The organism is Pseudomonas sp. WS 5146 (assembly GCF_012985495.1).
In the GTDB taxonomy this organism is placed as follows: domain Bacteria; phylum Pseudomonadota; class Gammaproteobacteria; order Pseudomonadales; family Pseudomonadaceae; genus Aquipseudomonas; species Aquipseudomonas edaphica.
In genome coordinates, this window is the sequence record NZ_JAAQWL010000010.1 from 57,672 (window position 1) to 173,014 (window position 115,343).

Sequence of the window (115,343 nt, forward strand, 5' to 3'; positions counted from 1 at the left end):
CGCCCATCGCCAACACGTCGATCACCACCAGATGCGCAATACGCGAGGTCAGCGGCGTGTAGATTTCAGTGTCTTCGTGCACGTCGATCGCCAGGTTGACCGTCGACAGCTCCGCCAACGGCGTCTGGCTCGGGCACAGGGTGATCAACGAAGCGCCGCTTTCACGCACCAGGTTGGCGGTGATCAGCAGGTCTTTGGAGCGCCCGGACTGGGAAATGCAGATGGCCACGTCGGTCGGCTTCAAGGTCACCGCCGACATTGCCTGCATGTGCGGGTCGCTGTAGGCCGCGGCAGTGAGCAGCAGGCGGAAGAATTTGTGCTGGGCATCAGCGGCGACGGCTCCCGAAGCACCAAACCCATAAAACTCCACGCGCTGGGCTTGGGACATGGCGGTCACGGCCTTTTGCAGCTCAACCGGATCGAGCTTCTCACGCACTTCCATCAGCGTGTGCAAGGTGGTGTCGAAGATTTTCAGGCTGTAGTCGGCGACGGAGTCGTCTTCATGAATCGCAAACTGCCCGAAGCTCGCACCGGCCGCCAGGCTTTGCGCCAGCTTGAGTTTCAAATCCTGGAACCCGGAACAACCGATGGCACGGCAAAAGCGCACGATGGTCGGCTCACTGATGCCCACGCTGTGGGCCAGGTCGGCCATGGAACTGTGCATCACGGCCGCAGGGTCAAGCAGCACGTGATCGGCAACCTTGAGTTCCGATTTGCGTAACAGGTGGCGCGACTGGGCGATATGTTGCAACAGGTTCAAAGGGCAGGACTCTTGTTATTGGCAGACGCCAGGGATGTAGCAAGCTTGTAGTTATACTACAAGAATTACCGTTTTGCCCGCCCGATGCATCACTAAATCGCCCTGATGCCCTTTGAATCAGCGGGCAGCCGCCTTGTAGCCACAGGGGCGGCGTAGCGGTCTTTAAGGAAAGTCTGCATTTTTTCGTAATAAATCTGCCAACCCTTCAGCAGCCATCGGCCGACTGATCAAGTAACCCTGCACTTCATCGCAGCGTTCGCCGCGCAGGAAATCCAGCTGCTGCTGGTCTTCCACACCTTCGGCCACCACCTTGAGCGCCAGCCCGTGGGCCATGGCGATGATTGCGCGAGTGATGGCCGCATCTTCCCGGCCCTGACCAAGCCCCCGGATAAAAGTCTGGTCGATCTTCACGTAATCCACGGGGATGCGCTTGAGGTAGCTGAGGGACGAATACCCGGTGCCGAAGTCATCGATGGCCAACTTCACGCCCAAATCGCGCAATTGCTGGAAGGTGGCAATGATGTGCTCAACGCTGTCGAGCAGTTGGCTCTCGGTCAGCTCCAGCTCCAGGTATTGCGGGTCCAGGCCGGTTTCTTCCAGCACCTGGCGCACCAGGCTGACCAACTTGCCCTGGCGCAGTTGATGCACCGAAAGGTTCACCGACACGCGAATCGGCGCCAGCCCCTGGCGCTGCCATTCGCACGCCTGCCAGCACGCCTGGCGCAGCACGAATTCGCCCAGCGGCACGATCAAGCCGGTTTCTTCGGCCAGACCAATAAAGTCCCCCGGCGGCACCATGCCCCACTGCGGGTGCTCCCAGCGCACCAGCGCCTCAGCGGCGTTCAGCTTGCCCGTGGCCAGGCACAGTTTCGGTTGGTAGAACACCGTGAGCTGGCGCTCGTCGATGGCCTTGCGCAGGTGGTTTTCCAGCTGCAAACGCTCCAGCGTGCTGGCTTGCAGGCTGTCGGTGTAGAACTGGAAATTATTGCCGCCCAAATGCTTGGCGTGCTGCATGGCCATGTTGGATTGGCTGACCAGCGCAGAAATTTCCCGCGCATTATCCGGCAGCAAGCTGACGCCCATGGAGGCACTGACCACCAGCTCATGCCCCTCCACCGTCACCGGCACCCGCAATTTGGCGAGCAGCCGCGTGGCCACCCGTGCCAGGCTCGACAGGCTGCCGTAGGCATCGAACAGCACGGCAAACTCATCACCGGACAGGCGTGCGATGGTGTCAGCTTCGGGCAAGGCATTGATCAGACGGCGGGCCATTTTCTGCAACAGTTGGTCGGCAACTTCATGGCCGAGGCTGTCGTTGAGCAGCTTGAAGCGGTCCAGGTTGATATGCAGCAGCGCCAGGCTGCGCCCGCCCTGACGCACCCGCGCATGGGCCTCACGCAGGCGTTCGCGAAACAGCGAACGGTTGGCCAGGCCCGTCAGCTCGTCATAGTGAGTGAGGTAGCGCATGCGCTCCTCGGATTCACGCCGCGCGGACAAATCGGCGAAGAAGCCCACAATATGGCTGACTTTTCCCCGAGCATCGCGCACCACATTCAATTGCAGCCACTGCGGGTACAGCTCGCCGTTCTTGCGCGTTTCCACCAACTCGCCCTGCCAGGTGCCATGGCTGAGCAGTGCCTGGCGGATCACCGGGAAGTGACGGCGGGCGTCACGGCTGCTGGGCAGTTCGACGACATTGCGGCCGATCATGTCGTCGATTTCAAAGCCGGTGACGCGACTGAAGGCCTGGTTGACGGCGATCAGCACGTACTCAGGGTCAAGAATCACGATGCCTTCGCTGGCCGCTTCGAACACCGTCGAGGCCAGGCGTTGCTGTTCCTCCAGTGCCTTGTCGGCGCTGATGTCGCGGCGCGTGCCAAGCATGCGCGTGACGCGGCCGCCGGGCGTGCGCTCCACGGCGCGGCCACGGTCTTCGATCCACACCCAATGGCCGTCGCCATGGCGCACGCGGTATTCCACCTGGTAATCGTCGCTGCGCCCCTTGAGGTGCTCTACCAGCGCGCGCTTGAGCAGCGGCAGGTCTTCGGGGTGCAGGCGCGGCTTGAGGTGGCTGAGCATCGCCGTGACGTACTCCGGCTCCAGGCCAAACAACTCTTTGAGCTGGGTGTGATGCACCTCGTCGGTTTGCAGGTTCCAGTCCCACAGGCCCAACTCACTGGCTTGCAGGGCCATGGCCAGGCGCGCTTCACTTTTATTCAGGGCCAGGCTGGCGGCGTCCAGTTCCTGGCTGCGTTGCGTCACGCGGTCTTGCAGGCCGATCTGCGCGTCGCGTAATTCCTGTTCGGCCTGGCGACGTTGGCCGACTTCGCGCACCAGTTCCTGATTCAACTGCTCGCTGCGTTGCTGCGCTTGCTGAAGATGCTCGATCAGCGCCTGGTTCTGGAAGCGCCGCAACAAACCGCGCTGGATCAGGCGGTTGACCTGCCACGCCACCATGCTCAGGGACGCCAGCAAGATCAGGCCGAGCACGCCCCAGCCTTGCTGCTGCGAGGCGCCGTTCCAAAACAGATAGACGATGGGCGGCACCAGGCACGGCACCGCAAAGGACAGGAACGCCGGCAAGCTCACGGCATAGGCCACGCTGGCTGACAACGTCGCGGCGCCAATCAGGCCGAATACCCAGGCCTGCTGCATAAAGCTATTGGCCGGCACCAGGGCAATGGCGGCGGTGGCCAGGGTCAGCCCGCTGACCGCCGAGCCGAGCATGAACATGCGCCGCCAGATCGGCTGGGCCTGGCGACTGGGCATCGCCGAATCAAAGGCCGCCACCTGGATGACGCGCAGGGCTACCAGGGCGAGCAGCCAGACCAGCCAGATGCTGTCCAACAGGTATTGCTTGGGGTTCCACAGCAACCAGGCGCAGACCAGGCCGTTGACCAGCATCAGTAACGTCGGCAGCAATGAGCCTTGATACAACAGGCGAGTGCGTTCGACCGCTATCTCGGTTGCGTAATGTTTACGAATGACCTGCGCGGGCGCCACCGAGGGGCCAAACAGGTCGGGACTGAGGGTCATAGGCAGTGTTCTTATAATGGTGAGCCCGAAACGTGGACGGAGCATACACAAGCAAGCGCTTGGGCCAAACTGCTCCAAGTCATAAAAACCACACGGTTTTTACACACAACCTTCGTGGCCAAAGCGCTTGAGCTAGACCCTGCGCGGGCTGTGGGCCATGACTTACCGGTCATCACCGTCAGCAGAATGTTTGCGCGGCCAGGATCGCCCGGAAAGTTTTGCATCGACCACCCGGCATTGGGATTTGCCCGACTCCCCGCAGCACCCTAGAATGCGCCGATGCGCGATGATCTCTCCCTTTTGCTGAACTCCCTCAACGATGCCCAACGCCAGGCTGTTGCAGCCCCCGTTGGCCGTCAGTTGGTCCTGGCCGGTGCTGGCTCCGGTAAAACCCGAGTGCTGGTGCACCGTATCGCCTGGTTGATCCAGGTCGAAAACGCGTCCCCGCATTCCATCCTGTCGGTGACCTTCACCAACAAGGCCGCTGCCGAGATGCGCCACCGCATCGAGCAGTTGATGGGCATCAGCCCGGCCGGCATGTGGGTGGGCACGTTCCACGGCTTGGCGCACCGCCTGTTGCGGGCGCACTGGCAGGAAGCCGGGTTGAGCCAGACCTTCCAGATTCTCGACAGCGACGACCAGCAACGCCTGGTCAAGCGGGTGATCCGCGAGCTGGGCCTGGACGAGCAACGCTGGCCCGCGCGCCAGGCGCAATGGTTTATCAACGGTCAGAAAGACGAAGGCCTGCGCCCGCAACATATCCAGGCCAGCGGCGATTTGTTCCTGGCCACCATGCGCAGCATTTATGAAGCCTACGAGGCCGCCTGCGTGCGCGCCGGTGTGATCGACTTCTCAGAGCTGCTGCTGCGCGCCCTCGACCTGTGGCGCGACAACCCAGGCTTGCTGGCCCATTACCAGAAACGCTTCCGACACATTCTGGTGGACGAGTTCCAGGACACCAACGCCGTGCAGTACGCCTGGTTGCGCCTGCTGGCCAAGGGCGGCGACAGCCTGATGGTGGTGGGCGACGACGACCAGTCGATCTACGGCTGGCGCGGCGCAAAAATCGAGAACATCTACCAGTATTCCGACGACTTCCCGGACGCGATCACCATCCGCCTGGAACAGAATTACCGCTCCACCGCCGGCATCCTCAAGGCCGCCAACGCCTTGATCGCCAACAACACCGGGCGCATGGGCAAAGAGTTGTGGACCGACGGCGGCGAAGGCGAAGCGATCAACCTGTACGCCGCGTTCAATGAACACGACGAAGCGCGCTACGTGGTGGAAACCATCGAAAGCGCGCTGAAAACCGGCCTGGCGCGCAGCGATATCGCGATTTTGTACCGTTCCAACGCCCAATCGCGGGTGCTGGAAGAAGCCTTGCTGCGCGAGCGCATTCCGTACCGCATCTATGGTGGCCAGCGTTTCTTTGAACGGGCCGAAATCAAGAACGCCATGGCCTACCTGCGCTTGCTGGAAGGCCGTGGCAACGATGCGGCGCTGGAGCGGGTGATCAACATCCCGGCGCGTGGCATCGGTGAGAAAACCGTTGAAGCGATTCGCGACCACGCCCGCCACGCCGATGTGTCGATGTGGGAATCCATGCGCTTGCTGATCGCCAACAAGGGCCTGACCGGCCGCGCCGCCGGGGCATTGGGCGTGTTTGTCGAGCTGATCGAGAACCTGGCGGCCAAATGCGCGGAAATGCCGCTGCACTTGATGACCCAGACCGTGATCGAGCAGTCCGGCCTGATCGCCTATCACGAAGCGGAAAAAGGCGAAAAAGGCCAGGCCCGGGTAGAAAACCTTGAGGAACTGGTCAGCGCGGCCCGCGCATTCGAAAACACCGAGGAAGACGAAGAGCTGACGCCGCTCGCCGCCTTCCTCGGCCATGCGTCGCTGGAAGCCGGTGATACCCAGGCCGATGAGCATGAAGACAGCATCCAGCTGATGACCTTGCACAGCGCCAAGGGCCTGGAATTTCCGTATGTGTTCCTGGTAGGCATGGAAGAAGGCCTGTTCCCACACAAGATGAGCCTGGAAGAGCCCGGCCGCCTTGAGGAAGAACGCCGCCTGGCCTACGTGGGCATCACCCGCGCCATGCAGAACCTGGTGATGACCTACGCCGAGACCCGACGCCTGTACGGCAGCGAGACCTACAACAAGGTGTCGCGCTTCGTACGTGAAGTGCCGAAAGGCCTGATCCAGGAAGTGCGCTTGTCCAACAGCGTCAGCCGACCGTTCGGCGGCGGCCAGCAGCAGAACTCCAGCAGCATGTTCGCCGGTTCCGAGATTCCGGAAACACCCTTCAGCCTTGGCCAGCAGGTCAAGCATGCTATCTTCGGTGAGGGTGTGATCCTTAACTTCGAAGGTGCCGGCGCCCAGGCGCGGGTACAGGTGAACTTCGCCGAAGGCAGCAAGTGGCTGATGATGGGCTATGCAAAGCTCGAAGCCGTCTGACAATCGCTTGTGGCGAGGGAGCTTGCTCCCGCTGGAGCGCGAAGCGCTCCCATTTTGCGCCGTGCCAATCTATCAGGCTGCGTTTGCCAGTCAGGGGCTGCTTCGCAGCCCAGCGGGAGCAAGCTCCCTCGCCACATAAGCCAATATGATGAAACTTCGCGTTACATGAAGGTTGATGGCCCGCCCTTGTTTTTACCAAGCGCGGGCCAATATCTGAGATAAGTCCTACGGGCCATTCTGAATCGGTCTTACGCAAAAGCCCGAAACATTATGTCGCTAGCCACTGTCACGACACCTGTGCAACATGGCGCGCGTGCAATCCACAAATGGGAATTCCCTTTATGAAACGTTTTCTTAGCATCGCCATGGCGTTGTGCATCGGCCTGACGATGAGCCTCGACGCCAACGCCAAGCGCTTCGGTGGCGGCAAAAGCATGGGCTCGGCTCCGACTCACCAGACCAGCCAAATGGCTCCTTCCGCCGGTGGCATGGGCGGCGCAGCTGCGACCGCTGGTGCAGCCGGTGCCGCTGGCGCTGCTGCCAAGGCCGGCGGTGCTTCGCGCTGGTTAGGCCCTCTGGCCGGTATCGCCGCCGGTGGCCTGCTCGCTTCCATGTTCATGGGCGGCGGCTTCCAGGGCATGCAGATCTTCGACATCCTGATCCTGGCGGTCATCGCGTTTGTGATCTTCCGCTTTATCGCCGCCCGTCGACGCAAGCAGCAGGAGCACCTGGCGCCAGCCGGCGCGCCGATGCAGCGTGAAGTGTTCGAGCAAAAACCAGCCATGGGTTCGATCTTCGGTGGTTCGGCAGCACCTGCCGCCGCCCGCCCGGTGATCAATGCACCGGCCTGGTTCAACGAAGAACGTTTCGTCGAAGCGGCCCGCAGCCACTTCCAGTCCCTGCAGCAGCACTGGGACGCCAACGAAATGGACAAGATCGCCGAGTTCGTGACCCCGCAACTGCTGGAGTTCCTCAAGCGCGAACGCGCCGAAATCGGTGATGCGTTCCAGTCGACTTACATCGACGACCTGCGCGTACAGCTGGACGGTGTGGATGATCGCGCCGACAAGACCATCGCCACCCTGACCTTCAGCGGTGTGTCGAAGACCTCGCGTTTCGACCAGGGTGAAGTGTTCAGCGAAAGCTGGAACATGGAACGCCCGCAAGGCGAGAACCAGCCTTGGCTGGTCGCAGGTATCCGCCAGAACGGCTGATAACCCTACGCTTGAGCACTTGGTAATAAAAACCCCGGACATGTTCCGGGGTTTTCTATTTCGCGGTTGCACTTATAGCGAGCTACTGTATAAAACGCCCTATTAACCGCGCCAACTAGCAAAAGGATCCCGGCCGTGGAAGAAATCATCGAACAATTGCGTGAAGCCAACGAACCGGTCCCGGTTCCTCTGGAGCTGCCTGACGAAGACCAGATTGTGGAAATCGAAGAACAACTGTTCATCGACATCCCGTTTGTATTCCGTGAATTCCTGCTGACCGTCAGCGACGTGGTGTACGGCAGCCTGGAACCGGTGACCGTCACCGACCCGCAGTCCCACACCTACCTGCCGGACGTTGCCGCCAACGCCTGGGACGCCGGTGTTGACCGCAGCATGATCCCGATCTGCCAGGACGGCGATGACTACTACTGCGTCGAAGAGGACGGCACCGTGGTGCTGTGGTCCGGCGAAGAAGAACTGGTCACCGAAGAAACCTGGGAATCGGTTTGGCACTGGGCGCGGGACGTCTGGCTGGAAAGCTGACGCTTTTTGTGGCGAGGGAGCTTGCTCCCGCTGGGCTGCGAAGCAGCCCCAACCAGGGCAACGCGTTTTTCCAGGTGTGGCGAGGTGACTGTTTTAGGGCTGCTGCGCACCCCAGCGGGAGCAAGCTCCCTCGCCACAATGACATCAGTGCTCTGGCGTATCTTTGTGGTTATCCAGGGTCTCCAGCAAGGCGACCTGCATCCGCGTATGCACGCGGATGAACCACCGCCAGAGCACCGCCGCCACCGTCGCCGTGACCACGGCAATCAGCACCAGCAACTTGTTGGTCGGCAAAATACTCGCCGACAAGGCTGCCAATAGCAGGAAGATCACCAACAGCGACAGGATCGGGATCACCTCCGCGATCACCCGTCGCACACGCTGGGTATGCCGCCCGGCCATCTCCGGTTTCACACTCATCTCCGCCAGCAACATCGACAGCGCCTTGAGCTTGCGGTACGCCGCAATCAGAAACGGCAGCGACAGCAGCAACGCCCCACCCCAGATCAATGCCTTCTGCCAGCTCGGATCACTGATCCAGCCTTCCAGGTACCCGCCAATGCTCGCCGCGAAGAAGCTGCCGGCAAAGAAGATCGCGATCACCAGTGCCAGGTTCACGCCCACTTGCAGGATGATCTTGCGAATCATCGACGCCAGCATCGCGCCCTCACCTTGAGGCTGAATACTGCGCAACCATTCGCCATACAGGCCGAACACCCGGCTCATGCGCTTGGGCATTACCGCGGCAATCTTTAACGACAATGGGTCAGCGCCGCGAATCAGGTACGGCGTGAGCAGCGTGGTGATCGCCGAAACCGCCACCGCCACTGGATAGAGGAAGTCACTGGTCACCTGCAAGGTCATCCCCAGCGCGGCGATGATGAAGGAAAACTCGCCAATCTGTGACAGCCCCATACCTACACGCAGTGAGGTACGGCCATCATTGCCGGCAATAAACGCCCCCAGGCCGCAGGACAGCATCTTGCCCATCACTACTGCCACGGTAATCACCGCGATGGGCCAGGCGTACTGCAGCAGGATCTGCGGGTCGATCATCAAGCCGATGGCGACAAAGAAGATCGCGCTGAACATGTCGCGAACCGGTTCGATCAGGCGTTCAATTTTAATCAACTGGCGAGATTCGGCCATGATCGCGCCGATCAGGAACGCGCCCAGCACCATGCTGTATTCGAGTTTGACCACCAGCAGGCAAAAGCCGAAACACAGGCCCAACACGGTGATCAGCAGCATCTCGTTACTTTCAAACTTGGCCACATAGGCCAACAGGCGCGGCACCAGCAAAATGCCGATGACCAACGCCACGATCATGAACAGCGACAGCTTGCCAACCGTAGAGAACACCTCACCGGAACTCACCGTGCCGCTGACGGCGATGCTCGACAGCAAGGCGATGATGCCGATGCCCAGGATGTCCTCGACGATCAGCACGCCAAAAATCAGTTGGGCAAAACGCTGGTTCTTCATCTTCAGGTCATTGAGCGCCTTGACGATGATGGTGGTCGAGGAAATCGCCAGGATCGCGCCGAGGAACAGCGAGTCCATGGTGTTCCAGTCGAACCAGCGGCCGATCTCGTAGCCGATCCAGATCATCAGGATGATTTCCAGGAAGGCCGCGATAAACGCCGTGGCGCCGACCTTGAACAACTTGCGCAGGCTGAACTCCAGGCCCAGGCAGAACATCAGGAAGATCACCCCCAGCTCAGCCAGGGTCTTGATGGTGTCTTCGTCGTGGATCAGGCCGAACGGTGGCGTGTGAGGGCCAATGATGAACCCCGCGACGATATACCCCAGCACCACCGGCTGCTTGAGGCGGTGGAACAGGATGGTGACAACCCCTGCCACCAGCATGATCACGGCCAAGTCCTGGATAAAGCTGATGGCGTGCATGGCGAGGGGCTCCTTGAGGGGTACTGGCGCTTTTCCCACTTCCACACGCGCCCTTGAACAGTCGCTAAGCGCGGAAGGAAAAGTCTGCCTTGATCGTAAGAAATGCCCTGGGATGGGCTTTTGAAGGTTAACACCACGACTTCCGGCAGAAAGCCGGTGCAATATATGGAAACAGATCGGCGTTCGCGTGACGGCAAGCCGCCCACTGGCGTCCCGTTAGGGAGAGCGCTGTAAAGATTCCAGCACCCGTAGAGGTGTCCCCCAACCAATGCCTACAACCCGTGAGTGTGCTATGGAACCCGGAAACGCCCAGCTGTCGATGACGGTATTGATGACCCCTGACATGGCCAACTTCTCAGGCAATGTGCACGGCGGCACCCTGCTCAAATACCTCGACGAAGTGGCCTACGCCTGCGCGAGCCGTTACGCGGGCCGTTATGTGGTCACGCTGTCGGTCGACCAGGTGATTTTTCGCGAGCCGATCCATGTCGGCGAGCTGGTGACCTTCCTGGCCTCGGTCAACTACACCGGCAACACATCGATGGAAGTGGGCATCAAGGTGGTGACCGAAAACATCCGCGAGCGCTCGGTGCGCCATACCAACAGCTGCTTCTTCACCATGGTGGCCGTGGACGACCAGCGCAAACCCGCCGCCGTACCGCCGCTGCAGCCACAGAACAGCGAAGACAAGCGCCGCTTTGTGCAGGCGCAACAGCGTCGGCAGATTCGTCAGGAGCTGGAGAAGCGTTATCGGGAAATCAAGGCAGACGGGCCGTAAATTTCGAGCTGTAAACCCAATCGAATGTGGGAGCTGGCTTGCCTGCGATGAGGGCCTGACAGTCGACATCTTTGTCGCCTGACACACCGCTATCGCAGGCAAGCCAGCTCCCACATTGGGTTTTGTGTGCTTACAGGCCGATGGGTGTTGCCTCAAAGCGTACGCGAGGATGCGCGATACGATCCTGAGCCCGTACCAGCTCCAGCTCGTAACTGGCGCAGGCCTGGGTTTCCAGCAGCACTTCATGCACCGCTGCGGCGGTGAATTCGAAGGCCGCCAACAGGCTGTCACCCAACAGCACACGCGCCAGGAATAACCCCGACGTCAGGTCGCCCACGCCCACCGGCTGACGCGGGAACGCCAGCAACGGCCGGCGTAAGTGCCAGCTGCCGTCTGCTGTGACCAGCAGCATCTCGAAACCCTCCGGCAGCTTGCCCGGATAATCCAAGTGTTTGACCAATACCGCCTTCGGCCCACGGGCCAGCAGCGCCTTGGCCATCGCCAGGCAATCGAACAGCGATTGCGGCTTGCGCCCGGCGAAGCTGTCCAGCTCCAGTTGGTTGGGGCACAGGAAATCCGCCATGGCCGCCGCCTCGTCCAGCAGGAAATCGCTGACTTCCTGGGGCACGATGCAGCCTTTTTCCGGATGGCCCATGACTGGGTCGCACAGGTACAGGGCCTTGGGGTTGATGGCCTTGATACGGGCCACGCCGGTAAGAATCGCTCGGCCCTGGTCGGCACTGCCCAAGTAGCCGGACAGTACCGCATCGCAGTTGCCCAACTCGCCAATCGCGGCAATGCCTTCTACCAACGCCGGAATTTGCTGCGGCGCCAGCACTTCGCCCGCCCACTGGCCATACTGAGTGTGATTGGAGAACTGCACCGTGTTCAGCGGCCAGACGTTCACCCCGACCCGCTGCATGGGGAACACGGCGGCGCTGTTTCCGGCGTGGCCAAAGACCACATGAGACTGGATCGCAAGCAGATGAGGTGTGCGTTTCATGCGGGAGATTTCCGTAAAGCCGTTTGAATTCTGGCCGCGCAGTATGCGACTAAACCCAGCCTGTACGACAGACCAGAGACACAGTTAAGCTGCTCTCACTTTGTTGGAGTTCATCGCATGCTGACCCTGGGAAATATCTTCGTGTTGATGCTGTTGGCGACCGGTGCCGCCTGGGTGTGGCACAACCACGGCCTGCGTGAACGGGCGCTGGAGCGGGTCAAGCAGCATTGCGCCAAACTGGATATCGAACTGCTCGACGGCGCAGTGGCGTTAAAACGCATAGGTTTTGTGAAAGATGCCAATGGTCGACGGCGTCTGGCACGCATTTACAACTTTGAGTTCACCGTGACCGGCGAAGCCCGCCACCCCGGGACTATCACTCAGTTTGGCGCCCACAGCGCGCAGATCGAATTGGCGCCCTACCCGTTCGAGATCAAGACACCGCAGCCCAGCGCCGAAGTCATCGAGCTGAGCCAATGGCGCCAGGACCACGCCAGCAAGACCCGTCACTGACGGCACGCGGCCAGCGCGCTCTGTAGCCCAGCCACGTCCTGTGGCTGGCTGAAGATCAATTCAATACGTGAATCGCGGCGCCACTCGCTGGGTTGCCAGGCAAGTGGACCATTATCCACAGCGTTAACGGACATCCAGGTATCGCCGCTGTGGATAACCAGCTTGGCGCGGCGCCATTCAAGGCCAGAAAGCCAGCTGTGCAGGCGCGCAATGTCGAACGACTGGCTTGGATGCCAGCGCCAACCGATACTCCAGCCACCTTCCTGGGCCTGACTCAGGCAAATGGGCAACGCAGGATCAACCCAGACGGCCGGCATCTGTACCACACCTTTGGGCACCTCGAAGTTATCCACAGCTGCGCCAGCCTGTGCATCCAGGCCGGGCAATTGCTTGAGCGGCAACTGCGCCTGGCGTGTCCAGTAAATCGGGCAAGCAGGCAGTTGCTGTTCTATGGCCTGGCGCTGTGCGGCATCCAACGATTCATCTTTGTTCAACACCAACAAACCGGCGCTGGCCAGCGCTTCCTGCTGCGCTTGCGGCAATGCTTTGCCCGCTGCCAATGCTTGGGCATCCAATACCAACACACACGGCTGAACTGCGAGTACGCCCTGCCATGGCGCCTCGCGCAACTGCTTGAGCAACTGCGCCGGATGCCCCAGGCCCGAGGGCTCGATAAACAGCCGATCCGGCTTGGCCTTACGCAACAGGCGGCCAAGCCCTACCTGGAACGGTGCACCATTCACACAGCACAAACAGCCTCCGGCCACTTCGCCCAGCGCAATGCCGTCGTCGTCCTGTGTTAGCAAGGCAGCGTCCAGGCCGATTTGCCCGAACTCATTGATCAACACGGCCCAGCGCTCGTTGGCCGGGCGTTGGGCCAGCAGGTGTTTGATCAGGCTGGTCTTGCCGGCGCCCAAAGGCCCGGCAATCACGTGGGTGGGAATGTTCTGCAGCATGGGGCTTCATTCAGGCCGGGTAGAGCGCTTGATCCTACGCGGTTATGCGAGCCAATCCAGCGTCAGGATCAACCGGCGCTCGTCAGCCTTGAGCGCGGGTGAGCGATGGATCAAGCCATGGTTCTCGTTGCCGTGCCATTTTGTGCCCTTGAGCAAGGCCACTTCGCCGCAGTGGACCTGCTCGATGCGCTCGGTGGGTTCCGCGTCGGGCTGGCTGAGTTTACGCCGGTCCATCACGCCTTCGCGCAGCCACTGGCTGCCGATGCCGGCGTAGGTGGTGATCAGTCGAACCGGCACATGGTCGACGTGAAAACGCGGGCACATGGCCTTGTCCAACAGCCGCAAACGCACGCCAATCCTCTTGGCACCGAGCAGGCAAGCAAACGCGCTGACCAGCCAGGACACATCGGCGATAAAGCCTTCGTAACCTTCAAGATCACGGCAACTGGAGGCCAAACCCTGCAAATTGGGCACAGCCTCCTCATTGTCGAGCTCAATCACCAAGGAATCCGCCAACGGCTCATTGAGCGCCACCAGCAAGGCGCCAAATTCGGCGATATGCAGGGGCAACTGGCGCTGCCACAGCGCCAGGTTGACGTCGTTTTCGAGGATGTCCGACAGCGCCAGCGGCGTTTCACCCCGGGTCTGCCGGATCACCGGGCGTAAGGGAATTACCGGGGCCAGCATCAGGCTACCTGCTCATACCAAGGGCCAAAGGGGTCGGCCAACTGGCGCCAGCCTTCGACGCCCTGGGCCATTTCTTCATCGTTAAGCAAGCACGCGTCCAGCTCGGCGCGCATCTGCGCGAAGTCGATGTTTTGCCCGATAAACACCAGTTCCTGGCGGCAGTCGCCGGTGCTCAATTGCCAGTTGCCCATGATCGCCGCTACGCTTTCTTCGTCTTGCGGCCACTGGCTTTTCGGCACAAAACGCCACCAGCGCCCGGCAAAACCATGGCGCATCAAGCCACCGGCCTGGGACCAACTGCCGGCATCCTGATGCTTGCTCGCCAGCCAGAAAAAGCCCTTGGAGCGCAGCAGTTTGCCGTTCACCCACGGGCGATCGATAAAGTCGAAGAAACGCTGCGGATGAAACGGGCGACGCGCGCGGTAAGCGGTGGAGGCGATGCCATATTCTTCGGTTTCCGGCACGTGCTCACCGCGCAACTCCTGCAACCAGCCCGGCGCTTGCGCTGCGCGTTCGAAGTCGAACCGGCCGGTGTTGAGGATCTTGTTCAGCGGCACTTCGCCCATCACCATCGGGATGATTTCCGCCTGGGCATTGAGGCGCTCAAGGATGGCCATCAACTCCTCGCGTTCGCGGCTACTGATCAGGTCGATCTTGCTGATCAGGATCACGTCGGCGAATTCGATCTGCTCGATGAGCAAATCGGTGATGGAGCGCTCGTCGTCTTCGCCCAGGGTTTCACCCCGGGAAGCGAGGCTTTCGGCAGCTTGGTAATCGAGCAGGAAATTCATGCCGTCGACCACGGTGACCATGGTGTCCAGGCGTGCGATATCGGCCAGGCTTTGCTCGTTTTCATCACGGAACGTGAAGGTTTCGGCCACGGGCAGCGGCTCGGAAATGCCGGTGGACTCGATCAACAGGTAATCGAAGCGCCCTTCCTTGGCGAGCTTTGTGACTTCTTCCAGCAAGTCTTCACGCAAGGTGCAGCAGATGCAGCCGTTGCTCATCTCCACCAGTTTTTCTTCGGAGCGATTCAGCGTGACGTCGCGCTGAACCTCACTGCCGTCGATATTGATTTCACTCATGTCGTTGACGATCACCGCCACCCGCAGGTTTTCGCGGTTGCGCAGAACGTAGTTGAGCAGCGTGCTTTTACCAGCGCCGAGAAAGCCGGACAGCACGGTAACGGGAAGGCGATTAGTCATCAGGTAATCCTCATCAGGGTTGGCCGGTCAAATCGCCCGTTTATGGCGTTCGCGCAGCTCTTCACGTTCTTTGGCTTCGATAGACAGGGTGGCAGTGGGGCGCAGCAGCAGGCGTTGCAGGCCGATGGGCTCGCCGGTTTCGCGACACCAGCCATATTCGCCGCGGGCCAGCAGTTCGAGGGCATCGTCGATCTTGTCCAAGAGCTTTTTTTCACGCTCCAGCAGGCGCAGCTGCCACTGGCGCTGCTCTTCGGCGCTGCCGATATCGGCCAGGTCGCTGTTGGTTTCCTGCTCGCGCAGCACCAGGAATTCAGCCTCGATACGCGCCTGCAGTTCGTAGCGCTGCGTCAGCAGCAGCGCTCGGAAGAAGCCTTGCTGAGCGTCATTCATGTAATCGGCGGGCAGTTGGGCCAGGAGCTCTTGTTCAGTCATGGGAAGCGGTTCACGGGTCAGGCTGTTTTTTAATGTTATAGTATAACAACACAAATAAGCCAATCCCCGCTTGCTCGCCACGACGAAGGGCGCAATGCTGGAACACTTTCTTGCCCGAGAGGCACTATGAAATACCTGGTGTATGCCCTGTTATTGGGCGTGGCAGGATCTGCCTGCGCGCAAACGCCGAGCCCGTTGGCGAGCTGCACGCGCAGCGCTAATTTGCTGGCCTGCGTAGACCCGCTGGGCAATGCTTACAGCGTGGCGACGGTTGGCAGCACTACGTATTTGCGCGGTTTTGAGGTGATCGGCAAACGCTATTGGGCACAAACCAGTAGCCGCTATGGGCAGCTGACGTTCTTTACCGGGTTGGCGTCCGATGGTGAGGCGTGGGTCGGCTACACGCGCCGCGTGGGCTGGACCACCATCAACCGGTTTTCCAGTTCGGGTGGCGCCAGCGCCAAGTTCACGTGCAGCCGTATAGCCGGCTGTTAGACCTGGCCGCTCTTCTGTTCCTGAACCCAAGCCATGTAGCTGTTCATCGGCGGGTTCTTCTCGAAGTATTTTTTCAGGCCGTCGAACAGGCCATCCGCCACGGCTTGTTGATGACGCGCCGTCACCAGCCGCTGGGCGTCCCGAGTGTTGGAGATAAACCCGGTTTCCACCAGGATCGACGGCACGTCAGGTGATTTGAGCACCGCAAACCCGGCTTGCTCCACGCGCTTCTGGTGCAACGTGGTGATGCTTTGCAGGCTGCCCAACACCGAGCTGCCCAGTTGCAGGCTGGAGGCGATGGTGGCGTTCATCGACATATCGAGAATTACCCCGGCGAGCATCGGATCCTTGTCCTTGAGGTTGAGCAATGTCGTGGCGCCCAACAGGTCGGCGCCGTTTTCGCGCTGCGCCATGAAGCGCGCGGTGGCGGAGGTGGCACCGCCTTCGGACAACGCATACACCGAAGCCCCGGAGGCGGTGAGGCGCGGCGCGGCGTCGGCATGCACCGAGATAAACATATCGGCCTTGTGCTGACGGGCGATGTCCACGCGCTTGCGCAGCGGCACGAAGAAGTCGTCGTTGCGCACCAGCTTCACGTCAAAGCCCTTCTCGCGCTTCAAGCGTTTGGCCAGCAGTTGGGCGATGGACAGCACCACATCCTTTTCGCGCTGGCCCTTGGAGCCGATGGCGCCAGGGTCTTTGCCGCCGTGGCCAGGGTCGACCACCACGATGATGTCGCGCTTGGGGTGCGCTTTATCTACTGGAGCCACCAGCGGCGCCGGCTGCGCAGCAATCTGGCGCGGCGCGTGGGTGGCGTTGGTCAGGTCGAGTACCAGGCGATGGCCTTGACCATCCTGTGGCGGCAATAAAAAGCTGTTGAGCTGCATCGGCGAGGCCAGGTCCAGCACGATGCGCGTATCGCTCTTGCCGAAATGCCCCGAACGAATCGAAGTAATCCCACTGTCCTTCAGCGCCAACTGCGAAAAATCACCACTGAGCCCGGCGCCGCTCAGGTCGATGATCACGCGCTCCGGCGACGTCAGGGAGAAGGTCTTGTATTGCACCGGGCCGCTGAGGTCGAACACCAGCCGCAGTTTGTCGTCGGAGCGCCACAAGCGCGCATTACGAATCTGTGTGGCGAACGCCCCCAATGGAAAGGTGAACAGAGGGCTGACCAGCAGCAGATTGAGAAGCTGACGTCTGTGCATGAAAAACACCGCAAATAAAGGAGCGTCCCTGCTCGACATGACTGAAGAAAGACTGGAGCAGAAAAATCATCGTCGACTTAATCGTTATAATATAACATGTCTTTTTATTGCCAACGATGGACCTGCTCATGAATGCGCTGACTTTGCCGGATATCGCCGCGCAGGCTTCACGGCAAGCCTTGCCACTCGACTGGGTGGGCATGTGCGGCATCGCCCTGCCAATCCTCATCGACGGCCAACGCCTGACTGCCACCGCCGATGCGGGCGTAAGCCTGGACGATGGCGAGGCCCGTGGCATTCATATGTCGCGCCTGTACCTGGCCTTGGAAATGCTCGACCAGCAGCTTCTTACACCTGCACTTCTGCGTAATGTACTGCAGCGCTTTCTCGAGAGTCATGAAGGATTATCTAAGAACGCCTACTTGCGCATTCACACGGATTTGTTACTCAAACGCCCGGCGCTGGTCAGCCCGCTGGCCGGTTGGAAAGGCTACCCGGTGTGCATCGAAGCGCGTCTGGAAAACCAGATGTTCCACGTGGAACTAAAAATTGACGTTACTTATTCCTCAACCTGCCCATGCTCAGCTGCGCTCGCCAGGCAGTTGATTCAGCAGCAATTTCTTCAGGACTTCGCCAACAAACCGGTGCAGCACGAAGACGTATTGACCTGGCTCGGCAGCGCCAACGGCATCGTGGCCACGCCTCACAGCCAGCGCAGCAGCGCCCAACTGTCGATCCAACTGGACGCCAGCCAGAACACGCTGCCGCTCACAGACCTGATCGACACCGTCGAAGCCGCCCTCGGCACCGCCGTGCAAACCGCTGTAAAACGGGCGGACGAACAAGCCTTCGCCTTGGCCAATGGGCAGAACCTGATGTTCTGCGAAGACGCCGCCCGCCGCCTGAACCTCGCCTTGAAACGCTCGGATGCTGTCAAAGCCTTCCACCTGAAAGTGATCCACGCCGAAAGCCTACACGCGCACGATGCCGTGGCTGAAAGCCGCTGGACGAGAGACTCTGCATGATCACCTGCAACGCTTTGCGCTGGGGCGCCCCCGGGCAACCACTCACCCCTGCGCTGGATCTGCGCCTGGAAAAAGGCAGCCTCACCGGCATCATTGGCGCCAACGGCACGGGCAAGAGCAGCCTGCTCAAAGTCATCGCTGGGCTGCAAAAGCCGTTGGCGGGCAACGTCAGCGTGGATGTTCCACGTCGTGGCGGCTTGTCGTTCCTGCCACAGCAGCAACACCTGGACCGGCAGTTTCCGATCAGCCTGCAAGAGTTGGTGGCCGCCGGATTCTGGGGCACCAAACTCAGCCCGGAACAACGCAGCCAGCGTCTGCACGCAGTGCTGGAAGACTGGTGCCTCACCGGCCTGGAACATCGACCGTTGATGGCGTTGTCTGGCGGCGAACTGCAACGTGCACTGCTGGCGCGCATGAGCCTGGCTGAAGCGCCAGTATTGCTGCTCGACGAGCCCCACGCCGCCCTCGACGAAGAAGGCCAGGCGCTGTGCTGGAACCATGTGCACGCCTGGCACGATGAAGGCCGCACGGTGGTGATCGTTTGTCATGACCTTGCCTCCGTGCGCCACCACACTCAGCAAGTAGTGCAAATCAAAAGCTCTGGCTGCGTATTTGGCCCCAGTAAAGAACTGATCCGCCCGCAACCTCACATGCAGGTGGCCTGATGCACTTCGCCGCCCACCTGTGGATGCCCTTTCAAGATTTCGTTTTCATGCGCCGTGCCCTGATTGGAGGGTTGGTGCTTGCCTGCAGCACCGCGCCGCTGGGTGTGTTTTTGATTCTGCGGCGCATGAGCCTGATCGGCGACGCCGTTGCCCACGGCATCCTGCCCGGCGCCGCACTCGGCTTCTGGTTCGCCGGCATCAGCCTGCCGGCGCTGACCATCGGTGGCCTCGGCGCTGGGCTGAGCATGGCCGGATTGTCGGCGTGGATCACCCGCCGCACCGGCCTGCGTGAAGATGCCAGCCTCGCGGCCATCTACCCCATTTCGCTCGCCGCGGGTGTGCTGATCCTGGGCATCGCCGGCAAGCGCCTGGACCTCTTGCACCTGCTGTTCGGCTCCGCCCTGGCGGTGGATGAAACCACCCTCACCGGCATGCTCTGGGTCTCGGGTTTCAGCCTGATCGCCATGGGGCTGATCTACAAACCGCTGCTGCTGGACACCCTTGACCCGCTGTTCCTGCAAACCGTCAGCCGCCTCGGCCCACTCGCCCACGGGTTATTCCTGACCCTGGTGGTGCTGAACCTGGTGATCGGCTTCCAGGCTATCGGCGCGTTGATGGTGGTGGGTTTGATGATGTTGCCGGCGATTGCTTCACGCTTCTGGAGCCGGCGCCTGCCGGTGTTGATTGCGGTATCGGCGGTGCTGGGATGCCTGTCGGTGTGGCTTGGTTTGCTGCTGTCGTTCTACTACTCACTGCCCAGCGGCCCGGCCATCGTGCTGGTGGCTGGCGGCGGGTATCTGCTGTCCGTGGTTTTCGGCCCGGTGCACGGCTTGCTGCGCCGCCCGCCCTCTCTTACATCCCAATGAGGTGTTTCCCGATGCGCGCTTTACTCGTGCTGTTCAGTCTTCTGCTGCCCTTGTCGATGGCCCAGGCCGCCGACAAACTCCAAGTAGTCACCAGCTTCAGCATTCTCGATGACATCACTCACCAGATCGGTGGCGATCACATCCAGATCAGCAACATGGTCGGCCCCGACTCCGACGCCCACACCTATGAACCGACGCCGGACGATGCCAAAGCCCTGCTCAAGGCCAAGGTCATCATCAAGAACGGCCTGGGCTTCGAACCCTGGCTGGACCGCCTGGTCACCAGCACCGAAACCAAAGCTACTGTGGTCACCGCCAGCAAAGGCGTGATTTCCCACACCATGGAAGAAGACGGCGAAACCATTCCGGACCCGCACGCCTGGCACAACCTGGCCAACGCCGAAATCTATGTGAACAACATCACCAAGGCACTGGTGGCAGCCGACCCGGCCAACAAGGCCGACTACCTGCATAACAGCCAGACCTACCTGAAAGAAATCTACCGCTTGCTGGCCGAAGCCAAGACCAAGTTCGGCGCGCTGCCCGCCGGCAACCGTCGCATCGTCACCTCCCATGACGCCTTTGGTTACCTGGGCCAGGCCTATGGCATTCAGTTCCTGGCACCACAAGGTCTGTCGACCGAACGCGAACCTTCGGCCGCCGAAGTCGCTGCGCTGATCACCCAGATCCGCAAGGACAAGGTCAAAGCCGTGTTCATGGAAAACATCAAGGACTCGCGCCTGCTCAAGCAGATCGCTGACGAAAGCGGCGCGCAAATCGGCGGCACGCTGTACTCCGACGCCCTCGCCGCCGAAGGCCCGGCCAGCACGTTCACCGGGCTGTTCGAGTACAACCTCAACACCTTGTGCGCCGCCCTGAGCAAGCCATGACCCTGAGCATGCTCGACCTGGAAGAGGCTGCCCTTGGCAGCCGCTTTCCACTCGAACCCGTGCTCGACGCCCTGCCGTGGAACAGCGATGGCCTGATTGCCGCCATCGCCCAGCAACACGGCAGCGGCGCCGTGCTGATGCTGGCCTGGATGAATCGCCAGGCGCTCAGCGAAACCCTGGCCAGCGGGCACGTCTGCTACTGGTCGCGCTCGCGCCAGCAACTGTGGCGCAAAGGCGAAAGCTCCGGCCACTGGCAACAGTTGATTGAGGCGCGCCTGGATTGTGATGGCGACGCCGTGCTGCTGATCGTCGACCAGCAAGGCCCGGCCTGCCACACCGGGCGGCCGACCTGTTTCTACAACGCCATTGTGGGCGACCACGTTCACATTATTACGGAGCCTGTTGCATGATCCGCAAAAACCCCTCCGGCGACCTGCCGGTGATTGCCGAGTCGGCCTACGTCGACAAGACCGCGATCATCTGCGGCAAGGTCATCATCGGCGAGAACGTGTTCGTCGGCCCCTACGCCGTGATCCGCGCCGACGAAGTCGACGCCACCGGCGACATGGACCCGATCACCATCGGCGCCAATTCCAATATCCAGGACGGCGTGGTGATCCACTCCAAGTCCGGCGCGGCGGTGACGATTGGCGAGTTTACGTCTATCGCGCATCGCTCCATCGTCCACGGCCCGTGCACCGTGGGCGACCGCGTTTTCATCGGCTTCAACAGCGTGCTGTTCAACTGCGCCGTCGGCGATGGCTGTGTGGTGCGCCACAACTCGGTGGTCGATGGGCGCGACTTGCCCGCCGCCTTCTACGTGCCCTCCACCACCCGCATCGGCCCCAATACCGACTTGTCGCAATTCCCGCCGGTGAGCGTCAGCGCCTCGGAGTTTTCCGAAGACGTCGCGCGTACCAACGTCGACCTGGTCCGTGGTTACAAAGCCCTGCAAAACGAGTTCTGAACCATGAGCCGCCTGCTGATCCGCAACGCCCGCCTCGTCAATGAAGGCCAGGAATTCGACGCCGATGTGCTGGTCGCCAATGGCCGCATCGAGAAGATTGCCGGCAGCCTTGAAGGCTACAACGAGCCAGTGGAAATCGACGCCCAAGGCCAATGGCTGCTGCCGGGCATGATCGACGACCAGGTACACTTTCGCGAACCCGGCGCGCCGGACAAAGGCAGCTTCTACAGCGAATCCCGCGCGGCAGTGGCCGGTGGCATCACCAGCTTCATGGATATGCCCAACACCAACCCGGCCACGCTGAATCTGGAAGCACTGGCCGATAAAAAGCGTCGCGCTGCGCTGCATTCGGTCGCCAACTACGGCTTTCACTTTGGCGTGAGCAACGACAACCTCGACGTCGTCGCCGCCCTCGACCCGCGTGCAGTGGCCGGGGTCAAAGTGTTCATGGGCGCCTCCACCGGCAATATGCTGGTGGACGACCCACGGATTCTGGAGCGGCTGTTTGCGCAAGTGCCGACCATCCTGCTCGCCCACTGCGAACACACACCGAGCATCCTGGCCAATGAGCAACGCCTGCGCGAGCGTTTCGGCGAGCACATCCCTGCGGTCGCCCACCCGCTGATCCGCGATGCCGAAGCCTGTTATCGCTCGTCGTCCCTTGCCGTGGAATTGGCCAAGCGCCATGGCACGCGCCTGCATGTGCTGCACCTGACCAGTGCCCGCGAACTGGCATTGTTCGAAGACAAACCCTTGGCCGAAAAGCGCATCACTGCCGAAGTCTGCCTGCACCACCTGCTGTTCGATGACCGCGACTACCATCGCCTCGGCCACCAGATTAAATGCAACCCGGCGATCAAGACCCGCGCCGACCGCGACGCGTTGCGCCTGGCCTTGTTGAGTGATCGTCTGGATGTGATTGGCACTGACCATGCGCCGCATACCTGGGCGCAAAAACAGTTGGGCTATCGTGAAGCGCCGTCCGGGTTGCCGCTGGTGCAGCACGCGTTGCCGGCGTTATTGGAATTGGTCATCGACGGGCATTTGCCTCTGGCCACGCTGGTGGCAAAAACCAGTCACCGGGTGGCCGATTTATTCGCCATCCCGGACCGTGGTTACTTGCGTGAAGGCTATTGGGCCGACCTGGTGCTGATCAAACCCGAGCCCGAAGGCAAACCGGTGAGCAGCCAGCCGATCCTCGCCCGCTGTGGCTGGACACCCTTCGCCGAACGCAGCTTTCGCCACAGCGTGAGCACCACGCTGGTGTCTGGCCACCTGGCGTGGCACAACGGCCAGGTGGTCGACAGCTGCCAGGGCTTGCCCTTGCATTTTCTGCGCTGACCGACGCCAGCGGGCTTGCCCTAATACCATTCAGTCAAGAAGGCTGAAGGGTAAAAAGTAACCTGTGGCGAGGGAGCTTGCTCCCGTTGGACTGCGCAGCAGTCCCATGCTTTTAAAGCAAAGAGCAGGGGCCTCTTCGCGGCCCAGCGGGAGCGAGCTCCCTCGCCACAGAGAAGGTGGCAACCTTCAATAGTTGTGCACCTGTGCTGCGATCAAGCCAACTCCCACAGCTTAAGCGCGGGGTTTTACCGTACCGCAATCGTTGCCCAGCCACTGGGCGTGGGTGTCCAGACTGCCCTTCTGCTGGACGCCGGTGGCATTGAAAGTACCGTTTACCTTGGTAGTGAATTCCTGTTGGCTTTGGAAGGTTGCAACGCCAGTGCCCTGGGCTTTCGGGCAACTGAAACGGAATTTCCATTGGTTGCCGGTCTTGTCGGTCACTTCCTGTTTGCAGCCCGATTGCGGGTCGGTCAGCGGGATAGAATCAGAGGCGACCTGGGCAGGCGTCAGGCATACCTGCACGCCTTTACCGGCCATGGTGATGCCCTGTTTTTCCAGCATCGCACGCTGCTCCGGGGTCATCTGTTGCTTGAGCTGACCGAGGATCAGCGACAGGTCCGGCAAATCCTGGTTATCGACTTTCATATTGCTGGTGGTCAATTCCCACAAGCCCGGCGCCAGCATCTGCGCCTGAGCCGCCACGGGCAGCGTCAATCCAACAACCATGGCCAAACCAAGCAGACGAGCATTCATCGGGTAACTCCTGGGTAATTGTGGGCGTTAGACGCCGCAAAGCCGCCAGTGTTGCACGGCAAATAAAATAGCGACATTCGCCGTGGAACATGGTCTGTTAGGCACTCGATTGCCTGGAGTGATGTCGTTCATGGATTTTTTTGGCCCGCACCTGCTCGCCTACTTCATTGCCACGCTGCACTTTCTCGGGACGCTGGCCGCGATCCACGCGGTACTGACGGTCAGGACCGCCCAAGGCTCGATCGCCTGGGCCTTGTCGCTGATGTTCATGCCTTACCTGACGCTGATCCCATACCTGATCTTCGGCCGCAGCACCTTCGACGCGTACATCCAGGCACGTCGGCAGGCCAACCAGGAAATGCACACCGCCATCACCGAGCTGAACTGGCGCCCCTGGGTCGATGAAGCCCTGGCCGCGCGCAACTCCAGCGCCTACGGTTCCTTGCGCGCCATGCCCAAACTGGGACGCATGCCGTGCCTGGCCAATAATGAAGTGCGTTTGCTGATCAATGGTGAGGCCACTTTCAGCGCGATTTTCGACGCCATTCGCAATGCCAAAACTGCGGTGCTGTTCCAGTTTTTCATCATTCATGACGACGAGCTTGGCAGACAGCTGCATGCACTGCTGAAGGAAAAAGCTGCCGAAGGTGTAGACATTCACGTGCTCTACGACCGCATCGGCAGCCACGCCCTGCCCCACCGTTATGTGCAATCGCTGCGCGACGCTGGGGTCAAAGTCAAAGCGTTCGCCACCCGCAGCGGCTGGCTCAACCGTTTCCAGGTCAACTTTCGCAACCATCGCAAAATCGTGGTGGTGGACGGCATTACCGGCTTTGTCGGCGGGCACAACGTCGGCGATGAATACCTGGGCAAAAAGCCGCCGCTGGCACCGTGGCGCGACACCCATGTGCAGGTCACCGGCCCAGTGGTGGCGTGCCTGCAGGAGTCGTTTGCCGAAGACTGGTTCTGGGCGGCGCGCGAATTGCCACCGCTGATTTTGCCGGACACTTACCCCGAAGACGGCGTGCTCTGCCAATTACTCGCCAGCGGCCCGGCTGATCCGTATGAAACGTGTTCGCTGTTTTTTGTCGAAGCCATTCATGCGGCCACCGAGCGCGTGTGGATCACCAGCCCGTATTTCATCCCCGATGAAGCAGTGTTCTCGGCCTTGCGCCTGGCCGTGCTGCGCGGAGTCGACGTGCGCCTGTTACTGCCATCGCGCCCAGACCATCGCATCGTCTACGCCGCGTCCAGCCTTTATGCGATCGAAGCGGTACGCGCAGGCGTGCGGGTGTTCCGCTACAAGCCAGGCTTTTTGCATCAGAAGGTCGTGTTGGTGGACAGCGAAATCAGCGCCATCGGCAGTGCGAACATGGACAACCGTTCGTTCCGGCTGAATTTTGAAGTGATGTTGCTGACGGTGGACGAGGCGTTTGCCAGCGAAGTGGAGCAGATGCTGCTGGACGACTTCGCCCTTGCCCATGAAGTCAGCCAGGAAGAAAGCCGCGAGACTCGGCGCCTGCAACAGCTGGGCATGCGGGTGGCGCGGCTTATTTCACCCATCCTCTAAGCAACAACACCATACAACTGTGGGAGCAGGCAAGCCAGCTCCCACAGTTTTAGATCTTCAGTGCGTCTGAATCAGCGGTAAATATCTTCCCGCGTCCACGGCAGTTCATGGCTGCCATCGGCGTGAGGCTTCACCGCCAATATCTGATGCAAATTGATCCAGCCCCGCGCAAACGCATACGCGCAACCGGCCAGGTACAGCCGCCAGATCCGCAATGCCTGCTCCGGCACCATCTTCGCCGCCGCTTCGAGGTTGTCTTCCAGGCGCTCGCTCCAGTGGTCCAGGGTGCGCGCGTAGTGCAGGCGCAGGCTTTCGACGTCGACCACCTCCAGCCCGACTTCGCTGATTTCGGCAGTCATCATCGCCAGGTGCGGCAGCTCGCCGTTGGGGAATACGTAACGCTCGATAAACTCCCCGGCGCCACGCCCCACAGGTCGACCGTCGGTGTGCTTGGCGGTGATGCCGTGGTTCATCACCAGGCCGCCTTCGCGTACCGCGCCAAACAGCGTCTTGCAATACTCCGCCAGGTTGGCGTGGCCGACGTGCTCGAACATGCCCACGCTCACTACTTTGTCGAAGCGACCGTCTTGCGGCAGGTCGCGATAGTCGAGCAGTTGCAGGTCGACCTGATCTTCCAGCCCTTCAGCCTTAACCCGTTCCCGAGCCAGCGCCAGCTGCTCCTTGCTCAAGGTAATGCCAAACACTTTGACTCCGAACTCGCGCGCCGCAAACCGCGCCAGGCCGCCCCAGCCACAGCCTACATCGAGCAAATACTCACCCGGCTGCAGCCGCAACTTGCGGCACAGATGGCGAAATTTATCTTGTTGGGCCTGGTCGATGGATTCGCTGCCGGTTTCGAAATACCCGCAGGAATACGCCATGTCCTGGTCCAGCCATAGCTGGTAGAACTCGTTGGACAGGTCGTAATGGTAGGAAATAGCCGCTGCGTCTGTAGCCTTGTCGTGGATCGAGCGCACCGGATGACTCCCCTCGTCGTCATCGATCAGGGCGTGACTCAACTCGTCACATACCCGGATAACCTCGGAGATGGAGCCTTCCAGTTCCAACTTGCCCTCGACGAAGGCTTCGCCCAAAGCATCGAGCGTTGGATGAGTCAGCTTGGACACGACCGTGGGGTCCTTCACCACGATGGTCACACTGGGCTCGGGGCCCAAGTTGAATTCATGGCCGTCCCAGAGTCGAAGACGCAGCGGTAGCTGAAGATTCTGTAAGGCCGGTGGAAGTTGCGCGAGCATGAGTAGTCCCCCCTTGTTTCAGACGTCTGGAATGAGGGTAGACCATCAGAAGACAAAGTAGGAGGCTATCGATTTAATAGCCTTCTTCTATGGGGCTCGGCGCTCGAGCAAACCGTCCTGAATCCACTGTTTCAGCCATGTCACCGCCTGCAGTGGCGCACCCTCTGCATAAGTGACTACCAGCGCTTCGCACAGTTCTGAAAAATTCCAGCCGGTGGTCACCATTCCCGCCAAGGCACTGGCTTCCGCTGGCTCCAGGCTGCGGTAATGGCATACGTTCTGGTGGCGCCATACCAGGCAAATCTGCGCCAGCTCCAACGCGTGGCTGTCGGGAAAGTCCGACTCATCCTTGCTCGCCCGCCAGATTGCCACGGTATTGAAGTGACACAGCATCTGCTGCACCGAAGGTGCCAGGTTCACCTGCAACCCAGGCCAGTCTTCAGGCGCCAATTGCGCCATATCAGCAAGGGCCAGCGGCTCACCCTGCGGGGCATCAAACGCCAGGGTAAACGCCCATTCCAACCGCGCCAGCTCAGCCAGCGGCGCGCTCTGCTCAGCCACCAGGTGCTCAACGATAAACGCCGGGAACCGCTCCCCCAGCCAACGCAGGCTGTAATGGGCGGAGGGATATCGGCGCAAATAGGCTTCTGTCAGTAATGCGAACTCATCATCGCCGAGCCAATACCAAATGGCACCGAAGTCATGGCGCAGTACTTCCTGCAAGCGCGACAGGTAGGCGTTGTGATAAATCGCCAGGCCCGTGTCCACATCCAGGGTCGGCCCACCCAGCAAGGTCGCGGCGAAGCCACTGTTGGCGGCTGAGTCTTCAGATAACAAGTGCTGCTCAAAAGCCAACTGCCAATCGGTCAAGCGCATAACGACCTCCGGGCCAAGGCGGTCGCGCCCAGTTCACGGGCCTTGCTCAACTCGGTGAGCAGTTCTTCGAACGGTGGGAAATGGTCATCGCGTTCCAGCAAGGTCGACACCGGCCCCAGATGCTCAAGCGTCTGCTGATAAAGCGCCCAAACCGGGTCGCACACTGGATGGTCATGGGTATCGACCACATAGTCGCCGTAGTCCATATGCCCGGCCAAATGCAGCTGGCGGATACTCTCGGGCGGCAAACTACGGATAAAGGTCCAGGCATCAAACCCGTGGTTGCGCGAGCTGACATACACGTTGTTCACGTCCAGCAGCAGCTGGCACCCGGTCAGATGGGCCAGGGCATTGAGGAATTCCCACTCGGTAAATTCATCGGCCTTGGAGCGCACATAGCTGGAGACGTTTTCCAGTACCAATGGGCGCTGCAACACATCCTGCACTTGGCGCACGCGGGCAGCCACGTGGTAAAGGCTTTCTTCGGTGTAAGGCAGCGGCAGCAAATCGTGCAACTGATGGGCACTGCCGCGGCTCCAGCACAGGTGATCGGAGATCCACGCGGGCTGAATGCGCTCGGCAAGTTGTTTGATTTGTTTCAGGTAATCGCTATCGAGGGCATGCGGCCCACCGATGGACAGGGACACACCGTGCATCACCAGGGGATAACGCTCGGCTATCGCGTCCAGGTAGTACAAGGCTTTACCGCCCTGGACCAGATAATTCTCGGAGATCACTTCGAACCAATCCACGGCCGGCGACTGTTCAAGGATCTGCTGGTAGTACTCACTGCGTAAACCCAGGCCGTAACCCAGACTTGTAAGGGAAGCGGACATCACACACTCCTGGGCAAAGTGCCCGCAGCGGCGGGGGGCGTCCGCTGCGGTTGCACCCGTTGCCGGTTATTCGCCGACTTTGCCACCAGCCTTGGTGCAAGCGTCTGCACTGGCCATAGCCTTGAAGCCCTGACCTTTGCACGAACCTTGACCTTTGCAAGCGTGGTCCTTGGTTTTGCAATCGTTCTGGCCTTTGCAAGCGTTGATGCCGTAGCAGTGCACAGCGGTGTCAGCGGCTTGAGCCTGAGTGACAACACCAGCAAACATGGTAGCGGCGGCCATTGCGAGGGCGGCACCAGCAGCAGCGGATTTGAAGTTCATTTTTGTATTCCTCATGATCGGTAGTGGAATCGGTCTGAACGGATTGTTCAGTCTCGACATACCACTAGAGTGAGGTCCATCACTGGCGTTACAGCTGTGTGCAAATATTTCTGAAAATTATTCATCCAGCTTCAAAAGCGGCTCCTGGAAGCGTAGCAAACGCCCGGCATTACCCAATACCAGCAGGGTGCTGAGGTTATGCAACACCGCCGCGATCATTGCGCCTGCTGCGCCCAGCCAGCCAAAAGCAGCAAACACCACGATGGCCAGCGTCCAGCCGAGGCCGATGATCACGTTGACCTGCAACGTATGTCGGCACTGGCGGCTCAAGCGCACACAGGTGCCAAGGCGACGCAGATCGCTGCCGATCAACACCACGTCCGCCGATGCCAGGGCGATGTCCGCCCCGCCGGCGCCCATGGCGACACCGACCACACCCGCCTTGAGCGCCAGGGAATCGTTAATGCCATCACCGACGACCATCGGCCGGAAACCGCTGCCAATTTCCCCCAGCACGCGGTTGAGCTTATCTTCCGGCAAGGCCTGCGCTTCGACGTCGCTGATGCCTACGTCGAGCGCCAGGCTGTCGGCGACACTTTGACGGTCGCCGGTCAGCAATAGTTGACGGCCCAAACCGAGGTCGCGCAGCTCTTGCAGCGCTTGGCGTGCTTCCGGCTTGACGCTGTCCGCCAGCAACAGCCAGGCCAGGAACTGCCCGTTCAAGGCCAGCCCGGCAATCGGGCCGTCATGGTTCGGGACTGTCGTCGTGACAATACCCAACTGCTCGAACAACTCCGGTCGCCCCAGCGCCGCCTCGCCCTGCCCGGTTTGCGCCACGACGCCAAGCCCCTGGCGTTCGTGAATATCCGTCAGCACCAGCATTTGCTCTTGCGTGGCCAAACCGGCCAGCGCACGGCTGACCGGGTGACTGCTGGCCGAACCCAGGCTGGCGGCAAGATTCAACAACACCTGCCGATCCGGCGCTGTGGTTTCAATGGACTGCAAACGCAGCGTGCCGAAGGTGAGCGTGCCGGTCTTGTCGACCACCAACGAGGTCAGGTCCGCCAACTCCTCCAGAAACGCCGAGCTGCGAATCAAAATCCCATGGCGCGCCGCCACCGCAATCCCGGCAATCGCTGTGGCCGGCGCCGACAACACCAGGGCACACGGGCACGCCGCCACCAACACCGCCAACATTGCCTGAGCGTCATTGGTGACAAACCAGGTCACCGCCGCCAGCAGCAATACCAGCACCATATAGCTACCGGCGTAACGCTCCAGCAGCCGCGTGATCGGTGGCTTGGAGCGTTCAGCGTTTTGCATCAGGGCGATGACCTTGCCCAAGGTCGATTCATCGCCGGTGCGGGTCACCTGCAAGCGCAGCAACCCATCCAGGTTGATCGCACCGCCAAACACCTGCACACCGACGCTCGCTTCCAGCGGCACCGACTCACCGGTGATAGGCGCCGTGTCCAGGCTCGCCTGGCCCGACAGCACCACGCCGTCGGCGGGCACGCGATCACCGGCGCGCACTTCGACAATGTCGCCGGTGTTCAGCGTGCCGTTATCCACTTCAATAATGCTGCCATCGGCCTGCACCAACCGCGCATGGCTGCGGGTCAGTTTGCCCAGGGCGTGAATCGCTTCCTGAGAGCCGATCACGCTGCGCTCTTCCAGCACATGGCCGAAGATCATGATGATCGGCAACAACGCGGCGGTCAGCAGATCACCGGTGGCCCAGGCACCGAGCATCGCCAGGGCGATCAATTGGTCAGTGATGCCATGCAGGCTTGGGTAACGCAGGCTGTACCAGGCCGAGCGCATCACCGGCACGGCCACCAGCAAGGACGCCACGCCGAGGAGTAATTGGCTGACACCGGTCTGGTCCGGCGCGAGCCAGCGCCAGACCAGGCCGAGCACAAGTAAACCCAGAGCCAGCATGGCCAGGGTCAATTGCCGGGCAGCGCTGCGCTGCTCGGCGGAGGTCAACATGGGTGCGCTCATTGCTCGGCTCCCTGAATGATCAAGCGGGAGTCGTCTTTAGGGTCGACGGTGGTCACAGAACCTGCCTGGCCCAGAATCTTCGGCAAGCGCTCGCGATAAAGACGCAGCAACAAGCCAGGGTCTTTGACTTGAGCCAGGCTGGCGACGGTCGCGGTTTGCGCCTGGGCGTTGGCCAAGCGTTCACTGGCCTGGGCGTGGGCAACCTGCACCAGCCGATCGGCTTCCTGGTTGGCGGTCTGGGTGAGCTTTTCCGCTTCGGTGCGCGCATTGGCCACGGCTTTGTCGGCCTGCTGGCTGGCCGTCAGCACGGCGTTAAAAGCATTGACGGCCGGGCCTGGCAGACTTGATTGCACGTCGACGCGAGTGACTTCGATGCCCAAGCCCAACCCCGTCGAAGCCAGCTGCGCCAGGCGTTTATTGATGCCTTGCACCAGATCACCGCGCAGGCGCTCACGGCGCTCGGCGGCACCGTTGTCGGTGCCGATCAGTTCAGGGCGCGCCACCAGAATCGTGTCCAGGTCGCGCGCGGCGGTCAGGGCCACCGCGCTGCGCGTCACCAGCCGATCCAGGGCCGGCAGCACGTGCTCGCCCTGCAACACAAACGCGTAAGGCTCGGTGACCTTATAAAACACCCGCACATCCAACTGCACCACGCCGGCATCGCCCGTCAGCAAATAACCGGAACCGGCCAGCGCGTCACTCAAGGGCGTGGCAAAACTGGCCACGCGGTCGGCCTGGATCGCCGCCTCGGAGCGCAACAAGTTCTCCACTCGCCGCTCGATCACACGGTCCGCCGCCGGCAACAGCACCACTTGCTCGAAGGGCTGCGGCCACGCAAGCAAAAGCCCGGCGTTCTGGATGCGGTCAAGCGCGCCGAAGTGCAACACCACGGCGCGGTTCTGCGGGTCGATCTGGCGCACATTCGAAAACGCCCAGGCCAACGCCGCCAATACCGTCACCGCGTACAACGCCAGGAAGGTCAGACGCCCGGCCTGGATCCACGGGCTGTCCGGGCCGTCACGCTCGGTCATGGCTGAACGTCCTTAGGCCCGTCTACCAGTGCACGGAACGGTGCAGCATCGGTGCGCAGGATGATCTTGGTGCCCGGCGTGACCACGGTACCCAAGGTATCGAGCGAGCGCAGCAGGTTGTACAGTTGCGGGTTGCCGGCGTAGGCACGCCCGTAAATCTGCGCCGCCTCAACCCGCGACTGGGCTTCGATATCGGCGGCTTTCACCGTGGCATCGGCTTGCACGATGCGCGCATCCCGCTCGGCAGCGGAGCGAATCTGCGCCGCTTCCCGCTTGCCCACGGCGGTGCGTTCAGTGGCGATGGTTTCGCGCTCGGCGCGCATGCGGTCGACGGTGGCGGTCAGGGTGACGGAAGGCAAGGTCAGGCGTTCGACGCCCACTTGCGCCACGCGTACGCCATAGGTAATGAGCAATTGTTGATCAATCTGTTGGCGCAGCTGTGCTTCAAAATCAGCAATGCGCACCTGGCTGGCGTCGGTGTTGATCAGGCTGGACAGGTCGAAGCTGGCAGCGGTGGTTTCCAGCGCCGAGCCGACGAAGGTGCGAATCTGCCGCGCCGCTTCATCAGGCTGGTTCTGCACCGCACGCATAAAGCGCTGCACATTGTCGGCATCGCCTTGCACCTGCCACGCCACGTAGGCCTGCACGATGATGCGCAGGCCATCGCGGGTGCCCACATCCTGCAAACCGCTGGAGGTGGTGCGCAGGCGCAAGTCCACCGGGATCGCCGCTTCGAACGGCGCCGGCCAGCGCCAGCCCAGGCCCGGCTCCAGCAGTACCCGCGCCGGGTTGCCGAAGCGGGTAATCACCGTGGCTTCACCGGAGCGCACCTGCACCAGGCTCGCCGCAGCAACGGCAAACAACACCAGCAATACCGCCCAGGCCATGCGCCGCCATGGGAATGGGCCAGCAGCCTGTTCGTCGCCATGATGGTGATGGTGGTGGCCATGATGATGGTGATGACCGTGATCGTGAGAATGAGCGCTCAACAGACAGACTCCTTATTGAACGGCTTTACGCGGCGCCATCGGGTCGGCCGGCAAAGTAAAAGAACGCAGATCGATCGTCGGCGCGCCATCGGCGCCCAGGCGGTGATCCAGAATAAGCAGCTTGGCGTGGGCCAGGCCTTGGCTGAGTTGGCCCAGGTACTGTTCCAGCACAAAGGCACGACCCGCAGTGGCGTAGGCTTTTTGTTCGGCGGTAAAACGCAGGTCGGCCGCCTGGGCACCCGCGTTCACTTCACGGGCAGTGGCCACCGCCTGATCGCGAGCAGTGCTGGCTTGCAACAACGCCTGGTTGGTTTGCTCGCTGGCAGCCCCGCGTTCGCGGGAGATCAGCGCCTGGGCGCCAATTTGTGCCGCCTGCACACCGTGATAAGCGTTGGCGGCACCGGCGGGTGGGTGAATCGCTTCTACGACCGTGGCCAAAATCTCCACGCCGCTGTCGAGCTTTTGCAGGTCTGCCTGCACGGCGCGACCCACTTCATCGGCGAGGCTGGTACGTTGCTCACCGAGCAATTCGTCGAGGGTACGCGAAGCAAAGTCATGCACAAGGATGCGGCTGGCGGTGCTGCGAATCAGCGTCGGTATATCCGCGCTGTTATAGGTGGCGGCCAGCGCAGCCTTGTCCGTCAGGCCGATGCGGTAGACGAAACGCACATCCATATTGACGATCTGGAAGCTCTGCTTGTCGCCGCTGCTGCTGGCGATCACTTGGGACTTGTCATTCACATGGCTGGCGTCCCACAAGCGGTTGGCGATGAGCGGCGCCGGGCCTTCCGCAGAGGCCAACTGCGGTGCGGCGGCCTCGCTGACGCTGGTCGCCAGTTCATGCACCACGCCGTTTTCCACGCTCAGCACGCGCCCCAATGGCCAAGGCAACCCTGCATGCAAGCCAGGCCCGAAAACCTGCACGGGTTTGCCGAAGCGCTCATAAATCCCACGGCCTTGCAGGGGCACTTCGTGCACGCCGGTCAGCGCCCAGCCTACCGCCAGCACCACCAGCAGCACCGGCAAAAACGCCCGACGCATGTAGGTAAACGCCCAGATCTGACGCAGATCGATGCCAAAGCGGTTGTGCAATTCGTGCTGCAACGCCAGCAAGGGTTGTGGTGGCCAACGCAGCAGGCCCGCGATAAAGCTTTGCGCCATCAAGCGCGGTTCGAGGCGCGGCTGGCGCGGGCTGAACAGTGACAGCACGCCCCTTAGCAGAAACTCCAGCGCCACCAGCGCGGGCAACAGCCCCGTCAACACAGCCAGACGCAGCGGCCACACGGATTCGGCACCGGCAAACAGCAGGCAGATCGCACTGACCACCAGGCTGATAATCGCCACGCGGCTCAACTGCGCCAGCTGTGACGCTTCCGGCCATTGCGCGGCGGTTTCCTGGGCCAAGCGGCGCTCGAACACCAGCAAGCCAAAGGCCAACGCCAGGGCCACCGCCGCGCCGATGCTCGCCGATTGCCCCACCGCCGCGGCGGGCAAGGCCAGGTTCCAGAATTCGATGATGCTGATCAGCGCCAGCAACGACCAGCCGCACAGCCACACCACTGGCGCGCCAATCTGTGCCAGCACACCGCTGCCAAACCGATTGATCGCCCGTGCAAGCGCGCCAACCTCTTCGTCGGGAGCTTCGATCAGTTCAGCCGTGGGCGTTTCCAGCGCCTGGGCGCGCCAATCCGCCACCCACCACGCCGACTGCAACCCGGCCACCAGCACCAGCAAGGCCGACGCGCAATTGATCAGCACCACCGGCCAAATCGACAACGGCGCAAACAGTGCCACGAACAGCGCCAGCACCCAACCGGCCAAGGCCAGGGCCGTCAGGCTGATGCCCGCCTGGCGCAATCGGCGGGCATGGAACAACCCTTGTTGAAAACGCGGAAGGCCTTCAACCGAAGCGCCGTCAGCTTCCAGATCCACTTGCATCCACTTAACGTCCGCTACACACAATTGGTTACGATATAACACGCAGCGTGAAATTTTTGTCCGAAAACAGCGCAAATCCCCGGTGGGAGCAGGCTTGCCCGAGATAGCGGTCTGCCAGTTTTTGATGGTTGGCCTGATACACCGCCATCGCAGGCAAGCCAGCTCCCACATTTATTCTGTGGTGCTCTCTGGAAAGTGATTAAACCCCCAGAAACACAAGCCATCACTGGTGCAGGCACAGATTAATCGGCACACTCCAAAACAGTTTTTCGCGGGCCCAAGGACAAGGAAGCGTCATGATTTCGATCTACCAGCTAAAACCGCGTTTTCAGAACCTGCTGCGCCCTCTTGTGCAGCGTCTATACGACAATGGCACCACCGCCAACCAGATTACCGTGCTGGCCGGCGTCGTTTCCTTGCTGGTCGGCCTGCTGATCGCCTGCTTTGCCCAACACCTCTGGCTGTTTGCGCTGATCCCGCTGTGGATGATCCTGCGCATGGCCCTCAATGCCATCGACGGCATGCTCGCACGCGACTTCGGCCAGCAATCGCGCCTGGGCGCCTACCTCAATGAACTGTGTGACGTGATCGCCGACAGCGCCTTGATCCTGCCCTTTGCGCTGATTCCGGGCGTGAGCCTGGCGCCGGTGCTGCTGGTGGCGTTGCTCGCCGTGTTCAGCGAATACGCCGGTGTACTGGGGCCGATGGTGGGTGCCTCACGGCGCTATGACGGGCCGATGGGCAAAAGTGATCGTGCGTTCGTGCTCGGTGTACTCGCCACTGGCGTGGCGTTGGGCTGGCTCGGCGCGGGCTGGGTCGATGCGGTGATGTGGCTGGTCGCTGCCCTGCTCGCCTACACCTTGGTCAACCGCGTGCGTCAGGGCCTCAAAGAACAACAAGAAACCTCTCCGATTGCATAAGGATTTTTGCGATGCGCGAACAGCAAGAGCACACCTTCAGTACCCATGATGGCGTCGAGCTTTTTTATCGACACTGGCCGGCCACTGCGCCTGCGGGCGACGAGCCGCGCAAGGCGATCCTGCTGTTCCATCGCGGCCATGAGCATTCGGGCCGTATTGCCCACCTGGTCGATGAACTCGACCTGCCGCAATTCGATTTCTTTGCCTGGGACGCCCGTGGCCACGGCCAATCGCCGGGCGCCCGCGGTGACAGCCCAAGCTTCGCCACCAGCGCCCGCGACGTGCAGACCTTCTGCGAACACATCGGCGCCACTTACGGCATAGAAGAACAAAACTTCGCCGTTATCGCCCAAAGCGTCGGCGCGGTGATCGCGGCCACTTGGGTACACGACTACGCGCCAAAAATCCGCGCGCTGGTGCTCGCCTCCCCGGCGTTCAAGGTCAAGCTGTACGTGCCCTTCGCCCGGCCCGGGCTGGCGTTGATGCGCAAGTTTCGCGGCAACTTTTTCGTCAACAGCTACGTCAAGGCCAAGTTCCTCAGCCATGACCCTGAGCGCGTCGCGTCCTACGACAGCGACCCGCTGATCACCAAAGCGATTTCGGTGAATGTGCTGCTCGGTTTGTACGAAGCCGCCGACCGGGTAGTCGCCGATGCCCAGGCGATCCAGGTGCCGACGCAATTGCTCATCTCCGGCTCCGACTTCGTGGTGCACCGCAAACCCCAGCAGCAATTTTTCGACCGGCTTGGCAGCCTGAAAAAAGAGCTGCACATCCTGCCCGGTTTTTTCCACGACACCCTCGGCGAGCGCGACCGCGCCACGGCCGTAAGCAGCGCTCGGCGTTTTATCCTGCAGAACTTCGCCCATCCGCTGGACCGCGCGGCCCTGCTCGACGCCGACAAACTCGGCGCCACGTGCGCCGAATCCGAAGCCCTCGCCGCGCCGCTGCCGCGTAATTCCCTGCGCGACCTGTACTGGCGCATCACCCGCGCCAGCATGGGCCTGGGCAAGAACCTGTCGGACGGGGTGAAACTGGGTTTCGACACCGGCTTCGACTCCGGCAGCACCCTGGACTACGTGTACCGCAACACGCCCACCGGCAAGGGCGGCTTGGGGCGGATGATCGACACCAACTACCTCAACTCCATCGGCTGGCGCGGCATTCGCCAGCGCAAGCTGAACGTCGAGGAACTGCTACGGCTGGCCATGGCCAGGTTGCGCGATGAACATCGCGAGGTGCGCATCGTCGATATCGCCGCCGGCCACGGGCGCTACATTCTTGAAGCCTTGCAAGGCGTTTCGCCGCTGCCGGAATCGATCCTGCTGCGCGACTACAGCGACATCAACGTGCGTGACGGCGGCGCGCTGATTCGTGAAAAAGGTCTGGGGGACATCGCGCAGTTCGTCAAAGGCGATGCATTTGATAGAGCAGACTTGGCGGCACTGACGCCCAAGCCGACCCTGGCAGTGGTGTCCGGCCTGTATGAGCTGTTTGCCGATAACGGCATGGTCGGCGGTTCGCTGGCCGGTCTTGCCGAAGCGGTGGAGCCCGGCGGGTACCTGGTCTACACCGGCCAGCCGTGGCACCCGCAACTGGAATTGATCGCCCGCGCGTTGACCAGCCATCGCCAGGGCCAGGCCTGGGTAATGCGCCGTCGCAGCCAGGCAGAGATGGATCAATTGGTCGAGGCGGCGGGCTTTCGCAAAATCACCCAGCGTGTGGATGAGTGGGGCATTTTCACCGTGTCCCTGGCACAGAAGATCTGAGCATGCGCGAACCCGGTTTATTGAAACCCGCAGTCCTGTGGCTACTGCTGTTGGCGCCGCTGTTTTTCAGCACCTACGGCTTTGCCACCTGGGTCACCAGCCAGCGCAGCGATGTGGGCACGCTGGTGTTCGGCTGGGAAACCCATATGCCGTTCTGGGCCTGGACCATCGTGCCCTACTGGTCCATTGACCTGCTGTACGGGTTTTCACTGCTACTGCCCAATACTCGCCATGAGCTGAAACAACACGCGTTGCGCCTGCTCAGTGCGCAAGTCATTGCCGTGAGCTGCTTTTTGATCTGGCCGCTGCGTTTCACCTTTGAACGGCCGGAGCTGGATGGCGTATTCGGCTGGCTGTTTGCAGTGCTGGCCGGGTTCGACAAACCCTTTAACCAGGCGCCGTCGCTGCATATCGCGCTGCTGGTGATTTTGTGGGTCATGTATCAGCGCCACACCCAAGGGTTTTGGCGTTGGCTGGTGCATGGCTGGTTTGCGTTGATCGGTATTTCAGTGCTGACCACTTATCAACATCACTTTATCGACTTACCCACAGGCGCCCTGGCCGGTTGGTTGTGTGTGTGGCTGTGGCCGGTGGAACATCCATGCCCGCTGTTGAATGCACGGCTGACGCGGGACACAAAACGATGGCGACTGGGCATGCGCTACGGCCTCGGCGCTTTAGTGCTGGTAATCCTGGCCTTGGTGCTGCGCGGCGGGTGGTTGTGGCTGCTTTGGCCAGCGGTTTCCTTGGGTTTGATCAAGGCGAACTACTTTGTACTCGGCGCGTCGGGCTTCCAGAAGCGCAAAGACGGCCGGCTCACTCCTGCCGCGCGCTGGCTGTATGCACCGTATTTGGCGGCCGCGTGGATAAATTCCAGGCTGTGGACACGTAAACATCCACAGCCTGACCAAATTGTGGATAACGTCTGGCTTGGTCGAATTCCTGCCAACGGCGAGCAAGGTTCCTTCAAGGCTATCGTCGATCTGTGCGCCGAATTGCCGATTAATCCACAGGGCCGCGCCTATGAATGCGTGCCCGTGCTGGACCTGATTGCCCCGTCTCCCGCCGAGTGCCAGCAAGCCGCCGAAGCCATTGAACGCCTGCGTTCAAACGGCGCGTTGCTGGTGTGCTGCGCCCTCGGCTACTCACGCAGCGCCACCGCCGTCGCCGCGTGGCTGCTGCACAGCGGACGCGCCGCAACGGTCGACGAGGCACTGGCTATTATTCGTACAGTACGGGCCGAAGTGGTCCTGCATCCTGCTCACCGTAAAGCGTTGGAGGGTTTGCCCCATGCCCGCTGATATGGAACTTCAGGTTGTTGCCAGCCTGCTGCGCCGTGGCCGTTCGCTGGATCAGTTATCCACAGGCCTGACCGTGGCTGGCGTGTTCTTTGGCCTCGCTCAGTTGCTGTTGGCGAGCGTTTCGACCCTGTGCCTGCTGCTAAGCCTGTGGATGATTATTCTTGGCTTGCTGCAAAAGTACTGGGCCTTGCGCGTGGCCTTCGACGCCGACCTGTTCGCCCTGCTGGCCCGCGACACCGAGCGCACGGCCGACCTCGACCAAGCCTTGCAGAGCCTCGGCCTGCAATCGCCCAAACGCGCCGGCCGACCCTGGATCGAACGCCGTCGCGGCGCGCTCAAACTGCTGCGTAAACAAGCCTGGTTGCTGGGCGCGCAAGCGCTGCTGACCCTGGCCGTCATCCTCGCCAGCCCTTGGCTACCTTTCGCCGGATAAGGAATTCCCATGTTCGAACCCGTGGTCGCCACCCTGATTACCTCGATGGCCCGCACCGTCACCGGCGCCCGCAGCCTGTGGCTGGGCTGCGCACCGGTGCCGGTGCAGCGCATCTACTTCGCCAACCACAGCAGCCACGGTGATTTCGTCTTGTTATGGGCGTCGTTGCCGCAGAACCTGCGCAAATTCACGCGCCCGGTGGCCGGCAGTGATTACTGGAACCAAAGCGCACTGCGCCGCTACATCATCAACCGCGTGTTCAACGGCGTGTTGATCGACCGTGAGCGTAAAGACCCTGTGGATAACCCCTTGCAGCCGATGCTCGCCGCGCTGGAAGGCGGCGATTCCTTGATCATATTTCCCGAAGGCACGCGCAACCTGGAGGACGGTTTGCTGCCGTTCAAAAGTGGCCTGTATCACCTGGCAAAAAGTTACCCACAGGCCGAATTGATTCCGGTGTGGATCGCCAACCTCAACCGGGTCATGCCCAAGGGCCGCGTACTGCCGCTGCCGTTGCTGTGCACCACCAGTTTTGGCGCGCCGCTGCAATTGGAAGACGGTGAAGACAAAACCGCCTTCCTCGCCCGCACCCGCGACGCCCTGCTTGCCCTCGCCCCGGAGCATGTCTGACATGGATAGCCAAACCCTGATGCTGTTCGGCGGAATCGGCGCGATCCTGGTGCTCGCCTCGCTGATCGGCCTGATCCTCAAACTGCGCACCCGTGGCACACCGAATGCGGTGGTCGACAACCTTAACGCCCGCATCAATGCCTGGTGGGTGATGGTGGTGGTGATCGGTATCGCCTTCTGGCTCGGCACTGGCGCGGTGATCCTGCTGTTCTACGCGGTGTCGTTCTACGCCCTGCGCGAATTTCTCACCCTCACGCCGACACGGCGCAGCGATTACCCAGCGCTGGTGGCGGCGTTCTATCTGGCGCTGCCGCTGCAATACCTGCTGATCTACGCCGACTGGTACGGGCTGTTCTCGATCTTTATCCCCGTGTACGTGTTCCTGCTGCTGCCGATCCTCGCCTCACTGGGCGGCGACAGCACGCACTTTCTGGAGCGTGCGTCGAAGGTGCAATGGGGCCTGATGATCGCGGTGTTCTGCGTGTCGTTCGTGCCCGCCCTGCTGACGCTCGACATTCCCGGCTACGAAGGCCGCAACCTGTTGCTGATCGCTTACCTGGTGATCGTGGTGCAGCTGTCGGACGTGCTGCAGTACGTGTGCGGCAAGCTGTTCGGCAAACACAAGATCGCGCCCAACCTGTCGCCGTCCAAAACCGTGGAAGGCTTTGTCGGCGGGATTCTGCTGTCGTCCCTGATCGGCGCGGCGCTGTGGTGGACCACGCCGTTCAACCCGTGGCAGTCATTCCTGATCGCGCTGCTGATCAACCTGCTGGGCTTCGCCGGCGGCATCGTGATGTCGGCGATCAAGCGCGACCGGGGCGTGAAGGATTGGGGGCACATGATCGAAGGCCACGGCGGGATGCTGGATCGCCTGGATTCGGTGTGCTTCGCCGCGCCGATTTTCTTCCACCTTGTGCGCTACTGGTGGACTTGAGACACACACACTCTCTCAAGCCCAACACACATCAATTGTGGGAGCTGGCTTGCCTGCGATAGCGGAGTGTCAGCCAGCATCACTTTTTGGTGTGCCACCGCCATCGCAGGCAAGCCAGCTCCCACAGGGTTTTGTGGTGTATTGGGAGGCCCCCGCTCAATCCGAAACCTTGCTTCGCGGCCAACCTTTCGATCGGTTTTGCGGTACGCCTCACCTTTGTGCAACACACCTGAGCACGCTGACCACTTCACGTCATCTTTTGTATCAAAGACGCGTGTAAGATAGGCCGCACTTTGCCAGGGATGCTCACCATGTTCGATTCGTTGAAAGCGATCAGCCGCCGAATTCTCGGTGCTTTACTGACTGTGGTGAGTGCCATCTTTGGCCAATGGCAGCCGCCCGCCTGGCTGCGAGCCACGGGCCGTGGCGTGGGGAACCTGGGCAGTAAAGCCCGCGCCTATCCGCGCCAGGCGGGTGCCGGGGTCTTGGGCCTGGTGCTGCTGGCCGCTGCTGGTTTCTACGGCTGGCACTGGTATTCGAATTTGCCGCAGCCCCACACCGTGGGTTATTCGCTGCATAAGCCGAACCTGACCGATTACACCCAGCAGCCTCCGGTTGTGGATAACTTGCAGGTGCGCTTTGCCGAGTCCGTGGCTCCGCTGGCGGCCATTGGCAAGCCGGTCACTGAAGGCATTACCCTTAAACCCGCTGTAGCCGGTGCCTGGCGTTGGTCTGACGACCGCACGTTATTGTTCGTGCCGGAAAAAGACTGGCCTGTGGATGCCCATTACACGCTCGACCTGGCCAAGAAACAGCTGCTGGCTGACGGCGTGCTGCTCAGCCAATACAGCAGCCAGTTCTCCACCCAACCGTTCCGCGCCACCCTGGCGCAAAACGAGCTGTACCAAGACCCGTCCAACCCCACACTGAAACAGCTGGTGGCGACCTTCCACTTTTCCCACCCGGTGGATGAAGACAACCTGCGCAAGCGCGTCTCGGTAACCCTCGGCAAAGGCCTGGCCTACCGCGACGCCCAGCTGCCCAACCGCCCGGAAATCACCTTCGACGACCTCAAGCTCAATGCTTACGTGCGCTCCGCCGCCCTGGCCACGCCACTGGAAAGCACGCCGGTCAGCGCCAAGCTCGATGAAGGCATCAAAGCCCGTGACGGCGGCAATGCCAGCAACGCGCCACTGGTGGCGGAAGTCACCGTGCCCGGCCGTTATCGCCTGACGTTTACCGGTGCCGAAGTCAGCTTTGTCGACAACGAGCGCGGCGAACCGGAACCGGTGTTGATGTTCAGCAGCTCCAGCGCCGTGGCCGATGACACCATCGCCGGTAAGGTCCAGGCCTGGCTGCTGCCGGCCAAGGCTGAAGACGACACGCGCCCTTACACCAGCAACGACATCGACGACGCGATGCTGGCGCGCAGCACCAAGGTCAGCCTGACCCACGTGCCCAGCGTCGAGCCGCTGAACACCCTGCATGCGTTCAAGTTCAAGGCTCCGGCCGGCCGCGCGCTGTATGTACGCGTGCCCGCCAACCTGGAAGCCATTGGCGGTTATCTGGCGAAAAACCCTACCGCTTCGCTGATCAGCATGCCGGCGTACCCACGCACCTTGCAGTTCCTGTCGGACGGCGCGCTGCTGAGCCTCAACGGTGAAAAACGCCTGGGTTTCATGGCCCGTGGCGTGCCCGGTGCCCATGTGGAAATCGCCCGCCTGCTGCCCAACCAGTTGCAGCATTTGGTCGACCAAAGCAGCGGCAGCTTCGCCCGGCCGAATTTCGGCAATGAATACTTCGACCGCATGGTTGAGCGTCAGTCGCTGGATATTGCGTTGTCGTCCAATGACCCGGCGAAAACCGTCTACGACAACGTCGACCTCAGCCACTACCTCACTGCCAATGGCGGCCGTCGCGGTATTTTCGTGCTCAAGCTGAGCCCGCAGGATGACCCGGCCGAGCGCACGTTCGAGTACGAACGCAACAGCACCAGCGACCTGCGTTTTATCGTGGTTACCGACCTTGGCATCATCGCCAAGCGCTCCAGCGACGGCAGCCACGATGTGTTTGTGCAGTCCATCGGCAACGGCTCGCCGGTCGCCGATGCACAAGTCGATATCATGGGTCGCAACGGTCTGCCGGTCGCCAGCGGCCGCACCGATGCCGAAGGCCACGCGCATTTCGCCAAGCTGGATGAACTGCGCCGTGAGAAAACGCCGCTGATGTATGTAGTCACGCGCGGCAATGACCAGTCGTTCCTGCCGATTGCCCGTCAGTCCCAGCAGTTGGACTTTTCACGCTTCGATGTAGGCGGTTTGGAAGAAGACGGCGCGATTAATCGCCTCAGCGCGTATATGTTCACCGACCGTGGCCTGTACCGCCCGGGCGAGACCGCGCACCTGGGCATGATCGTGCGCAGCGGCGACTGGAAAGGTGCCTTGCAAGGCCTGCCGGTTGAACTGCAAATCACCGACCCGCGCGGCCTGGAAGTGATTCGCCAGCCGCTCAAACTGTCCACCAGCGGCTTTGAAACCTTTGATTTCCCCAGCAGTGAAGTCGCTCCCGCCGGTGAGTACACCGCGACGTTGCAGCTGATCGGCCAGAAAAACACCCGCACCGACCTCGGCAGTGTCAGCTTCAAGGTCCGCGACTTCGAGCCGGACCGCATGAAGGTCAGCCTGAGCCTGCACGACACGCCGGTGTTGGGCTGGATTCCACCGGACCAGGTGGTGGCCAAAGTCACCGCGATGCACTTGTTCGGCGCGCCGGCAGCCGGCCGACGCGTCACGGCGAAGATGTCCCTGAGCCCGACGCTCGCGGCCTTTGACCGTTACCCCGATTACCGCTTCCGCCTCAACGACGCCCTGGAAGAAGCCAGCACCGAAGACCTGGCTGAAACCACCGCCGACGACAACGGCCAGGCCGTACTCGACCTCAACCTGCAACGCTTTGCGAGCAGCACCTATCGCCTGCAGGTGATGACCCAAGTGTTCGAGGCCGAAGGTGGCCGCAACGTGGCGGCGCAAAGTGCGCTGCTGGTGTCGTCCGCGCCTTATCTGGTTGGTGTGAAAAGTCAGGATTCGCTGTCGTACGTCGCCAAGGACGCCCCGCGTCAGGTGCAATGGCTGGCCGTCGCGCCGGACCTCACGCCGATGGCCGTGGATGGCCTGACCAGTGAAGTGGTCGAACACCGTTACGTGTCGGTACTGGTGAAACAGTCCAACGGCACCTACAAATACGAGTCGCGCATCAAGAACATCAGCCAGCCAGCCTCACCGCTGACGATGACCAAGGACGGCGCCAAGCAGACCCTGAACACCGGCACGCCGGGTGATTTCACCCTGCAGGTCAAAGACGCCAATGGCCGCCTGCTCAACCAGATCGACTACAGCGTGGCCGGGCGCGGCAACACCTCGCGCTCGCTGGAGCGCAACGCCGAGCTGCAACTGCGCCTGGATAAACGCAGCTATGCCACCGGTGATGAGATAGCGATCAGCATCCGCGCGCCTTACACCGGTGCCGGCTTGATCACCATCGAGCGTGACAAGGTTTACACCCAACAGTGGTTCAAGGCCGACAGCACCAACAGCGTGCAACATATCCGCGTGCCTGCCGGGCTTGAGGGCAATGCCTACGTCAACGTGCAGTTTGTGCGCGACATGGGTTCGCCTGAGGTCTATATGAGCCCGCTGTCCTACGGCGTGGTGCCGTTCAGCATCAACCTGGATGCACGGCGCATGGCGCTCAAGGTTGAAGGCCCGGAGAAGATCGAGCCGGGGCAGACCCTGGATATCAAGGTAACTGCCGACCGCCCAGGCCGCGCGGTGGTTTACGCGGTGGACGAAGGCATCCTGCAAGTGGCGCGTTACCAGACGCCCGACCCGTTGGGCTTCTTCTTCCAGAAACGCGCATTGGAGGTTGGCACCAGTCAGATCCTTGACCTGATCCTGCCGGAATTCAGCCGCCTGCTCAGTGGCGCAGCGCCCGGTGGTGACACCGAAGGCGCGCTGGCCAACCACCTCAACCCGTTCAAGCGTAAACACCAGCCGCCCGTGGCCTGGTGGTCCGGGTTGGTTGACCTGCCGGCCGGTGAAACCGTGCTGCATTACCAGGTGCCGGACAGCTTCAACGGCAAGCTGCACCTGTTTGCGGTGGCAGTGGACAGTGACAGCGTGGGCGTCAGCGAGGCCAATACCGAAGTGCGCGGGCCGATTGTGATCACGCCGAACGTGCCGGCCTTTGTGGCGCCGGGGGACGTGTTCAATGTGAGCGCCGGGGTGTTCAGTAACCTCGACGCGGCAGCGGACGTGAAGTTTGAAGTGCAGACCAGCGACGGGCTAAACGTGCAGGGCGACAAAGGCAGTACCCTGTCGCTGCAACCGCGCAAGGAAGGCACTGCCGAGTTCAAGATCAAGGTCGGTGAAACCCTCGGCTCCGCGGACCTGCGTTTTGTCGCGGTACTGCCGAACGGCAAACGTATCCAGGTCGCAGAAACCACGTCGATCCGCCCACTGAGCGAGCATCGCGTGGCCTTGAGCCTGGGCCGGTTCGACAGCGCCAGCAAAGAGCTGAAACCGACGCGTGAGCTGTTCAGCCAATTGCGCGATGTGCAACTGGGTGTGGCTGCCTCGCCGCTGGTATGGGCCAACGGCCTCAAGCATTACCTGGATGACTATGGCTACGCCTGCACCGAGCAATTGGTGTCCAAGGCCATGCCGGCGTTGATCTGGGGCGGTACCGCACCAGAAGCCGAACAAGCCTTCAGCGGCGCGGTGCGCATGCTGCGCCAGCGCCAGAACTCGGCCGGTGGCTTTGGTTTGTGGGCCGCCAACCCGGACGTGGCGCCGTATGCCAGCCTGTACGCCACCGACTTCCTGATCGAAGCCAAGGAACGCGGGCTGCCGGTGCCGGAAGACCTGCTGGCGCGCTCCAACGCCTACCTGACCGACTTGGCCAATGGCCCAAGCGAAGGTCTGTCGGAATTGCGCAACCGTGCCTACGCCAGTTACCTCTTGAGCCGTCAGGGAATTCTGGTGAGCGGCGCCTTGAGCGATATCCGCGAGCGCTACGAGAGCTACTTCAAAGACACCTGGCAAAACGACCTTGGCGCCGCTTACCTGGCGGCCAGTTACAAGCTGCTCAAGCAGGATCGTCAGGCCGATACCCTGTTCCGCAAAATCCCGTGGCGTTCGCTGGTGGATAAGTGGGACAGCGACGGCCTGTATTACGACCCGCTGGTACACGACGCCGAGCACTTGCACCTGCTGGCGCGCCACTTCCCCGAGTTGCTTGACGATGTACCGACGGCGCTGCTGGATAAACTCGGCAAGCGCCTGAACGAACAGCGTTACAACTCGCTGTCGGCCGCCCTGCTGCTGCGCGCCCTGGACAATTATGGCCAGCGCGCCCAGAGCGACATGACCCTCAAGGCGACCGCCTGGCTGGGCGACAAGCAACAGCAATTGCTGGAGATGGCCGGCCAGCCACCGCGCGCCGCCGTGCCGGGTAAAACGCAGAAGCTGGTGATGGAAAAAACCGACGGACCGGCCGCCTTCTACATGCTCAGCGAAGCCGGTTTCGACAAGGGCGCCAAGCTCAAGCCCATCAACAATGGCCTGGAGATCATCCACGAATACCTCGACCTCAAAGGCGAGCCAGTGAGCAAAGTCGCGGTGGGCGACGAGTTCCTGGTGCGCCTGCGCCTGCGCGCCACCGACCGCGACCAAGTGCAGCAAGTGGCCGTGGTCGATCTGCTGCCCGGTGGCGTCGAGCCTGTGTATAACTTGCCGCCGGAGCCGGAAGCGGCCGCCAGCAACGAAGAAAGTGAAAGTGAAGGCGACGATTCCGAGTACGTGGAAACCGCAGACGGTGACGAAGCCGATACCTGGCAGGCGCCGATCGGCGAAACCGAGCTGAGCAACTGGCAGCCGGACTACGTGGACGTGCGCGATGATCGGGTGGTGTTGTACGGCACCGCGCTGCGTGATGTAGGCACTTTCGTGTACCGCGTGCGCGCCACCAACGCAGGGACGTTCAATACGCCACCGGCCTACGCCGAAGGCATGTACGAAACCACCCTGCAAGGGCGCGGCAAAGTAGGCCAGCTTGAAATTACCAAGCCTTAAACGCCTGACGCCGCTGCTTGCAGCGGCGGTACTCTTTACAGGCACGCTGGCGGGGCTGCGATGGTGGCCCCATGCCCCGCTGGAACAGGCCGTCACCTCGTCCCGCGTGGTGTTGGCCGATGACGGCGCGTTGCTGCGCATGACCTTGGCGCAGGACGGGCAATATCGCCTGTGGCTGCCGCTGGAGCGCATGTCGCCGTCACTGGTCGAGGCCTTGCTGCTAAAGGAAGACCGCAATTTCTATTGGCACCCGGGCATCAACCCCCCGGCGTTGCTGCGCGCGGCCATGGCCACCTACAGCGGCGGCCAGCGCCAGGGCGGCTCGACCTTGAGCATGCAGCTGGCGCGGCGGCTGTGGGACCTCAACACCCGCCAAGTGCCGGGCAAATTGCAGCAGATGGCCCTGGCGCTGTGGCTGGAAGCGCGCTACAGCAAGCACGATATCCTTGAGGCTTACCTGAACCTGGCGCCCATGGGTGGCAATATCGAGGGCGCCGAAGCGGCCAGCCGGATTTACTTTGGCAAGTCGGCGGCGCAGTTGTCGTTGTCCGAAGCCTTGGCGCTGGCGGTGATCCCACAGCAACCGGGGCGACGCGCGCGCTTCGGGCCGTCGCTGCAACATGCGCGGCTGCGCTTGATGGCCGACTGGCGCGAAACTTATCCACAGGACCCGCGTAACGACAGTTTGCTCGACTTGCCTCTGGAGGCGCGCAACCGCCAGCAGATACCGTTTCTGGCACCGCACTTGAGCGAACAGCTGCTGGCGTCGCAACCCGGCAACGAACTCAACTCAACCCTCAACCTGCCTTTGCAGCAACTGCTCGAACGCTTGATCACAGGCTTTATTGCCGAGCGGCGCAGTACCGGTGTGGAAAACGCCACGGCCATCCTTGTGGACAGCCGCGACCAGAGCGTCAAGGCGCTGGTAGGTTCGGCGGATTACTTATCCACAGGCATCCACGGGCAGGTCAACGGCGTGTTGTCGCGGCGCTCACCGGGGTCGACGCTCAAGCCGTTTCTGTATGGGTTGGCGCTGGATCAGGGGGTTATCCACCCCATGAGCATCCTCAAGGATTTACCCAGTAACTTCGGCTACTTCCAGCCGGAAAATTTCGACGGCAGTTTTGTCGGGCCACTGACGGCGCGGGATGCGTTGATCCGTAGTCGCAATATTCCGGCGGTGTGGCTCGCCAGCCAGGTGCAGTCGCCCTCGCTGTATGGCTTGCTGCAACGCGCCGGTATCAAAGGCTTGCGTGGGGAAAGCCACTACGGTTTGGCCCTGGCCTTGGGCGGCGGCGAGATGACGCCGGAGGAACTGGCGCGCCTGTATGTGATGCTGGCAGGTGACGGGCATCTGCGGCCTTTGCGCTATTTGCAGGAACAACCGCAAACCACCGGCGCGCAACTGCTCACGCCCCAAGCAGCCTTTATGGTGCGCGACATGCTGCGCCGCAACCCACGCCCGGATGGCCTGCCCGGCCGCCACTGGCGCACCGCGTGGAAAACCGGCACCTCATGGGGCTTTCACGATGCCTGGAGCGCGGGCCTGGTGGGGCCGTATGTGCTGGTGGTGTGGGTGGGTAATTTTGATGGGCGGCCGAACCCGACGTTTATCGGCGCCAAAACCGCCGCGCCGCTGTTCTTCCGTATCGCCGACGCCCTGCCGCTGGCCTTGCCCAACGTGGTTATCAAGCCCGACAAGCCGCCCGCCGGGCTGGTGCGCATCGACGTGTGTGCGGCCTCCGGCGAGTTGCCCAACCGCTGGTGCCCGCAAACCCGCAAGACCTGGTACATCCCCGGCGTGTCGCCAATTCGCGTGTCCAACCTGCACCGCCCGGTACTGATCGATACCCGCACCGGCAAGGCCGCGTGCCCGCCGTTCGACCCGCAATACACCCGCGAAGAAGTCTTCGAATTCTGGCCCAGCGACGTGCAGCGCCTGTACCGCGCCGCCGGCCTGCCCCGGCGCACGCCGCCGAACGTGATGAAAAATTGCCAACCCAACCGCATCAGCGACCAAAGCGAAGCGCCGCAAATTCGCTCGCCGCTGACCCAGGTGAGCTACCAGTTGCGCCTGTCCCAGCCGCAGGAAAGCATTCCGCTCAATGCCAACGCGGCCAGTGATGCGACCACGCTGTACTGGTTTGCCGACCAGACCCTGATCGGCCAAGGCCCGCCGCAAACCACCTTGAACTGGCGGCCGGGCAAGTCGGGCGAATACCGGCTGCGGGTCAGCGATGATCAGGGGCGCAGTGCTAGCCGCGGGTTACGAGTAGAGTTTGTACCTTAGGTCAACTCGGTTTTGAAAACGCTCGCCACCAACGCCTGCAAAGCCCGCTGTTGGGTAATAGAAAAGGCCAGTGCGACGATGATCACGCTCAGCCAGATCAAAAAAATCTTGAATGGATCGAACTCGAGCGCCACCAATGCCCACGTCACCAGGCCGCCACCGATCACGCCAACCACTCCCCAGGCGATAAGTATGGGCTGAACCCGCTTGTGGATATCTCGATAAAGAAACACCCGTGCAACGCACATCAGCACGAATACTATGCCCATCCAACCGAAGGCAGCCAACAACGGCAGCGATAAACCTTGGCGCTGATACAACAAAGCCACCCATTCATAGAATGGCCCCAATACAGCCATTTGCTGGAACGTATCGCGGCTGGGCAACTGCCACTGCATCCATTGCGCCGGATCTATAAGCAGTAGCGCCATACCGAACAACACCACCAAGGCACTGCATAACCCCAAGGCGCGCCACGCTGGCACAGCGAGACGATAGTTGTTCACAGTGCGCAGCCGCTCCACACCAAATACCGTATCGGCCTCCTCACCCCGGACGATCACCGTTTTACCGTTACGCTGTATTGCAGTACCGATAACCATGACCTCCAGGCTTTCGCTGAGCAAGATTTCTCCTTGCTGGCGGCCCGGTCCTGCGGTGTAACGATAGTCCCCTAGCTGTGGCACTTGGCCTGAAAACAACTCAATGCCTTCGGCGATGATATCCACAGTGCCGTGGGCATCCTTGAGCGCAAAGTCATTGCATTGTGCGTCAGTAAATACTGTCCGCCATGCATCCCTTTCGCCGCTGTCGCGGTAGCTCTCCTGGATCTGCAGTGAATACCCGGCACAGGGCAAGCCATCCACTGGGGATAAGCGCGACTCTTTGAGCATCACAGTGCCACAGACTTTTACCAGACCAGGTCTCAGCGAGTACGAAAGGCTGAGCGGCAAGCGTTTGTCCGCACGGTAGAAACCTCTGTTCATAGTGATGACACCCCTGTCTGGCTATCCATAAGGCTGCATTCTAGGGATAAGGTGGCCGCTAATGCACATCAATGAGGCAGGGAGCATGGGGGTTCTCGGCGGGCTACCTCATGCAGTCAACTCGGTGTAATTCGACTCGCCGCCACCTGTCGCGCCCGACAACCAGCCCCAAACAAAGCTCAAGGTTGTGCGCCCTGACGCGTCGACACCCACTGTACCTCTCGACCACCCGGCAAGTAGTTGCTCGTCCATCGTCACACAGTGAAAAAGCAGCTCAAAGGTGTTGTGACCTGTCACCTGTCCGACCTGCGCTCCCAAACGAATCCGACCGCCTTGGTAAGTACTCGAAATAACGCCATCTTCGACCAGGTAATGAAATACCGTGCCGACACCGGACAGTCCTTGGGCGTTGTTCGCCACCGCAAATCGGCGATTGTGCAAGCGTGCGTGTACGATTGTAGAGAGGCTTTGCATAAACGGGCGTCCTTGAGTTGGCGGCTCCAGCATGTAAAAAGGGGCTATTGAAATAGCCCCTTCCGATACGCCAGCAGCGCTTACTCCACCGTCACCGACTTCGCCAGGTTACGCGGCTGGTCAACGTCAGTGCCCTTGAGCACAGCAACGTAATACGACAGCAGCTGCAACGGGATGGTGTAGAGGATCGGCGACAGGGTGTCGTGGATGTGCGGCATGTTGATCACGTGGGTGCCTTCGCCATTGGTCATGCCAGCCTTTTCGTCGGCAAACACGATCAACTGACCGCCACGCGCGCGTACTTCCTGCAGGTTGGACTTGAGCTTCTCCAGCAGTTCGTTGTTCGGCGCCACGGTGACCACCGGCATGTCGTCATCCACCAGGGCCAAGGGGCCGTGTTTGAGCTCGCCGGCCGGGTAGGCTTCGGCGTGGATGTACGAGATTTCCTTGAGCTTGAGTGAGCCTTCCATCGCTACCGGGTATTGCGCGCCACGGCCGAGGAACAGGGTGTGGTTTTTGTCGGCGAACAGTTCGGCGACTTTTTCCACGGTGCTGTCCATGGCCAGGGCTTCGCCCAGACGGGCCGGCAGGCGGCGCAGTTCTTCAACCAATGTGGCTTCGACGCCTTCGGCGAGGGTGCCGCGCACCTGGCCCAGGGACAGGGTCAGCAGCAACAGGCCAACGAGTTGGGTGGTAAAGGCTTTGGTGGACGCCACGCCGATTTCGCGACCAGCCTGGGTCAACAGGGTCAGGTCGGACTCGCGCACCAGCGAGCTGATGCTGACGTTGCAGATTGCCAGGCTGCCAAGGAAGCCGAGTTCTTTGGCATTACGCAGCGCGGCCAGGGTGTCAGCCGTTTCGCCGGACTGGGAGATGGTCACGAACAGGGTGTCGGGCTGCACCACCACCTTGCGGTAGCGGAACTCGCTGGCGACTTCGACCTGGCACGGGATGCCGGCCAGTTCTTCGAGCCAATAACGGGCAACCATACCGGCGTGGTAGCTGGTGCCGCAGGCGACGATCTGCACATTGCGCACTTTGGCGAACAGCTCGGCGGCTTGTGGGCCGAAGGCGTTGACCAGCACTTGGTTCTGGCTCAGGCGGCCTTCCAGGGTGCGTTGCACCACAGACGGTTGCTCGTGGATTTCCTTGAGCATGAAGTGGCGGAATTCGCCTTTATCAGCGGCCTCGGCACCGTCGCGGTATTGCACAGCTTCGCGCTCGACCGGCACGCCGTTGACGTCCCAGATCTGCACACTTTCACGGCGAATATCGGCGATATCACCTTCTTCCAGGTACATGAAGCGGTCAGTCACTTGGCGCAGGGCCAGTTGGTCGGAGGCAAGGAAGTTTTCGCCCAGGCCCAGGCCAATCACCAACGGGCTGCCACTGCGCGCAGCCACCACGCGGTCGGGTTGGCTGGCGCAGACCACGGCCAGGCCATAGGCGCCGTGCAGTTCCTTGACGGTGGCTTTGAGCGCGACAGTCAGGTCGCCGAGGTCCTTGAGCTTGTGGTTGAGCAGATGGGCGATGACTTCGGTGTCGGTGTCCGAGGTGAACTCGTAGCCCAGGCCCTTGAGCTGTTCGCGCAGCACTTCGTGGTTTTCGATAATGCCGTTGTGCACCACGGCCAGGTCGCCGGAGAAATGCGGGTGAGCGTTACGTTCGCACGGTGCACCGTGGGTGGCCCAACGGGTGTGGGCGATGCCAAGACGACCCACCAGCGGCTCGCCGAGCAAAGCTTGTTCCAGCTCGCTGACTTTGCCTGGGCGGCGCATGCGCTCGAGCTTGCCGGCGTTGGTAAATACGGCTACGCCAGCGCTGTCATAGCCGCGGTATTCCAGACGTTTGAGGCCTTCAAGCAGGATGGCGGTGACGTTGCGTTCAGCGACTGCGCCTACAATTCCACACATGGTGTATCTCCTAGATGATTGCCGCGCATATCAGCGTAATGCCGCGGGCTTGGATCTGGTCGCGGGCCTCAAGCGGCAGGCGATCATCGGTAATAAGGGTATGGACGCTGCTCCAGGGCAGCTCCAGGTTGGGGATCTTGCGGCCGATCTTGTCGGATTCGACCATCACCACCACTTCACGGGCGACCTCGGCCATTACACGGCTCAGGCCCAGCAGTTCGTTGAAGGTGGTGGTGCCACGTTCCAGATCGATGCCGTCGGCGCCGATAAACAACTGATCAAAATCATAGGAACGCAGCACTTGTTCGGCGACCTGGCCCTGGAATGAATCCGAATGCGGGTCCCAGGTGCCGCCGGTCATCAATAACACCGGCTCATGTTCCAGCTCGCTCAGCGCGCGGGCCACGTGCAGGGAGTTGGTCATCACCACCAGGCCCGGCTGGTGGCCGAGCTCCGGGATCATGGCGGCGGTGGTGCTGCCGCTGTCGATGATGATGCGCGCGTGTTCACGCAAGCGCATGACGGCCGCACGGGCGATGGCGCGCTTGTAGGCCGAGATGGGTTGAGCGGCATCACCGACCAGCTCTTGGGGCATGGTGATCGCGCCACCGTAGCGGCGCAGCAGCAGACCATTGCTTTCGAGGGCGGCGAGGTCCTTGCGGATGGTCACTTCCGACGTTTCGAAACGTTTGGCCAATTCGTCCACGCTGACTTCGCCCTGTTCATTGAGCAGGGTCAGAATGTTGTGGCGTCGTTGGGGTGTATTTCGTTTCGACATAGTAGTGATAAGTTTCGTTTCGAAAGATAACGAAGGCAATCAAAACCTATTGGCGAAAGATCGTCAAGCGGCAAGCTGTAATTTTTACGCTGATTTTTGCTAACACCACTCAACCAATGTGGGAGCTGGCTTGCCTGCGATGGCGGAGTGTCAGGCAACATTCATCGTGAATGCCAGACCGCTATCGCAGGCAAGCCAGCTCCCACAGGAGATAGCATTAGCTGGTGAGGTTGTGGATAACTCAGGTCTTTTTGATTTTGACCGGGCGTTTCCAGCCGTCGATGTTGCGCTGGCGGGCGCGGGCAACAGCCAGTTGGGACTTATCCACATCCTGATTGATGGTCGAACCTGCCGCAGTGTTTGAACCATCCCCAATGGTGACCGGCGCAATCAGCGAGTTGTTGGAGCCGATAAATACATCCTCACCAATGGTGGTCTGGTACTTGTTGGCGCCATCGTAGTTGCAGGTGATCGCACCGGCGCCGATGTTGCTGCGCGCGCCGATCACCGCATCGCCGAGGTAGGCCAAGTGACCGGCCTTGGCGTCGTCGCCCATTTTCGCGTTCTTGAGTTCGACGAAATTGCCGACGTGCGCACGGGCACCCAGCACACTGCCCGGACGAAGGCGCGCAAACGGACCGGCATCACTGCCCTCGCCCATCACTGCACCTTCAAGATGGCTGTTGGCCTTGACCACCACACCTTTGCGCAAGGTGCTGTCCTTGATTACGCAGTTAGGGCCAATTACCACGTTATCTTCGATGATCACACGACCCTCGAGGATTACGTTGATGTCGATCAGCACGTCGCGGCCCACGGTGACTTCACCGCGCACGTCGAAACGCGCCGGATCACGCAGGGTTACGCCCTGGGCCATCAGGCGGCGACCTTCACGCAGTTGGTAGTGGCGCTCAAGCTCGGCAAGCTGCTTGCGGTCGTTGGCGCCCTGCACTTCCATCGGGTCATGGGGCTGCTCGGTGGCAACCAGCAGGCCGTCACTGACGGCCATCTCAATGACGTCGGTGAGGTAGTACTCGCCCTGGGCATTGTTGTTGGACAAGCGGCTCATCCAGTCAGCCAGCATGTTGGCCGGCACGGCGAGAATGCCGGTGTTGCCTTCGGTAATCGCACGCTGGGCTTCGCTGGCGTCTTTGTGTTCGACGATGGCAGCGACCTTGCCGCTGGCATCGCGCACGATACGGCCGTAGCCGGTTGGGTCATCCAGCTCAACGGTGAGCAGGCCCATCTGGCCAGGTACCACGTGCTTGAGCAGGCGTTGCAGGGTTTCGACTTCGATCAGCGGTACGTCGCCGTAGAGGATCAGTACGGTGTCGGCGCTGATGAACGGTACGGCCTGCGCAGTCGCGTGGCCGGTGCCCAGTTGTTTGTCCTGCAACACGAAATTCAAATCATCCGCCGCCAGGCGTTCACGCACCACGTCGGCACCATGGCCAATCACCACGTGAATACGCTGGGGGTCCAGCTGCCGGGCGCTGTGGATAACATGACCAAGCATGGAATTGCCCGCGACCGGGTGCAGCACCTTGGGCAGGGCTGAACGCATGCGGGTGCCCTGGCCTGCGGCGAGAATGACAATTTCAAGAGACATGAATGGCTACCAATCCTGGGCGGTCCGACTTCAGACCTGAGAAGTGTTTTGCTGAAAAAGAAAAAGGGTAGCCGAGGCTACCCTTTTTAATCAATCGCGCTTGAAGCATTGCGGCTGGGCCGCTTACTTCTTGCGGATCTGCTGGAGCGTGCGCAGCTGGGCTGCAGCCTCGGCCAGACGTACAGCAGCAGCGCTGTAGTCGAAGTCCGCACCCTTTTCGTTCAGGGCCTTCTCGGCAGCCTTGACGGCTTCCTGAGCGGAGGCTTCATCCAGGTCGCCAGCACGTTGCACGGTGTCGGCAAGTACCTTGACCATGTTCGGCTGAACCTCGAGGAAACCGCCGGAGATGTAAAACACCTCACGTTCCCCGCCTTGCTTGGTCAGAGTGATCGGACCTGGCTTCAAGCTGGTGATCAACGGTGCGTGACCCATGGCGATACCAAGATCACCCAGATCGCCGTGTGCAATCACCATTTCTACCAGACCGGAGAAGATTTCCCCTTCCGCGCTGACGATATCGCAATGGACTGTCATAGCCATCTGATTGCCTCAACCTGATGAGCGCCCGTTTCCGGGCGCCGAGATTACAGTTTCTTGGCTTTCTCGATCGCTTCTTCGATGCCGCCGACCATGTAGAACGCTTGTTCTGGCAGGTGGTCGTAGTCACCGTTGAGGATGCCTTTGAAGCCAGCAATGGTGTCTTTCAGGGAAACGTATTTACCCGAAGCACCGGTGAAGACTTCAGCCACGAAGAACGGCTGCGACAAGAAACGCTGGATCTTACGAGCACGGTTAACCAACTGCTTGTCGGCTTCCGACAGCTCGTCCATACCCAGGATCGCAATGATGTCCTTCAGTTCTTTGTAACGCTGCAGCACGTACTGAACGCCGCGAGCGGTGTCGTAGTGCTCCTGGCCGATCACGTTCGGGTCCAGCTGGCGCGAAGTCGAGTCGAGTGGATCGACCGCTGGGTAGATACCCAGGGAAGCGATGTCACGGGACAGAACGACGGTGGCGTCCAAGTGGGCGAAGGTGGTCGCAGGCGACGGGTCAGTCAAGTCATCCGCAGGTACGTATACCGCTTGGATCGAGGTGATCGAACCTTCTTTGGTCGAAGTGATACGTTCTTGCAGAACGCCCATCTCTTCGGCCAGGGTCGGCTGGTAACCTACTGCGGAAGGCATACGACCCAGCAGTGCGGATACTTCAGTACCGGCCAAGGTGTAACGGTAGATGTTGTCGACGAACAGCAGAACGTCGTTACCTTCGTCACGGAACTTCTCGGCCATGGTCAGGCCGGTCAGTGCTACGCGCAGACGGTTACCCGGCGGCTCGTTCATCTGACCGTAAACCAGTGCCACTTTGTCCAGAACGTTGGAGTCCTTCATCTCGTGGTAGAAGTCGTTACCCTCACGAGTACGCTCACCCACACCGGCGAACACGGAATAACCGCTGTGCTCGATGGCGATGTTACGGATCAGTTCCATCATGTTTACGGTTTTGCCTACACCGGCACCACCGAACAGACCGACTTTACCGCCTTTGGCGAACGGGCAAACCAGATCGATAACCTTGATACCGGTTTCGAGCAGATCGTTGCCGCCAGCTTGTTCGGCGAACGAAGGTGCTGGACGGTGAATGCCCCAGCGCTCTTCGGTGTCGATCGGGCCAGCTTCGTCAATCGGGTTGCCCAGTACGTCCATGATCCGGCCCAGGGTCGCTTTACCGACCGGTACGGAAATGGCAGCGCCAGTGTCGACAACGTCCAGACCGCGCTTCAAGCCTTCGGTGGAACCCATCGCAATGGTACGAACCACGCCGTCGCCCAGCTGCTGCTGAACTTCCAGGGTGGTTTCCGCGCCTTGTACTTTCAGCGCGTTGTAGATGCTCGGTACGCTGTCGCGTGGGAATTCCACGTCGATAACGGCGCCGATGATTTGAACGATACGTCCGCTACTCATAGCTGGATCCTCTGAATATTTGAACCGTTAAACCGCGGCAGCGCCGCCGACGATTTCCGAGATCTCTTGGGTGATCGCAGCCTGACGCGCCTTGTTGTAGATCAGCTGCAAATCGCTGATCAGATCACCGGCGTTATCGGTAGCGTTTTTCATCGCGATCATCCGCGCCGCTTGTTCAGCTGCGTTGTTCTCGACCACCGCCTGGTACACCTGCGACTCCACGTAGCGCACCATCAAGCCGTCAAGCAGCTCTTTGGCGTCTGGTTCGTAGAGGTAGTCCCAGTGGTGCTTGAGTTCCTGATCCGGAGTCGCCACCAGTGGAATCAATTGCTCCACGGTTGGCTGCTGGGTCATGGTGTTGATGAACTTGTTGGATACCACGGACAGGCGGTCAATCCGGCCTTCCAGGTACGCATCCAGCATCACCTTCACACTGCCGATCAAATCATTGATCGACGGCTCTTCACCCAGGTGGCTGATAGCTGCAACGACGTTACCGCCGAAGTTGCGGAAAAAGGCCGCACCCTTGCTACCAACTACACACAGATCGATCTCGACGCCCTTTTCGCGGTTTACCGCCATGTCCTTGACCAGGGCCTTGAACAGGTTGGTATTCAGACCACCGCACAAACCACGGTCACTGCTCACTACCACATAACCCACACGCTTAACTTCGCGGTCGATCATGAACGGGTGGCGGTATTCCGGGTTGGCGTTAGCCAAATGCCCAATTACCTGGCGGATACGCTCCGCATAAGGACGGCTAGCAGCCATGCGCATTTGTGCCTTGCGCATTTTGCTGACCGCCACTTTTTCCATGGCGCTGGTAATCTTTTGCGTGCTTTTGATGCTCGCAATCTTACTGCGAATCTCTTTTGCGCCTGCCATGTAACACCTATCAGGTTAGCAAGCGGGAGCCTTGCGGCTCCCGCTGCGGCTTACCAGGTTTGGGTGGCCTTGAACTTCTCGATACCGGCTTTCATGCCAGCGTCGATTTCGTCATTGAAGTCACCCTTCACGTTGATCTTGGCCAACAAGTCGGCGTGATCGCGGTTGAAGTAAGCAATCAGCGCTTGTTCAAAGCTGCCGACCTTGGTGATTTCGACGTCAGTCAGGAACCCACGCTCAGCGGCATACAGCGACAACGCCATGTCAGCGATCGACATTGGGGCGTATTGCTTCTGCTTCATCAGCTCGGTAACGCGCTGACCATGCTCAAGTTGCTTACGGGTCGCTTCGTCCAGGTCAGAAGCGAACTGGGCGAATGCCGCCAGTTCACGGTACTGAGCCAGAGCGGTACGGATACCACCGGAGAGCTTCTTGATGATCTTGGTCTGAGCGGCACCACCCACACGGGATACCGAAACACCGGCGTTCACAGCAGGACGGATCCCGGAGTTGAACATGGCCGATTCCAGGAAGATCTGACCGTCGGTGATGGAAATCACGTTGGTCGGAACGAACGCGGAAACGTCGCCAGCCTGGGTTTCGATGATCGGCAGTGCGGTCAGGGAACCGGTTTTGCCGGTCACTGCGCCGTTGGTGAACTTCTCTACGTATTCTTCCGAAACGCGGGATGCGCGCTCCAGCAGACGGGAGTGGAGATAGAACACGTCGCCTGGGTAAGCTTCACGGCCTGGTGGACGGCGCAGCAGCAGGGAAATCTGGCGGTAAGCCACTGCTTGCTTGGACAGATCGTCATAAACGATCAGCGCGTCTTCACCGCGGTCGCGGAAGAATTCACCCATGGTGCAACCGGAGTACGGTGCCAGGAATTGCAGCGCAGGAGATTCCGAAGCACTGGCAGCCACGATGATCGTGTTGGCCAGGGCGCCGTTTTCTTCCAGCTTGCGAACCACGTTGGCGATGGTCGATTGCTTCTGACCAATGGCTACGTAGACGCAGAAAATGCCGCTGTCTTTCTGGTTGATGATCGCGTCGATCGCCAGAGCGGTTTTACCGATCTGACGGTCACCGATGATCAGCTCACGCTGGCCACGGCCGACTGGGATCATGGCATCGACAGCCTTGTAGCCAGTCTGTACAGGCTGGTCTACCGACTTACGCCAGATCACGCCTGGAGCAACTTTCTCGACCGCGTCGGTCTCGGTGTTGCCCAGTGGACCTTTACCGTCAACAGGGTTACCCAGTGCGTCGACTACGCGACCCAGCAGTTCCTTACCAACCGGAACTTCCAGGATGCGGCCTGTGCACTTGGCGCTCATGCCTTCAGCCAGACTGGTGTACGCGCCCAATACAACGGCACCTACGGAGTCTTGCTCCAGGTTGAGGGCCATACCGTAGACGCCGCCCGGAAACTCGATCATCTCGCCGTACATGACGTCGGCCAGACCGTGAATCCGCACGATGCCGTCAGATACGCTGACGACAGTGCCTTCGTTACGGGCTTGGGAGGTCACATCGAGCTTGTCGATGCGGCCCTTGATAATTTCACTTATTTCGGAAGGATTGAGTTGCTGCATTGCTCTGCTGCCCCTTCAAACTCAAGATTTCAATGCTTCGGCAAGTTTCGCGATTTTGCCGCGAATCGAGCCATCGATAACCAGGTCGCCGGCACGGATAACAACACCACCAATCAGGGATGCGTCCTCCGAAGCTTGCAGGCGCACTTCCCGATTGAGTCGTGCACTGAGAACCTTGGCGAGTTTGTCTTGCTGTTCTTGGTTCAATGCAAAAGCACTGGTCACTTCAACGTCTACCGATTTCTCTTCTTCGGCCTTGTACAGGTCGAACAGAGCGGCGATCTCCGGCAAAAGCGGGAGACGGTCGTTTTCGGCAACGACGTGGATGAAGTTCTGTACCTTCACATCAAACTTGTCGCCGCACACTTCAATAAAAGTGGCGGCCTTGTCTGCGCTCGTCAGTCGCGGGGCCTTGAGCACGCGCTGCATGGTGTCGTCTTGCGACACTGCTGCAGCCAGGCCGAGCATGGCTGACCAAGAGGCCAGCTGCTGGTGGGCCTGGGCGTGCTCGAAGGCTGCCTTAGCGTAAGGTCGGGCCAACGTGGTCAATTCTGCCATGATCGCCCTCGCTTAGATTTCAGCAGCCAGTTTGTTAACCAGCTCCGCGTGCGCGTTTTGATCGATTGTGGCACCCAGGATCTTCTCAGCACCGCCGACGGCCAGAGCACCCAGTTGGGCACGCAGCGCATCTTTGACACTGTTCAATTCCTGCTCGATCTCGGCCTGAGCCTGAACCTTCACACGGTCAGCGTCGATACGGGCTTTTTCAACAGCCTCTTCAACAATCTGATTACCGCGTTTCTTGGCTTGCTCAATGATTTCAGCTGCCTGTGCCTTAGCATCGCGCAGTTGATGGCCCGCTTTCTCTTGGGCCAACTCCAGGTCGCGAGCTGCACGGGTGGCAGCGTCCAGTCCATCCGCGATCTTCTTCTGACGTTCGTGCAAAGCTGCGATGACCGGAGGCCATACGAACTTCATGCAGAAAACGACAAAAATCAAGAACGCTAAGGACTGACCAATAATGGTTGCATTAATGTTCACGCCAATACCTCGCTCGTTCGTTGCACAACACACCAATCACTCGAAAAAACGAGTGATTAACCGGCGAGTTGACCAACGAAGGGGTTCGCGAAGGTGAAGAACAGAGCGATACCAACACCGATCATGGTCACGGCGTCGAGCAGACCGGCAACGATGAACATTTTAACCTGCAGCATTGGGACCATTTCTGGCTGACGCGCTGCGCCTTCCAGGAACTTGCCGCCCAGCAGGCCGAAACCAATGGCAGTACCCAGGGCGCCCAGGCCGATCAACAGTGCAACAGCGATAGCGGTTAGACCAACTACAGTTTCCATCTTTCCTCCCGACTTTTACGTCGTATGGTTTAGGTTTTTTAGATTTTAAAGCGGTAAAACAAATCGTTTCATAGCCCTGGTGGGCCACCTTCCCGTTTCACCGGGAAGGACATCAGACTAGTCGAGACCGGTCTTAATGGTTCTCTTCGTGCGCCATCGACAGGTAGACGATGGTCAGCATCATGAAGATGAAGGCCTGCAGGGTGATGATCAGGATGTGGAACACAGCCCACGCCCACTGCAGAACAATGCCCAGGCCGCTAAGCCAGAGCAGACCACTGCCGAACATCACAGCGATCAGAATGAACACCAGCTCGCCGGCATACATGTTGCCGAACAGTCGCAGAGCCAGGGAGATAGGCTTGGCGATCAGGGTGACGAACTCCAGCAGGAAGTTCACCGGGATCAGCAGGGCTTGAACGAAAATGTTCTTGCTGCCGAACGGGTGCAGGGTCAGTTCGCCGATGAAGCCGCCGATGCCCTTGATCTTGATGCTGTAGAAAATGATCAACGCGAATACCGACAAGGCCATGCCCAGGGTAGCGTTAGGGTCAGTGGTCGATACGGCACGGAATGGAATATGCGGATCGCCGCTGATCGCCATGGCGAGCTGAGGAATCCAGTCAACCGGGATCAGGTCGACGGCGTTCATCAGGAACACCCAGACGAAGATGGTCAGTGCCAGCGGTGCAATCACCGGGCTACGGCCATGGAAGCTGTCTTTCACGCTGCCATCGACGAATTCGACCAATACTTCAACGAAGTTCTGCAAAGCACCTGGCTGACCGGAAGTCGCCTTTTTTGCCGCCATGCGGAAAATCAGGACGAAGATCAGACCCAATGCGACCGACCAGCCCAGAGTATCCAGGTGGAAAGCCCAGAAACCCATTTCTTTGGCTTCTGCTGCGGTGTGGGCGAAGCCCCAGCCGCCGTTGGGAAGCTGACCGAAGGTCAGGTTCTGCAAGTGGTGCTGGATATAGCCCGAAGCGGTTGTTTCTGCCATGGTTGCCTCAAACGCCCTAAGGTTTCGAAAGTCTTGTTTTCATTAGCAGGGGAGCGAACCAGCTGACCAGTTGGGTCAACACGAAGACGCCGAATACAGCCAGCGGCGCCAATGGCTTCACACCTGCAAAGGTCAGTGCAAACAGCACTGCCGTCAAAATCAGTTTCCCCGCCTCGCCGGCATAAAATGACCGGACGATAGCCTGGGCTGCTCGGGCGCCGGAAAACCGAAAGGCCCTGTGAGCAAAATACATATTGGGCAGCAAGGCTATCAGGCCTCCGCAGAGTCCTGAATATCCGGCTACGACTCCATGCCAGTACCAAAGCGCCAACGCGGCGATCAGTAGAATGACAAATTGAGCCAATAAAACCGGGAAAACGGCCAAGCGATGGAACGGCAACGTGTTTGGCGTGCGGGTTTCCATCACTTTTGCTCCTCAATGGTCGGCTGCCGAGAATCAATAACTTGGCATAATTTGTGCCGACAAAATGCGCGCAGAGTATAGGGGCGGTTCAGCCCCTATTCAACTGTCGGGTAGTGTTTTCCGATCGCGCGCTACATAAGCAAATGTTTCAGCGGATGTGGGCAAGGACGCCCTGAAGCTCGTCAAGCGAGTTATATCCGATAACCAATTGCCCTTTGCCCTTCTTGCCGTGGCGAATTTGTACCGCAGAGCCCAGCCGCTCGGCCAGGCGCTGCTCGAGGCGTGCGATATCCGGATCAGGTTTGGCGGGTTCGACCGGTGCAGGTTTGCCGCTCAGCCACTGGCGAACCAGCGCCTCAGTCTGACGCACCGTGAGCCCTCGTGCGACAACGTGTCGCGCCCCTTCAACCTGTTGATTTTCCGGCAAACCGAGCAAAGCACGGGCATGACCCATTTCCAGGTCGCCGTGGGACAACATGGTCTTGATGACTTCCGGCAACGCGATCAGACGCAGCAAGTTGGACACCGTGACGCGGGACTTACCCACCGCGTCGGCCACTTGTTGCTGGGTCAGCTGGAATTCCTGCTGCAAACGCTGCAACGCGATCGCTTCTTCAACCGGGTTGAGGTCTTCACGCTGGATGTTTTCGATCAACGCCATGGCGATGGCGGTTTCATCCGGTACATCGCGCACCATCGCCGGGATAGTTTCCTTTCCGGCCTGCTGGCTTGCGCGCCAGCGGCGTTCGCCGGCGATGATTTCAAACCGACCGCCGCCGATCGGGCGCACCACAATCGGCTGCATCACGCCCTGGGCCTTGATCGAGTTGGCCAGTTCTTCCAGCGCCTGGGGGTCCATATCGCGGCGTGGCTGGTATTTGCCGCGCTGGATCAAGTCCAGCGGCAAATGTTGCAGCTCGCGCTCGTCGGCCTGTACCGCTTGTTCTTCAAGCGAAGTGACAGTCGGACCACTCAACAGTGCATCCAGTCCACGTCCGAGACCTCGTTTCTTGACGGCCATGGGGATTCCTTAAGTTGGCTGGGCTGCAGCGGTGCGTGAGTTGCGGCGTTGACGGCGAACCATCTCGCCGGCCAGTGCCAGGTAGGCAATGGCGCCACGCGATGATTTGTCGTACGCCAGCGCGGGCATGCCGTAGCTTGGCGCTTCGGCCAGGCGGATGTTGCGTGGGATCACGGTGTCGTACAACTGATCACCAAAGTGTTCCTTGAGCTGTGCCGACACATCGTTCATCAGGCTCAGGCGCGGATCGAACATCGTACGCAGAAGACCCTCGATCTGCAGGTTCGGGTTCAGCAGCTCAGCGATTCGCTTGATGTTATCCACAAGGTCGCTCAAGCCTTCCAGTGCGTAATACTCGCACTGCATGGGGATAATCACCCCATCGGCGGCAACCAATGCGTTGAGCGTGAGCATCGACAGCGACGGTGGGCAGTCGATCAAAATGTAATCGTAATTCTCGCGGATCGGCGCCAAGGCGCTGCGCAGACGGCTTTCTTTCATCTGCATTTCGAGCAGCACCACTTCCGCCGCGGTCAAATCGCGGTTGGCCGGCAGCAGTTGATAACCACCGTGCTCGGAGTAGTGCATGGCCTGGGCCAGGTCACACTCGCCGATCAGCAAGTCGTAGACCGAATTTTCCAGGCCGTGTTTATCCACACCGCTACCCATGGTGGCGTTGCCCTGTGGATCGAGATCGATCAACAGCACCCGACGCTTGGTGGCGACCAGGGATGCTGCGAGGTTGATGCAGGTGGTGGTTTTGCCCACGCCACCTTTCTGGTTCGCTATCGCGAATACCTTAGCCATTCTTGCTTGTGTTCCCAATCATGCCGTGCGGCGCAGTATCAGCAGATGGCGTTGGCCTTGGCAACCGGGTACGGCCAAGGCGTGTTCGCTATCGAGGTGGAAGTCTGTCGGCAATGCTAACAGCTCGTCGCTTGGATGAACGCCCTTCATTGCCAGCCAGCGGGTGTCGCGGTCGCCCAGGTGGCGAGTCCAATTGCTGAAGTTCTCCATGCTGCTGAATGCCCGGGAAACAATTCCATTGAAAGGCAGTTCAGGTGTGAACTCTTCGACCCGACTGTGGATAACTTGCAGGTTTTCCAGCTTGAGCTCGAGTTTTACCTGGGTCAGGAAGCGGGTTTTCTTGCCGTTGCTGTCCAGGCACGTCACTTGCGACTCGGGAAACAGGATCGCCAGCGGAATGCCTGGCATCCCACCGCCACTGCCCACGTCAAGCCAACGGCCGTTTTCGATAAACGGCATCACGCTCAAACTGTCGAGCAAATGACGCGAAACCATTTCGTCGGGGTTACGCACCGCAGTCAGGTTGTAAGCTTTGTTCCATTTGATCAACAGGGCCAGGTAGCCGAGCAGTAATTCGTGCTGGGCTGCGGTCAGGTCCACGCCTAACTGGCGCGCACCTGTGGATAATTCTTCGGCGTGTTGCGAGGTGACCAACGAACTCAAGCGCTTTGCTCCAACTGACGGCCCGCGCCGCGTTTTTTCAAATGAATCATCAACAGCGAAATCGCTGCCGGAGTGACGCCGGGAATACGTGAAGCCTGACCAAGAGTCTCCGGCCGAGTTATCCCCAGCTTGCTTTGGATTTCTTTCGACAACCCCGAAATCCCGGTGTAATCGATATCCACAGGCAGCTTGGTGTCTTCACTGGCGCGCAGGCGAGCGATCTCATCCTGCTGGCGGTCAATGTAACCGGCGTATTTGGTCTTGATCTCGACCTGCTCGGCAACCTGTGGGTCTTCTGCGCCCTGGCCTGTCACTTCGACCAAGCCAGCGTAGTCGATTTCCGGACGGGACAGCAGGTTCAGCAGGTTGTATTCGTGGGTCAGCGGCGTACCGAATTTTTCCGCAATCGCATCGCCCTGCTCCGTGCCTGGGCGAACCCAGGTACTTTTCAGACGTTGCTCTTCGAGCGTGATGCTTTCGCGTTTTTTGCAGAAGGCTGCCCAACGCGCGTCATCGACCAGGCCCAGCTCGCGACCTTTTTCGGTCAGGCGCAGGTCGGCGTTGTCTTCGCGCAGGATCAAACGGTATTCCGCCCGGGACGTGAACATCCGATACGGTTCCTGGGTGCCCAGGGTAATCAGGTCATCGACCAATACGCCGATGTACGCTTCATCGCGACGCGGGCACCAGCTGTCTTTGCCCTGCGCGCGCAGTGCTGCGTTGGTCCCGGCCAGCAAACCTTGGGCGCCGGCTTCTTCGTAACCGGTGGTGCCATTGATTTGGCCAGCGAAAAACAGACCGGCAATGACTTTGGTTTCGAGGCTGTACTTCAGATCACGCGGGTCGAAGTAGTCGTACTCGATGGCGTAGCCCGGACGCACGATGTGGGCGTTTTCCATGCCGCGAATCGACTGCACGATCTGAATTTGCACGTCGAACGGCAAGGACGTGGAAATCCCGTTCGGGTACAGCTCATGGGTGGTCAAGCCTTCGGGCTCGATGAAGACCTGGTGGCTTTCCTTGTCGGCAAAGCGATGGATCTTGTCTTCGATCGAAGGGCAATAACGCGGGCCGATGCCTTCAATCACCCCGGAATACATCGGCGAACGGTCGAGGTTCGCGGCAATGATCTCGTGGGTGCGGGCGTTGGTGTGCGTAATCCAGCAGCTCACCTGTTTCGGGTGCTGCTCTTTGGAACCCATGAACGACATGACCGGGATTGGCGTATCACCGGCTTGTTCGGTCATCACCGAGAAATCCACAGAACGCCCGTCGATACGCGGCGGGGTACCTGTTTTCAAGCGACCGACTCGCAGTGGTAACTCGCGCAGGCGTTTTGCCAGGGCAATCGATGGCGGATCACCGGCGCGACCGCCGGAATAGTTCTGCATACCGATGTGGATAAGTCCGCCCAGGAATGTGCCGGTGGTCAACACCACGGATTCTGCGAAGAAACGCAGGCCCATCTGGGTGACAACGCCCTTCACTACGTCCTGTTCGACGATCAGGTCATCGGCAGCCTGTTGAAATATCCACAGGTTCGGCTGGTTTTCCAGGGTTTCACGTACCGCAGCCTTGTACAGGATGCGGTCTGCCTGTGCCCGAGTAGCACGTACGGCCGGGCCTTTGCGGCTGTTGAGCACGCGAAATTGAATACCACCTCTGTCGGTAGCCATGGCCATGACACCGCCAAGGGCATCAATTTCTTTAACCAGATGGCTTTTGCCGATCCCACCGATGGCGGGGTTGCAACTCATGGCACCGAGGGTTTCCACGTTGTGCGTCAACAACAGGGTTTTAACGCCCATGCGTGCTGACGCCAGTGCTGCCTCGGTACCGGCATGACCGCCGCCGATGACGATCACTTCAAAACGGGAAGGGAAATCCACCACGCACCTCGTGCCTGCTTATGTAGGTAATCAGGAATTGTTTGTTGAAAGAGTTTTAGAGCTATGGCGGCAAGTATAGGGACTTAGCCCTTCCTAAAGAACCCTTTGCACAAAATTTAACCAGCTGTGGATGAATCACAGACAATAGAAATTAAAAAAGAAGAAATTTATAAGATCTTTGTTTTTATGTTTATTTCTACTGAGCATACTTTCTGTGGATAGATCTCTACAAGCCTCTATTTACGTCGTGTACAGAGATTCAAAAGTCTGTGGTCATGTGCCAATGAGGCCCTTGGATAAGTGCTTTAAGCCTGTGGATTAAAGGGGTGGTTATCCACAGAGGGGGTTTTGCTCAGGTTTCAAGCCCTGTTATCAACTGGGCACAGGTGCGGTTATTCACAGGGCTTAATCCACAGAAAATGGCTTGCATGGCCAAATCTCGCCCACGCAAAAGCCACCTGCCTTTTAGGTAATGAGTCAAAAATGGGAATTGAATGCCCTGAGGCGGGCGAAACAGGCAGGCGCGAATGGCCTGCCTGTGGACAACGAAGGGTTATTTACCGATGCAGAAGCTGGAAAAGATCCTTCCGAGCAGATCATCGGAGCTGAAAGCGCCGGTAATCTCACCCAACAGCTGCTGCGCCTGGCGTAAATCCTCAGCCAGCAGCTCGCCAGCCCCCGCCAAGGTCAACTGAGCCCGACCGTGCTCCAACGCCGCGCTGGCATGGCGCAGCGCTTCCAGGTGCCTGCGGCGTGCGCTGAAGCTGCTTTCGGAGGTCTGCTCATAGCCCATGCAGGCTTTGAGGTGGTCGCGCAGCAATTCCAAACCATCGCCCGCTGACTTTGCGCTCAGGCTGATGGTCACGTGGCCATCGTCGCTGGTCTCCATGGCAATGGCTTCACCAGTCAAATCGGCCTTGTTGCGGATCAAGGTGACTTTGGCCGGGTCTGGCCGTTGCTCGAGAAATTCCGGCCACAGGGCAAATGGATCCGCAGCCTCTGGCGCAGTGGCATCCACCACCAGCAATACGCGGTCCGCTTCACTGATCGCCTTGAGCGCCCGTTCCACGCCGATCTTTTCTACCTGGTCTTCGGTATCGCGCAAGCCGGCGGTGTCGACCACGTGCAGCGGCATACCATCGATGTGGATATGTTCGCGCAAGATGTCCCGGGTGGTGCCGGCAATCTCGGTGACGATCGCGGCTTCTCGGCCAGCCAGCGCATTGAGCAGGCTGGACTTGCCGGCATTGGGTCGCCCGGCAATCACTACCGTCATACCGTCACGCAGCAAAGCACCCTGCCCGGCCTCGCGCAGTACGGTGGATAACTCGTCGCGAACTTTATCCAGCATCGCCAGGACGTGGCCATCAGCGAGGAAGTCGATTTCTTCCTCTGGGAAGTCAATCGCAGCCTCAACGTAGATACGCAGACTGATCAACTGTTCGGTCAAGTTATGCACACGCAGGGAAAAAGCGCCCTGCAGTGAGCGCAACGCATTGCGCGCCGCCTGTGCAGAACTGGCCTCGATCAAATCCGCAATCGCCTCGGCCTGGGCCAGGTCCAGTTTGTCGTTAAGGAATGCCCGCTCGCTGAATTCGCCTGGGCGCGCCAGACGGCAGCCCAATTGCAGGCAACGCTGCAGCAACATATCCAGCACTACCGGGCCACCATGGCCCTGCAGTTCCAGCACGTCTTCGCCGGTGAACGAGTTAGGGCCGGGGAAATACAGCACCAGCCCCTCATCCAATACTGTTTCATCAGCATCCAGGAACGGCCCGTAATGGGCATATCGGGGTTTCAACTCACGGCCGCTGATGGCCTGGGCCGCCACGCTGGCCAGCGGCCCGGAAATTCTAACGATACCAACACCGCCGCGACCTTGAGCGGTAGCGACAGCAGCGATGGTTTCACGAGGAGCGCTCATCAGCAGGTTCCAGAACAAAAGTGACAGAAAGCAAAACGCCCCACTAGGGGGCGTCTTGAGTGGTTATCCACAGAGTAAATTACGCCGCAGCTTTTTTGGTAGCCGCTTCGATTTTACGTGTGATGTACCACTGTTGAGAGATCGACAACACGTTGTTGACCACCCAGTACAGAACCAGACCGGCTGGGAACCACAGGAAGAAGAAGGTGAAGATGATTGGCATCATCTTCATGACCTTGGCCTGCATCGGGTCCGGCGGAGTCGGGTTCAGACGCTGCTGGATAAACATGGTCGCGCCCATGATGATCGGCAGAATAAAGAACGGGTCTTTAATCGACAGGTCAGTTATCCACAGAATGAACGGTGCCTGGCGCATTTCGACGCTTTCCAGGAGAACCCAGTACAGCGACAGGAATACCGGCATCTGCACCAGAATCGGCAAGCAACCACCCAGCGGGTTGATCTTCTCTTTCTTGTACAGCTCCATCATGGCCTGCGACATTTTCTGCCGGTCGTCACCATGTTGCTCTTTCAGAGCGGCCAGTTTCGGCGCAACGGCACGCATGCGCGCCATCGACTTATAGCTGGCTGCCGACAGAGGGAAGAAAATCCCTTTGATCAGCATGGTCAGGAAGATGATCGAGAAGCCCCAGTTACCCACAATGCTGTGGATATGTTGCAGCAGCCAGAAAATAGGCTGGGCAATGAACCACAGAATGCCGTAATCCACAGTCAGTTCCAGACCTGGGGACAACTCTTTGAGCACAGCCTGGCTTTTCGGGCCGGCGTACAGGGTAGTGCTGGTTTCAGCCTTGGCACCTGGAGCGACGGTCAACGCCGGGCCAGTAAAACCAATGATGTAGTTGCCTTGGCTGTCTTTGCGGGTTTGAACCAGGTTGGCTTCACCCTTGTTCGGGATCCATGCGGTCACGAAGTAGTGTTGCAACCAGGCAACCCAGCCACCTTGGACGGTTTCTTTCAGCGCGCCCTTGTCGATATCTTTCATCGACACTTTTTTGTACGGCTCGCTACTTGTCCACAGGGCGGCGCCCAGGTAAGTCGCAGTGCCGGTGGCGGTGCTGGAAGAAGGATCGGCGCTGTTGTCACGCTTGAGCTGGGCAAACAGGTTGCCCGTCCATGGCTTGGCGCTTTCGTTGTCGATCAGGTAAGTGACCTTCAAGTCGTACAAACCACGGGTGAAGCTGAAACGCTTGATGTAGTTGACGCCGTCGAGGCTGAATTTCAGGTCGACATTCAACTGGTTCTGGCCATCAGCCAGTTGATAAGTCTTCTGTTCGGTCGAATAAACCGGACGACCGGTAGCACGAGCATCAGGACCGTCAGTGCCGGTCAGGCCGCTTTGCGCCAGATAAGTACGTTCACCACCGTTATCGAACAGTTGGAACGGAACATCTGGATGGTCTTGGCGACGTGGATACAGCGGCAGTTTCAACTGCGCGATATCACCACCTTGTGGGTCGATAGCCAGGTCGAGCACATCCGTTTTCACGTGGATGAGGTCTTTATTGGTGACCACTGGCGTTTCTAGAGGGGCGCTTGTCTCGCCATTCGCGCTGGGAACATCGGCACTCGCGGACGCATTGTTACCCAGCGGGGTGTCCGGAATAGCCGGCGCAGCCTGATTGGTAGCAACATTCTGAGTCGGCAGGGCAGCCTGGCCGTAGTCCTGGTTCCACTTAAGAACCATGACGTAGGACACGATTGCCAGGGCGACGATCAGGATCGTGCGTTTAATATCCATGATTACTCGGCCATCGAAGAAGAACGGGAGGTAGGGATAGGTGGAACCGGGTCGAAACCACCGGGATTCCACGGATGACAGCGGCCTAAACGACGAAAGGCCAGCCAGCCACCGCGCAGAAGACCATGATTTTCTATGGCCTCTAACGCGTAGCAGGAACAACTGGGGTAGAAACGACAGTGGTCGGCCATCAGAGGACTAATGGCATAACGGTAAAACTGGATCGGAACGAGTGCCAGTTTACGCATTGGTGCTGTCTACCCCTACAGTTTCGGTGCTGACTGCTGGTGCTGGCTTGTTGGTACGCGCCAAACGTTTCCAGAGCTTGCCGAAATGCTGAATCAATTCGGGGTTTTCTACATCCCCCAAGCCTTTGCGCGCGACGATAACAATATCCCAACCAACCAGAGTGTCCTGGTGGAGGCGAAACGATTCGCGCATCAGACGCTTGAGGCGATTGCGCTCAACGGAGAGCTTTACGCTCTTCTTGCCGATCACCAACCCGAGACGGGGGTGATCCAGATCGTTGTTACGCGCAAGGAGCAGGAGATTTTTCCCCGGAACCTTGCCGGTGGGGGAGTCAAAGACTGCCTTGAAATGCCGGGGGGTTAGCAGACGCTTTTCCCGACTGAAGTCCTGACTCACCACCAGTACCGGATTATCAAACTGCCAGACGCGCACGACCTTTGGCGCGGCGACGCGACAGGACAGCACGGCCGTTCTTGGTAGCCATGCGAGCACGGAAGCCGTGAGTACGGGCGCGTTTGATGGTGCTTGGTTGGAAAGTACGTTTCATGGCGTTGTTACCTGGTTCGTCCACAACGGGCCGGAATGGCCCCCGTTTTAAGAGACCGGCGATTCTAGAGAAAGCAAGCCTCTAGGTCAATTTCCAACCAGCTTTTCCTTCAATTAGATCTTCTACAGGTAATCGGTCCTTTTCTGTCGGCCGGGCTTTCACGAGCAATGCCATAGATATAAAAATAAAGAAGGAAGTTATTTAAAGCTTTTCTGTAAAGCTTATAAAAGCTAGGCAGGCGATCATCTGTGGATAACTGCCTTGAGGCCATATTCCACCTGCTGTACAGAGAATGACAAGTACGGGGGAAAACGGTGCTCTGCCTGTGCTGCGCTGTCGGATAAGCTGTGGGTGGAATGGGTTGTTATCCACAGGCCAGTTACCCACAGACTTTCGACCCCACTTGTGCAACGAGCTTAGGTGCGCTTATCCACAGAGCTTATGCACAGACCATTGGTCGGCTTTTTTGCACTTAACACGTTGATTTTGGCTGCTCTGTGAGCAACCTACATGTGGATAAGTGGGCGTCTGGCCGCTACAATGGCGGCTGTTTTTGCCTCACCGGCTTTCAACTTAGGGGATATCCGTGTCAGTGGAACTTTGGCAGCAGTGCGTGGAGCTTTTGCGCGAAGAGCTGCCTGCCCAGCAATTCAACACCTGGATCCGTCCGCTACAGGTCGAAGCCGAAGGCGACGAGTTGCGTGTCTACGCGCCGAATCGTTTTGTTCTCGACTGGGTCAACGAAAAATACCTGAGCCGCGTTCTCGAATTGCTCGATGAACACGGCAACGGCATCGCGCCCGTGCTTTCCTTATTAATAGGCAGCAAACGCAGCTCTGCACCTCGCGCTGCGCCGAATGCGCCGCTGGCTGCTGCTGCGTCGCAAGCCCAAGCAGCACCGGCACCTGTTAATAACTCGCCGGCGCCCGTGGCCCAGGCGCCGTCGAAATCCTCGTCGCAGAAAAACGCGCCTATAAATGAAGAACCGTCGCGTGACAGCTTTGACCCGATGGCCGGCGCCAGCTCCCAGCAAGCACCGGTTCGCGCTGAGCAGCGCACCGTGCAGGTGGAAGGTGCGCTCAAGCACACCAGTTACCTGAACCGCACCTTTACCTTTGAGAACTTCGTCGAAGGTAAATCCAACCAGTTGGCCCGCGCGGCCGCCTGGCAGGTTGCCGATAACCCCAAGCATGGTTACAACCCGCTCTTCCTTTATGGTGGCGTTGGCTTGGGTAAGACCCACTTGATGCATGCTGTGGGTAACCATCTATTAAAGAAGAACCCGAATGCCAAGGTTGTGTACCTGCACTCGGAGCGCTTCGTGGCTGACATGGTCAAGGCCTTGCAGCTCAACGCAATCAACGAATTCAAGCGTTTCTACCGTTCTGTGGACGCTTTGCTGATCGATGACATTCAATTTTTCGCTCGCAAGGAACGTTCCCAGGAAGAGTTTTTCCACACCTTCAACGCGCTGCTCGAAGGCGGCCAACAGGTCATCCTGACCAGTGACCGTTACCCGAAGGAAATCGAAGGCCTGGAAGAACGCTTGAAGTCACGCTTTGGCTGGGGCCTGACCGTTGCGGTAGAACCGCCGGAGCTGGAAACCCGTGTGGCGATCCTGATGAAAAAGGCCGACCAGGCAAAAGTCGACCTGCCCCACGATGCAGCTTTCTTTATCGCCCAACGCATTCGTTCCAACGTGCGTGAGTTGGAAGGCGCGCTCAAGCGGGTCATTGCACACTCGCACTTTATGGGCCGCGACATCACCATCGAGTTGATTCGCGAATCCCTGAAAGACCTGTTGGCTCTGCAAGACAAGCTGGTGAGTGTGGATAACATTCAGCGCACCGTGGCTGAGTACTACAAGATCAAGATTTCAGACCTGCTGTCCAAGCGCCGTTCGCGCTCGGTGGCACGTCCACGTCAGGTGGCGATGGCGCTCTCCAAAGAGCTGACCAACCACAGCCTGCCGGAAATCGGTGATGTGTTTGGCGGTCGCGACCACACCACGGTCTTGCACGCGTGCCGCAAGATCAATGAACTTAAGGAATCCGACGCGGATATTCGCGAGGACTACAAGAACCTGCTGCGTACACTGACTACCTGATGACACCAGCGCAGCTTATTAAGGCAAGGGACTAGACCATGCATTTCACCATTCAACGCGAAGCCCTGTTGAAACCCCTGCAACTGGTCGCAGGCGTCGTCGAGCGCCGACAGACCTTGCCGGTGCTTTCCAACGTATTGCTGGTGGTCGAAGGCCAGCAATTGTCCTTGACCGGTACCGACCTGGAAGTCGAACTGGTGGGTCGTGTGCAGCTGGAAGAACCGGCTGAGCCCGGCGAAATCACTGTGCCGGCGCGTAAGCTGATGGACATCTGCAAGAGCCTGCCCAACGATGCGCTGATCGACATCAAGGTTGATGAGCAGAAGTTGGTGGTCAAGGCCGGTCGCAGCCGTTTCACGCTATCGACCTTGCCAGCCAATGACTTCCCTACCGTCGAAGAAGGCCCAGGTTCGCTGACCTGCAGCCTGGACCAAAGCAAGCTGCGCCGTTTGATCGAGCGCACCAGCTTCGCCATGGCCCAGCAGGACGTGCGTTACTACCTCAACGGCATGTTGCTGGAGGTCGCTGAAGGCGTTATCCGTGCAGTGGCTACCGACGGTCACCGCCTGGCCATGTGCTCGATGCGTGCTGACATCGGCCAGCCGGACCGTCACCAGGTCATCGTGCCGCGTAAAGGTATCCTGGAACTGGCGCGTCTGCTCACCGAGCCGGATGGCAATGTCAGCATCGTCCTGGGTCAGCACCACATCCGCGCCACCACCGGCGAATTCACCTTCACGTCCAAGCTGGTTGACGGCAAATTCCCGGATTACGAGCGTGTGCTGCCAAAAGGTGGCGACAAGCTGGTAATCGGCGATCGTCAGGCGCTGCGTGAAGCGTTCAGCCGTACCGCGATTCTGTCTAACGAAAAGTACCGTGGTATTCGTCTGCAACTGGCCAACGGTCAGCTGAAGATCCAGGCCAATAACCCGGAGCAGGAAGAAGCGGAAGAAGAAGTCGGCGTTGACTACAATGGCGGCTCGCTGGAGATCGGCTTTAACGTGAGCTACCTGCTGGACGTACTGGGCGTGATGACCACCGAGCAGGTTCGCCTGATTCTGTCGGACTCCAACAGCAGTGCCCTGGTGCAAGAATCCGACAACGACGACTCGGCTTACGTTGTTATGCCGATGCGCCTGTAATCATGCTCAGCAGAAGCTAGATGTCCCTCAGTCGCGTCTCGGTCACCGCGGTGCGCAATCTGCACCCGGTGACCTTCTCCCCCTCCCCCCGCATCAATATCCTTTACGGCGCCAACGGCAGCGGCAAAACCAGCGTGCTGGAAGCCGTCCATTTGCTTGGGCTTGCCCGTTCCTTTCGTAGTGCTCGCTTGTTGCCGGTGATTCAATACGAACAACTGGCTTGCACCGTGTTTGGCCAGGTTGAACTGGCAGAAGGTGGGCACAGCGCCCTGGGGATATCTCGAGATCGCGGCGGTGATTTCCAGATTCGCATTGACGGGCAAAATGCTCGCAGTGCTGCACAGTTGGCAGAAATCCTGCCGCTGCAGCTGATCAACCCAGACAGCTTTCGCCTTTTGGAAGGTGCACCGAAAATCCGCAGGCAGTTCCTCGATTGGGGAGTGTTCCACGTGGAACCGCGCTTCATGGCCACTTGGCAGCGCCTGCAGAAGGCCCTGCGGCAGCGGAACTCATGGCTGCGGCATGGTACACTTGACGCCGCTTCGCAAGCGGCCTGGGACCGGGAACTGTGCCTGGCCAGTGACGAAATAGATGAATACCGCCGCGTCTATATCAAAGCCTTGAAACCAGTCTTTGAGCAGACCTTGAGTGAGTTGTTGGATCTCGAGGGCCTGACGCTGAGCTACTACCGTGGTTGGGATAAAGAACGTGAGCTGAGCGCAGTGCTCGCCACGTCCTTGCAGCGGGATCAGCAAATTGGCCATACCCAGGCAGGCCCACAACGTGCTGACTTGCGCCTTAGATTAGGCGCACACAATGCCGCGGATATTTTGTCCCGCGGTCAGCAAAAGTTGGTGGTGTGTGCACTGCGTATTGCCCAAGGGCATTTGGTTAGCCAAGCCCGGCGCGGTCAGTGTATTTATCTGGTGGATGACTTGCCGTCCGAACTCGACGAGCAGCACCGCCGCGCGTTATGCCGCTTGTTGGAAGACTTACGCTGCCAGGTGTTTATCACCTGTGTAGACCACGAATTATTGAGGGAAGGCTGGCAGACGGAAACGCCAGTCGCTTTGTTCCACGTGGAACAGGGCCGTATCACCCAGACCCACGACCATCGGGAGTGAAGGCATGAGCGAAGAAAACACGTACGACTCGACCAGCATTAAAGTGCTGAAAGGTTTGGATGCCGTACGCAAACGTCCCGGTATGTACATCGGCGACACCGATGATGGTAGCGGTCTGCACCACATGGTGTTCGAGGTGGTCGACAACTCCATCGACGAAGCTTTGGCCGGTCACTGCGACGACATCAGCATTATCATCCACCCGGATGAGTCCATCACCGTGCGCGACAACGGTCGCGGTATTCCGGTCGATGTGCACAAAGAAGAAGGCGTATCGGCGGCAGAGGTCATCATGACCGTGCTTCACGCCGGCGGTAAGTTCGACGACAACTCCTATAAAGTCTCCGGCGGTTTGCACGGTGTAGGTGTGTCGGTGGTGAACGCTCTGTCCGAAGAGCTTATCCTGACTGTTCGCCGTAGCGGCAAGATCTGGGAACAGACCTACGTGCATGGTGTTCCACAAGAACCGATGAAAATCGTTGGTGACAGTGAATCCACCGGTACGCAGATCCATTTCAAGCCTTCGGCAGAAACCTTCAAGAATATCCACTTCAGCTGGGACATCCTGGCCAAGCGTATTCGTGAACTGTCGTTCCTTAACTCCGGTGTGGGTATCATCCTCAAGGACGAGCGCAGCGGCAAGGAAGAGTTGTTCAAGTACGAAGGCGGCTTGCGTGCGTTCGTTGAATACCTGAACACCAACAAGACTGCGGTCAACCAGGTGTTCCACTTCAACATCCAGCGTGAAGACGGCATCGGCGTTGAAATCGCCCTGCAGTGGAACGACAGCTTCAACGAGAACCTGTTGTGCTTCACCAACAACATTCCACAGCGCGACGGCGGTACTCACTTGGTGGGTTTCCGTTCCGCACTGACGCGTAACCTGAACACCTACATCGAAGCGGAAGGCTTGGCCAAGAAGCACAAAGTGGCCACTACCGGTGACGATGCGCGTGAAGGCCTGACGGCGATTATCTCGGTGAAAGTGCCGGATCCAAAGTTCAGCTCCCAGACCAAAGACAAGCTGGTGTCTTCCGAAGTGAAGACCGCAGTGGAACAGGAGATGGGCAAGTACTTCTCCGACTTCCTGCTGGAAAACCCGAACGAAGCCAAGCTGGTCGTCGGCAAGATGATCGACGCGGCGCGTGCCCGTGAAGCGGCGCGTAAAGCCCGTGAGATGACCCGCCGTAAAGGCGCGTTGGATATCGCCGGCCTGCCGGGCAAACTGGCTGACTGCCAGGAGAAGGACCCTGCCCTCTCCGAACTGTACCTGGTGGAAGGTGACTCTGCTGGCGGTTCCGCCAAGCAGGGTCGTAACCGTCGCACCCAGGCTATCCTGCCGTTGAAGGGTAAGATCCTCAACGTCGAGAAGGCCCGCTTCGACAAGATGATTTCCTCTCAGGAAGTCGGCACCTTGATCACGGCGTTGGGCTGCGGTATTGGCCGCGATGAGTACAACATCGACAAACTGCGTTACCACAACATCATCATCATGACCGATGCTGACGTCGACGGTTCGCACATCCGTACCCTGCTGCTGACCTTCTTCTTCCGTCAGTTGCCGGAGCTGATCGAGCGTGGCTACATCTACATCGCTCAGCCGCCGTTGTACAAAGTGAAAAAGGGCAAGCAAGAGCAGTACATCAAAGACGACGACGCCATGGAAGAGTACATGACGCAGTCGGCCCTGGAAGATGCCAGCCTGCACTTGAACGACGAAGCCCCGGGCATTTCCGGTGAGGCGCTGGAGCGTTTGGTTAACGACTTCCGCATGGTAATGAAGACCCTCAAGCGTCTGTCGCGCCTGTACCCTCAGGAGCTGACCGAGCACTTCATCTACCTGCCTTCCGTGAGCCTGGAGCAGTTGGGCGATCACGCCCACATGCAGAATTGGCTGGCTCAGTACGAAGTACGTCTGCGCACCGTCGAGAAGTCTGGCCTGGTTTACAAAGCCAGCTTGCGTGAAGACCGTGAACGTAACGTGTGGCTGCCGGAGGTTGAACTGATCTCCCACGGCCTGTCGAACTACGTCACCTTCAACCGCGACTTCTTCGGCAGCAACGACTACAAGACCGTGGTTACCCTCGGCGCGCAATTGAGCACCCTGTTGGACGACGGTGCTTACATCCAGCGTGGCGAGCGTAAGAAAGCGGTCAAGGAGTTCAAGGAAGCCCTGGACTGGTTGATGGCTGAAAGCACCAAGCGCCACACCATCCAGCGATACAAAGGTCTGGGCGAGATGAACCCGGATCAACTGTGGGAAACCACCATGGATCCTGCTCAGCGTCGCATGCTGCGCGTGACCATCGAAGACGCCATTGGCGCAGACCAGATCTTCAACACCCTGATGGGTGATGCGGTCGAGCCTCGCCGTGACTTCATCGAGAGCAACGCCTTGGCGGTGTCCAACCTGGACTTCTGATCAGGTGTAGGATCCCAAAATAGATGAGAAAAATCTCGAATAGTTGAATCACGCGACACAAAAAAGCCAACGCTTATTAAGCGTTGGCTTTTTTATGTCTGCGCGTTTAAAAGTTTTGGATAAGCGATTCAGTCTTATAAAGTCGGTGAGGTTTTATTAGAAAACTTAAAGAAGAAACTCCGCCTAAGCCGTTATACGGCAAGTCTGCTTTGAAAAGGGTTTATAGAACATTTTTACATATAACACGTAACTATAAGATGACGGTATTTTCAATATTAACGCTATAAAGGAATTGTCAGTAACGTGAGGTTGGCTTAACATCGTTGGTCTGATTATTGCGTTTCGCTCTCAATCAACGTGCCAGTACGTACAAGACGTATAGGGCGAGATTGAGTTGTCGATTTTATGGAAATGAGCGCTATTGTCGGCGCAGACGATTCTTATAGAAAAAAGAGGAGTACTAGAATGTAAAAACGCGATCAACCTTGGGAGGATGACCGCGCCGATGTAGCTTAGATTACGACTGTGGTGGCTGTAATCTCTGCTTTTTTTCGACGCGTGTCAACTCTCCCCAACCCTTCGACCTTATCGAGGCATCTCGAGGGCACAGTGTTGCCTTTTGAATTGCCTCCTTGAGCTCCCTGGCGCTTGCCTGAATCTGCGTCAAGGACTCGTTCGACTTGGAGAAATGTCATGACCGTAAGAAAGGTTGTAACCCGCAGATCCTGCCACTTCAGGGGCTATCTGCCGTCACTTAAGAATGGCAAAGCTATCCCTTGGGAGTCCCAGCTGGAGGGAGCTTTTCTAAGACTCTTGGAGCTCTCTCCACAGGTACTCCGGTACACGGTGCAGCCAAGCAAAGAAACGCTCGTTATGGACGGACGCAACGTTACCTATTACCCAGACGTGTGCGCTGTGTTGTGTGACGGCAGTGAGCGCTGGTTCGAGGTTAAGCCCGCTGCCAGGCTTTTGATACGAAGCGTCAAGCTTCGAATGGAGGCTGCTGCCGTCCATTTCAGGCAAACCGATCGTGTGTTCTCCGTTATCAGTGACACAGTGCTTTTGGCCGACCCGTTTTCTGAAAATCTCCGTGATTTGATGTACTACCGTAGGGGGGAGGTACTCATTAACAGCAGCCTCATAACTGCGAAATCACTATTAAATGCATATCCGCCAACGACAGTTTTAGAGCTGTGTGAACTAGTCGGTCGTGACACTGCATGGCGCCTGCTTGGACTTGGTTATATCGGAGTGAACCTCGAAGAAAACTTAACGGCCTTCTCTCCAATTTACTTGCAGGGAGGTCACCGTCATGGAAACTTTTTCGCTTAAGTTGAAATTAGTGGTGACGTACAACGGAACCAGGTTGACACTAGTAAAACGACTTAAAAATCGCCAACTGCTTTGGTTAGATGACCTGGGTGAGCCATTCAAACTGACTGAGGTAGAGTTTTATAAACAATATGAAGCTCGTCAGTTATTTGTGGACGAGGAGCAACAATATCTGGGTGTGATTCCCACGTTTCGGAACGCGCCCCCCGATCTCACCTGCCACCCAAAAGAGCACTCCGCTGAAGCCATACGTCGGCGGTCCTACCTGACTCGACTCATTGATTGCATCAGTCAAAAGCTACCTTGCAACAAGGATTTAAGAGGGTTGATTCAAGAAACTGCTAGGGAGCTAAACGACTCAATTACCCCGCCTTCTGTTTCTACGGTAAGGCGGTGGTTCGTTCTATTTCAGACGGGCAATGTTGAAAAACTGGTTCCGCTCCACACAAAAAAAGGACGCCGTCAGCTCATAGTCGGAGAGCTAGAGGATTTGGTGACTGATGTTCTCGACGAAAAGTTTTTCAAGCTCGAGCGGCCCCTGCTATCTACGGCATACGAGGAGTTAAGGACACAGATCAACGATGTAAACGCGGGTCGCCTTCCTTCGAAAAGGCTCGTGCTGCCGTCGGAGATGAGTTTCAGGCGATATGTAGCCGGCCTGGACAGTTATGAGGTGGATAAGGGGCGTTTGGGGGATCACGCTGCGAATCAACTTCATCGTGAAGCCATTGGAAAACTGGTGGTTAAGAGAATTCTAGATCGCTGGGAAATTGACCACACACCGTTAGATCTCTTGGTGGTGGATCCGGAAACCGGTAGCCACATTGGTAGACCGTATCTCACCATAGTGTTAGACCGTCATTCTCGAATGGTAATGGGGTATCTCATCCATTTCTCTGCCCCGAATACGGAGAGCGTCCTGCGTGTAATCGAGCGGGCGATACGCCCTAAAGCAGTCCTCCTCTCCCGTTTTCCTTCGGTGAAATGCGAATGGAGAGCTCATGGACTTCCTGCGCGCATCGTTCCTGACAACGCTGCTGAGTTTCACGCGGACGACCTAGTTAACGCGTTCAACGAAATGGGAATTGAAATCATGTACCCAGCTTCCCGCGCACCTCAAATGAAGGGGGCTGTGGAGCGTTTTTTTCGTACGTTGAATACTGGTCTTGTGCACTGCCTTCCAGGAACAACCTTCTCAAATAGTCGAGAGCGAGGTAACTATCCGTCAGAAAAACGTGCTTGCCTGACGCTTATGGATTTTGAATCGGCTTTAGTGAAATGGATCGTTGACGTCTATCAACAGACCTCCCATCGAGGTCTTCCATCAAAAATGAGTCCGGCAGAGTGCTGGCTCCAAGGCGAGTCCAAACGACGAATTTGTCTTCCGACGGATTTGGATGCGCTTGAGGCGGTCCTCGCCAGGCGTAAGGAAACCCAAGTTCACCACTATGGCGTTGAAGTCGGAACTCATCTCTACCATTCACCAGAGCTAGCAGAGCTAAAAATGAAGCTAGCAGATAAGGAGAAAATCCAAGTCCGATATCGAGACGAATTGGGTCATGTATGGGTTCATGACCGATTCAGGAACGTATTTATCCAAGTGCCAGCGAAGGACCGACGTATCATTGGTATGAGCCGAGAAACCTATAACCTGGCACGCGCTAAATTGCGTGAGTCTGGAAAATCTTCACCTGGATTCGAGGCAATCAATCAAGCATACCGAGCCATTATGGCTGACGTTGAGGACTTGAAGCGCTCTCAAAAACTACGCGTGCGCCGTGACGCAGCAAAAGTGGGTTTTGATCGTAGCGGCGCTCGATTACCTGAGAACCTGCCCCAAACGGTGGGTGTGGTTGAATTTATCGATGCTGACAGTGATTTGGACTCAATCCCAGATTACGCGGTTGTTTCAAGCGCCCCCCGTGTGAGGGACGACACATGAACGCTTACCGGGAGTACCGAGGCGGATTTTCTCTACGCCACCACTTCATACAGAGTCCGCAAAGCGATCATGCAATTGCACGTATTGAAGAGGTGAGGCAGGACACTATTCGAACCAAAAGCAGTAAGGGGCTCGTTATCCAAGGTCCGAGCGGCGTCGGTAAAAGCTCCTTGATTAGGGAGTATATGAGAAATCAAGTGAGTCCCGACTCAGCAGGCGTACGGCCAGTTTTGGTTGTGGAAATGCCCTCCTCTCCGTCCAAGAGAAATCTAGCGACGGCCGTGCTCATTGCTATGAAGGACCCATTCGCCACTGCACGTGGTCATTCCGCCGAACATAAATTCACTCGGATCGTCACGCTGCTTAAAAACCAGGGAACCGAGATGGTCATCTTGGATGAAGCGCAGCATTTGGTGGATTACAAAAGGGTAGGGGCATACGAGGCAGCAGACTGGATCAAAAGTCTGATGAACGAGACTGATATCACAGTTGTGCTAGTAGGGCTGAAGAGAACCGATAGCTTGCTTTGGGCTAACGAACAACTTCGCCGACGGTTCTCTGCCAGCATTGATTACGGACGGTATGAGCTAACTGAGGAGACGTGGATGCAATTTGCATCTCTTCTGAAGGCCATCCACAGCTTGTTGCCTGTCACATGTATCAGCTTTCTCTCCAAAGATATGCTTCAGCGCTTTCAACTAGCTTCTTTCGGACTCGTTGATTATCTGATCAAGATTCTGGACCGTGCTGTATGGCTGGCTCAGCTGAAGGATGTTGAAGGCATCGATATGGATGTACTGTCCCAAGCTTTCAAAGACGAGGTATGGAGTCGGGTGGCTAATGAGCGAAATCCGTTCCATGATGCTTTTGATTTTCGGCCGTTAGTTTGCGGCCGAGAACCCTTTGAGAACTTTGATAACCCTTCTGCCTGAGAGGCTGCCGGGAGTAACTCCCGGCAGTAACTAATGTGCACAACGACTTTTATGCTGGTTTTGTAGCGTGGACGACGTTATCGGTCGACCCTCGTAATTACGCTCAATAGTGTCTACTTAAATATAGGTGAGATTTATAGTTTTAAGATACGCCAAAAAGCTTTATCGGTAGGTTTTGGTACTTGTAAGTGGATTAGAATTGTCTATGGATATGGTGAAGTTCCTATGTTTTATTTGTTGATAAACCCTACACCTATGCACGATGAAAGTTTGATGGGGTATTTGCACCGTTTAGCTCATAGTAATTGTCTGTCGGGCGGTGAAGTGCTTGAGCTGTTCAAAGAAATCAGCGAGGACAGTGTTAATGAATGGTTATACACAAAGCAGAGGCCCTTAAGTTGGAATTTAGTAGCCGAAGAGATTCGTACTCCAAAGGTTACTAATCAGAAGACGTGGTCTTTAGCCTGCTCAAAATACTGCTCTGTTTGTTTAGCTGAGGGACTGTATTGGCGTGAATTGTGGGATCTTACGCTGTATACCACATGCGCTTTTCATCAGATTGAGCTTCTTTACAACTGTCCAAAATGCAAAACTCACAGTAGTCCAAAAGTTTTAATAAATAAATGTTGCGATGTTTGTGGGTACTCTGTTCTAGATTCTGATTTTCTAAGCTTAACTTCGGATGATCCGAGAGCATGGATTTCCGTTGAACTCGAGCATCGCGTAAGACGCCCAGACAGCGGGAAAGCTGAAGGCCTCGGCGCTCTCACGTACCAGCAACTGCACGATCTGGCTATGCGGATTGGTGTAAGGGCTGTGAGTCGAAAACGCTCTATTACTATGAAGGTTCCGGAGGTCGCTTCGGGAGTGGTAGCGCCTGAGTTAGCAAACGCAGCAGGTAGTGTTTTCAGAGGCTGGCCTGAGGCGTTTCACAGCCTGTTAGCTGACCTAATGGAAGTTAGAAATTCCCAGCTTTCCTGGCAGTTGGTGTCGGCATTTGGTCCGATTTACAACGACGTGTACCTTTCCTTAAACGACTCATGTTTTGATTTTGTTCGACAAGAGTTTGAACGACACGTCATCCAGCAATGGCAGGGGCCGCTAGCTAAGAGAAACCGGCGGCTGAGCGAATGCACTTTACTTGAGCATCGTTGGCTCCCCTTCTCCAAAGCTAAGCGGTTAACAGGTCTACCCGAAGCTTTTTTGCGAAGAATGCATTCGTCGGGTGATCTTGAAACCAGAGAGTTTCATTACCCTTGTGGGAAAATCGGTGCGGTTGTAGATATCAATCAAGCCCGCAGACTCTCATCGGCACTGAACGAGCCTGTTAATTTGCGGGAGGCTTCTCGGTTACTTTGCCTAAGTAGAAAGCGTATAGAGCAACTGATATCAGTAGGTGTATTAAAAACATTTGGTGGTTCTCCAAAAGCAGGTGAGCAGTGGCTTATTTCCTATGACTCGATAGCCGACTTAGCGCCTAATTCATTTCTGCCATTACCTGGTGATGATTTCATTACGATATCACAGGTTGCGAAACACTATTTACCCACAGCGGATGGACTTCCCCAGTTATTAACAGCAATTCAAGAGGGTGAGATTCCAGTTTTCTGTAGAGCGCACGCCGAAGCTATAAGTATAGGGGAATGGTTGATTTCGCCTAGGGTGCTACACCAAAAAGGAATAACTCTGCATGCTTCAAAGCAAAGTAAAGGATTGTCGATAGCTGAGGCTGCTAAGGCCTTAGGAATGAAAGAGGAAGTAGCATACGCGCTTGTCCGCGCAGGTCGGCTTGGGAGTCAGACGGTTCAATGTTCTAGACGATCAGCACAGGTCGTCAGTTTGAAAGATCTAGATCATTTCAAGTGCAACTATATTCTCTCCTCAGAAATTGGCCAAATTTTGAATACGTCCCCGAAAAGCGTTTGTTTCCATTTGCGTTTAAAGGGGTTTGAACCCGTAGCGGGCCCTAGTCTCTTGAAGGCGCAGTGTCGTCAGAATGTGTGGAGAAGGAGCAAAAAATTGACTGCCTATCTCAAGTCAGTAACTAACCCTGGCGGTTAGATGATTCGGAATCGGGTTCGCTCTTTGGCTTCACCGGAAATGGTTTACGTAGCTCAGATCGTACCTCTCTTATGGCACCGATCAACGGAGCAAAGTACAGTCTCGGGGCGCCCTTCACAATTGAGAGTAGTTCTGCTGTTAATGCGGATTCCATGGTCGTGTCTCCACAGGCTATTTCGCTATGTCTAGCATCCCTATGGGCAGCATTTCAAGGTTCTATGCGAGCTTCTCATAAATTACAGACGACCGGCGTATGAAAGCCCGTCAAGGCGAGGCGTGGTCTTGGCTGTGCGTTCGGCCTGTCTACAAAAAAGCAGCGACTCAGCCACCTGATGGATGGGGTGAGCTAACGCTTACTGAAGTTTTCAAGCGGTACAAAAAAGCCCATCAGAAGATGGGCTTTTTTTTCAAGTGTCTCCGAGAGGAGGTTTTCACCCACGAACCTCAGAGCGAGCTTCTAAAGCTTATTACCCTGTTCAGGGCTAGTCAATTTTGGATAGCTAAACCGCGGCCTATGGCACCTTGGGTCGGTATGGGCAATGAGCTTGCAAGGTGTCTAGAGAATCCGGGGCGATTCATGGTGTCTTTGGCTCGATCCCACTACCGCTCTAATCCATGAGATCGATCTGTAGATATCTCGGCAATATTCCGCCTGACCACGCGCTGCGCGTCCTCCCCCAGGCGACCGAGATCGTTCTCTAGGCGCGAGAGATATTTCGCACCGTCGTAGGATTTAGCGATGCGCTTGAGAATTCTGGAGACGTCGCCGCACCGATATGCGGTAAGTGCCAGATTCCCAGGTGGCCATGATGACGATAAGAAAGCCTCGACCAACTCCCGTCGAACGGCCTTACAACGATCCCAATCAAAAAATGGGACAAACTTGAGGAGTTCAGGCACATCGTCGTCCTTCGAAAGCTCCCGGTAAATAACTGGGAACAACGCCGCAATCAATAGTGAGACCGGCTGCTGACGAGCACGCAAAAGCGATGGGATGAGCCTGCCGGCGGCTTCAATGAGTCCAGGTTTATGCAGTTTTTCTGCATCGAAAAAAAGCCTAGCGCAAGCGTCGTAGGCCGCCTCAGTTAGGTCAATGAAATCTCGACCTTGCACCGCGATGGCGATTTCATCAAGCGCATCAATCATGCGTTGACGCACAGCCAAAGGCGCTGATTCAAACACCAAGAGATTGCGACTTGCTACGTCAGCAGTAGTTCCGTACCCCACCCCAACCTTAGCCGCCCATCTAACGTCAAGCCGCGCCTCGAGAATACCGAGCAGCATGTTCAGAGTCGCAGCCTCATCACCTTTGAATCGATTGCGTAGGAGTCTCCCAATAGCTCGTTCGGCGATTTGGAATCGTTGAACACCTTCTATTTTAGGTATGACGGATTGGACAATGCGAATATAGCTCTCAAGGGGCAGGTTCTCCTGCAATGCCGCGCGCGTCAACGTTTCGATCGCGTCATCTGGAAGTCGCTCGACGATACGCTCGCCGACACTACTATCACCTAGCAACGCCGCGAACTGCTGATCATCTGCAAGCTTGAGAACACCCACCAGAAGCGCTGTGCTTGTTGCTTTTGACAAATGTTTTTCGTTCAGAAGCCAGAGCATGTCCTCCGCGACAGGCTCCATCGATCTCGAGAGTAATGCATCCCTTCGCACTGAGGCCTTGGATTGGACCAACACGTCACGAACCTGTAGTAGGCCTCCTACGTCGCGTGCTCGGACAATCAGAGCCGTACTCATCTGGATGGCCTTGTATCCGTTCGCCTCACCAAGCCTGCGCAACTCTGTAGCAATTACGTGAGCATCAAGTCTGATGAAGAAGGGAAGTGCAGCCGGGAGTTGTCGATCCTCAACCAAACTTGGAAGCAGCATGGCGCCCGCTCTACTTGCGAGCGATTGATCAACCTCTTCAAATATGTCTCCAATCTTACGGATTAACACATCGTCCGCTGCAACTCGATCGGTCAACGGGCCGCCCTGTGCGACAAGACTCGCGAGGACACTCATTGGGGCGTTTGCAAGTAGATGCTCGGTGAAGGGGCGCAGTGCCTTGCCTAACCCCATGGCTATATTAGGGACGAATGATTCTATTGCCTGTTTGGGATCAGGTTGGAGGAGCAAGCTTATTGCGCCATCGGGTGCAGTCTCGGCGAGATGCTCCACAAGTGCTTCAATCGCGTGTTTCCCGACTGGCATGTTATGCCCCTGCATCTTACGAGCAATGGCACCGACAAAGTCCCAAGCGTCTTTTGTCGACAATGTGCTAGCAGCGTGGCGAGTGGCTTCAGCAAGCCGCGGCTCCAAAGCTTTGACTGCCGCGAAGTTGCTAACCATCCCCGAGTTGGCGATATCTAAAAGACCTAAAGCAGCAGTAGGAGTCTGATGCAGCTTATCGCTAAGCTCTTCCCACAACAGAGCAATACGCAGCGACGCGGCGCTTTGCGCCCCACGATCACCTAACAGACTAAGCTCCCGATCAGACAAAAGCTTCGGCAGGTCCTTCTCAAAAACTCGACTTACAATGGAACTCGTCCAGCGATGCCGATCAGTCTGGGGTAAACGGCCATCCACACGGCGTCCAGGCCAGTCGGAGAACTTAGCCTTGGCATTTGAGGGGGCGAAGACTAGATCAAGATCACGGCCGCCTATCTTTCGAGGCGACAGAGCAAAGGTGGAAAGCGAAAACCGCCGGCGAATATCGGGCCACAGCGACGTGAGTAAGCGAAGAGCGACTAGTTCAGGATCTGGTGCGTCGAAGACCACCACCGGTTTAGCATCCTCTAAGAAAAGCGCTTCGAGCAGTTCACTCCCATTGAAATTAGTCGCAGGACGAAGTCGTTGATCCGCCCGCTGCGGCAACTCCATTCGTACTGCTTGCGCCTCATCTGGTAAGACGTCCGAATCAAGCAATTGGAGGATGGCTAATAGCGGCGCATTGACAGACCAAACCAACGCATCAATCAGTACGCTTTTAGTGAGTACGCAACCGGCTCGAGGGACAGTGACATCCTGCCAAGTTCTCGCAACAACGTAATGGGTGCCACTAGGCAGTGGATACGCCGATAGGTAAGGCTTGAACTGCTCTTTGGGACGTAACGGACCAGCCACATCGGAGAGACGATCCACAACCGTCTGATCCTCCTTGGGAAGGACAATCGAAGACGCCAGTAGCTGATGACCCTTGCGGTAGCCGTGGATCTGAATCTCCGCAGTAATCACAGCTTCAAAGGCCTACCGCCCATGCGATGGGAAGGGTGATATCGCTAATTTTAAGCCACTCACCTTCGCTTTCTAACGCAACCCAGCCCCGCCCGTCCGGTCCCGCCTCAAGATAAGCTTGTCGGTAATTACGGTCGCGTTTCAGGTCGCCCCCGACGCTACTGAGACCAAAGATCCGAACATCTAGCGTTTCCAAATCCAAGAGCCGGCCTGCGAGCAGAGGGTACTCTCGTTGCAAATAAGCCAACGGTCCCTGCCGAAAAACAGCTTCATCAATCAGATCCCAAGCCGTGACAACCACGGATAACCGCGGCAGCTCACCATCCTCCCGATCAGCAAGTGAACCTTCAAGGAAGCGAATCAACTCACATAACATGACCTGGGTTGGCAGCCCCTGATCCTCCTCCCCTCCGAGTTTTTCCAGCATCCGGCGCGATGTCACCCAATCGAGGGGACGCACATCTTGGTCGGAGTCAACGCGTACGAAGAGTAAAGCCCCATCAGCACGCGACAGCTCAGCCATCCATTCAGGATCAATCTCGCTTTCGATCACTGCATTACGCCAAAGCTCTCCTGAAATGTCAGGCACGACGATTCGGGCCCTTGGCCCTTCTTCACTGGCTGCGACCACCACCTCGAAATTTCGACGCGCATCGCTGTGTTCGGTACGAGGAGCGAATGCGCCGGAATAAAGGTGATCGGTTATTTCAAGTACGAAATTGATGTCGTCAGGTTGTTCCGCGGCACGTAAAGCACCAGTTCCCAGGTCGAGTGCTCGCCACAGTGGGCCAATGTAATTGGTCTTACCCGAGTCAGGACCGCCAAGAAGTACGATTGATCGGGTCATTGGTCTCTCCTGTGACGTAAGTAGGCGCGGTCCCCGTCGGCAGAGTCAGTTGACCGCCAGAAGACTGATCGTTGGTTCCTTGCTGTAGCCGTTCGATCAATCAAATCGGCCAAACCGAAGCCCGCCGGGATGTCGTCAGGGTGATCAGAAAAGGGCGCAACGCCTATTATCTCAGCCGACGCCCCGCGTCGTGAAAGCTCTGACTGCAATCTGTTGATCACAGTGTCATCTAGGGCATGCAAATCGCGGTGAGTTACGACCACCAGCAACCGTGGTTCACGGCCACCCATCATGGTATTCAGACGCTGCGCAAGCTGGCCTACTCGGGTTATCACGCCATGACGTTTTTCGATATCTGCGAGCGAACGACCATCGAGAACAACCCAGATCGCTTCAGCTGACTTCATGAAATCCAGCCGATCCGAACGACCTGTACTGACTAGGGCCTGCGTCCACTCACCGGGCACGTCAGGAAGAGCCAAGTCCACACGTCGTCCGTCCGACGTTTTGACGAGTTTAAGATGAAGGAAACCTGGCCCATGATCGTCAGCAAGCTCAGTATGAACAGTCATTTGCTCCGGCGCAGTTCCATCGTTCCAATCTCGGGCACCGCGTGCAATCTCCTCGAATGCGGACAAGCTCTTGCTGTCCGCGAACGACCAGCCCTCAAGCTTCGCATGCGAGACAAGAAGATAGAGGCTGGCCAGGCAGGCAGTCTTTCCAGACTCAGGATCACCAAGAATGCCGACAACGTTGACGTATCGGTTGCCCATTAAGGCGTTCAGGGCGCTGAGCCCAAGCGTCCTGCTCGATGGCAACACGCTGCCACGGATAGGTTCATCGAGCACTGGTGCGCCCAGTTCTGACGTTAGACCATCAGCGTCGTCCGGCAAGTCCACCAAGCTGGGTTGATTAGCCGCACGGTTACTACACGACGAGGGTAGACGCTCAAGTGCGCATATTCCCGTGTCGTCAACGGTACACCCTTCGTAAGTGCACGAACCACTCATATCTTCCCTTGACCCCGTGATGCGATTGTGGCAAATCCTGCCTCCAGTATCGCCCGGCCGCCCCACTCAGAAACTCGGCGCTTCACAGAAGCCCCATATTGGTCGGTCTCCCCAGTGGCTAAAGCATGAAGGAGAGGGAAAATCGTTGGGTGGGTGGCGACCAAACCCTGACTGAAAGGTGCTCCAAGCGCTGTGCGGTCTTCGCCCAATGCCTCAAGCAATTCTTCTAGATTGAGCTCTGGATCTAAGTCCAGTGTTCGAAGAACAATTTCGCGGTGCACCTGGCACGGTAGACGACGGAGCATTTTCGCCCCTTCGACGCCTGCAGCTATGATTCGTGTCGGCTCATTAATAGCGGATAACTGTTTATTCAGCAGGCGGCTGCGACCTAGCTGCGCCCACCATAGGAAATCCAGTTCCTCTCGGTCCAAAACGGCATTACGGCGCAGCGCCTCAACAGTATTACTTAACGCTTCGTGGAAGTTGCTCGTGGCTGCATTACTTGCGTCAATCGTCACAGAAAAAGCAGCAGGATCGGGGACTGCGGTCCGCTCGCGAGCTTTCTCTGCCGCAGTATCTGCCCAGTCCGCGGCGGTTTGTAGTACTTCGCTTCGCAGATTTTCACGCCGCTCATGCGTCAGAGCTGGCTGGTATGCCAAGGCGGACCAGAGCGCCGCAGCGTAGGCGTCGGGGGTCGTCCAACCATTGTTTGATGGCTGACCACTCATAATAGTAATCATCGCCATTCCAGCACAGATGCCTACATCAAGTGGACGTTCCTCATAAAGGAAGGAAGATGACTTTTTTTGGATGGCGGCCTGAATTTCAGCTCCCAGCAAGGCTGAAGGTCTTCCCTCACCGTTTAGAGCCTCGGCGACCTCTGCCGCTTTGGCCAAGATCTTCGCGACAGTGGATTCTTTCCCCCATTTTCCGCCGAGGCTGGTGGCCGCCGTACGTCTTGAATTCACGTCATCGTCACCGACGGTGACTCCGGAAATTCTCATGTGAACCGCAATATTTTGCATTACCGTGCCCCGTCCTTTCGCTCACCAATTAACTGATCCATCATCTGTTCGACCTCGCTCAGTTTTCCTTCTTTAACGAGCATGTCCAACAATCTGCGCTCTAGCCCCTGGGACATCTGTTCATCGGAGGCGTCCAGCAGCGCGTCCAATGCAACAAGGATACGCAGCCGCTCTCCTTCCAGCAGGTCTCGGAAGAACCTAAGCCGGGCAGTTTCATAGCCCTCTTCGTTTGGTGCCATGGTACTTGGCTCCCCATCTAAGGACTCCGTTGGAACCATTTCAATTGTCGGTTCCACAGGGCGCAGGCTTTCTTCGAAAACTGTTTCGTCTGCATGATGACGATGTGTAGGGGCTTCTGGGCGGGCCGCCTTGGGAAATGACGTACATGCCAAACGGAAGTTTGGATGCTTCCCGCCCAGACGCTCGTCATCCGCTTCGAAGCAGGTGCGCTTTGCACTCCATGCGCGAGGATGCATGGTTACCGACAAACCGTCGATTTCTTCATCCCAGTCAAACTCTATGATGTTATAGGTGAAGGTGTATTCGTCATTTGACTTGAAGGGAACGGTAGCGCCTGCGGCGAGCATCATCAAATCTGAACCCGGCTCGACATTTTCGACCGCCACTTTGGGATTGTGCTCATGACCTGAGATAAACACGCGCGCTCTGCTGCGGATATAATCTCGCACTTCACCCTGATCTTTGTACCAATGCAGTGGGTGATGGACGAGAACAATATTTTCCACCCCAGGTGTGCGAGGGATTGTGAATTGACGTGCGCCTAAAATCAGCTCTGGATGCTCGTCCTTTTCCCCCCCGTAACAGAGCAATGAAGAGTTGAACCTAATAAAACGAATCGCCCGCCCGGGTGCAAGGCTCACTTCCATTTCCGAAGCGTAAGCACCTTCGTCGTTTAGCGGGCAGTTGTATGCAAAGCTGAAACGACCGTAGTCCTCGAATCGGGCAAAAAGGGCTGCTCGATCCGTCGGATTACTCATGATTTTCTCGTACTCTGCCGTGCCTCCCGCCCGAATATGATTGAGTATCTGCTGGCCAGCGAACGAAAGTTTTGTTCGGTCGAGGTCATGGTTGCCTGGCACCATTTGGACTCGATGGATTTCCACGCCGATGTTCGCCGCAAGATTGTCCAGCCATTGACCCGCTTCGTCATATTCGGCCCGTTTGCCGGACTGAGTGATGTCTCCTGTCACGAGGATGCCGTGAGCGACCCCTCCGGGGAGGCCGGAAATAACCTCTTTCGCGTCCGCGATCAGCTGCTGCTTCACGTCGTCATGAATATGAATTCGGTCGTCCGTTTCTTGACCGAAGTGAATATCAGATACGTGAACGAAAACTGCCGGCATGTTTCCTTTCCTTAGGTTGCGATCGCATAAAGGCATTATGGCATCAGAAGATAAGTTTTATCATTATTAGGCTCTCGTCACCTACTGGGTTTTGCTCTGCCAGGACAGCATGGGCCAACCACGTGCCTACCTACGCAATGCTTGAAAAACGGTGGCCTCCTCATCGAGGTATGGGCTCGCGTCCCTAGGGAACGGTGACATCTACCGACCAGCGATAGGCTTCTATGGCTCGATGTTGGCTTGAGCATCAGTCCATACCGAATCCATCGTCCAATGGAGACAGAAATGAAAAAGCTTATTTACAGGTGGATTCGTCGAAAGCAAGATCACTTAAAAAGAACTACTGATCGTCGGTACAACGGGATCTGGATGGGCGACGCTCCGGAATTACTTAATGCCCAACAACTACTGGCAGGTGACGTGCTGTTTTGTGGCCAACCCAGAGAAAATGGCTGCAAGCTCACCGAGGTGATTCAAAACACGACTGATGGCGTTTATGTCCATTGCGGCGTGTATATCGGCGATGGTGCGGTTGTGGATGCAGTGGCCAGAGGTGTACGTGAGATTACTTTGGAGCAGTTTGTCTCCAACTACACTTATATTGCAGTCACACGATGCCCCGGGACGAATGAAAAGAGATCGAAGGCAATCACCCAGTTCGCTCGTCGCTGTGTCGGGTTACGGTATAACCGACTTGGCGCTGCCATGGTTCCGTTACGCGAGTACTTGAACATACGATGGCACTATGACCTCCACAATATTGGACGCGAGCGTAGATTCAGGAAATCACAACGGACGAGAGCGGCTCGAAATGGTTACTTCTGCTCGGAATTCGTTGTGCAGTGCTATATAGAATGCGGCTACATTCCAGAGGGGCAGGGCTACTACGATGCTAAATGCTGGTCTCCCACCGGTTTAGCAGAAGACCGATTCTTTGAGCTTATTGGCTTCATGTCCGTTGGGGGATTGATGGCCGTTCATCCCGGTGACCCGCATATATCGGGGAGCGCCTGGGTTCTGACACCGGAAGGGCAGCAGGTACTGAAGGAGCGAAAGGAGCGGATGGTTTTGGAAGTCGCAACATATTTGCTAAAGGCACAAAGCGAGGACGCTGTTAACTAGCATGGAAGGATCATGCTCGTTGCTAATCCTTAGCAACCAATGTCGCTCTTTGCCGCAAGGAATCAGTCAACATGGTTGCGATCGGGAGAGTGAATTCGGCTTAAGGACCTCGATCAACAGTATTTCAGGCAATGATGACCGAGCTGCACCTCCATTTGACCGAACTTCACTAAATCCCTCTTCTACAAGCGGGCTGAGACCGACTCCTTCAGTTTGTTCAGAAATCTCTGGTCACGCATCTATAGACGCGGTACCAGGCCAAGTCCGCCTCTCCCCTTCCACCTGCTGAACGTCGGTTGAAGAGAGCAAAGCTATCTACTGTTCCTCTGGACTCACGCTGGGTACCATCTGAAGATCTTTGATTTGACGGGACTTCAGCAGGGATGGATGAGTACAAACTTTACGTCGAGGATACGATCGGCAAGCTCATAGAGAAGGATCAATTTGAAGCAGACACCCTGCGTAGGGAGCCGTGGTACCAGAACGGAAGCGGAGAAAAGCTCTCGCAATTCGCAGTATGCCCGGCCTGCGACAACCCGATTCAGCTGGTCGGTCTCTATCAGTTACCCGAAAACGTGAACAACCCATACGGGAAACATACGACGTCGGGAATCCGAGATATCGCACCGCTGAAGACCGAAGCTCGTGACAACTGTCCGTACTTCAAGCCACGTCAGCACCAAAAAAGTGATCGTAAGGCCAGGTTTGATGGTAACCGTCCGGCCAGCACCCTCTCCTGACAGCCCTCCAAATTGGCCAAGATAGTGGACACCATTTTTTAGTGGACACTATCTTGGATACAGTTGCCCCAGCCCGTCGAGCCGGTCGCCGCCCCAACTTTCCGCTGGACTTTAAACGCCAAGTCGTCGAGGCCACCTTCCAGCCTGGCGCCTCCGTGTCATTGATCGCTCGCGAACATGACGTCAATGCCAATCTGGTCTTTCGCTGGCGGCAGCAATACCAAGAAGGGCTATTCGGCCCGGTCAGCCAGAGTGCTTCGTTTTTGCCAGTCCAGGTGATCGAGGCGCCAATGGATCTGCCGCCAGTCTTCCAGCCACAGGCAGAGTGTCATTCCGAGATCGCAGTTGAGGTAGGAAAAGCCAAGTTGCGTATCACCGGAGCACCAGACCCGCAGACGCTGCAACTCGTCTTGCAGCAGTTAGTGCGATGATTGCCCCTCCCGCTGGAACCCGTATCTGGATCGCCGCTGGCGTCACGGACATGCGTCGTGGCTTCGACGGTTTGGCGGCCATGGTGCAGACTCAACTGGAAGCCGATCCCTTCTCCGGTCAGATCTTCGCCTTTCGCGGACGGCGTGGTGACCGGATCAAACTGTTGTGGTGGGATGGCGACGGCTTGTGCCTGTTTTGCAAACGGTTGGAGCAAGGACGCTTTGTCTGGCCGCAAGCAACCAGCGGCAGCGTGTCGCTGACGACCGCGCAGTTGTCGATGCTGTTGGAGGGCATTGATTGGCGCCGGCCAATTCGTACAGCACCCGTCCTCGCGGTCTGACTTGCCGCGCTGAAAAAATCCCCAGTAATATTCGGGCATGACCCTCGTGACCGACTCCCTGCCGAATGATCTTCAAGCCTTGAAGGCGCTGATCGCTGCCCAGCACGCAGAGATTGAGCGCTTGAAGATGATGATCGCCAAGCTGCGTCGTACGCAGTTCGGTCGCAGCTCCGAGCAACTGGAAGCGATGATCGACCAGCTCCAGTTGAGCCTTGATGAGCTGCAAATCAGCCAAGCCGAAATGACACCTCCAGTCGAGCCGGCACCTCGCGCAGTTTCGCGCCGTAAACCATTGCCTGAACACCTACCTCGCGAAACCCACGTTCATCAGCCCGAGTCGCAATGCACTGGCTGCGGTGGGACGCTTCGCCATTTAGGTGAGGATGTGTCCGAAGTGCTGGAGTACGTTCCGGCACGTTTCAAAGTCATTCGCCATGTCCGTCCGAAGTGGGTTTGCCGCTGCTGCGAGCACTTCGCCCAGGTGCCGGCACCGAGTCGCCCGATCGCCCGAGGTCTTGCCGGCCCAGGGTTGTTGGCCCATGTGCTGGTCTCGAAGTTTGTCGATCATTTGCCGTTGTATCGGCAGTCCGAGATCTACGCCCGTGAGGGCGTGGAGCTGGAGCGCTCAACCCTGGCCGACTGGGTTGGCCAGAGCAGTCAGTTGCTGCGACCACTGATCAACGCCCTTGAGCACCACGTCATGAGCGGACACAAAGTCCATGCCGACGACACGCCGATTGGCGTGCTCGCGCCGGGCAACGGCAAGACCAAATCGGCGCGCCTGTGGACGTACGTGCGGGACGACCGACCTACGGGGGACGCGACACCGGCGGCGGTCTGGTTTGCCTACTCGCCGGATCGCAAGGGGCAACATCCCCGCGCGCATCTCAAGCGCTTCAGCGGGATCTTGCAGGCGGACGGCTATGCCGGTTTTGCTCAACTATATGCCACGGGCACCATTGAGGAAGCGGCGTGTTGGGCTCACGCCCGGCGCAAGTTTTACGAGGTCTACAAAGACCTGGCTTCACCACTTGCCGCCGAGGCGCTGCAACGGATTGCGGCCCTGTATGCCATCGAAAGCGAGATTCGAGGGCAACCGCCCAACCTGCGAAAAGTGGTTCGGCAAAGCCGAGCCAGTCCGCTGCTGGAACAACTCCACGCGTGGCTCAACCAGACGCTGACTCAACTGTCGAAAAAATCGGCATTGGGCGGTGCGATTCTCTATGCCCTCAATCGGTGGCAGGCCTTGGTGCGCTATTGCGATGACGGGCGAATTGAGATCGACAACAACGCTGCCGAACGCGCGCTACGTGCTGTCGCGCTAGGCAGAAAAAATTATCTGTTCGTCGGTTCCAACGCCGGCGGCGAACGAGCGGCTGCGATTTACAGCCTGGTGGGTTCAGCCAAACTCAACGACCTGAACCCGCAAGCCTATTTGACACACGTGCTGGAGCGCATCGCCGACCACCCGATCAATCGGGTCGACGAACTGCTGCCCTGGAACGTTTCTCTCGCCTCCACGGAACTCTGCGAGGCCGCCTGATCCATGGTAAAAACTGTTCGCTTGCCAAAACCCGAACCTGATTTGTTGCTACTGCACATTGAATTGAAGTGGATCGAACCTGCCATCTGGCGCCGTGTGGCGGTGCCCGAGAACATCACCTTAGGCAAATTGCACGCGGTGATCCAGATCGCAATGGGCTGGCACGATGACCATCTGCATGAGTTTGAAATAGCTGGTGAGAGTTACGGTATTCCCGACTCCGATGGATGGGGGCCTCCCGTGAACTCGGAGACCCGCAAGACTCTGATCAAAGCGTTGAACGGGAAAAGGACATTCCGCTAGGTCTATGACTTTGGCGATGGCTGGGATCACCGGATCAAAGTCGGAAAGAGAAATCCGATGCCCACTCCGTAGGACATTGAGTCGAAATCCAATCACGATGTTCTCATTGGAAGGGTCTGCAACAGATGTCGATTAAGCTCCTGGCCCACGCCGAACGCCTCTTGGACGCTTACGATAGTCAATCCTTGATGCTTGGAGGCCCAATCTTCTGCCGCTGGGATAGATGCGAAGAAATGCACATGGCAACAGAAGGACTGACGAACGTCGGCCGCCTCCTGCGGCAATACCAGTGACACTGCCACGTCGGCAGGTTCAACAGCCTGTATCTCGCTGGGTGAAACCGTAAGCGAAACGGGTGCTCCAGTTGCAGCGCAATGCGACGAGACGCGAGCTGTACGGCCGATTAACGCCGGGAGCATCAGGGTGTCCAGCGCGCACCAGGCATACAGCCGGCGGTTGTCAATTTCCAAGACATGCGACGTCTCGCGCAAGGTGAGGACATAGCCGATGATGTTCCCATCGTTGTCGTATTCGGTACTGGTGGCTTGTTCGAGCACAGCCGCCACTTGCTCAGCGGGCCAGCCAAGAGTCCTGGCAAGCGTAGTTCGCGAAATCGGGCGTCCCTTGGCAAGTTCACCCAGTAGCGCGACCAAGAACTCCGCAAAACCTTTGGGCCGGTTGGTCGGGGTGAGACGTTCGGCGATCTCGGTAATGTAGCGGGCAAATTTCATGGTGCTCTCCATTCATCCAGCGCAGCAGGACAATTGCTTTACGTCCTTGGTGAAAGTCTGCGCCGCGAGCTTCAGGCCCTCGACCATGGTTAGGTAGGGGAACAACTGGTCGGCCAGCTCCTGCACGGTCATGCGGTTGCGAATAGCCAGCACCGCCGTCTGAATCAGCTCGCCCGCTTCCGGGGCCACCGCCTGCACGCCGAGCAACCGACCAGAACCCGCTTCGGCGACCAGCTTGATGAACCCTCGCGTGTCGAAGTTGGCCAGCGCACGCGGCACGTTGTCCAGGCTCAGCGTGCGACTGTCGGTTTCGAGGCCTGCGCGCTGTGCTTCCGCTTCGCTGTAACCGACGGTGGCCACCTGCGGATCGGTGAACACCACCGCCGGCATGGCATCGAGATTAAGCGTAGCTTCGCCGCCGGTCATGTTGATCGCCGCACGGGTGCCAGCCGCCGCCGCGACGTAGACGAACTGCGGCTGGTTGGTGCAGTCGCCGGCTGCATAGATATCCACTGCGCTACTGCGCATGCCCTGATCGATCTGAATGGCGCCGCGTTCATCCAACAGTACACCCGCCGCTTCCAGGTTCAGGCTTTGGGTGTTGGGCGTGCGGCCGGTGGCGACGAACAGTTGGTCGGCGCGCAGTTCACCGTGGTTGGTGGTCAGTACGAATTCGCCGTTGGCGTGGGTCACCTGACTGGCTTGTGTCTGCTCAAGCACGTCGATGCCCTCCATGCGGAAGGCTGCGGTCAGCGCCTCGCCGATGGCCGGATCTTCGCGGAAGAACAGCGAGTTGCGCGCCAGGATGGTGACGCGGCTACCCAGCCGGGCAAAGGCTTGCGCCAGCTCCAAGGCCACCACGGATGAGCCGATCACGGCGAGCCGTTGCGGAATACTGGCGCTGGCCAGTGCCTCCTCCGAGGTCCAATAGGGGGTGTCTTGCAGCCCGCGAATCGGCGGCACGGCCGCACCGGCGCCGGTAGCGATCAGGCAGCGGTCGAACGCGACTTCGCGCCCGCCCCCCTCGACCAGTTCGACGCTGAGCGTGTGGCCGTCCTGGAAGCGAGCGGTGCCACGCAGCACGGTGATGGCTGGTGTGCTCTCCAGAATGCCTTCGTACTTGGCGTGACGCAGTTCGTCGACAAGGCCTTGCTGTTGCGCGAGCAGCCGCTCGCGCAGGACGGTCGGCGGCGTGGCGGGCATTCCGTCATCGAACGGACTCTCGCGGCGCAAATGAGCCACATGCGCGGCGCGAATCATGATTTTCGACGGCACGCAGCCGACGTTGACGCAAGTGCCGCCGATGGTGCCGCGCTCGATCAGAGTGACGCGGGCGCCGGCTTCCACCGCCTTCAAGGCGGCCGCCATTGCCGCACCGCCGCTGCCTATGACTGCAATGTGTAGCGCGTCGCCGTTTTTGCCGACCTCGGTGTCGCTGCGCAACCAGCCCAGCGCCTTATCGAGCTGGCCGGGGCGCGGTTGTAGCGAGGCGACTTCGAACGACGCTTGATACCCAAGGGCCTCGACGGCGGCTTGCATTTGTTCACGGCTGACAGCCGCGTCGGCCGTCATTTCGGCCTTCCCACCGGCGTAGGAGACGTCCGCCCGGTGCACGCCGGAGATTCCCTCCAGAGCATCTCTGACGCGGTCGGCACAGGAGGCGCAGGTCATACCGTGGATTCGCAGTGTGGTCATAGCGTTTACTTCCTCAAATGGGTCTCTTTGCGGCATTACTGTTTTGGCTGTGGTGGGCAGGCACCCGGGGCGCAACGGGGGTGGGCGGGCGACACGAGATCCCAGATCGAGCCCCCAAGCATGAGGGCCAGACCGATATAGAGCAGCCAACCGCTCCGCCAGCCATAAGCCCGCATCAAAAACACCGCAGCCAAGACCAGGACAGGGCCTATCAGGCCGAGTGCAGTTCGCTGCCACTGCCGATGTTTGAGCCAGCCAAGGGAATTGACGAGCAGCGCCAGGGCCGCAAACAAGGGCAGTAGCGTGGTGATGAACAGGCCTTCCCACTGGCTCAAAAAGCCCAGACCGATTGCAGCGCCTAAGCTAGCCAGAGCAGGAAAACACGCGGCGCAGCCTAGGGCTGAAACCAGCACACCGACGGAACTGGCTTTGTCACCGATCCGCGTGAACAGATTGAGAGGATTTCTCATTGGTATTTCCTCCTATTGCTTGATGGTAGATGGATAGCCGGCATCCTCGGTCGCCTTGGTCAGGGCCTCGGAGTTGGTCTTGGCATCGTCGAAGGTCACGATGGCTTCGCGTTTCTCGAAACTCACCTCGGTCTTGGTCACGCCCTCGACCTGGGTCAGCGCTTTCTTGACCGTGATCGGACAGGCGGCGCAGGTCATGCCCGGTACCGACAGGGTGACGGTTTGGATGGCGGCCCACACCGGGGAAACCACGGCAATGAGCGCGAGAGCGGCAAACAGCTTTTTCATGGGAGACTCCTGCCTGATCAGTAAAACAACGGGAGGATGTAGGGGAAACCGAGCGCGACCAGCACGAGTGCCATCACGAGCCAGAAAATGAACTTGTAGGTAGTTCGTACCTGCGGAATTGCGCAGGTCTCACCGGGTTTGCAGGCTTGAGCCGGGCGGAAAATGCGCCGGTAAGCGAAGAACAGCGCCAACAATGCCGCGCCGATGAAAAACGGGCGGTAGGGCTCCAGAACGGTGAGATTACCGATCCAGGCGCCGCTGAAGCCCAGGGCAATTAGCACCAGCGGGCCCAGGCAGCAGGTGGACGCAAGGATCGCCGCCAGACCTCCAGCGAGGAGTGCACCACGGCCCTTTTGTGATTCAGACATGGGTTCAACCTTTCGAATGTTTGATCGATGGGTTAAGGTTATTTCCGTAGTCAGGTACGGAGTCAAGCGGTATGAAAAACACTGCGGAAAGCCTGACCATTGGCGTCTTTGCCAAGGCAGCCGGGGTTAACGTGGAAACCATTCGGTTCTATCAACGCAAAGGGCTGTTGCCCGAACCGGACAAGCCCTACGGCAGCATTCGTCGCTACGGCGAGGCGGATATTGCACGGGTGAAATTCGTGAAGTCCGCACAACGGCTGGGCTTCAGCCTCGATGAAGTGGCCGGACTGTTGCGGCTCGATGACGGTACGCACTGCAATGATGCGCGTGTGCACGCCGAGCAGAAGCTCGAAGACGTGCGGGGGAAACTTGCGGATCTGCGGCGGATCGAGTTGGTCCTGGCGCAGTTGGTTGATGACTGTTGCGCGAGCCACGGGACGGTTAGCTGCCCGCTGATCGATTCGCTGCATGGAATAGATAGCCACGAAAACTTCGCGCCTTAGCCTACGATTTCCCGTTTCATTGCCCCCCTGTTTGTCGGCTTGAACAGGAAAAGAGCGGCGCTCAATGAGCCCCGTTGACTGGCCAAACCTACGGTCTGCTTTTAGCCACGCTCTTACCCTACAGAGCCGAGAGTCCTGATCACTTCGAATGCAAATGATTGGTCAGTTGCAACGCAAATGGGTGGTCAAGTGGGGTGCAATTTCGCAGTTTTTGAGTGTGAGCGCGTCAATCAGCGGTTAAAGGGGATTAAGGTCTGAGATGCAAGGCGGTGTAGTTCGGACGCTTACGTTTGATGGGGTTCCGAAGAAAATCATCAAGTTGCTGGTTGAGCAGTTCGATCGTGTGGTTTACATCCTGGAGAAGCAAACCCAAGTGGTGCTGTCCCCGAGGGCGCTGAGGGGAATGCTGGAGCGTTACAGGGGAGAACAGGGCTATCTCTACACCGGTGCGACGCTTCGAAACGTGCCCTGGATCTTCGCTTACATGTCGGACGCCACACCCCTGTTTGCCCAAAAGGTCAATGGAAACGATGAGCTGACTAAAGCAGTTCTCACACATGTCCCCAAGGCGAAGATTGATAGTAACGGGCGATTGGATACCGCAACCAAAGGTGCCTTCATTGATCTTAAGATGAGCTTCATCCGGCATCGAATTATCAAAGATAGCGAGGCGTCTGGTTTGATTGAGAGCATGGTGTTTGTAGTATCGCAAAGCCTTAAAGGGGAGCTTGTGGACGTTTACAAGGACGTCATCACCTTTGAATCGCGTTGGTTCGAGCGCCTCATCCAAATGCCAGTTGATCATCCCTATCGAAGGATGGACAGGGTTGAGCTTGCTAGGGAAGTACTTGGCGACCTGCTGTAAACAATACGTTAATGCCGCCGCATCTGCAGATGGCCGAGAAAAGCGGGATCCGGGAAGAACCTATGATTTGCATTGATTGCGTGACACCGCCCCCACTGAAGAGGTTGTTCGACACGCTCGGGACGGAGGCTGACTGTAAGTACTGCGGCAATCTGGGGCACACAATGGAGCCGAGTCTCCTGTTCAGCTACATCTACGACCGTGTAGCAGAGAATGTAGCCGGCAAGGATGACCTGTCCCACTACGAACTCGGCTTGCTGTATGAGTGCGGATCGGACGAGATCGCCGTTTCGGATATTGATATCGTCCTCATGGAGTGGTTCGATCTCGGCAAAGAGCCCTACTTTGAAGATCTGTGCGATGGCGTTCCACGTGAGTTCAGGGTTGATGACGCGGGGGACGAAACGCATTTCTACGGCGATGATGGTACGTTGGAGCAGAACTTCTACGAGGATCGCTGGAAGAAGTTCGTTAATGATGTCCACTACAAGCACCGTTATTTCAATTCAGGAGCCGACAAGTTCCTCGATTCCGTCTTTTCGCTGCTGGTGACCGACGGCGGCGAGCTCAAACCGGAGGTGATGCGGACCATCGCCCAGGGCGAATTGCTCTACCGCGCACGCCTCGCCCAGAACCAAAAGCAGGCGGAGGAAATCATCGCCGATCCCGCCGGCCAATTCGGCCCTACACCAAAACACCTGGCCAGCAGCCAGCGGATGACCCCGAATGGCATTTCCGCCCTGTATTGCGCATTGGAGCGAGAGACCTGCCTCAGCGAAATCCGCTCCATTACCGGCGATCACGTAGTCAGTACCGCCCTGACACCCATCGGCGAGCTGAAGCTCCTGGACCTCACAGTGCTGGATCGAGTAGAGCCCCCGGATCTTACGTTACTGGATGAGGGCTTCCGCGACTCACTGCATCGGAAGGTTTTCCTGGGCTCGTTGGTAAAGAAAATGTCCCGACCCAAGGCGCGCAATGACGAGTTGAGCTATTTGTCGACGCAGGTGGTTTTCGAGTACTTGCGGCTACGTTTCGGCAAGTACGTGGATGGGCTGGTGTTCCCCTCCGTCCAAACGGGCGAGGCAGGAACCAACGTGGTTCTCTTCCCTGAAGTCAGTCGACTCTTATACGAGCCTCCGGCCAATTCTGATCCAGCAGATGGCTCTGCCCCGAAGGCCGTGCCAGCGGAAAACCTATATGGGTCGTCGGCTAGACTTGTTGTAGTGGCTCACTCCATCCAGTTCCACAAAATCACTGCGATTGAAACCAAGGCCAAGCATTACGACCATATCTACGGATTGTTCATGAGCGAATTGAATAGCAAGCGGTTAGGCCCGATTTTCGAAATGAGGGAAGTGAAGGCGGAAGGTTGACGCTTCAGTCGACAAACAGCTTCGAACTAGTCATAGAGTCGTCGCGATCGTCTGTCAGAGCAGTCAGTTGAATCTGTTCGCATGGACGGAGAGGACAAGTCGGCCTCCTCTAGACCAGAGAAGGCTGGCCCATTCGATTCAGCTTAGCGATGCGTTGTGACGAGATGGTGACGAGTCTTGGGGTCTGGCTGAAGCGCGGGTAAGGGGCGATGCTTGGTTTGTGCCGGTCGCCGCTTGAGCATGAGGATGTTATGGCCTTTTGCCTTCGCGATGTGATATTGCTTTGCACTCAATTTGACTCGCGAAAGGAGATGCGAATGTCTGGTTCTGGCGGTAGCTATCTGGGTTCATCTACACCCACCACTTCCTGTGCGGCACTTCAGTTTGATACCCAGCTAGCTTCACCGAAAGCACAGGTGGTTGGGCAGCTGAGCGTCAACGACATCCTCGACGTTGTCTTTTCGCAGTCGGGTAACCAGCAAGTCGTCTCCGCACTTTGGAACGGCGCTGAGGCAGGAGGGATTGTCGATCCACATCTGAACCAATTGCGAAGCTGCATGAGCCAGGGTGAACAGTACCAGGCACGTGTGCTGCAACTTGGTGGAGGTCAAGTACGCCTCCGGGTTTACCACGTTTAATTTCGAGCAAGGAGAGCTCTATGATCACAATTGTAGGAGGCGTCTACCGAGAGCGGTGCATGCGCCCGGCCTGGGACGATATTTATGGCTCGGCAGGGAGAGCTGCAACTGCTATCGCCCGTTTCGGTGGACAGGTGGAATTACATGCCTGTGTAGATAGCAACACCCAGATTGTCGTTGATGCTCGCGCAGCCGCAGAAGGGTTCCAGTTCAAGGCTACAGCTGCGCAGGCAGGGGTTACTTTCGAGTACATCCATGGCCTCGCCAATCCAGATATTCGACGTGACACCCACGTTAAATTGGAGCTTCAGGTTCGCGCCGAGAAGGTGCTTCGATTCGGCATGATCGATGGAACGGCAGTGGTTGATGCTGAGTACGTGGTGTTTGACCCACAGAATGCCGACGGTACGGAGTCCTTTGGGGCCAATGGCTCTGAAGCAAAGCACTTGGCTTTGGTCTTGAACCGCCACGAGGCCAATCTGTTGGTGCCCACTTCCAGTGGGTTGACCGCACAAGAGCTCGCAATCGTGCTTGCCGAGCAGGAGAGCGCGGAGGTAGTTGTCATCAAGATGGGGCCGTTGGGTGCCTTGGTGTATGACAACGGCGCAATCTCGACGGTACCTGCATACCGCACTGAGCGGGTATGGAAGATCGGCTCAGGAGATACCTTCGCTGCCCACTTCGCATTGGGATGGATGGATAACGGCCTTTCGGCTCACGATGCAGCCTCGGTTGCCTCCGTTGCGACGGCCTTTTATTGCGAAAATCAAGGCTTCCCCGACCAGGCTTTGCTTGCTGACTTTAAGCCGTACCCACTGCAGCCATCAGCTCGGTATCGCGATGGCTACGCCCCTAAGGTGTACCTCGCAGGGCCATTCTTCACCCTCGCAGAGCTGTGGATGGTCGGGCAGGCTCGCAGAGACCTGCTGGCAATGGGGCTGGATGTATTTTCCCCATACCATGACGTAGGTCTTGGCTCTGCTGAGGACGTGGTCGAAAAGGACCTTGAAGGGGTGCGCGATTGCGACGTTCTACTTGCGATTGGTGATGGGCTTGACTCGGGCACAATCTACGAGATTGGCTACGCTCGGGCATTGAACAAACCTGTCGTTTTCTACGCAGAAAATGAGTCCGAACAGGACAAGAAAATGATGGAAGGCTCCGACTGCCGCATCACCGATGACTACGTCAGTGCGATCTATCAGACGGTCTGGGAATCGGTAGTGCTATGAAGACAGGATTATTGTTGTCTGGTGGGATGGACTCATTGACGATTGCCTGGTGGAAGCACCCGGACATCGCGTTCACCCTGAACTACGGTCAGCTTGCGGCGCAGGCCGAGATCGAGGCTTCTAGGACGATCTGCAAACAGTTGGAAATCCCTCATCATGTGATTGAGATTGACTGCCGCCAGCTGGGCTCGGGAGATATGGCAGGCAGCCAAGCCGACAGCCTGGCTCCAGCCTCGGATTGGTGGCCGTACCGGAATCAGATGCTGGTTACACTGGCGGCGATGAAGGCAATCTCGTTCGGCGTAACGCACTTGTGGTTGGGCACCGTGAAATCGGATGGCTTCCATAGGGATGGCTCGCCCGAGTTCATGTCGGCGATCAGCCATCTGCTATCCCTACAGGAGGGTGGCATGGTGGTGGAAGCTCCTGCAATTGAGCTTTCTACTGCTGAGCTTGTCCGTAAGTCTGGCATCCCTGCGAGTCTTTTGGCCTGGGCGCACAGCTGCCACAAGTCGCATGTTGCGTGTGGCAACTGCCGTGGCTGCAACAAATACATGGAGGTGTTTCAAGAGGTGGGGTATGACTTGGATCGACCTGGGTGACCCAACTCCAAGGCTGGCTCCTGAGTGGTATGAGCCTCTCGAGTGGGAAATTGGTGATGTCTGCCCGCTCCCTGCTTCCTCGGAGGCGTTAGACCGGCCGTTCGGCGAGGTTTTGGATGCGCGTGCGTCGCATCGCGAGTTCGGCGTCGTCTATGACCTGCAGCTCGGAGCCTTCCTCTGGCATGCATGCAGAACTCGAGGATCCGGTACGTCAAACCTAGGTTTTGATCTGGAGCATCGAGCGGCCCCCTCGGCTGGAGCTATCCACCCTATACATATCGTCGTTAAGCGGCCCGAAGATGATCGATGGTGGATGTATGAGCCTAGGGCCCACCAACTGGTGGAACTCCGACATTCGACCGGCAAGCTTGCAGGCCTTTATGAACTCAGTCTGCGGGTTCTGGGCGGTGATGAGGCAACACGAATTCTGTTTCTGGCCGAGCCCGGAAAAACATTGGGTAAATACCAAGATGGATGCAGCCTTGTTTGGCGTGACGCGGGGGTGCTACTCGCGGTCATGGCATTAACTGCGACAGCCCAGGGACTCAACTTCTGTCCGCTGGGTATCACCGGTGAGCCTTGGGCCAGTACCCTAGCCGATCAGGGAAAGTTGGCTGGGGTTGGCCTTGCTCTTCTTGGGTCTGCTACGAGAACCTGAATCAGGTGCGTGGTGCCCCATGCCCATGATGCTGTGCACCGTGGCGGGCGATGACATCATCTCCAACCACATCAGGGCATCGAGCTCCGATGCCCTGACTCCAAGTCCTTTACTGAAGCGGATGAACTGCTCTTCCAGCTCCAGATAGTGTCGCTCAACGGTCAAGTTGCTCTCGAAGAACCTACCCAGTAGCCCGGCACGGAGAATGTGGATGTCCAGGATTGCTACGTCGTCCGCATCCAGCCAGTTACGGGCAACCCACGATGCGGTCTTGTAACCAATGCCTGGAATATCCAGCAGCCAGTCGCGCAGCGCTTTGCCGGAGCCTAACGGAGGCCGTTCAGCAGACAGCTTCTGAAGAGCCGCGCTGAGGTAGCGAGCCTTTTGAGTGGCGAAGCGGTACCGCACTTGGCGACCATCGATAACAAGGGGCTCTTTCAGCCACTCGAGCAGGCTTTCTTCTGAAGGTGGTTGGTCGCCAAAGGCACCGCGTTCTTTGACGTGGTGAAAGGCGGCGAGCCCGACGCTAGCGGGGATGCCATGCCCCCCCAACAAGCACGCGCCAACTTCTTCTTTCAGCGTTGCCCCGAGCTTGTAGTTGATCCGATCGCCAGTGAGACGGCGTGCGTACACTTGGTACGCCCAGTAGGCAGGAGTTGGGAATGCCTCCATGGCTCCCCACGGGACGCCCGGAATAACTTCGGCGTCTGCTTTGGGCAGCTCGACATTGAAGACCGCTTGATCCATGAAAATAGCGCCTAATTGCATCAGGCGGCCTCCTCGGCAATGCCGTAGTGTTCCTGCATCCATTGCAGTAACTCGTGTCGCTCAATGGGATCTAGGCTCTCGATACGAGTACGGAGCCTGGTTTGGCGACGCTGAATGGTTTGGCGGTCTCGGAATGTTTCGCCCATGTATCGACTGTCGTGCAAACGGCTGGGAGGTTCGAAGTTCATCCACACCGTCTCCTCGCGCAGCTCTACATGGGTCTTAGCTGGAAAACTCACCTTGCGCCACCCGATGAGCTCGCGGTTGTAGAGATCACAGTCATAGCCTGAAAGCATCACATTGCAAGGTAATGCGAGCAAGCACCGCAGTAAGCGGATGTGGTCTTCTTCCGAGTAATCGCATCGATAGACCTTCGCTCGGCGGCGGGTTTCAGGGACGTAGGGCGGATCAACATAGACCAACTCCTGGCCTTCGAACGGATACCCTTCAAGGAACGCAACTGCATCGACTTGGTGGAGTTCGCAGGTATCTGGAAGCTTCGTTCGCCAAAGCTCAATGACTTTGGCGTCGAGGTCCAAGCCAATATTCCTCTGCGCAGCCTTTTTGTTGCGCATGACTGCCCCGCCACCAAGGTGGGATTCGATGTATGTCTGATGCGGTGGCATCAGATTGATCAAGCGCTGGTAGCACTTGCCTTTTCCGCCTGGATATCTCATGTCGCAAGCATCGTCAGAAATGACGATGATGTCAAGGCGAAGCGCCGAACGGCCACCATGTGTGGAGTTCGGTTAAAGGCGGAGTCATAAAATTCAGATGGGCCTTAAGCCATTTATGTGTCCAACTACGTCAATCTGCTATGATGGCATTCTGACTTTACTTCGTATGGCCTGCTCTAGAAGTTCCATCTAAAGTCAGTCAGGAAAACGCGCATGGATGGGCGGGACCAGAAGGCCTCCCAGCCGAGCCTGAGCGCAATAAGATCTGAGCAATGGACACGCCCTATTCATGAACTCCAATGTGAACTCACTGCCGGTTGAAGGCAGTGCTGAGGTTTCGATTGAAACTGACCTAACGGATCCTCGTCCGATTTTCCTTGCCATGCAGGGAGGCGGTGCAAAAGGGATCGCCCACGTAGGAGCGCTGAGCTCCATCGAAAAATTTGACTATAAGATTAGAGGAGTTTCCGGAACCTCTGCAGGATCTATGGTTGCCGCTTTGGTTGCTGCTGGCTATAAAGCCGATGAACTTGTGAATCTTGAAACCCGGGAGCATTTATTCAGCCACAGTGCAGAGACGCTGGGTTTTGAACAGCCAACCGCTATTTTCCCAGGCAATGGTTGGAAAACACTTAGGATGTGGCAGAGGATTGGGCTTGGTCTAGCTATTTTAATTAGCGCCATTATCAAAGTATTTACCTTCGGTAAAGGTTCCAAGGCAGATCGCTCCAATCACGATCCACTTGTTGGTTGTAAGGTTCTTAAAAAAAAGCTCGATCCATTAGCTGAAAAGCCTGGCAGGCTGAAGCGCTATTGGAGGTTTTTCACTCGATCTTCATGCTCATTAATAACAGGGACGTGGTTCACTCTGAAAATCAGTGTGGATGTGCTTTATGTAGCTACCCTGTCGCTTCTATTGCTTATTGCTATTGGATTTTCCGTCGAGTATGCGGTGAAGATAATGCCGGGTGCAACGGTGATATTTGTTTCTTTGCTAATTTTCTTTATTTTGATTGTAGGGCGTTGGATATACAAAACCTTGTCGGGTTTTTTTGCTGGGCTTAACAATGTTGGGAATGTCTCGCTATTGATAGATAACGCAATTTCTGAAAAGCTACGGGCGAATGGTTATCCAAACTCTGGCAATATTACTTTTAGCGATTTAAAAAAGGCGAGGTCTGAAAATAACCCTACTATTCCGCTTAAGATTGTGGCGACGAATGTCGCCCATGAGTGCTTGGAATTGTTTTGCGAGGAGCGGACTCCGGATGTAAAGATAGGCGACGCAGTAGCTGCTTCTGTATGCCTTCCTTTCGTGTTTAAACCTTGGAATCTTTCGTTTAATCGACACACTGAAACTCACGTTGTTGCAGTTGACGGGCAGTTTTTGGACGGTGGGTTGGTATCGAATTTACCAGCATGGCCATTCGATGAGGAGCGCCTACAGGATCCCGATGTAGGAACTATTGCACTGAGCATTGAGTCAGAAGAAGTTCGAGGGGCGAAACACTGGGCAGCGGCAGCTTTGGAGACCGTGATAAATGGATCAAGTATGGTTCATACACGCGCAACGGGCAGCACCCTAAAGATTCCCTTGGTGCCGAAGCTGAAAATGATGGCATTCGGCGCTTCAGCTGAGGATGTTCGCGCTGAAGTGTATGCGGCGTCGTCTGCAGTTACTGTCCGCCTCACCAAAGAACTCGGCACCCGGAATGCGTTAGGCGATGCCGCAAACCATCTCCACGGTTGGTTTGTAAATGCTGTTCAGGAAGGCGCGGGGCAATGGTGTAGAGAACCACTTAGGCCACGGGTACGCGTCGCCATTGTGGCCGAGCGGGGCGGGAACGTTGCTACGTTGTCCAATGTTTTCACTCAAGGTTATTACGAGGCTGAGGTTGATCGGGCTGTTTCGCGCCGTTCTGATTGCTGGATTTTCAAAAAGGCATTTGAAAAGCGTAGGCCACAACTATTCCCCATACCTCGACGTGGGGTGAGGGTGGATGAATACAAAGGGGAGCGGATCTGGTCTGGGGTCCGGTGGGTTGCCTGCTTCCCGGTCCGCCTCCGGGGCGAGCTTGAACCGGGGCGTCGCGAACGTCTTTGCGCGGTCGTTGTTGATTCCACGTTCCCAATCCATGGGGATATGCCGTCCGTCCAGCTCTACTTGAATTCCTTCATGACCAATGCATTTACTGAAGTGTTAGATTATTTTGACGAGCACGACTTGATGCGTGCCGTTCAGGGGGAGAACACATGGATATAGATTCGTTTGAGCCCAGCGATGAGTGGATGGATGAGTTGCAGGAACGGCTCGACAGATTGCGTGAGATCCGGGCCACTACCTCTAAGATGCATTACGTGGCAATGGACGTCGATGAACATACATCAGCTTTAAAAGATTGGGATCGGACGCAACGGCCTCAGTCTCTTGCCATTCACAAGCGTATCATGGGCGTGCTGCATGAGCGGGAAGCAGAAACTGCCTACAAACGTAGTTTGAGGCACGAGAATCTTCTCAGAGAACTAGATGAATTAGGTTACGAGCAATGGGAAAGGAGCGGAAAAAAAGCCCAGTTTGATGAACTTACAGAGAATACTCTGAGGCGTAGTCGTCTAGCTGCTTTCCATGGGGCTGAAGGGAACACCGGCGCTTGGGAAAAACAATTGCGCGAGATTCGCGAATCCTTACTGAGTTACGAGCTAAGCGACATGGGTTTAAATAATTCTGCCAAGTATAAGGGTAGAAGCGCAATAACAGACTTATGGGCAAAACAGGCCGGTTGGATGAGTATTGAGCACTTTAAGCCTAAGCATCATCGGGCAGATAGTGAGCTATGGCAGAAGGATGGTGACCATATGAGTTTGGCCGCGCTTGTTGAAGCCAAGGGAGTCCATGCAGCCATTACTCATGACGAACATACGATTAATTTTAAGCCATGTGATAAGCACAGGCGAGATGATCACGGCTAACGCCATAACCCTGTACGGCCTCGAGTTGCATGGGGTTCTGCCTCATATAAAGTAATGCAGGTTGGCTGTTCTCCATTTTTTCTGCGCATGAGGGCACAGCCGTTCCGATCTTCGGTTTCATTTGATCTACAATTTTAGTTAGGAGATATTTTCTGTTTCTTGTCCCGGGAATTTGGTTTATGAGTTTCGCATCATACTGCCCTAACTATTCCCCTCTAGGCAGAGATTACATGTGTAGAAATTTTCTACTATTGTTGCATTGAGGTCTGAATTAATAGCTACTGCGATCTGAGGTGTTGGCAACAGATGTTCTAATCCAGTGGACTCGGAGGACAGCATCTCTCTAGATACGAAAAGTTTTTTGAAGTCATTCCACTGTTACCTCCAAGTCAACTTTGGATAATCGGAATGAACGTAGATGGCTGTTCCGCTCGTCCCTTTATGTATTTGGAATAAACGAAAGGTGAGTATTAGCGATTAGCGTCCTAGCTCTAGCCCTTCAGCTAGTATCGATATTCTCTACCTGAAGGGTAGTTTGAAATTGGCCAGACCTCTAGGTTATGGTGACTTTATCCTGTAACTAATAGGTTTTGGTTGAATCAAACTAGATCTTGGAGGCATGGCAGTCACCTTGTGGCGTCACCGGCAGACGTGCTCCAAAACCGGAGTTTATCGTTTCCTCTCATCAGGGGTGCAAGCCTCGTTAATAAACGGTCACGCCTTAAAAATTGCGGCGGGCCGGGAGCGCATCTATTTTGTGAATCCATTAGGCGTTTCTCATTTTTTCTGTGATTCCTCCGCCAGGCTTGAACAGAAAAAATGATTCTCTCCCAGTGTTTGCTAGACCTCTCAAATCAGCAATTTTGTGAACCTACATCAGGCTACCCGCTAAAACAAAAAGGCCAACGCTAAGCGTTGGCCTTTTTTATTGGGTGAAACTTAAGCGTTTTACAATTGCTCCACGTGGAACATCAGCGTTTTTAACCTTGGGCAGCCGCCACACTCTCCAACCGATAGCCGTACCCGTAGATGGTCAGCAGCTGCCAACCCCGGTCGGCGGTCAGCCCCAGCTTGTTACGCAGCCGATAAATATGTGTATCCAGTGGCCGTGAGGAGACCATTTCTTCATGGCTCCAAAACCGCTCATACAGGTATTCCCGAGACAGTGGCCGAGCCAGGTTGGCGAACAAGCAACTGGCCAGGCGGTATTCACGCTCAGTGAGATTGATCGGCTTACCCGCGCGCGTCACCGTCAGTTCGGCATCATCAAAGGTCAGGTCGTTGAAACTCTGCACCTCATTAGTCGCTGGCTTTTGCAGCCCATGGCGGCGTAGCACGGCGTTGACCCGAGCCTTGAGTTCGTTTGGCCGAAACGGCTTGCTGACGTAATCATCCGCCCCGCTGTTGAGTGCGGTGACGATATCGCTCTCGGCATCGCGGCTGGTCAACATAATTACGGCGGGTGGTGAGTCCATGTGCTCGCGGGTCCAGCGCAACAATGCGATGCCTGTGATATCCGGCAGTTGCCAGTCGAGGATCAACAGGTCAAAGGTTTCGCGGCGCAGTTGGCGCAGCAGGTCTTCACCGCGTTCGAAGAAATGCAGGGACCAGGGTTGCTCTGCGGTGCTGGGGATCTGTCGCAGCGTCTGTTCAACCCGACGCAATTCAGCGGGTTCGTCGTCCAGTATTGCGACACGCATGGGTGGGTCCTTTCTACAAAAAATACGACAGCCGACGGTCTGTTCAATCGCGTAGGTAATGCACAGATGCCTGTGGTTGAATCTGAATAATTATGGCCAGACTCAATGCTCACAGGATCTATCGGTACGCTGATATCAAAGGGCCGTAAACCCGTTTAAAGTCTTGCGTACCTACCAAGCGAAAGATACCGGCTCCTACCCTTGAGGAAAAGGATCAGCCGACACATGCGCTGCCGTAGACCTGTATGTGCTGAGGTCAGATGCCGTCTGAAACTACTCGGGTGATCAGCTCCATGACCTGTTCTGCCTATCGATTATGCTGTGCCCTACCCGCGTTACTGGCTCTGGTCATCAGTACAGCCCAGGCTGCAACGCCCTATCGCCCTGCTTATATTGACGAGCCGTTCCTGTGCCGTGCGCACCCGTTGCCAGCAGTTGTGCAGCATTTGACGGGGGAAGCCTGGAAGCTCGATGCCAAAGGCGGGGCGCAGCCTCTACTGGAAGGGATGAGCATTGATGAGCAAGAAGGCGTGAAGACTTCGACATCGGCTTTCGTCAGCCTGCGCCTGGGTGATGGTTCCAGTGTGGTGCTGCCCTCCAGTTCACAGGTGCGGCTGCACTGGGTGGAAAAACAGGCGATTCCCCAGGTCATTCTGGAACAGGGCCAGGTCGAGACCTATGTGATCAAACGGGCCAGTGACTACGACCGTTTTCAGATCGTGACGCCCGTCGGCGTTCTGGGCGTGCGTGGCACGCACTTTCGCGTGCGCAATGACGGCGAGCAATCCGTGCTGGAGGTGCTGAATGGCCAGGTAGCGGTTAACCGTGCAGCAAGCAACGCCGCAGCCGAAGTGAAGGTGGACGCACGCCAAGGTCTGCTGATCAGACAACAAGGTGAACTCAAGCCCGTGGCGCTTTTGCCCGCGCCTGTATTAATCGGCCAGGACGGCCAAAAAGGTCAGTCGCCAGTCTGGAGCCTGTACCTGCGGCCATTACCCGGTGCACAGCGCTACCGCGCCCAAGTCGCGACCGACTCAGCCTTTATGAACATCAAGCAGGAAAACTTTTCCAGTGAGCCGAAAATGCGCTTCACTGGGCTCAAAGCATCGTTTTACCACGTGCGTTTGTCCGCCTACGACGCGCAGGGCCTGGAGGGAGAAACCGGGGTCTATGACATCTTCTATTACCCACCCGCCACTCAGGTACAGGCCAGCGATGGTTAACCCATGATGCTTTGGCACAAGGCCGAGAAACGCCAGCCCACTCATGCCCAGCGCTTGTTCCACGGCCTGGTGCGCGAGTGGTTGTGGATAGGTTTGCTGTTATTGCCAATGACGGCCTACCTCTCGTTGAGCCCGGGCCTGGCGCTGAACAACCCGCTGTATGACAGCCTCAGGCGCCTGGCGCCGTTGCCGGTAGACCCGCGCATCGTGCTGGTGACCATTGACGATCCTAGCCTGAAAGAGTTGGGCCGCTGGCCCTGGCCGCGCAGTTTGCACGCCGACCTGATCGACCGCCTGAGCGCCGCGCAGCCAGCGGCCATCCTCTTCGATGTGATCTTCAGTGAGCCCGGTGTGCCTGCCAACGACCAACGCCTCGCAGCCGCCGTGTGCAACGCCGGCAACGTGGTACTGCCGTTGCTGCGTGAGGAAGCGGCGAACTACAGCACGCCGGACGCGCAAATGTTGCCGCTGCTCAAGTGTGCTAAAGGTCTCGGGCATATCAATGTTGAAGCCGACAGTGACGGCGTGGTGCGCAGCCTGTTTATGCGTGAAGGCCCACCCGGTGACACCACGCCGCAGTTGGCGTGGGTGGCCTATGCATTGAGCGGCCAGGCCTCTGAGATGCCAGGAGAACCTCAGCAACCGATTAACCCGTCCTGGCACCGGGAGCACGCCATTCGGATCCCGTTCATCGCTGCCGACACCCGCTTTCCTACGGTCTCCTACGCCAGCGTTATACGCGGTGAGGTCGACCCTGAACGGCTGCGGGGTCGGCTTATTCTGGTAGGCGCCACTGCGTCCGGCATGGGCGATCGTTTCGTCACCCCACTCTCCTCGACTGTCGGCACCACGGCGGGTGTTGAGATCCAGGCCAACGTGCTCAACGGCCTGCTGCAAGGGCGCAGCATCGTTGATCTACCCGGCGCGGTGTCGGCCTTGATGGCGACTGCCTGGGTGGCATTGTTACTGGGCCTGTTGTTGTATCGCCCACGCTACGCGCTCTGGATGACCCTGGGCTGCATGGCCACCGCATTGCTCGGCGCGTGGGTGTTGCTGCGCCAGGGCCACTGGTGGTCACCGGCCGCGTGCCTGATTGGTTTGCTGCTCAGCTACCTGATATGGAATTGGCGGCGCCTCAGCGTGATCCTGGCCTACTTCGGCTGGGAGCTTGCGCGGCTGGATAACGAACCCAAAGTACTGCCCGAGCGTCGTCGTGCGCCCGCGAGCAAGGGCGATGTGCTGCAAGCGCGGATCTTTGCCCTGGAACAAGCGGTAAGCCGTACACGCGATACCCGGCGGTTTATGGCCGACGGTCTGGAGTGCCTGCCGGTGGCGACGCTGATTACCGACCCCAAAGGCAGCATCCTGCTGGCCAACCGGATTGCACGTGAGGTGTTCAGTAATGAGTTGGTCAACCAAAACCTCCTCGAACAACTCGGCGACCTGGGTTATCCGCCGCTGCACAATGGCGTGCGCCCTGCTCTCTCAGCGTTGGAACTCGTTGAGTTTCGCGATATCCATCAGCGCAGCCTGCGCATTGAGCTTGCCCCTTTGCTGCCGGCTGAAGGCGACGTCGCCCTCGGCTGGCTGATGAGCCTCACAGACTTGAGCAAAGAGCGCGAAGCGCAGCAGCACCGCGAAACCATGCTGCGCTTCCTGTCCCATGACCTGCGTGCGCCACACTCGGCGATCCTGGCGCTGCTGGATGTGCATGGCGGTGAGTCGCCGGTGTTTGCTCAGATCGAGCAACAGGTCAGGCGCGCGCTGAGCCTGACTGAATCCTTCGTACAACTGGCCAAAGCTGAGGCCGATGGCTACCAGTTTCAGCCCACGCTGTTTGCCATGCTGGTCATGGATGCTTTCGATCAAGTGGCGGTCATTGGCCAACTTAAAGGCATCCACCTGGTTCATGATCTGGACGAAGCCGATGAAGGCATGGTGTACGCCGATCAATCGCTGCTGACCCGAGCGTTGTTCAACGTGCTGGAGAATGCGATCAAGTATTCCCCTTCCGGTACTACCGTCACCTTGAGCCACGGCAGCGCGCAAGGATGGCTGGAATGCCGCATCAGCGATCAAGGACCCGGTATTGCGCCAGAGGATTTGCCCGAGCTATTCAGCCAATACCGACGCTTCGATTCGGCCCAAGGCAGTGAAGGTTTGGGGTTGGGGTTGACCATGGTCAAAGCTGTAGTGGAGCGCCATGGCGGTCGCATTCAGTGTGAAAGCGAGGTGGGTAAGGGTTCGACTTTCAGCCTGCAACTGCCGTTACTCGAGGATTGAAAAACGTACTTTTTCACGGTGCATAAAAAACCGGTCACAAGGACCGGTTTTTTTATGCGGGAAAAACTTATGCACGTTTTTCGCGATTTTATGAGCTTTGGAAATATGTAAGTAAATCAGCTTGTTATGAGGCAAAAACACCATTTCGCCAACAAACCGTACACAGGTTATCCACAGATCACTAAATCGCAGGTGTCTCGACTACAACCGGCTCTGGAGGCAGCGAACCCATGGCCCGTTGCTGCGCTTCATTCCACGCCTGTGCGCGGTCATTGAGTGCGGCGATGGCGCGTGGCCCTTCACCTTCGGCGTACATGGGCTCGCCAATGACCACAGTGATAGTGCCTTCACGCTTGGCCCAACCGGTCTTCGGCCAGAATTTGCCGGCGTTGTGCGCAATCGGCAGCACCGGCAGATGGGCGTTGACCGCCAAAGCAGTACCGCCGCGTGAGAACTTGCCCACGGTGCCAAACGGCACACGCGTACCTTCCGGGAAGA

At 58.0% G+C, this 115,343-nt stretch carries 99 protein-coding genes and 3 pseudogenes (2 of these 102 cut by a window edge); 47 read left to right on the forward strand and 55 right to left on the reverse strand.

Annotation, left to right across the window (positions count from 1 at the left end; genetic code table 11):
- Both hexR and HBO41_RS22840 read right to left on the reverse strand, forming a co-directional pair.
- On the reverse strand, positions 1 to 760 hold the 5' portion of the coding sequence (gene hexR, locus HBO41_RS22835; protein WP_003177007.1) for a transcriptional regulator HexR. The gene continues 107 nt to the left of window position 1, outside the view; the window shows 760 of its 867 coding nt (coding positions 1-760); its start codon is at positions 758 to 760; the stop codon falls past the left edge of the window.
- A gap of 162 nt (positions 761 to 922) precedes the next feature.
- Entirely contained in the window at positions 923 to 3,796 is a 2,874-nt protein-coding gene (locus HBO41_RS22840) for a GGDEF domain-containing phosphodiesterase (protein WP_169987857.1), read from the reverse strand.
- Between the two features lie 279 nt (positions 3,797 to 4,075).
- On the opposite strand from HBO41_RS22840, the gene uvrD reads away from it, so the two are divergent.
- The 3 genes from uvrD to HBO41_RS22855 all read left to right on the forward strand — a co-directional run bounded on the left by uvrD (position 4,076) and on the right by HBO41_RS22855 (position 8,016).
- Complete coding sequence (gene uvrD / locus HBO41_RS22845) at positions 4,076 to 6,259, forward strand: DNA helicase II (protein ID WP_017135773.1); 2,184 nt, start codon at positions 4,076 to 4,078, stop codon at positions 6,257 to 6,259.
- Between the two features lie 341 nt (positions 6,260 to 6,600).
- Complete coding sequence (locus tag HBO41_RS22850; protein ID WP_056860905.1) at positions 6,601 to 7,473, forward strand: Tim44 domain-containing protein; 873 nt, start codon at positions 6,601 to 6,603, stop codon at positions 7,471 to 7,473.
- A gap of 135 nt (positions 7,474 to 7,608) precedes the next feature.
- A complete protein-coding gene (locus tag HBO41_RS22855; RefSeq protein WP_017135771.1) occupies positions 7,609 to 8,016 on the forward strand; it encodes an SMI1/KNR4 family protein in 408 nt (135 codons plus the stop codon).
- A 144-nt stretch (positions 8,017 to 8,160) separates the two neighbouring features.
- Here HBO41_RS22855 and HBO41_RS22860 read toward each other — a convergent pair whose 3' ends face one another.
- A complete protein-coding gene (locus HBO41_RS22860) occupies positions 8,161 to 9,924 on the reverse strand; it encodes a cation:proton antiporter (protein ID WP_169987859.1) in 1,764 nt (587 codons plus the stop codon).
- Positions 9,925 to 10,216: 292 nt separating this feature from the next.
- Here HBO41_RS22860 and HBO41_RS22865 point away from each other — a divergent pair, with 292 nt between their 5' ends.
- Positions 10,217 to 10,702: an acyl-CoA thioesterase gene (locus HBO41_RS22865; RefSeq protein WP_017135769.1), complete on the forward strand. Its 486-nt coding sequence runs from the start codon at positions 10,217 to 10,219 to the stop codon at positions 10,700 to 10,702.
- Between the two features lie 130 nt (positions 10,703 to 10,832).
- Here HBO41_RS22865 and pdxY read toward each other — a convergent pair whose 3' ends face one another.
- On the reverse strand, positions 10,833 to 11,705 hold the full coding sequence (gene pdxY, locus HBO41_RS22870) for a pyridoxal kinase PdxY (RefSeq protein WP_017135768.1): 873 nt from the start codon (positions 11,703 to 11,705) through the stop codon (positions 10,833 to 10,835).
- A gap of 117 nt (positions 11,706 to 11,822) precedes the next feature.
- Here pdxY and HBO41_RS22875 point away from each other — a divergent pair, with 117 nt between their 5' ends.
- On the forward strand, positions 11,823 to 12,218 hold the full coding sequence (locus tag HBO41_RS22875; RefSeq protein ID WP_017135767.1) for a DUF3301 domain-containing protein: 396 nt from the start codon (positions 11,823 to 11,825) through the stop codon (positions 12,216 to 12,218).
- Here the strand turns inward: HBO41_RS22875 and HBO41_RS22880 are convergent.
- The 4 genes from HBO41_RS22880 to dksA are packed head-to-tail and all read right to left on the reverse strand — an operon-like array spanning position 12,212 to position 15,498.
- A complete protein-coding gene (locus tag HBO41_RS22880) occupies positions 12,212 to 13,174 on the reverse strand; it encodes a GTP-binding protein (protein ID WP_169987861.1) in 963 nt (320 codons plus the stop codon). The genes HBO41_RS22875 and HBO41_RS22880 overlap by 7 nt on opposite strands.
- A gap of 42 nt (positions 13,175 to 13,216) precedes the next feature.
- The gene (locus tag HBO41_RS22885; protein ID WP_017135765.1) at positions 13,217 to 13,861 is read right to left on the reverse strand and encodes a DUF1826 domain-containing protein; all 645 of its coding nucleotides are present in this window, start codon (positions 13,859 to 13,861) and stop codon (positions 13,217 to 13,219) included.
- Positions 13,861 to 15,066, reverse strand: a complete 1,206-nt coding sequence (zigA, locus tag HBO41_RS22890; protein WP_017135764.1) for a zinc metallochaperone GTPase ZigA — start codon at positions 15,064 to 15,066, stop codon at positions 13,861 to 13,863. The genes HBO41_RS22885 and zigA overlap by 1 nt, the downstream gene beginning before the upstream one ends.
- Positions 15,067 to 15,093: 27 nt before the next feature.
- Positions 15,094 to 15,498: an RNA polymerase-binding protein DksA gene (dksA, locus tag HBO41_RS22895; RefSeq protein ID WP_169987863.1), complete on the reverse strand. Its 405-nt coding sequence runs from the start codon at positions 15,496 to 15,498 to the stop codon at positions 15,094 to 15,096.
- A 126-nt stretch (positions 15,499 to 15,624) separates the two neighbouring features.
- Between dksA and HBO41_RS22900 the strand changes: the two genes are divergently transcribed.
- Entirely contained in the window at positions 15,625 to 15,993 is a 369-nt protein-coding gene (locus HBO41_RS22900; protein WP_138450732.1) for a glutamine synthetase, read from the forward strand.
- On the opposite strand, the gene HBO41_RS22905 is transcribed toward HBO41_RS22900, so the two are convergent.
- A complete protein-coding gene (locus tag HBO41_RS22905; RefSeq protein ID WP_099550222.1) occupies positions 15,990 to 17,201 on the reverse strand; it encodes an N-acetylmuramoyl-L-alanine amidase in 1,212 nt (403 codons plus the stop codon). The genes HBO41_RS22900 and HBO41_RS22905 overlap by 4 nt on opposite strands.
- A 128-nt stretch (positions 17,202 to 17,329) precedes the next feature.
- On the opposite strand from HBO41_RS22905, the gene folE2 reads away from it, so the two are divergent.
- Genes folE2 through HBO41_RS22940 form a run of 7 tightly spaced genes read left to right on the forward strand, consistent with a single transcriptional unit; the run spans position 17,330 to position 22,955 of the window.
- On the forward strand, positions 17,330 to 18,226 hold the full coding sequence (gene folE2 / locus HBO41_RS22910) for a GTP cyclohydrolase FolE2 (RefSeq protein WP_099550221.1): 897 nt from the start codon (positions 17,330 to 17,332) through the stop codon (positions 18,224 to 18,226).
- Entirely contained in the window at positions 18,223 to 18,891 is a 669-nt protein-coding gene (locus HBO41_RS22915) for a metal ABC transporter ATP-binding protein (RefSeq protein WP_138450735.1), read from the forward strand. The genes folE2 and HBO41_RS22915 overlap by 4 nt, the downstream gene beginning before the upstream one ends.
- Positions 18,891 to 19,757, forward strand: coding sequence for a metal ABC transporter permease (locus HBO41_RS22920; RefSeq protein WP_017135759.1), 867 nt, complete (start codon positions 18,891 to 18,893; stop codon positions 19,755 to 19,757). The genes HBO41_RS22915 and HBO41_RS22920 overlap by 1 nt, the downstream gene beginning before the upstream one ends.
- A gap of 11 nt (positions 19,758 to 19,768) precedes the next feature.
- Entirely contained in the window at positions 19,769 to 20,647 is an 879-nt protein-coding gene (locus HBO41_RS22925) for a metal ABC transporter substrate-binding protein (protein ID WP_056860918.1), read from the forward strand.
- Positions 20,644 to 21,057: a phosphoribosyl-AMP cyclohydrolase gene (gene hisI / locus HBO41_RS22930; protein ID WP_169987865.1), complete on the forward strand. Its 414-nt coding sequence runs from the start codon at positions 20,644 to 20,646 to the stop codon at positions 21,055 to 21,057. The genes HBO41_RS22925 and hisI overlap by 4 nt, the downstream gene beginning before the upstream one ends.
- Complete coding sequence (locus HBO41_RS22935; protein ID WP_017135756.1) at positions 21,054 to 21,614, forward strand: DapH/DapD/GlmU-related protein; 561 nt, start codon at positions 21,054 to 21,056, stop codon at positions 21,612 to 21,614. The genes hisI and HBO41_RS22935 overlap by 4 nt, the downstream gene beginning before the upstream one ends.
- Before the next feature lie 3 nt (positions 21,615 to 21,617).
- Complete coding sequence (locus HBO41_RS22940; RefSeq protein ID WP_169987867.1) at positions 21,618 to 22,955, forward strand: dihydroorotase; 1,338 nt, start codon at positions 21,618 to 21,620, stop codon at positions 22,953 to 22,955.
- Between the two features lie 231 nt (positions 22,956 to 23,186).
- On the opposite strand, the gene HBO41_RS22945 is transcribed toward HBO41_RS22940, so the two are convergent.
- Positions 23,187 to 23,708, reverse strand: a complete 522-nt coding sequence (locus HBO41_RS22945; protein ID WP_017135754.1) for a DUF3617 domain-containing protein — start codon at positions 23,706 to 23,708, stop codon at positions 23,187 to 23,189.
- Positions 23,709 to 23,838: 130 nt separating this feature from the next.
- On the opposite strand from HBO41_RS22945, the gene cls reads away from it, so the two are divergent.
- Positions 23,839 to 25,278: a cardiolipin synthase gene (gene cls, locus HBO41_RS22950; RefSeq protein ID WP_017135753.1), complete on the forward strand. Its 1,440-nt coding sequence runs from the start codon at positions 23,839 to 23,841 to the stop codon at positions 25,276 to 25,278.
- 71 nt (positions 25,279 to 25,349) lie between these two features.
- Here cls and cfaB read toward each other — a convergent pair whose 3' ends face one another.
- The 8 genes from cfaB to hflK (HBO41_RS22990) all read right to left on the reverse strand — a co-directional run bounded on the left by cfaB (position 25,350) and on the right by hflK (HBO41_RS22990) (position 34,529).
- On the reverse strand, positions 25,350 to 26,534 hold the full coding sequence (gene cfaB, locus HBO41_RS22955; RefSeq protein ID WP_017135094.1) for a C17 cyclopropane fatty acid synthase CfaB: 1,185 nt from the start codon (positions 26,532 to 26,534) through the stop codon (positions 25,350 to 25,352).
- Positions 26,535 to 26,621: 87 nt separating this feature from the next.
- Entirely contained in the window at positions 26,622 to 27,410 is a 789-nt protein-coding gene (locus HBO41_RS22960) for a DNA-binding domain-containing protein (protein WP_099550217.1), read from the reverse strand.
- Positions 27,401 to 28,246, reverse strand: coding sequence for a DUF692 domain-containing protein (locus HBO41_RS22965; protein ID WP_017135096.1), 846 nt, complete (start codon positions 28,244 to 28,246; stop codon positions 27,401 to 27,403). The genes HBO41_RS22960 and HBO41_RS22965 overlap by 10 nt, the downstream gene beginning before the upstream one ends.
- Before the next feature lie 66 nt (positions 28,247 to 28,312).
- The gene (locus HBO41_RS22970) at positions 28,313 to 28,567 is read right to left on the reverse strand and encodes a membrane protein (protein WP_017135097.1); all 255 of its coding nucleotides are present in this window, start codon (positions 28,565 to 28,567) and stop codon (positions 28,313 to 28,315) included.
- 117 nt (positions 28,568 to 28,684) lie between these two features.
- Positions 28,685 to 30,571 carry a cation-translocating P-type ATPase gene (locus tag HBO41_RS22975; RefSeq protein ID WP_058421072.1) on the reverse strand — a complete coding sequence of 629 codons (1,887 nt, stop codon included), beginning with the start codon at positions 30,569 to 30,571 and terminating at the stop codon, positions 28,685 to 28,687.
- Positions 30,568 to 31,602 carry a protease modulator HflK gene (gene hflK / locus HBO41_RS22980; protein WP_138450390.1) on the reverse strand — a complete coding sequence of 345 codons (1,035 nt, stop codon included), beginning with the start codon at positions 31,600 to 31,602 and terminating at the stop codon, positions 30,568 to 30,570. The genes HBO41_RS22975 and hflK (HBO41_RS22980) overlap by 4 nt, the downstream gene beginning before the upstream one ends.
- On the reverse strand, positions 31,599 to 32,594 hold the full coding sequence (hflC, locus tag HBO41_RS22985; RefSeq protein ID WP_169987982.1) for a protease modulator HflC: 996 nt from the start codon (positions 32,592 to 32,594) through the stop codon (positions 31,599 to 31,601). Before hflC ends, hflK (HBO41_RS22980) begins: the two co-directional genes overlap by 4 nt.
- Before the next feature lie 9 nt (positions 32,595 to 32,603).
- Positions 32,604 to 34,529, reverse strand: a complete 1,926-nt coding sequence (gene hflK, locus HBO41_RS22990) for a protease modulator HflK (RefSeq protein ID WP_169987869.1) — start codon at positions 34,527 to 34,529, stop codon at positions 32,604 to 32,606.
- A 296-nt stretch (positions 34,530 to 34,825) separates the two neighbouring features.
- Between hflK (HBO41_RS22990) and HBO41_RS22995 the strand changes: the two genes are divergently transcribed.
- From HBO41_RS22995 to pbpC, 8 genes are all read left to right on the forward strand, one after another.
- Positions 34,826 to 35,449: a CDP-alcohol phosphatidyltransferase family protein gene (locus HBO41_RS22995; protein ID WP_099550214.1), complete on the forward strand. Its 624-nt coding sequence runs from the start codon at positions 34,826 to 34,828 to the stop codon at positions 35,447 to 35,449.
- Positions 35,450 to 35,460: 11 nt separating this feature from the next.
- The gene (locus HBO41_RS23000; protein WP_138450384.1) at positions 35,461 to 37,215 is read left to right on the forward strand and encodes a bifunctional alpha/beta hydrolase/class I SAM-dependent methyltransferase; all 1,755 of its coding nucleotides are present in this window, start codon (positions 35,461 to 35,463) and stop codon (positions 37,213 to 37,215) included.
- Between the two features lie 2 nt (positions 37,216 to 37,217).
- Positions 37,218 to 38,516: a phosphatase PAP2/dual specificity phosphatase family protein gene (locus HBO41_RS23005; protein ID WP_169987871.1), complete on the forward strand. Its 1,299-nt coding sequence runs from the start codon at positions 37,218 to 37,220 to the stop codon at positions 38,514 to 38,516.
- Complete coding sequence (locus HBO41_RS23010) at positions 38,506 to 38,949, forward strand: hypothetical protein (protein ID WP_169987873.1); 444 nt, start codon at positions 38,506 to 38,508, stop codon at positions 38,947 to 38,949. The genes HBO41_RS23005 and HBO41_RS23010 overlap by 11 nt, the downstream gene beginning before the upstream one ends.
- A gap of 9 nt (positions 38,950 to 38,958) precedes the next feature.
- On the forward strand, positions 38,959 to 39,579 hold the full coding sequence (locus HBO41_RS23015) for a 1-acyl-sn-glycerol-3-phosphate acyltransferase (RefSeq protein WP_017135106.1): 621 nt from the start codon (positions 38,959 to 38,961) through the stop codon (positions 39,577 to 39,579).
- A 1-nt stretch (position 39,580) separates the two neighbouring features.
- The gene (locus HBO41_RS23020; protein ID WP_017135107.1) at positions 39,581 to 40,513 is read left to right on the forward strand and encodes a phosphatidate cytidylyltransferase; all 933 of its coding nucleotides are present in this window, start codon (positions 39,581 to 39,583) and stop codon (positions 40,511 to 40,513) included.
- 311 nt (positions 40,514 to 40,824) lie between these two features.
- Entirely contained in the window at positions 40,825 to 46,641 is a 5,817-nt protein-coding gene (locus tag HBO41_RS23025; protein ID WP_169987875.1) for an MG2 domain-containing protein, read from the forward strand.
- Positions 46,622 to 48,931: a penicillin-binding protein 1C gene (pbpC, locus tag HBO41_RS23030; RefSeq protein WP_169987878.1), complete on the forward strand. Its 2,310-nt coding sequence runs from the start codon at positions 46,622 to 46,624 to the stop codon at positions 48,929 to 48,931. Before HBO41_RS23025 ends, pbpC begins: the two co-directional genes overlap by 20 nt.
- On the opposite strand, the gene HBO41_RS23035 is transcribed toward pbpC, so the two are convergent.
- From HBO41_RS23035 to rpmH, 23 genes are all read right to left on the reverse strand, one after another.
- Entirely contained in the window at positions 48,928 to 49,917 is a 990-nt protein-coding gene (locus HBO41_RS23035) for a hypothetical protein (protein ID WP_099550206.1), read from the reverse strand. The two genes, pbpC and HBO41_RS23035, sit on opposite strands and share 4 nt — an antisense overlap.
- A gap of 108 nt (positions 49,918 to 50,025) precedes the next feature.
- Entirely contained in the window at positions 50,026 to 50,391 is a 366-nt protein-coding gene (locus tag HBO41_RS23040; RefSeq protein ID WP_099550205.1) for a hypothetical protein, read from the reverse strand.
- A gap of 80 nt (positions 50,392 to 50,471) precedes the next feature.
- Positions 50,472 to 52,304, reverse strand: a complete 1,833-nt coding sequence (gene glmS / locus HBO41_RS23045; RefSeq protein ID WP_099550204.1) for a glutamine--fructose-6-phosphate transaminase (isomerizing) — start codon at positions 52,302 to 52,304, stop codon at positions 50,472 to 50,474.
- A gap of 10 nt (positions 52,305 to 52,314) precedes the next feature.
- Positions 52,315 to 53,082, reverse strand: a complete 768-nt coding sequence (locus tag HBO41_RS23050) for a DeoR/GlpR family DNA-binding transcription regulator (protein ID WP_017135115.1) — start codon at positions 53,080 to 53,082, stop codon at positions 52,315 to 52,317.
- Between the two features lie 241 nt (positions 53,083 to 53,323).
- Positions 53,324 to 54,691: a bifunctional UDP-N-acetylglucosamine diphosphorylase/glucosamine-1-phosphate N-acetyltransferase GlmU gene (gene glmU, locus HBO41_RS23055; protein ID WP_169987880.1), complete on the reverse strand. Its 1,368-nt coding sequence runs from the start codon at positions 54,689 to 54,691 to the stop codon at positions 53,324 to 53,326.
- A gap of 123 nt (positions 54,692 to 54,814) precedes the next feature.
- Complete coding sequence (locus tag HBO41_RS23060) at positions 54,815 to 55,231, reverse strand: F0F1 ATP synthase subunit epsilon (RefSeq protein WP_017135117.1); 417 nt, start codon at positions 55,229 to 55,231, stop codon at positions 54,815 to 54,817.
- A gap of 44 nt (positions 55,232 to 55,275) precedes the next feature.
- Complete coding sequence (atpD, locus tag HBO41_RS23065; protein ID WP_017135118.1) at positions 55,276 to 56,652, reverse strand: F0F1 ATP synthase subunit beta; 1,377 nt, start codon at positions 56,650 to 56,652, stop codon at positions 55,276 to 55,278.
- A gap of 27 nt (positions 56,653 to 56,679) precedes the next feature.
- Complete coding sequence (gene atpG, locus HBO41_RS23070; RefSeq protein WP_010207685.1) at positions 56,680 to 57,540, reverse strand: F0F1 ATP synthase subunit gamma; 861 nt, start codon at positions 57,538 to 57,540, stop codon at positions 56,680 to 56,682.
- Positions 57,541 to 57,590: 50 nt separating this feature from the next.
- Entirely contained in the window at positions 57,591 to 59,135 is a 1,545-nt protein-coding gene (gene atpA / locus HBO41_RS23075) for a F0F1 ATP synthase subunit alpha (RefSeq protein ID WP_017135120.1), read from the reverse strand.
- A gap of 21 nt (positions 59,136 to 59,156) precedes the next feature.
- Complete coding sequence (locus HBO41_RS23080) at positions 59,157 to 59,693, reverse strand: F0F1 ATP synthase subunit delta (RefSeq protein ID WP_017135121.1); 537 nt, start codon at positions 59,691 to 59,693, stop codon at positions 59,157 to 59,159.
- 12 nt (positions 59,694 to 59,705) lie between these two features.
- Positions 59,706 to 60,176: a F0F1 ATP synthase subunit B gene (locus tag HBO41_RS23085; protein WP_017135122.1), complete on the reverse strand. Its 471-nt coding sequence runs from the start codon at positions 60,174 to 60,176 to the stop codon at positions 59,706 to 59,708.
- Between the two features lie 56 nt (positions 60,177 to 60,232).
- Positions 60,233 to 60,490 (reverse strand): F0F1 ATP synthase subunit C, encoded by a 258-nt coding sequence (gene atpE, locus HBO41_RS23090; protein WP_002555987.1) that lies wholly within the window; start codon positions 60,488 to 60,490, stop codon positions 60,233 to 60,235.
- Positions 60,491 to 60,623: 133 nt separating this feature from the next.
- Complete coding sequence (atpB, locus tag HBO41_RS23095; RefSeq protein WP_017135123.1) at positions 60,624 to 61,493, reverse strand: F0F1 ATP synthase subunit A; 870 nt, start codon at positions 61,491 to 61,493, stop codon at positions 60,624 to 60,626.
- Between the two features lie 16 nt (positions 61,494 to 61,509).
- Positions 61,510 to 61,917 carry a F0F1 ATP synthase subunit I gene (locus HBO41_RS23100; protein WP_010565865.1) on the reverse strand — a complete coding sequence of 136 codons (408 nt, stop codon included), beginning with the start codon at positions 61,915 to 61,917 and terminating at the stop codon, positions 61,510 to 61,512.
- Between the two features lie 148 nt (positions 61,918 to 62,065).
- Positions 62,066 to 62,938, reverse strand: a complete 873-nt coding sequence (locus HBO41_RS23105) for a ParB/RepB/Spo0J family partition protein (protein ID WP_169987883.1) — start codon at positions 62,936 to 62,938, stop codon at positions 62,066 to 62,068.
- A 9-nt stretch (positions 62,939 to 62,947) separates the two neighbouring features.
- Positions 62,948 to 63,745 (reverse strand): ParA family protein, encoded by a 798-nt coding sequence (locus HBO41_RS23110; RefSeq protein ID WP_016978715.1) that lies wholly within the window; start codon positions 63,743 to 63,745, stop codon positions 62,948 to 62,950.
- An 18-nt stretch (positions 63,746 to 63,763) separates the two neighbouring features.
- Positions 63,764 to 64,408 (reverse strand): 16S rRNA (guanine(527)-N(7))-methyltransferase RsmG, encoded by a 645-nt coding sequence (rsmG, locus tag HBO41_RS23115; protein WP_017135125.1) that lies wholly within the window; start codon positions 64,406 to 64,408, stop codon positions 63,764 to 63,766.
- Complete coding sequence (gene mnmG, locus HBO41_RS23120; protein WP_026013532.1) at positions 64,405 to 66,297, reverse strand: tRNA uridine-5-carboxymethylaminomethyl(34) synthesis enzyme MnmG; 1,893 nt, start codon at positions 66,295 to 66,297, stop codon at positions 64,405 to 64,407. Before mnmG ends, rsmG begins: the two co-directional genes overlap by 4 nt.
- A 553-nt stretch (positions 66,298 to 66,850) precedes the next feature.
- The gene (mnmE, locus tag HBO41_RS23125) at positions 66,851 to 68,221 is read right to left on the reverse strand and encodes a tRNA uridine-5-carboxymethylaminomethyl(34) synthesis GTPase MnmE (RefSeq protein ID WP_169987885.1); all 1,371 of its coding nucleotides are present in this window, start codon (positions 68,219 to 68,221) and stop codon (positions 66,851 to 66,853) included.
- Positions 68,222 to 68,300: 79 nt separating this feature from the next.
- A complete protein-coding gene (yidC, locus tag HBO41_RS23130; protein ID WP_017135128.1) occupies positions 68,301 to 69,983 on the reverse strand; it encodes a membrane protein insertase YidC in 1,683 nt (560 codons plus the stop codon).
- Positions 69,984 to 69,985: 2 nt separating this feature from the next.
- Positions 69,986 to 70,231, reverse strand: a complete 246-nt coding sequence (gene yidD / locus HBO41_RS23135; protein WP_073636650.1) for a membrane protein insertion efficiency factor YidD — start codon at positions 70,229 to 70,231, stop codon at positions 69,986 to 69,988.
- A complete protein-coding gene (gene rnpA, locus HBO41_RS23140; protein ID WP_026013533.1) occupies positions 70,224 to 70,628 on the reverse strand; it encodes a ribonuclease P protein component in 405 nt (134 codons plus the stop codon). The genes yidD and rnpA overlap by 8 nt, the downstream gene beginning before the upstream one ends.
- A gap of 16 nt (positions 70,629 to 70,644) precedes the next feature.
- A complete protein-coding gene (gene rpmH / locus HBO41_RS23145) occupies positions 70,645 to 70,779 on the reverse strand; it encodes a 50S ribosomal protein L34 (protein ID WP_003213577.1) in 135 nt (44 codons plus the stop codon).
- 586 nt (positions 70,780 to 71,365) lie between these two features.
- On the opposite strand from rpmH, the gene dnaA reads away from it, so the two are divergent.
- The 8 genes from dnaA (at position 71,366) to HBO41_RS23185 (ending at position 83,841) form a co-directional block, all read left to right on the forward strand.
- Positions 71,366 to 72,886 (forward strand): chromosomal replication initiator protein DnaA, encoded by a 1,521-nt coding sequence (gene dnaA, locus HBO41_RS23150; protein ID WP_017135130.1) that lies wholly within the window; start codon positions 71,366 to 71,368, stop codon positions 72,884 to 72,886.
- A gap of 38 nt (positions 72,887 to 72,924) precedes the next feature.
- A complete protein-coding gene (dnaN, locus tag HBO41_RS23155; RefSeq protein WP_017135131.1) occupies positions 72,925 to 74,028 on the forward strand; it encodes a DNA polymerase III subunit beta in 1,104 nt (367 codons plus the stop codon).
- Between the two features lie 20 nt (positions 74,029 to 74,048).
- Positions 74,049 to 75,152 carry a DNA replication/repair protein RecF gene (recF, locus tag HBO41_RS23160; protein ID WP_017135132.1) on the forward strand — a complete coding sequence of 368 codons (1,104 nt, stop codon included), beginning with the start codon at positions 74,049 to 74,051 and terminating at the stop codon, positions 75,150 to 75,152.
- 4 nt (positions 75,153 to 75,156) lie between these two features.
- Complete coding sequence (gene gyrB / locus HBO41_RS23165; RefSeq protein ID WP_099550199.1) at positions 75,157 to 77,574, forward strand: DNA topoisomerase (ATP-hydrolyzing) subunit B; 2,418 nt, start codon at positions 75,157 to 75,159, stop codon at positions 77,572 to 77,574.
- 693 nt (positions 77,575 to 78,267) lie between these two features.
- Positions 78,268 to 78,906: a transposase gene (locus HBO41_RS23170; protein ID WP_169987887.1), complete on the forward strand. Its 639-nt coding sequence runs from the start codon at positions 78,268 to 78,270 to the stop codon at positions 78,904 to 78,906.
- Positions 78,887 to 80,848 (forward strand): DDE-type integrase/transposase/recombinase, encoded by a 1,962-nt coding sequence (locus tag HBO41_RS23175; RefSeq protein ID WP_169987889.1) that lies wholly within the window; start codon positions 78,887 to 78,889, stop codon positions 80,846 to 80,848. Before HBO41_RS23170 ends, HBO41_RS23175 begins: the two co-directional genes overlap by 20 nt.
- The gene (locus tag HBO41_RS23180) at positions 80,845 to 81,780 is read left to right on the forward strand and encodes a TniB family NTP-binding protein (RefSeq protein ID WP_169987891.1); all 936 of its coding nucleotides are present in this window, start codon (positions 80,845 to 80,847) and stop codon (positions 81,778 to 81,780) included. Before HBO41_RS23175 ends, HBO41_RS23180 begins: the two co-directional genes overlap by 4 nt.
- Before the next feature lie 225 nt (positions 81,781 to 82,005).
- The gene (locus HBO41_RS23185) at positions 82,006 to 83,841 is read left to right on the forward strand and encodes a TniQ family protein (protein WP_169987893.1); all 1,836 of its coding nucleotides are present in this window, start codon (positions 82,006 to 82,008) and stop codon (positions 83,839 to 83,841) included.
- Between the two features lie 600 nt (positions 83,842 to 84,441).
- On the opposite strand, the gene HBO41_RS23190 is transcribed toward HBO41_RS23185, so the two are convergent.
- The 5 genes from HBO41_RS23190 to HBO41_RS23210 form a co-directional block, all read right to left on the reverse strand.
- Positions 84,442 to 87,072 carry a hypothetical protein gene (locus tag HBO41_RS23190; RefSeq protein ID WP_169987895.1) on the reverse strand — a complete coding sequence of 877 codons (2,631 nt, stop codon included), beginning with the start codon at positions 87,070 to 87,072 and terminating at the stop codon, positions 84,442 to 84,444.
- Between the two features lie 4 nt (positions 87,073 to 87,076).
- Complete coding sequence (locus HBO41_RS23195) at positions 87,077 to 87,919, reverse strand: hypothetical protein (protein ID WP_169987897.1); 843 nt, start codon at positions 87,917 to 87,919, stop codon at positions 87,077 to 87,079.
- Positions 87,916 to 88,767 (reverse strand): TRAFAC clade GTPase domain-containing protein, encoded by an 852-nt coding sequence (locus HBO41_RS23200; protein ID WP_346342976.1) that lies wholly within the window; start codon positions 88,765 to 88,767, stop codon positions 87,916 to 87,918. The genes HBO41_RS23195 and HBO41_RS23200 overlap by 4 nt, the downstream gene beginning before the upstream one ends.
- A 158-nt stretch (positions 88,768 to 88,925) precedes the next feature.
- Positions 88,926 to 89,954 carry a GTPase-associated system all-helical protein GASH gene (locus HBO41_RS23205; protein WP_169987901.1) on the reverse strand — a complete coding sequence of 343 codons (1,029 nt, stop codon included), beginning with the start codon at positions 89,952 to 89,954 and terminating at the stop codon, positions 88,926 to 88,928.
- On the reverse strand, positions 89,954 to 91,318 hold the full coding sequence (locus tag HBO41_RS23210; RefSeq protein ID WP_169987903.1) for a metallophosphoesterase: 1,365 nt from the start codon (positions 91,316 to 91,318) through the stop codon (positions 89,954 to 89,956). The genes HBO41_RS23205 and HBO41_RS23210 overlap by 1 nt, the downstream gene beginning before the upstream one ends.
- 285 nt (positions 91,319 to 91,603) lie before the next feature.
- Between HBO41_RS23210 and HBO41_RS23215 the strand changes: the two genes are divergently transcribed.
- The 6 genes and pseudogenes from HBO41_RS23215 to HBO41_RS23240 all read left to right on the forward strand — a co-directional run bounded on the left by HBO41_RS23215 (position 91,604) and on the right by HBO41_RS23240 (position 95,798).
- Positions 91,604 to 92,440 (forward strand): YiiX/YebB-like N1pC/P60 family cysteine hydrolase, encoded by an 837-nt coding sequence (locus tag HBO41_RS23215; RefSeq protein ID WP_169987905.1) that lies wholly within the window; start codon positions 91,604 to 91,606, stop codon positions 92,438 to 92,440.
- 383 nt (positions 92,441 to 92,823) lie between these two features.
- Positions 92,824 to 93,153 (forward strand): annotated as a pseudogene (locus HBO41_RS23220) (hypothetical protein); the annotation flags it as partial.
- Between the two features lie 161 nt (positions 93,154 to 93,314).
- Positions 93,315 to 93,611, forward strand: a pseudogene (locus tag HBO41_RS29920) (transposase); the annotation flags it as partial.
- A complete protein-coding gene (tnpB, locus tag HBO41_RS23230; protein ID WP_003425037.1) occupies positions 93,608 to 93,952 on the forward strand; it encodes an IS66 family insertion sequence element accessory protein TnpB in 345 nt (114 codons plus the stop codon). The pseudogene HBO41_RS29920 and the gene tnpB, both read left to right, overlap by 4 nt.
- A 37-nt stretch (positions 93,953 to 93,989) precedes the next feature.
- On the forward strand, positions 93,990 to 95,495 hold the full coding sequence (gene tnpC, locus HBO41_RS23235) for an IS66 family transposase (RefSeq protein ID WP_003425038.1): 1,506 nt from the start codon (positions 93,990 to 93,992) through the stop codon (positions 95,493 to 95,495).
- 3 nt (positions 95,496 to 95,498) lie between these two features.
- Positions 95,499 to 95,798: a plasmid pRiA4b ORF-3 family protein gene (locus HBO41_RS23240; protein ID WP_003425039.1), complete on the forward strand. Its 300-nt coding sequence runs from the start codon at positions 95,499 to 95,501 to the stop codon at positions 95,796 to 95,798.
- A gap of 92 nt (positions 95,799 to 95,890) precedes the next feature.
- On the opposite strand, the gene merB is transcribed toward HBO41_RS23240, so the two are convergent.
- From merB to merT, 5 genes are read right to left on the reverse strand one after another with little or no spacing between them, the layout of a single operon-like run.
- Positions 95,891 to 96,529 (reverse strand): organomercurial lyase MerB, encoded by a 639-nt coding sequence (gene merB, locus HBO41_RS23245; protein ID WP_003425042.1) that lies wholly within the window; start codon positions 96,527 to 96,529, stop codon positions 95,891 to 95,893.
- Between the two features lie 12 nt (positions 96,530 to 96,541).
- Positions 96,542 to 98,224 (reverse strand): mercury(II) reductase, encoded by a 1,683-nt coding sequence (merA, locus tag HBO41_RS23250; RefSeq protein WP_003425044.1) that lies wholly within the window; start codon positions 98,222 to 98,224, stop codon positions 96,542 to 96,544.
- A gap of 35 nt (positions 98,225 to 98,259) precedes the next feature.
- Complete coding sequence (gene merC / locus HBO41_RS23255) at positions 98,260 to 98,694, reverse strand: organomercurial transporter MerC (RefSeq protein WP_003425046.1); 435 nt, start codon at positions 98,692 to 98,694, stop codon at positions 98,260 to 98,262.
- A 12-nt stretch (positions 98,695 to 98,706) separates the two neighbouring features.
- Positions 98,707 to 98,982 carry a mercury resistance system periplasmic binding protein MerP gene (gene merP / locus HBO41_RS23260; RefSeq protein ID WP_003425048.1) on the reverse strand — a complete coding sequence of 92 codons (276 nt, stop codon included), beginning with the start codon at positions 98,980 to 98,982 and terminating at the stop codon, positions 98,707 to 98,709.
- A 17-nt stretch (positions 98,983 to 98,999) separates the two neighbouring features.
- Positions 99,000 to 99,350: a mercuric ion transporter MerT gene (merT, locus tag HBO41_RS23265; RefSeq protein ID WP_003425049.1), complete on the reverse strand. Its 351-nt coding sequence runs from the start codon at positions 99,348 to 99,350 to the stop codon at positions 99,000 to 99,002.
- 71 nt (positions 99,351 to 99,421) lie between these two features.
- Between merT and merR the strand changes: the two genes are divergently transcribed.
- From merR to HBO41_RS29925, 7 genes and pseudogenes are all read left to right on the forward strand, one after another.
- Positions 99,422 to 99,853: an Hg(II)-responsive transcriptional regulator gene (gene merR, locus HBO41_RS23270; protein WP_003425050.1), complete on the forward strand. Its 432-nt coding sequence runs from the start codon at positions 99,422 to 99,424 to the stop codon at positions 99,851 to 99,853.
- Between the two features lie 277 nt (positions 99,854 to 100,130).
- Positions 100,131 to 100,718, forward strand: a pseudogene (locus HBO41_RS23275) (hypothetical protein); the annotation flags it as partial.
- Between the two features lie 11 nt (positions 100,719 to 100,729).
- Entirely contained in the window at positions 100,730 to 102,094 is a 1,365-nt protein-coding gene (locus HBO41_RS23280) for an RES family NAD+ phosphorylase (RefSeq protein WP_262380491.1), read from the forward strand.
- A 317-nt stretch (positions 102,095 to 102,411) separates the two neighbouring features.
- Positions 102,412 to 102,732, forward strand: coding sequence for a hypothetical protein (locus tag HBO41_RS23285; RefSeq protein WP_169987907.1), 321 nt, complete (start codon positions 102,412 to 102,414; stop codon positions 102,730 to 102,732).
- 20 nt (positions 102,733 to 102,752) lie between these two features.
- Positions 102,753 to 103,964: a PfkB family carbohydrate kinase gene (locus HBO41_RS23290; RefSeq protein ID WP_169987909.1), complete on the forward strand. Its 1,212-nt coding sequence runs from the start codon at positions 102,753 to 102,755 to the stop codon at positions 103,962 to 103,964.
- Positions 103,961 to 104,566, forward strand: a complete 606-nt coding sequence (locus HBO41_RS23295; protein WP_169987911.1) for a 7-cyano-7-deazaguanine synthase — start codon at positions 103,961 to 103,963, stop codon at positions 104,564 to 104,566. Before HBO41_RS23290 ends, HBO41_RS23295 begins: the two co-directional genes overlap by 4 nt.
- Positions 104,544 to 105,224, forward strand: a complete 681-nt coding sequence (locus HBO41_RS29925; RefSeq protein WP_169987913.1) for a nitroreductase family protein — start codon at positions 104,544 to 104,546, stop codon at positions 105,222 to 105,224. The genes HBO41_RS23295 and HBO41_RS29925 overlap by 23 nt, the downstream gene beginning before the upstream one ends.
- On the opposite strand, the gene HBO41_RS23305 is transcribed toward HBO41_RS29925, so the two are convergent.
- Complete coding sequence (locus HBO41_RS23305) at positions 105,159 to 105,992, reverse strand: 8-oxoguanine DNA glycosylase (RefSeq protein ID WP_047296914.1); 834 nt, start codon at positions 105,990 to 105,992, stop codon at positions 105,159 to 105,161. The two genes, HBO41_RS29925 and HBO41_RS23305, sit on opposite strands and share 66 nt — an antisense overlap.
- Complete coding sequence (locus HBO41_RS23310; protein WP_169987915.1) at positions 105,992 to 106,669, reverse strand: DNA adenine methylase; 678 nt, start codon at positions 106,667 to 106,669, stop codon at positions 105,992 to 105,994. Before HBO41_RS23310 ends, HBO41_RS23305 begins: the two co-directional genes overlap by 1 nt.
- A gap of 289 nt (positions 106,670 to 106,958) precedes the next feature.
- Between HBO41_RS23310 and HBO41_RS23315 the strand changes: the two genes are divergently transcribed.
- Positions 106,959 to 108,932, forward strand: a complete 1,974-nt coding sequence (locus tag HBO41_RS23315) for a patatin-like phospholipase family protein (RefSeq protein WP_169987917.1) — start codon at positions 106,959 to 106,961, stop codon at positions 108,930 to 108,932.
- Positions 108,923 to 109,639: a hypothetical protein gene (locus tag HBO41_RS23320; protein WP_169987919.1), complete on the forward strand. Its 717-nt coding sequence runs from the start codon at positions 108,923 to 108,925 to the stop codon at positions 109,637 to 109,639. Before HBO41_RS23315 ends, HBO41_RS23320 begins: the two co-directional genes overlap by 10 nt.
- Before the next feature lie 980 nt (positions 109,640 to 110,619).
- Here the strand turns inward: HBO41_RS23320 and HBO41_RS23325 are convergent.
- Positions 110,620 to 111,339 (reverse strand): response regulator transcription factor, encoded by a 720-nt coding sequence (locus tag HBO41_RS23325; RefSeq protein ID WP_017135134.1) that lies wholly within the window; start codon positions 111,337 to 111,339, stop codon positions 110,620 to 110,622.
- A gap of 293 nt (positions 111,340 to 111,632) precedes the next feature.
- Between HBO41_RS23325 and HBO41_RS23330 the strand changes: the two genes are divergently transcribed.
- Positions 111,633 to 112,562: a FecR domain-containing protein gene (locus tag HBO41_RS23330; protein WP_169987921.1), complete on the forward strand. Its 930-nt coding sequence runs from the start codon at positions 111,633 to 111,635 to the stop codon at positions 112,560 to 112,562.
- Between the two features lie 3 nt (positions 112,563 to 112,565).
- A complete protein-coding gene (locus HBO41_RS23335) occupies positions 112,566 to 114,845 on the forward strand; it encodes a CHASE2 domain-containing protein (RefSeq protein ID WP_169987923.1) in 2,280 nt (759 codons plus the stop codon).
- Between the two features lie 181 nt (positions 114,846 to 115,026).
- Here HBO41_RS23335 and HBO41_RS23340 read toward each other — a convergent pair whose 3' ends face one another.
- Positions 115,027 to 115,343, reverse strand: partial view of a 1-acyl-sn-glycerol-3-phosphate acyltransferase gene (locus HBO41_RS23340; RefSeq protein ID WP_017135137.1) — the final stretch only. 454 nt of this gene lie beyond the right edge of the window; 317 of the gene's 771 nt are visible here — the last part of the coding sequence; its start codon lies off the right edge, out of view — the gene reads right to left on this strand; the stop codon is at positions 115,027 to 115,029.

Excerpts from the sequence above, each read along its gene's own strand:
- HBO41_RS22840 (WP_169987857.1), bottom strand. The coding sequence starts at position 3,796 with ATGACCCTCAGTCCCGACCTGTTTGGCCCCTCGGTGGCGCCCGCGCAG.
- uvrD (WP_017135773.1), top strand. The coding sequence starts at position 4,076 with ATGCGCGATGATCTCTCCCTTTTGCTGAACTCCCTCAACGATGCCCAA.
- HBO41_RS22850 (WP_056860905.1), top strand. The coding sequence starts at position 6,601 with ATGAAACGTTTTCTTAGCATCGCCATGGCGTTGTGCATCGGCCTGACG.
- HBO41_RS22860 (WP_169987859.1), bottom strand. The coding sequence starts at position 9,924 with ATGCACGCCATCAGCTTTATCCAGGACTTGGCCGTGATCATGCTGGTG.
- HBO41_RS22865 (WP_017135769.1), top strand. The coding sequence starts at position 10,217 with ATGGAACCCGGAAACGCCCAGCTGTCGATGACGGTATTGATGACCCCT.
- pdxY (WP_017135768.1), bottom strand. The coding sequence starts at position 11,705 with ATGAAACGCACACCTCATCTGCTTGCGATCCAGTCTCATGTGGTCTTT.
- HBO41_RS22875 (WP_017135767.1), top strand. The coding sequence starts at position 11,823 with ATGCTGACCCTGGGAAATATCTTCGTGTTGATGCTGTTGGCGACCGGT.
- HBO41_RS22880 (WP_169987861.1), bottom strand. The coding sequence starts at position 13,174 with ATGCTGCAGAACATTCCCACCCACGTGATTGCCGGGCCTTTGGGCGCC.
- HBO41_RS22885 (WP_017135765.1), bottom strand. The coding sequence starts at position 13,861 with ATGCTGGCCCCGGTAATTCCCTTACGCCCGGTGATCCGGCAGACCCGG.
- zigA (WP_017135764.1), bottom strand. The coding sequence starts at position 15,066 with ATGACTAATCGCCTTCCCGTTACCGTGCTGTCCGGCTTTCTCGGCGCT.
- dksA (WP_169987863.1), bottom strand. The coding sequence starts at position 15,498 with ATGACTGAACAAGAGCTCCTGGCCCAACTGCCCGCCGATTACATGAAT.
- HBO41_RS22900 (WP_138450732.1), top strand. The coding sequence starts at position 15,625 with ATGAAATACCTGGTGTATGCCCTGTTATTGGGCGTGGCAGGATCTGCC.
- HBO41_RS22905 (WP_099550222.1), bottom strand. The coding sequence starts at position 17,201 with ATGCACAGACGTCAGCTTCTCAATCTGCTGCTGGTCAGCCCTCTGTTC.
- folE2 (WP_099550221.1), top strand. The coding sequence starts at position 17,330 with ATGAATGCGCTGACTTTGCCGGATATCGCCGCGCAGGCTTCACGGCAA.
- HBO41_RS22915 (WP_138450735.1), top strand. The coding sequence starts at position 18,223 with ATGATCACCTGCAACGCTTTGCGCTGGGGCGCCCCCGGGCAACCACTC.
- HBO41_RS22920 (WP_017135759.1), top strand. The coding sequence starts at position 18,891 with ATGCACTTCGCCGCCCACCTGTGGATGCCCTTTCAAGATTTCGTTTTC.
- HBO41_RS22925 (WP_056860918.1), top strand. The coding sequence starts at position 19,769 with ATGCGCGCTTTACTCGTGCTGTTCAGTCTTCTGCTGCCCTTGTCGATG.
- hisI (WP_169987865.1), top strand. The coding sequence starts at position 20,644 with ATGACCCTGAGCATGCTCGACCTGGAAGAGGCTGCCCTTGGCAGCCGC.
- HBO41_RS22935 (WP_017135756.1), top strand. The coding sequence starts at position 21,054 with ATGATCCGCAAAAACCCCTCCGGCGACCTGCCGGTGATTGCCGAGTCG.
- HBO41_RS22940 (WP_169987867.1), top strand. The coding sequence starts at position 21,618 with ATGAGCCGCCTGCTGATCCGCAACGCCCGCCTCGTCAATGAAGGCCAG.
- HBO41_RS22945 (WP_017135754.1), bottom strand. The coding sequence starts at position 23,708 with ATGAATGCTCGTCTGCTTGGTTTGGCCATGGTTGTTGGATTGACGCTG.
- cls (WP_017135753.1), top strand. The coding sequence starts at position 23,839 with ATGGATTTTTTTGGCCCGCACCTGCTCGCCTACTTCATTGCCACGCTG.
- cfaB (WP_017135094.1), bottom strand. The coding sequence starts at position 26,534 with ATGCTCGCGCAACTTCCACCGGCCTTACAGAATCTTCAGCTACCGCTG.
- HBO41_RS22960 (WP_099550217.1), bottom strand. The coding sequence starts at position 27,410 with ATGCGCTTGACCGATTGGCAGTTGGCTTTTGAGCAGCACTTGTTATCT.
- HBO41_RS22965 (WP_017135096.1), bottom strand. The coding sequence starts at position 28,246 with ATGTCCGCTTCCCTTACAAGTCTGGGTTACGGCCTGGGTTTACGCAGT.
- HBO41_RS22970 (WP_017135097.1), bottom strand. The coding sequence starts at position 28,567 with ATGAACTTCAAATCCGCTGCTGCTGGTGCCGCCCTCGCAATGGCCGCC.
- HBO41_RS22975 (WP_058421072.1), bottom strand. The coding sequence starts at position 30,571 with ATGAGCGCACCCATGTTGACCTCCGCCGAGCAGCGCAGCGCTGCCCGG.
- hflK (WP_138450390.1), bottom strand. The coding sequence starts at position 31,602 with ATGACCGAGCGTGACGGCCCGGACAGCCCGTGGATCCAGGCCGGGCGT.
- hflK (WP_169987869.1), bottom strand. The coding sequence starts at position 34,529 with ATGCAAGTGGATCTGGAAGCTGACGGCGCTTCGGTTGAAGGCCTTCCG.
- HBO41_RS22995 (WP_099550214.1), top strand. The coding sequence starts at position 34,826 with ATGATTTCGATCTACCAGCTAAAACCGCGTTTTCAGAACCTGCTGCGC.
- HBO41_RS23000 (WP_138450384.1), top strand. The coding sequence starts at position 35,461 with ATGCGCGAACAGCAAGAGCACACCTTCAGTACCCATGATGGCGTCGAG.
- HBO41_RS23005 (WP_169987871.1), top strand. The coding sequence starts at position 37,218 with ATGCGCGAACCCGGTTTATTGAAACCCGCAGTCCTGTGGCTACTGCTG.
- HBO41_RS23010 (WP_169987873.1), top strand. The coding sequence starts at position 38,506 with ATGCCCGCTGATATGGAACTTCAGGTTGTTGCCAGCCTGCTGCGCCGT.
- HBO41_RS23015 (WP_017135106.1), top strand. The coding sequence starts at position 38,959 with ATGTTCGAACCCGTGGTCGCCACCCTGATTACCTCGATGGCCCGCACC.
- HBO41_RS23020 (WP_017135107.1), top strand. The coding sequence starts at position 39,581 with ATGGATAGCCAAACCCTGATGCTGTTCGGCGGAATCGGCGCGATCCTG.
- HBO41_RS23025 (WP_169987875.1), top strand. The coding sequence starts at position 40,825 with ATGTTCGATTCGTTGAAAGCGATCAGCCGCCGAATTCTCGGTGCTTTA.
- HBO41_RS23035 (WP_099550206.1), bottom strand. The coding sequence starts at position 49,917 with ATGAACAGAGGTTTCTACCGTGCGGACAAACGCTTGCCGCTCAGCCTT.
- HBO41_RS23040 (WP_099550205.1), bottom strand. The coding sequence starts at position 50,391 with ATGCAAAGCCTCTCTACAATCGTACACGCACGCTTGCACAATCGCCGA.
- glmS (WP_099550204.1), bottom strand. The coding sequence starts at position 52,304 with ATGTGTGGAATTGTAGGCGCAGTCGCTGAACGCAACGTCACCGCCATC.
- HBO41_RS23050 (WP_017135115.1), bottom strand. The coding sequence starts at position 53,082 with ATGTCGAAACGAAATACACCCCAACGACGCCACAACATTCTGACCCTG.
- glmU (WP_169987880.1), bottom strand. The coding sequence starts at position 54,691 with ATGTCTCTTGAAATTGTCATTCTCGCCGCAGGCCAGGGCACCCGCATG.
- HBO41_RS23060 (WP_017135117.1), bottom strand. The coding sequence starts at position 55,231 with ATGGCTATGACAGTCCATTGCGATATCGTCAGCGCGGAAGGGGAAATC.
- atpD (WP_017135118.1), bottom strand. The coding sequence starts at position 56,652 with ATGAGTAGCGGACGTATCGTTCAAATCATCGGCGCCGTTATCGACGTG.
- atpG (WP_010207685.1), bottom strand. The coding sequence starts at position 57,540 with ATGGCAGGCGCAAAAGAGATTCGCAGTAAGATTGCGAGCATCAAAAGC.
- atpA (WP_017135120.1), bottom strand. The coding sequence starts at position 59,135 with ATGCAGCAACTCAATCCTTCCGAAATAAGTGAAATTATCAAGGGCCGC.
- HBO41_RS23080 (WP_017135121.1), bottom strand. The coding sequence starts at position 59,693 with ATGGCAGAATTGACCACGTTGGCCCGACCTTACGCTAAGGCAGCCTTC.
- atpE (WP_002555987.1), bottom strand. The coding sequence starts at position 60,490 with ATGGAAACTGTAGTTGGTCTAACCGCTATCGCTGTTGCACTGTTGATC.
- atpB (WP_017135123.1), bottom strand. The coding sequence starts at position 61,493 with ATGGCAGAAACAACCGCTTCGGGCTATATCCAGCACCACTTGCAGAAC.
- HBO41_RS23100 (WP_010565865.1), bottom strand. The coding sequence starts at position 61,917 with ATGGAAACCCGCACGCCAAACACGTTGCCGTTCCATCGCTTGGCCGTT.
- HBO41_RS23105 (WP_169987883.1), bottom strand. The coding sequence starts at position 62,938 with ATGGCCGTCAAGAAACGAGGTCTCGGACGTGGACTGGATGCACTGTTG.
- HBO41_RS23110 (WP_016978715.1), bottom strand. The coding sequence starts at position 63,745 with ATGGCTAAGGTATTCGCGATAGCGAACCAGAAAGGTGGCGTGGGCAAA.
- mnmE (WP_169987885.1), bottom strand. The coding sequence starts at position 68,221 with ATGAGCGCTCCTCGTGAAACCATCGCTGCTGTCGCTACCGCTCAAGGT.
- yidC (WP_017135128.1), bottom strand. The coding sequence starts at position 69,983 with ATGGATATTAAACGCACGATCCTGATCGTCGCCCTGGCAATCGTGTCC.
- yidD (WP_073636650.1), bottom strand. The coding sequence starts at position 70,231 with ATGCGTAAACTGGCACTCGTTCCGATCCAGTTTTACCGTTATGCCATT.
- rpmH (WP_003213577.1), bottom strand. The coding sequence starts at position 70,779 with ATGAAACGTACTTTCCAACCAAGCACCATCAAACGCGCCCGTACTCAC.
- dnaN (WP_017135131.1), top strand. The coding sequence starts at position 72,925 with ATGCATTTCACCATTCAACGCGAAGCCCTGTTGAAACCCCTGCAACTG.
- recF (WP_017135132.1), top strand. The coding sequence starts at position 74,049 with ATGTCCCTCAGTCGCGTCTCGGTCACCGCGGTGCGCAATCTGCACCCG.
- gyrB (WP_099550199.1), top strand. The coding sequence starts at position 75,157 with ATGAGCGAAGAAAACACGTACGACTCGACCAGCATTAAAGTGCTGAAA.
- HBO41_RS23170 (WP_169987887.1), top strand. The coding sequence starts at position 78,268 with ATGACCGTAAGAAAGGTTGTAACCCGCAGATCCTGCCACTTCAGGGGC.
- HBO41_RS23175 (WP_169987889.1), top strand. The coding sequence starts at position 78,887 with ATGGAAACTTTTTCGCTTAAGTTGAAATTAGTGGTGACGTACAACGGA.
- HBO41_RS23180 (WP_169987891.1), top strand. The coding sequence starts at position 80,845 with ATGAACGCTTACCGGGAGTACCGAGGCGGATTTTCTCTACGCCACCAC.
- HBO41_RS23185 (WP_169987893.1), top strand. The coding sequence starts at position 82,006 with ATGTTTTATTTGTTGATAAACCCTACACCTATGCACGATGAAAGTTTG.
- HBO41_RS23195 (WP_169987897.1), bottom strand. The coding sequence starts at position 87,919 with ATGACCCGATCAATCGTACTTCTTGGCGGTCCTGACTCGGGTAAGACC.
- HBO41_RS23205 (WP_169987901.1), bottom strand. The coding sequence starts at position 89,954 with ATGCAAAATATTGCGGTTCACATGAGAATTTCCGGAGTCACCGTCGGT.
- HBO41_RS23210 (WP_169987903.1), bottom strand. The coding sequence starts at position 91,318 with ATGCCGGCAGTTTTCGTTCACGTATCTGATATTCACTTCGGTCAAGAA.
- HBO41_RS23215 (WP_169987905.1), top strand. The coding sequence starts at position 91,604 with ATGAAAAAGCTTATTTACAGGTGGATTCGTCGAAAGCAAGATCACTTA.
- tnpB (WP_003425037.1), top strand. The coding sequence starts at position 93,608 with ATGATTGCCCCTCCCGCTGGAACCCGTATCTGGATCGCCGCTGGCGTC.
- tnpC (WP_003425038.1), top strand. The coding sequence starts at position 93,990 with ATGACCCTCGTGACCGACTCCCTGCCGAATGATCTTCAAGCCTTGAAG.
- HBO41_RS23240 (WP_003425039.1), top strand. The coding sequence starts at position 95,499 with ATGGTAAAAACTGTTCGCTTGCCAAAACCCGAACCTGATTTGTTGCTA.
- merB (WP_003425042.1), bottom strand. The coding sequence starts at position 96,529 with ATGAAATTTGCCCGCTACATTACCGAGATCGCCGAACGTCTCACCCCG.
- merA (WP_003425044.1), bottom strand. The coding sequence starts at position 98,224 with ATGACCACACTGCGAATCCACGGTATGACCTGCGCCTCCTGTGCCGAC.
- merC (WP_003425046.1), bottom strand. The coding sequence starts at position 98,694 with ATGAGAAATCCTCTCAATCTGTTCACGCGGATCGGTGACAAAGCCAGT.
- merP (WP_003425048.1), bottom strand. The coding sequence starts at position 98,982 with ATGAAAAAGCTGTTTGCCGCTCTCGCGCTCATTGCCGTGGTTTCCCCG.
- merT (WP_003425049.1), bottom strand. The coding sequence starts at position 99,350 with ATGTCTGAATCACAAAAGGGCCGTGGTGCACTCCTCGCTGGAGGTCTG.
- merR (WP_003425050.1), top strand. The coding sequence starts at position 99,422 with ATGAAAAACACTGCGGAAAGCCTGACCATTGGCGTCTTTGCCAAGGCA.
- HBO41_RS23280 (WP_262380491.1), top strand. The coding sequence starts at position 100,730 with ATGCCGCCGCATCTGCAGATGGCCGAGAAAAGCGGGATCCGGGAAGAA.
- HBO41_RS23285 (WP_169987907.1), top strand. The coding sequence starts at position 102,412 with ATGTCTGGTTCTGGCGGTAGCTATCTGGGTTCATCTACACCCACCACT.
- HBO41_RS23290 (WP_169987909.1), top strand. The coding sequence starts at position 102,753 with ATGATCACAATTGTAGGAGGCGTCTACCGAGAGCGGTGCATGCGCCCG.
- HBO41_RS23295 (WP_169987911.1), top strand. The coding sequence starts at position 103,961 with ATGAAGACAGGATTATTGTTGTCTGGTGGGATGGACTCATTGACGATT.
- HBO41_RS29925 (WP_169987913.1), top strand. The coding sequence starts at position 104,544 with ATGACTTGGATCGACCTGGGTGACCCAACTCCAAGGCTGGCTCCTGAG.
- HBO41_RS23305 (WP_047296914.1), bottom strand. The coding sequence starts at position 105,992 with ATGCAATTAGGCGCTATTTTCATGGATCAAGCGGTCTTCAATGTCGAG.
- HBO41_RS23310 (WP_169987915.1), bottom strand. The coding sequence starts at position 106,669 with ATGAGATATCCAGGCGGAAAAGGCAAGTGCTACCAGCGCTTGATCAAT.
- HBO41_RS23315 (WP_169987917.1), top strand. The coding sequence starts at position 106,959 with ATGAACTCCAATGTGAACTCACTGCCGGTTGAAGGCAGTGCTGAGGTT.
- HBO41_RS23320 (WP_169987919.1), top strand. The coding sequence starts at position 108,923 with ATGGATATAGATTCGTTTGAGCCCAGCGATGAGTGGATGGATGAGTTG.
- HBO41_RS23325 (WP_017135134.1), bottom strand. The coding sequence starts at position 111,339 with ATGCGTGTCGCAATACTGGACGACGAACCCGCTGAATTGCGTCGGGTT.
- HBO41_RS23330 (WP_169987921.1), top strand. The coding sequence starts at position 111,633 with ATGACCTGTTCTGCCTATCGATTATGCTGTGCCCTACCCGCGTTACTG.
- HBO41_RS23335 (WP_169987923.1), top strand. The coding sequence starts at position 112,566 with ATGATGCTTTGGCACAAGGCCGAGAAACGCCAGCCCACTCATGCCCAG.